Source organism: Pedococcus sp. P5_B7 (genome assembly GCF_054049895.1).
Map to the genome: position 1 here is coordinate 111,085 of NZ_JBFULM010000003.1, position 110,227 is coordinate 221,311.

Consider the following 110,227-nt stretch of genomic DNA (forward strand, 5'->3'; position numbering starts at 1 on the left):
GACAGCATCCTCGGCGTCGACGGCTGGCGCTGGGTGTTCCTCGTGAACGTGCCGATCGGCATCGCGGCCCTATTCGTCGTCTCCCGCACCCTGCACCTGCAGCACACCCGTCTCGACCACCGCATCGACTGGTGGGGCGCGGCCACGCTGACCCTCGGCCTGGTGCCGCTGCTGCTCGTCGCCGAGCAGGGCCGGGACTGGGGCTGGGACTCCGGCCGCTCGATCGCCTGCTACATCGTCGGCCTGGTCGGCGTCGTCGCGTTCCTGCTCGTCGAGCGTGCCATGAAGGACGAGGCGCTGCTGCCGCTCACGCTCTTCCAGGAGCGGACCGTCGCGGTCGCCTCCGGCGCCTCGGTGCTGATCGGCATGGCCATGTTCGGTGGCCTCGCCTCGCTGCCGCTGTACCTCCAGATCGTCAAGGGCGCGTCGCCGACCAAGGCCGGCCTGCTCCTGCTCCCCCTGACGCTGGGCATCATGGCCGGCTCGATCGTCTCCGGCCAGATCATCAGCCGGACCGGGCGCTACCGCCGGTTCCCGATCATCGGGTCGGCCCTGCTCGCGATCGCGCTGTTCGTCTTCCACTTCATCAAGGCGGACACCCCGCTGTGGCAGACCAGCATCGTCATGGTCGCGTTCGGGCTCGGGTTGGGCTTCAACTTCCAGCCCCTCACCCTCGCCGTCCAGAACGCCGTGTCCCCGCGCCTGATCGGCGTCGCCACGTCGTCGGCGACGTTCACCCGGCAGATCGGTGGCACGCTCGGCACCGCGGTCTTCCTGTCGATCCTGTTCTCCACCGTGCCCGACAAGATCCAGTCGGCGCTCAAGGCCTCGGCCGGCACCAAGGACTTCCAGGCCGCGCTGGCCGACCCGGCCAACGCCGAGTTCGCCCAGGGCCTGTCCTCCGCGGCGGGTCAGGCCGGCGGCACCGCTGGTGGGGTCCTCAAGGACAGCTCGTTCCTCAACGACCTCGACCCGAGGCTGGCCAAGCCGTTCCTCCAGGGCTTCTCGGACTCGATGGACCTGGTCTTCCTCGTCGGCTCCGGCGTGATGGTGATCGGCTTCCTCGTGATGCTGCTGCTCCCGCACGTCGAGCTGCGTGGCGGCTCGGCGTACAACGAGCGCGGCGCCGCCGACAAGGCCGACGCCGACAAGGCTGACGCGGACAAGTCCGACACGGACGCGGCTGCCGCGGCACCGCCCGCGATCGGCCACTAGGGGTCGCACGACCCAGGCGAGGTATGCCGCGGGCTCACGTCCGCGGCATACCTCGCTGTCGTCCTCGGGCGGCCGCAGGGCCAGCAGGGGTCGGGGTCTTCCCTGAACCTCCCCTGAATCTCCACCGAACCTCCACGGACTCGCCCCGGTCGACCGCTCCTGCGCGGCTACTGTGGCTCGCGTGGAAGCCGTTCAACTGGGGGCCGGGCAAGCCGGGGCCGGGCACGTCGGGGCCGTGGTGCGCACCCAGCGCCTCACCAAGGACTACGGTCCGGTGCTGGCGCTGGACTCCCTCGACCTCGAGATCGGTCCGGGGATCACCGGACTGGTGGGCGCCAACGGGGCCGGCAAGTCGACCCTGCTCAAGATCCTGCTCGGCCTGGTCCCCGCGACCGCTGGGCAGGCGCAGGTGCTCGGGCACGACATCGCGACGCAGGGGTCGGCCATCCGCGCGGCCGTGGGATACCTCCCGGAGCACGACTGCCTGCCGCCCGACGTGAGCGCGAGCGACTTCGTCGTGCACCTGGCGATGATGTCGGGGCTGCCCAAGGTCGCCGCCCGGGAGCGGGCCGCCGAGGTGCTCCGGCACGTCGGGCTCGCCGAGGAGCGCTACCGGCCGATGGGCGGCTACTCGACCGGCATGAAGCAGAAGGCCAAGCTCGCCCAGGCCCTGGCCCACGACCCGCGGCTGGTGCTGCTCGACGAACCGACCAACGGCCTCGACCCCGCCGCCCGCGACGAGATGCTCGGCCTGGTCCAGCGGATCGGGCACGACTTCGGGATCGCGGTCATCGTCACCTCGCACCTGCTCGGCGAGCTCGAGCGGGTGAGCGACCACGTCGTCGTCCTCGACGGTGGCCACCTGCTGCGGGCCTCGCGCACCGACGAGTTCCTCGACGCCACCGGGGTCCTGCTGGTCGAGGTGCTCGGCGACGACGCGACCGCCCGGATGGCCCAGGCACTAGCCGCGGCCGGGGTGGCGACGGTCCCCCGCGGAGCCCTCCTGACCGTCGACGCCACGGCCGGCCAGACCGACGGGCACGAGGCGCGGGAGGTGCACGACCTGATCCGTGACACCGCCAGCGACCTCGGGGTGGGACTGGTCCGCCTGCAGGTCGACCACCGTCGCATCGAGGACGTGTTCGCCGATGACTGAGCTCTCGCCTGGTCGCTCCTCGGATCCTTCCTCCGATCCGTCCACTGATCCGTCCTCTGCCACCCCCGAGGGCCGCAGCGTCATCCACGACCTCGGCTACCGCCCGTACACCGGTCCTCGGCTCGGCTCCGCGGCGATCGCGCGGGCCCTGCTGGTCACCGGGTTCCGCAACGCGTTCGGGCTCGGTCGCTCGGGCCGGTCGAAGGTGCTGCCGTTCATCCTGCTCGCCCTCAACATCCTGCCGGCCGTCATCATCGGCGGCGTGATGGTGCTGGTGGGCCTCAAGGAGCTGCCGATCGGCTACGCGCAGTACGCCTCGACGACCCAGGTGCTGCTGGGCATCTTCGTCGCCTCGCAGGCACCGGTGCTCTTCTCACGCGACCTTCGGCACGGCACCATCTCGCTCTACCTCGCCCGCCCCCTGCCGTCCGCCACCTACGCGATCGCCCGCTGGGGAGCCCTCTTGGGCGCGACCCTGGTCTTCCTGTTGTCCCCCCTCGTGATCCTGTATGCCGTGGCCCTGCTGGGTGAGCTCGACGTCTCCGACCAGAGCCATGATGCGGCCGTGGGCGCCGGGTTGGCCGTGCTGCTGGCGCTGTCGCTGGCCGGGGTGTCCGGGCTGATCGCCTCGTGGTCGACCCGGCGCGGGTTCGCCGTCGTGGCCACGATCGCGCTCCTGTTGTTGGGCAACGGGATCGTGACGGCGATCCAGGGCATCTCCGGCGAGGAGCACCACCCTCGGGTGGGCGAGGTCGCGGGGCTGTTCTCGCCCTACTCGCTCTACCGCGGGCTGATGGCGATGTGGGCCGACGGCGACATCGCCACGCCACCGACGGGTGTGCCGATGCAGGCTGCCTACGTCGTCGTCTTCGTCGGCCTGTCCGCCGCCTGCCTCGGCGGCCTGGTCTGGCGCTACCGGCGGGTGGCCACGGCATGAGTGAGATCAGGATCGACCAGGCCTCCCGGTGGTACGGCAACGTCGTCGCCGTCAACGGCATCTCGATGACGGTGCGCCCGGGCGTGACCGGACTGCTCGGACCGAACGGCGCAGGCAAGACCACGCTGATCGCCCTGATGTCTGGTTTCCTCGCCCCGTCGGCCGGCTCGGTGACCCTCGACGGCACGCCGATCTGGCGGCACACCGACGCCTACCGCACCATCGGCCTGGTGCCCGAGCGCGAGCTGAGCTTCGGCTACCTCACCGGCCGCGAGTTCGTGCAGGCCAACGCCGAGCTGCACGGGCTCGCCGACCCCGGCGCCGCGACCGAACGGGCCCTCGGCGTGGTCGAGATGACCGAGCCCGCGGCCCGCCGGGTCGGCACCTACTCCAAGGGCATGCGGCAGCGCGTGAAGCTCGCCTCCGCGCTGGTGCACGACCCGGCCGTGCTCCTGCTCGACGAGCCGTTCAACGGCGTCGACCCCCGCCAGCGGCTGCACCTGATGACCCTGCTCCGACGGATGGGGTCGGAGGGTCGCACGGTGCTCTTCAGCTCGCACATCCTCGAAGAGGTCGAGCAGGTGGCCCGGCAGATCGAGGTCGTCGTGTCCGGGCGGCACGCGGCATCGGGTGACTTCGGCCAGATCCGCCGGCTGATGACGGACCGCCCGGTGCAGTACGTCGTGGTCGGTGACGACGACCGTGGCCTGGCCAGCGCCCTGATCGCCGAGGCCTCGGTGGTCGCGGTCTCGCTGCGCCCGAAGGGCGGGGTGGACGTGTCCGTCTCCGACTTCGGCGCGTTCACGGTGCGGCTGCCGCAGGTGGCCCGGCAGCACGGCATCCGGATCCTCGAGCTGACGCCGACGGACGAGTCGCTCGAGAGCGTCTTCGCCTACCTGGTGGGGGGCTGACCGGTGAACCCCACGATCCTGCGGCTCTCCCGCCAGGCCCTCCTCGGCCGCCGTCGCGGTCTGGTGCTGGTCATCATCCCCGCGGTGCTGCTGGCCCTGGCCGTCATCGTCGCGGCGCTGACCGACGACGCCGTCGGCTACGACGCCGTGCTCACCCTGGGCTACACCCTCGCGCTGCCCCTCGTCGCACTCCTCGCCGCCACCGCGGTGCTCGGCCCCGAGGTCGACGACGGGTCGATCGTCTACCTGATCTCCAAACCGGTGAGCCGGCACGTCATCGCGCTCAGCAAGTTCGCGGTCGCGTGGGCTGCCACGGTCGCGCTCGGAGGGCTGCCGCTCCTGGTCGCCGGGCTGGTCCTCGACAGCGGGGACGCTCGCCAGGCGGTGGCGTGGGGAGTCGCCGGCGTGGTGGCCGGCACGGCCTACACCGCGTTGTTCATCGCGCTGGCCGCCTTCACGCGGCACGCCGTCGTCATCGGGCTGCTCTTCGCACTGCTGTGGGAGGGGCTGCTCGGCTCGGTGCTCGGCGGGATCAAGTGGGTCTCGATCGGGGCGTGGGGTCGCGGGGTCGCCCAGGAGATCAGCCCGCAGCTGACCGGGCCCGGCACCGGGCTGACCTACGCCCTGGTGGCCGCGGCCGTCCTCACCGTCGCCGCACTCTGGTTCACCGGCGACCGGCTGCGCTCGTTCACCCTGCGCGGCGACGAGTAGGCCAGGAAGGCCCGCACCGGTTCCGGTGCGGGCCTTCCTGGCTGCGAAACTCTCTGCTCAGCCCCAGACCAGGCCGCGCGCCGGGTCGGCCAGGATCGCGCCCACGTCGGCGATGAACTTGCTGCCGAGCTCGCCGTCGACCAACCGGTGGTCGAACGACAGCGCGAGCTGGGTGACCCACCGCGGCTCGATCGCCTCGGTGCCGTCGGCGGCGGTGACCACCCACGGCTGACGACGGATCGCGCCAAACGCGAGGATCGCCGCCTCACCCGGGTTGATGATCGGGGTGCCGGTGTCGACGCCGAACACGCCCACGTTGGTGATCGTGATCGTGCCGCCGGACATCTCCGCCGGCTGGGTGCGACCCTCGCGGGCCGTGGCGGTCAGCGCGCCGATGGCCTCGGCCAGCTGCCGCATCGACATCTGGTCGGCGTCCTTGATGTTCGGGACGATCAGGCCACGCGGGGTGGCGGCGGCGATGCCGAGGTTCAGGTAGTGCTTGACCACGATCTCCTGGGCGGCCTCGTCCCACGTCGCGTTGATCTCCGGGTGGCGACGGATCGCGACGGCCATCGCCTTGGCCAGCACCAGCAGCGGCGTGACCTTGACGTCCTTGAACTCGCGGTCCTTCTTGAGCCGCTCGACGAGCTCCATCGTCGCCGTGGCGTCGATGGTGACCCACTCGGTGACGTGCGGCGCCGTGAACGCGCTGCCGACCATCGCCTGTGCGGTCATCTTGCGGACACCCTTGATCGGGATGCGAGTCTCGCGCTCGCCACCCCGGGTGAACACCGGTGCCACGTTTGCCGCCTGGCTGGGAGCCGCGCCACCGTCCGGGGCGACCGGGGAGACGCCGGTGGCGGCGTTGCTCCCAGCGGTGGCACCGCTTGCGTGGGCGTCGACGTCGGCGCGGCTGATGATGCCGCCTTCGCCCGACCCGGCGACGGTGGCCAGGTCGATGCCGAGGTCCTTGGCGTACTTGCGGACCGGCGGCTTGGCCAGCGCGCGGGCACCACCCTCGCGGGCGACGGTCACGCTCGCTCCACCCGACAAGGGTGCGCTTGACCCCGAAACGGTTGTCGGGTGAGGCGCCCCTTTATCGGGTGACCCGATAAAGGGGGTATCAACTGGCTGCGACTTGCGCGGACGCCGCTTGGCCTCGGTCTGCTTGACGCCGTAGCCGACCAGGACGGCGGTGCGACCGGTCGACGTGGTGCCGCCGATCTTGCCCTCCTCGATCTCCTCCTCGTCCGACGCCGCAGCGGCCGCAGCCGCCATCTTCGGGGCGGGCGAGCCCTCGATGCCGGGCTCGACGGCGCCGGCTGCGGGAGCGTCCTGCACGGGGGCAGCGCCACCCGCGGTGTCGACGGAGATGATCGGCGTGCCGACCTCGACCGTGTCGCCCTCGGAGACGTGCAGCGCCGTGACGGTGCCGGCGAACGGCACCGGCAGCTCGACGAGCGACTTCGCGGTCTCGATCTCGACGATGATGTCATTGACCTTGACCGTGTCGCCGACCTTGACGTTCCAGGTGACGATCTCGGCCTCGGTCAGGCCCTCACCGGGGTCCGGAAGCTTGAACTCTTTGACTGCCATGGGTTTTCGCGCCCCTCTCAGAAGGCCAGCGAGCGGTCGACGGCGTCGAGCACCCTGTCGAGGTCGGGGAGGAACTCCTCCTCCAGCTTGCTCGGCGGGTAGGGCAGGTTGTACCCGCCGACCCGGAGCACGGGCGCCTCGAGGTGGTAGAAGCAGCGCTGCTGGAGGGCGGCCGCGATCTCCGCGCCCATGCCGAGGAACGTGGAGGCCTCGTGGACGATGACGGCCCGACCGGTCTTCTCGACCGACGCGGCGACCGTGTCGAGGTCGAGCGGGCTGAGCGAGCGCAGGTCGATGACCTCGAGGTCCTTGCCCTCGGCGGCAGCGGCCTCGGCGGCCTGCAGGCAGGTCTTGACCATGGGGCCGTAGGCGACCAGCGTCGCGGCGGTGCCCTCGCGGCATACCTGCGCCTTGAGCAGCTCGCGCGGGGCGGCGGACTCGTCGACCTCGCCCTTGTCCCAGTAGCGACGCTTGGGTTCGTAGAAGAGCACCGGGTCGTCGGACTCGATGGCCTGCTGGATCATCCAGTAGGCGTCCTCGGCGTTGGAGCAGCAGACGACCTTGAGGCCCGCGGTGTGCGCGAAGTAGGCCTCGTTGGACTCGGAGTGGTGCTCGACCGCGCCGATGCCACCGCCCACGGGGATGCGGATGACCATCGGCAGCTTGATCTTGCCGAGCGAGCGGGCCCGCATCTTGGCGACCTGGCTGACGATGTGGTCGAACGCGGGGTAGATGAACCCGTCGAACTGGATCTCGACGACGGGACGGTAACCGCGCAGCGCCATGCCGATCGCGGTGCCCACGATGCCGGCCTCCGCGAGCGGGGTGTCGATGACGCGGTCCTCGCCGAAGTCCTTCTGGAGGCCGTCGGTGACGCGGAAGACGCCACCGAGCTTGCCGATGTCCTCACCCATCAGGACGACCTTCGGGTCGCGCTCCATGGCGGCGCGCAAGCCGTTGTTGATGCCCTTGGCAATCGTCATGGTGCCCATCAGTGGCTCCCCTCGCCCTCGAAGCCGGCGTGGTAGGCGGCGAACTCCCTGCGCTCCGCCTCGACGACCGGGTGCTCCTCGACGTAGATGTGGTCGAACATCGAGTCGGGCGTCGGGTCGGGCATCGACAGGCAGCCCTCGCGGACCTCGGTGGCCAGCGCGTCGGCCTCGGCCTCGATCGCGTCGAAGAAGGCCTGGTCGGTCTTCTGGGTGTGGACCAGGTAGGACTTCAGCCGCTCGATCGGGTCGCGGTGCTTCCACACCTCGACCTCGGCCGAGACGCGGTACTTGGTGGGGTCGTCCGAGGTGGTGTGGGCGCCCATCCGGTAGGTGTAGGCCTCGATGAAGGTCGGGCCGTTGCCGGAGCGGGCCGCGTTGAGCGCCTGCTGGGTCACGGCGTAGACAGCCAGGACGTCGTTGCCGTCGACCCGCACGCCGGGGAAGCCGAAGCCGCGGGCGCGCTGGTAGAGCGGGATGCGGGTCTGCCGCTCGTTGGGCTCGGAGATGGCCCATTGGTTGTTCTGGCAGAAGAACACCACCGGGGCGTTGTTGACCGCCGCGTAGACGAACGACTCGTTGACGTCGCCCTGGGCGGTGGCGCCGTCACCGAAGTAGGCGATCACGGCGGCGTCGCGCGCGTCGTCGCCAGTGCCCACGTCGCCGTCGCGCTGGATGCCCATCGCGTAGCCCGTCGCGTGCAGCGTCTGGGCGCCGATGACGATCGTGTAGAGGTGGAAGTTCTTCTCGTTCGGGTCCCAGCCACCGTGGTTGACGCCACGGAACAGGCCGAGCAAGTTGAGCGGGTTGACCCCGCGGCACCAGGCGACGCCGTGCTCGCGGTAGGTCGGGAAGGCGTAGTCCTGCGGGCGCATCGCGCGACCGGAGCCGACCTGCGCCGCCTCCTGGCCGAGCAGGCTGGCCCAGATGCCGAGCTCACCCTGGCGCTGGAGCGCGGTGGCCTCGGCGTCGACGCGGCGGATCAGCACGAGGTCGCGGTAGAAGCCGCGCAGGTCCTCGTCGGTGAGGTCCTTGACGTACTCGTCGTACTCGGTGTTCTCGACGCGCTGCCCCTCCGGGGTCAGCAGCTGGACCATCTCGGGTCCGCCGTCACCGACCTCCGGGACCGGGGCGGTCAGCTCGGCGAGCACCTCGTCCTCATGCTCGACGCTCGTGGCGCCGGCGACTGCGTTGTCGCTCACTGGAACTCCTTCTTCACCCGGGCGGGGTCTCCGCCGTCGTGGGCGGCTGGTGTGGGGCGCGCTTGTGGCTGCGCTCACAGGGGGCCTTACACGGCCAAGATATCGGGACGGCGGAAAATCTCAGAATCCGGACTCCGGTGCTGGTGGAACAGCCCGGGTCAGGTGAGGCGGGACTGGGTGCGCCAGAGGTCGATGCCCGCCTCGACGGCGTCGCGGTCGATCTGCTCGAGCTCGGCGTCGCTGAACCTGAGGTTGCCGACGGCCGCGGCGGAGTCCTCGAGCTGGCCGACCGACGAGGCGCCGATCAGCACCGAGGTGACCCGGTCGTCGCGCAGCGCCCAGGCCAGCGCCAGCTGGGCCAGGGACTGGCCCCGCTCGGAGGCGAGGTCGTTGAGCTTGCGGACGTGGGCCAGGGTCTCGTCGGTGAGCAGGTCGGGCGACAGGGACTTGCCCTGGCTGGCCCGCGAGCCCTCCGGGATCCCGCCGAGGTACTTGTCGGTGAGCATCCCCTGCGCGAGCGGGCTGAACGCGATGCAGCCGATGCCGCGCTCGCCGAGGGTGTCGAGCAGGCCGCCCTCGACCCAGCGGTTCACCATCGAGTAGGACGGCTGGTGGATGAGCAGCGGCACGCCCATCTCGTCGAGGAGGTCAGCGGCTCGCGCGGTGAGCTCGGGACCGTAGCTGGAGATGCCGGCATACAAGGCCTTGCCCTGCTTGACGATGCTCGCCAGCGCGCCCATCGTCTCCTCGAGCGGGGTGTCGGGGTCGGGCCGGTGGGAGTAGAAGATGTCGACGTAGTCGAGCCCGGTGCGCTGGAGGGTCTGGTCGAGGCTGGCGATGAGGTACTTGCGCGAGCCGCCGTCGCCGTAGGGGCCCGGCCACATGTCCCAGCCGGCCTTGGAGCTGATGATCAGCTCGTCGCGGTAGGGGCGGAAGTCGGCGGCGAAGTGGCGCCCGAAGTTCTGCTCGGCGCTGCCGTAGGGCGGGCCGTAGTTGTTGGCGAGGTCGAAGTGGGTGATGCCGATGTCGAACGCCCGCCGCAGGATCGCGCGCTGGACGTCGAACGGCTTGTCGTCGCCGAAGTTGTGCCACATGCCGAGGCTGACCGCGGGCAGCCGCAGGCCGCTCTGCCCCACCTTGCGGTAGGGCATCGGACCGTAGCGGTCGGGGCGGGCGAGATAGGGCGGGAGCCAGGTGTCGACCATGGCCCCAGTCTGTCGCGCCGGGGCGTCGCCGACTACCGGGGGGCGGGCCGCTGGGCTCAGCCGGCGGGGGCGATGTTCTGGTTGTGCCGGAACACGTTGTCCGGGTCCCACGCCGCCTTGATCTCCCGCAGCCGCGCGAGCTTGGCCTCCCCGAAGGCGCTCTCCACGCGCTCCTGGCCCTCGTCGCCGATGAAGTTGAGGTAGACGCGTCCCGAGGTCCACGGCTTCAGCGCCGCCGCCAGCGTGCGGGTGTGGGCGATGTTGGCCTCCGCATCGGCCGGGTCCGGCCACATCGACAGGTAGTGGATGTTGAACGGCGCCTGGCGCTCCCCGAAGGCCGTCGCGTCCTCGGGCACCCGCGCGATCGCACCCCCACCGGGGACGATGATGACCTGGCTCAGCGGCGAGACCGGTGTCGCAGCCAGCGACGCCAGGGTCTCCACCGCCTCGTCCGGCAGCTCGTCGAGGAAGTCGGCCGTCCAGTAGTTCTGCATGCCGTGCGGGTTGGCGTCGTCGAGTAGCCGCTGGAGGGCGACGTAGGGCATCGGCCCCACGTGGGCGAAGGCGGGCGGCCCGAACCCCAACAGCGGGGCCAACACCGACTCGGCGTCCTTGAGCGGTCCGGTGTAGGCGACGATCACGCCCACGGCCGGCTTGCCGCGGGCCGGCTCCGGCACCATCTCGATCGGCGGGGCGGTGACGAAGGCGACGCCACCGCCCACCTCGTCGGGGGCATCGGCGATGAAGTCGCGGAAGTTGCGCAGCACGGCGGCTCCCATCGGCGCCGGGTACATGAGCATTCCGCCGAAGACGATCGGTCCGATCGGGTGCAACCGCAGGGTGAACCGGGTGACGACGCCGAAGTTGCCGCCGCCGCCGCGCAGGGCCCAGAACAGGTCGGGGTTCTCGGCCTCCGAGGCCGTCACGATCCGACCGTCCGCCGTCACCACCTGCGCCTCGAGGAGGTTGTCGCAGGTGAAGCCCAGCCGGCGTTCCAGCCAGCCGCTCCCGCTGCCGAGCGCGAGCCCGCCGACGCCCGTCGTCGAGACCCGCCCGCCGGTGACCGCCAGACCGTGCTCCTGGGTGGCTGCGTCGAGCTCGCCCCACGTGCACCCGCCCCCCACCTGTGCCGTCGCCTGCTCCGGGTCGACCACCACGTCGCGCAGGCCGCGCAGGTCGACGCACAGCCCGCCGTCGACGACTGCCGAGCCGTTGACCGAGTGACCGCCCCCGTAGACGGAGAACGGCATCCCGAAGGTCCCCGCCCAGGCGATCGCCGCCGCCACGTCCTCGGCGCTGCGGCAGGTCGCGATCAGGCTCGGCGACCGGTCGATCATCGCGTTGAACACGCTGCGGGCCCCGTCGTATCCGTCGTCGCCCGGCGCCAGCTGCGGGCCCGAGAACTCCGGGATGGTGGGACGAACGTCAGTCACATCGGTCATGGCAGGCCTCCGGGGAGTGTGCAGCCGACTCTCCTCCGGAGCCCGGCCGCCCCACCTCCCCCAAAGGGACGACGAGGCTGTCAGGGGCCCGCCCGGGCGGGGGGTGGACCCTCAGGCGGGGTCGACCGGGTGCTCGGCGAGGAAGGTGCTGGCGACCTCGATCAGCACGTCGTTCGCCGCGGTCTCGCCGATCGTCGCGCGCACCCCGTCGGTGCCGTACTGGCGCAGGGTCAGTCCGGCCTCCTGCGCGGCCGCGGCGAAGTCGCCGGAGCGCTCGCCGAGCCCGAACCAGACGAAGTTCGCCTGCGTCTCGGGGATGAACCAGCCTTGGCCCCGCAGCGCCGCGACCACGCGGGTGCGTTCCGCGACCAGCGCGTCCACCCGTTCCTTGAGCTCGTCGTAGGCCTTGAGCGACGCGACGGCGGCCGCCTGGGCGATCGAGTTCACGCCGAAGGGCGTGGCCGTCTTGCGCAGGGCAGCCGCGACCGGGGGGTGCGCCACGGCATACCCGATCCGCAGGCCGGCCAGGCCGTAGGCCTTGGAGAAGGTGCGCAGCACCATCACGTTGGGGCGGTCGCGGTAGAGCTCGAGGCTGCGCGGCGCCTCGGGGTCGGTGACGAACTCGAGGTACGCCTCGTCGATCACGACGAGCACCCGGCTCGGCACGGACTCGAGGAAGCGCTCCAGCTCGGTGTGCGTGACCATCGGGCCGGTGGGGTTGTTGGGGGTGCAGACGATGACGACCTTGGTGCGGTCGGTGATCGCGGCACGCATCGCGTCGAGGCGGTGGCGGGCGTGGTCGTCGAGGCCGACCTGGACGCTCGTGGCGCCGGCGAGCGCGGTGACGATCGGGTAGGCCTCGAACGAGCGCCAGGCGTAGACCACCTCGTCGCCGGGGTCGCAGGTCGCCGCGATGACCTGACCGAGGACGCCGACCGAGCCGGTGCCGGTCGCGACGTGCTCGGCGGGCACCCCGAGGGTGTCGGCGAGCGCCTGGGTCAGCTCAGTGACCGCCATGTCGGGGTATCGGTTGATCGAGCCTGCGGCCTCGCGGACGACCTCGAGCACCGACGGGAGCGGCGGGTACGGGTTCTCGTTCGAGGAGACCTTGTAGGCCGTCACGCCCTCGGGCGCGGCTGCGGGCTTGCCGGGGACGTACGCGGGCACCTGGTCGAGGGCCGCGCGCAGGCCGACCTCACTGTCCGTCGAGGCACTGTCCGCCATGTCAGTCGTCGTCGCCGTCGGGGAGGACCCAGCCGAGGACCATCGAGACGATCGTGATGACGATGGCACCGAGCACGGCGTCCCAGAAGAAGTGGGTGATCGTGAAGCTCAGGCCGAGGGGGTCGGCGATCCACTCGGTCAGCTGCAGCATGAACGCGTTCACGATGAAGGTGAACAGCCCCAGCGTCAGGATGATGAACGGGAAGCTGAGGAACTTCGCGATCGGCTTGACGATCGCGTTGACGAGCCCGAAGACGAGCGCGACGAGCAGGACGGTCGCGAACTTGGAGCCGAACTTGCCGTCCCCGAAGCCGATCCCGGGCACCAACCACGCTGCGACCCACAGTGCGACCGCGTTGACCGCGACCTTGATCAGGAAGTTCATGGTCCCGATCGTGCCAGATGCGCGGGCTGTGACGAACTAGACGTGGCGGCGGGAGGTGACGACCCGGAACCGGTTGGCCACGAAGGCCGCGTCGACGTAGGCCGAGTTCGCGGCCGGGTTGGCGCCGGTGCCGTGCAAGTCGGAGAACGCCGCGGTCTGGTTGACGAACACCGGGCCGGTGAGGTTCTCGGACAGCGCGACCCCCGCGTCGGCGGCTGCGTCCCGGGCCGCGTCGAGGACGTCCTCAGAGGTCGAGTAGACCGCCGCCGTCATCGCACCGTGCTCGCGCACCGTGTCGCGGAACTGCGCCAGCGACTGGTCGGTGCCGCTCGTCGCGATGAGGAACGTGACCGGGCCGAAGCACTCCTGGGTGTAGACGTCCTCGCGGCTCGCGTCCATGCTCACCAGGCCAGGGGCGCGGACGATGGCATCGGGGTATGCCGGGTGGCTGACCGCGCGCGAGTCCAGCACCACCGTGCCGCCCGCCTCCTCCGCCAGCGCGGCGAGACCGGCCGCGTTGGCGCGGACCCCGTCGTTGACGGTCGCGCCGAGCAGCTCGACGGCACGGGCGTCGTCGCCGGTGAGCTTGCCGACGGCGGCGGCGAGCTTCGCGCCGAAGTCCTCGAACGACAGGTGGCCCTCGTCGGTCTCGATGCCGTCGCGGGGGACGTAGAGGTTCTGCGGGGTCGTGCACATCTGGCCGGAGTAGAGGCTGAGGGAGAACGCCAGGTTGCCCAGCACGCCGCGCAGGTTGTCGGTCGAGTCGACGACGATCGTGTTGACGCCGGCCTTCTCGGTGTAGACCAGCTGGCCGCGGGCCGCGCCGGTCTGCTCGAGCCACGCGCCGAAGGTGGGCCCGCCGGTGTAGTCGATGATCCGGACCTCGTCTCGCTCGGCGAGCACCTTGGCCAGCCCCTCGCCCTCGGCCTCAGGGGCGAGCTGCACCAGGTCGGCACTGAACCCTGCGGCGGAGAGGACCTCCCGACACACGGCCACGGAGATGGCGAGCGGGAGCACGGCCCGCGGGTGCGGCTTGACGATCACGGGGTTGCCGGTGACGAGCGAGGCGAACAGCCCGGGGTAGCCGTTCCACGTGGGGAAGGTGTTGCAGCCGATGACGAGGGCGACGCCGCGCGGCACGACGCGGTAGTCCTTCTGCATCCGCAGCGGAGCCGGGTTGCCCTCCTTGTCGCGGCCGGGCTTCTCCCACAGGACCGAGCTCGGCACCCGCTCCTGCTCGACGAGACCGGCGACGATGGACTCGAGCGCGCGGTCCTGGGCGTGCGGCCCGGCGGCCTGGAAGGCCATGACGAACGGCTGGCCCGTCGTGTGCATGACGGAGTGGGCGATCTCGAACGACCGCGCGTTGACCTGCTCGACGATCTCGACGCAGACGGCGGCGCGGGTGCGGGCGCCGGCGTCACGCCAGGCCGGCATCGCGTCGGTCGCCGCGGCCAGCGCCGCGTCGATGTCGAGGTGCGGGTAGGTGATCCCCAGCGCGGGGCCGTAGGGCGAGACCTCCTCGCCGACCCAGTCACCGTCGGTGCGCACGTCGCCCAGACCACCGAACGCGTTGTCGCGCAGCGCCTCGTATGCCGTCTGGCCGGCCTCCGCGGACCCCTCGCCGTAGACGCGGGGAGACGGCGACTCGGGAAAGCGGCTGAAGTACGACCGCTCCGCGAGGGCCGTGATCGCCTGCGCGAGCAGCTCCCCGTGCTTGTCGACGAGCGGGTGGGTGTTGGGCGCCGTTGCCGTGGTCATGCGGTCATCGTAAACGGCTCCAGAGGGCGTTCCGACCGGCGGTGGAGGGCGTTCCGACCGGCGGTGGAGGGCGTTCCGACCGGCGGTGGAAGCGCTGGTGACTCGGTCGTTTGCCACGATGGGGCCATGACCGACGACGACCTGAGCCATGTCCGGGCGATGTGGGCCGACGACGAGGCGTCCCGTGGGCTGGGGATGGAGGCGACCGTCGTCGAGGTCGACCACGCGGTGGTGCGGATGACCGTGACCGCGGCGATGGTGAATGGGCACGACATCGCCCACGGCGGCTTCATCTTCACCCTGGCCGACTCGACCTTCGCGCTGGCGTGCAACTCCCGCGGACAGCTGACGGTCGCGGCCGGGGCCGACATCACCTTCGTCACCTCGGCTCATCGCGGTGACGTACTGGTGGCCGACGGACGGGTGCGCGCGGCCTACGGCCGCAGCGGGATCACCGACGTCACCGTGACGCGCGAGTCGGACGGGGCGTTGGTCGCGGAGTTCCGCGGCCGGTCGCGCAGCCTGACGGGCCGAGGAGCCGCTCCCGGGAAGTAGGTTTCGCTCGCTATGCCGTGCCCCACCCTCAGGGGCAGGCGCAGGGGCAGGCACAGGGGCAGGGGCAGGAGCAAGAGCAAGAGCAGGGGCCGCGTCGGTGAGACGACGGCCTGGGTGCCCTCACGTCGTCGCCGGGCTGCATCTCCACGACTGGCCCACCCTGAGGGGCATGGCATAGCCAACGAACACCTACTCCGCCCACGCTCCGCCCAGTCTCCGCCTCGCGAGTGCCCGGCACCCAGTACCGCCAGGGCGGCCTTCGTCCGTCCACAGGTCCGGCGCGGGTTCGAGGTCGCCCACAGGCGGGGCGCAGGCGACTGTGCCGGTCGTCCGGCGACCGGGACGCTCGGCAGATGCAGCCAAACAACAGGCCCCCCCAGCGCTTGAACCCCAGCGCATGAACCCCAGCGCATGAACCGCAATCCCAGGGCGACCACCGTCCGGCTCCTCACCCAGTGGAAGGACGTCCAGGACTCGCTCACGTTGATGGACTCCATCGGTCTCGCCCTCCGGCGACAACGCAACGTCGCGCGGACCAGCCAGCGTGAGTACGCCCTGCAGTCGGGATGGAGCAAGAGTCACCAAGCCAGGTTGGAGACCGACCCGGGACGGCTCAAGCTCGCGGACGTGCTCGCGGCACTCGAGGGCACCAGCTACCACCTCGAGCTGAGGAGCGACGACGACGGCCGGCTCGTCGAGCCCTTCGAGTGGTACCCGACGGAGCTGGTCGCACGGTTCCGCGACGGCCGCCGGTTCCCGGCGGCGGTGAACCCCGTGCGGTGGACCGGACGTACCTGGTTCTACACCCGGCACCCCTACGGCACGCCGGCACCCGACTGGACGTGGTCGAGACGGTGACGCGTCCGCCGTCCGCCGTCCGCGGCCCCCTGTCCGCCGTCCGCTCGACGCGCGGAATGCCGTGTTTGTCCCTATGGTCCGAGGTGGTCGAGACCCGGCCGCCCCACACCTTGGAGGACCCATGCGAACCCCTCGGACCCTGATCGCCGTCGCCGCTGTCGCAGCCCTGGCAGCCCTGGCAGCCCTGACCCCGAGCGTCGCCGCAGCGGGCGAGACCCCAGCGGACAGACCCACCCAGGGGGCCTGCGGCTACGCCCCCCTGGCGGACCAGACCTACTCCACCTGGACCGGGCTGCCGCAGGACCCGGCGCGCACCCCCGCCCGCGGCGCCGTCGACTTCACGCTCCAGACCAACCACGGCGACATCCCGATCGTGCTCGACCGCGCCCTGGCGCCGTGCACCGTCCAGAGCTTTGCGTTCCTCACCCACCAGAAGTACTTCGACGGCACCAGCTGCCACCGCCTCACCGCCTACCAGACGCCGCCCTTCGCGCTCTCGGTGCTGCAGTGCGGCGACCCGCTGGGCACCGGCTGGGGTGACCCCGGCTACTCGTTCAAGGACGAGCTCGACTCGGCCAGGGCGCTCGAGAACTGGCCGGGATTCCCCGACGGCAGCCGGAAGAACTACCCCCGCGGCACCCTCGCGATGGCCAACGGCGGCCCCGACACCAACGGCAGCCAGTTCTTCCTCGTCTACCAGGACTCGCGGCTGCGGCCCGACTACACCGTCTTCGGCCACGTCACCGAGGCCGGCATGCAGGTGCTCGATGAGATCGCCGCAGGCGGCATCGACCCCAGCACGGAGGGCACGCCCGAGGACGGCGCCCCCGCGAGCCCCGTGACCATCGAGCGCGCCAAGAGCGGCCGCTGACCGCGAGACCGCCCACGGGGTGGTGGCGCGTGGCTGGGAGCCGGACTCGCGGCATACGGTGTGCGCATGCGCGTCTTGGTCACCGGCGGTGCCGGGTACATCGGGTCCCACACCGTCGTCCAGCTGAGGGCCGCCGGCCACGAGGTCGTCGTCGTCGACAACTTCTCCAACGCGAAGCCCACCGTGGTGCCGCGACTGGAGGCGCTGACCGGCGGGCCGCTGGAGGTGCACGCGTTCGACCTCACCGACCGCGACAAGGTCGAGTCGCTCTTCGCCGAGCGCAAGTTCGACGCGGTCGTCCACTTCGCGGGGCTCAAGGCCGTCGGCGAAAGCGTGGACGTGCCGCTGGAGTACTACCAGACCAACCTCGACTCGACCTTCGCGCTGGTGCGGGCGATGCAGCGGCACGGCTGCTTCCGATTGGTCTTCTCGTCGTCCGCGACGGTCTACGGCGAGAGCGCCACCCCGCCGTTCACCGAGGACCTGCCGACCTCGGCGACCAACCCGTACGGCTGGACCAAGGTGATGATCGAGCAGGTGCTGCGCGACGTCGCCCGCACCGACGACCGGTGGCGGATCGCGTTGCTGCGCTACTTCAACCCGGTCGGCGCGCACGAGTCGGGGAACATCGGTGAGGACCCCTCGGGGATCCCCAACAACCTCATGCCGTTCATCGCCCAGGTGGCGGTCGGCAAGCTCGAGAAGCTCGAGGTCTACGGCGACGACTACGACACCCCCGACGGCACCGCCCTGCGCGACTACATCCACGTCGAGGACCTCGCCGCCGGCCACCTCGCCGCGCTGACCAAGCTGGGCGCGACCGACGAGCGGGTGTCGACCTGGAACCTCGGCACCGGGCACGGCACCTCGGTGCTCGAGGTGCTGCGCGCCTTCGAGAAGGCCTGCGGGCACGACCTCCCGCACGAGGTCGTGGGTCGCCGTGCCGGCGACATCGCTGCCTCGTATGCCGACCCGTCACGTGCCGAGCGCGAGCTCGGCTGGAAGGCGACGCGCACCATCGATGACATGTGCGCCGACCAGTGGCGCTGGCAGCGCGCAAACCCCCTGGGCTACCCGGACTGAGCGGATCAGGCATGGCAACCGAGCGTCCCTACCGCGTGACCGTCGTGTGCACCGGCAACATCTGCCGCTCGCCGATGGGTGAGTTCGTCCTACGCGAGCGCTTCGCGGAGGCCGGGCTCGGCGAGCAGGTGGTCGTCGACTCGGCCGGCACGCACGCCTGGGAGGTTGGCAACCCCGCCGACCCGCGGACCCTGGCGGTGCTGGCCCGCAACGGGCACGACGACTTCGGCGGCCACGACCACGTGGCCCGCCGGTTCGAGCGGTCGTGGCTCGACGAGGTGGACCTCGTCCTCGCCGCCGACGCCGGCCACCTGCGCGAGCTGACCACGCTCGCGCGCACCGACGCGCAGCGTGCCAAGGTGCGGCTCTTCCGGTCCTTCGACCCCGAGGCCGAGCGCTCGGGAGACCTCGACATGGACGACCCCTGGTACGGCGACGACACCGCGTTCGACCAGACCTACACCGAGGTGGTGGCGGCGGCCGACGGCGTCGTCGCGCACGTGCGGCATGCGCTAACCCACCGGAATAGTTGAATATCGAACTATTGTTGAGGGGTCATGACGACGAACAGCACGCCCTTCGCCCTCCGGCTCGACTGGGCGCGGAGCCTTTTCGACCACGGCGACTTCAGCGCTGCCGCCACCGCGCTGCGCGAGCTCGTCGACGAAGCCAGCACCGCCGAGCACCTGCACGGCACGGCCGACCTGCGGCTGCTGCTGGCCCGCGCCTACTTCGGGTCTGCCCAGCTGGGACGCGCCGAGACCGAGCTGCGGGCGCTGGTCGAGGACGCCCCCGACGACGCCTACCTGCACCTCCTGCTCGGTCGCACCCTCCAGCGCCAGCGTCGGCACGCCGATGCCCAGCGGCACCTGGCCCTGGCCGAGGTCCTCGGTGACTACGAGCGGCCGGCCGCCTACGGCGCTCCCCTCTCATGACCGACTACGGACAGGACCTGCAGTTCGGGATCTTCCCCAGCCCTGACGCCGCGTCCGCCGACCTCGTCCTCGAGCTCAGCGCGGCGGCGGACGTCGCCGGGCTCGACCTCGTGACGATCCAGGACCACCCCTACCAGGCCAAGCACCTCGACACCTGGACCCTGCTGTCGGTCATCGCGGCTCGCACCACGTCGGTGCGGGTGGCCCCCAACGTGGCGAACCTGCCCCTGCGTCTGCCGGTCGTCCTGGCGCGCAGCGTCGCCACGCTCGACCTGCTCAGCGGGGGGCGGGTCGAGCTGGGGCTGGGCACCGGCGCGTTCTTCGACGCCATCGTCGCCGCCGGCGGGACGCGCCTGACCCCGGGCGAGTCGATCGAGTCCCTCACCGAGGCGATGGAGGTCATCCGCGCGGTGTGGGCCGGCGAGGGCGGACCGACCGTGCGGGTGGAGGGGAAGCACCACCGCGTCGTCGGATTGCACCCTGGCCCAGCACCTGCGCACCCCGTCGAGATCTGGCTGGGCGCCTACAAACCGCGCATGCTGCGCCTCACCGGCCGGTCCGCGGACGGCTGGCTCCCGAGCATGGGGTATGCCGCGCCGGACGCCTTGCGTGGGCTCAACCAGACCATCGACGACGCGGCCGTCACGGCCGGGCGCGACCCCGCCTCGATCCGTCGGCTCTACAACATCCACGGGCGGTTCGGCACGGGCGGCGGGACGCGCCAGGGTGCTCTGCTGCAGGGCTCGCCGAGCGAGTGGGCCGAGCAGCTCGCCGAGCTCACCCTCACCGAGGGGATGAGCACCTACATCCTCGCCGTCAAGACCGTTGACCAGGTCGAGCGCTTCGCCCACGAGGTCCCCCCGGCCGTCCGCGAGCTGGTCGATGACGAGCGAGCTCGCCGAGCCCACTCCCCTGTGCCGGCGACGAGCCCCGCCGTCGTCAGCACGCGGCATACCGATGCACTTGATGCCACCTCGACCGACGCGGAACCCGTTGCCACGCAACGACACTCGGGTGCGGGCGCCCATCTCGTCGAGGTGCACGACGGACTGCGGGCCGAGCTGACCCGGCTGCGCGACATCGTCGAGCAGGTGGTGGTCGGTGAGGAGCAGGCGCATCGCGCGCGCAACGCCATCAACGAGCTGACCATGCGCCAGAACAACTGGACGCTCGGCGCCTACTGCGCGCAGTACTGCCGGTTCGTCACGGGTCACCACGGCCTGGAGGACCGGTCGGTGTTCCCGCACCTGCGCCGCAGCGACCCGGCGCTCACACCAGTGCTGGATCGCCTCGACTCGGAGCACCTGGTGATCCACGACGTGCTTGAACAGCTCGACGAAGCCCTGGTCGGGCTGGTGTCCGGCACTGCATACCCGGACAGCACCGGCACGGCCGAGCTCAAGCGCGTCGTCGACCTGCTGTCGTCGACCCTGCTCGACCACCTCGCCTACGAGGAGTCCGAGCTCGTGTCGGCGCTGGACCGCCACGGCTTCTACTGACGCAGACCCGCCTCCCGAGCTGACCTGACGCGCGGTCAGTCGGTCGTCGAAGGGGGCAGGTCGCGACTCCGCTGGCCGACGCCGGCGGCGCCGTACGGGTAGTCGTCGGCGTGCGGTGCGCTCACCTCGCTCAACCGGTCGAGCTGCTCGGCCGAGAGGTCGAGGTCGGCCGCGGCGAGGTTGTCGGTGAGCTGCTCGACGGTGCGGGCTCCGAGGATGACCGACGTGACGGCGGGCTGGGCACCGACCCAGGCGAGCGCGACCTGCGCCGACGACACCCCCGCCTCCGCGGCGACCGCACCGACCGCGTCGATGACGTCCCAGGTGCGCGCCTGCCGGTTGCGTGGACCCCAGGCCTCCATGCCGCGCTCGGGGTCCTCCCCCAGCCGCGACTCACCAGTGGGCGTGGTGTCGCGCTGGTACTTGCCGGTGAGCCAGCCGCCAGCGAGCGGCGACCACGGGAGCAGCCCGAGTCCGCCGTCGAGGCAGGCCGGCACGACCTCGTGCTCGATGTCGCGGACCAGCAGGTTGTACTGCGGCTGCAGGGTCACCGGCGCGGTCCAACCGTTCGCGCGCGCCACGTGGACCGCCTTGGTCACCTGCCAGCCGAGGTAGTTGGAGAAGCCGTAGTAGGAGATCTTGCCGGCGGCGACGGCGTCGTCGAGGAAGCGCAGCGTCTCCTCCAACGGGGTCACCGCGTCCCACGCATGCATCTGGTAGAGGTCGATGTGCTCGACCCCGAGACGCCGCAACGAGTCGTCGAGGGCGCGGCGCAGGTGGCGGCGCGAGAGGCCGAGGTCGTTCGGGCCGTCGCCCATCGCGAAGCGGCCCTTGGTGGCGAGCACGAGGTCCTTGGCGTCGTCCGGGTGGGCCGCCAGCCATCGGCCGATGATCTCCTCGGAGCCGCCCTTCGAGTAGACGTCGGCGGTGTCGAGGAAGGTGCCCCCGGCCTCGACGTAGGCCTCGAGGATCGCGCCGGAGGTCGCCTCGTCAGCCTCTGCGCCGAAGGTCATCGTGCCGAGGCACTGGGTGGAGACGACGGTGCCGCTGGAGCCGAGCGTGGTGTATCGCATGGCTCTCACGGTATGCCGCGCGCTGACCCCGCGCGCGGCCGCGTCACGGCCGCCCGTGCCACCGCGTCCGGCGCCCGGCGTCGGGGCGGTCGCCACCCGGCATACCGGTGTCCTGAGGTGGCCCCGCACTCTGGGAGACTGTGGGTCATGGCTTCGCTTGCTGACGCGACCCCTCCCATTGCGCTGGGCGCCCTCGACGGTCGCTACCGCGGTGCGGTGGCGCCGCTGGTCGACCACCTGTCCGAGCCGGCGCTCAACCGCGAGCGCATCCGGGTCGAGGTGGAGTGGCTGATCTTCCTCACCACCCACCAGGTCGTGCCGGGGGTGCGCGCGCTCACTTCCGACGAGCAGCAGCGGTTGCGCCAGGTGGTCGAGGACTTCGGCGCCGACGAGATCGAGGAGCTCGCGACGATCGAGCGCGAGACGCAGCACGACGTCAAGGCGGTCGAGTACTTCCTCAAGCGTCGGCTCACCGCGATCGCCCCCGGCGACGAGGACCGCGGGCTGGCCGAGCTGATCCACTTCTGCTGCACCAGCGAGGACATCAACAACCTGTCCTACGCCCTCATGGTCAAGGGCGCGGTCACCGACGTCTGGCTCCCGCGGGCGACCGCGCTGGTCGAGACGGTCGCGACGATGGCCTCCGACCTGCGCGAGGTGCCGCTGCTGGCGCACACCCACGGGCAGCCCGCGACGCCGACCACCATGGGCAAAGAGCTCGCGGTGCTCGCCCACCGGCTGGGTCGCCAGCTGCGGCGGGTCGGCGTGGCCGAGTTCCTCGGCAAGCTCAACGGCGCCACCGGCACCTACGGCGCGCACCTCGCCGCGGTGCCCGAGGCCGACTGGCCGAAGCTGAGCCGCGAGTTCGTGGAATCCCTTGGGCTGCAGTGGAATCCGCTCACCACCCAGATCGAGTCGCACGACTGGCAGGCCGAGCTCTACGCCGACCTCGCCCGGTTCAACCGGATCCTGCACAACCTGTGCACCGACGTCTGGACCTACATCTCGCTCGGCTACTTCGCGCAGGTGCGCGGCCAGGGCACCGTGGGTTCGTCGACGATGCCGCACAAGGTGAACCCGATCCGCTTCGAGAACGCCGAGGCCAACCTCGAGGTCAGCAACGCACTCTTCGACGTGCTCTCCTCGACGCTGGTCAACAGCCGGCTCCAGCGCGACCTCACGGACTCCTCGATGCAGCGCAACATCGGCGTCGCGTTCGGGCACTCGCTGCTCGCCATCGACAACGCCGCCCGTGGCCTGGCCGGGCTCGACGCCGTGCCCGCCGCGATGGCCGCCGACCTCGACGCCAACTGGGAGGTCCTCGGCGAGCCGGTGCAGTCGGCCATGCGCGCGTTGGGTGCCCAGGGTGTTGCCGGCATGGAGAACCCGTACGAGCGGCTCAAGGAGCTGACCCGCGGTCGCCGGATCACCGGTGACGACCTGCGCGAGTTCGTCGCCGGGCTCGGGCTGCCGGACGACGTGGCCAAGCGCCTCTCCGAGCTGACGCCCCAGACCTACATCGGCGTCGCGCCCGAGCTGGTCGACTTCCTGGACTGAGCGGTATGCCGCGTGGTGACCACGCGGCATACCTCGCCCTCGTGCGACGCTGGGCGCATGGTGGCGATGGGCTGGGTCGTGTTGGCCTTGGTGTTCGTCGACGAGGTGCTCGCGGCTGCGGCCGCCGCGGTCTGGGGCAACCACGAGAGTGGACTGCTGCTCGCGGTCGGGATGGTGGTCGTGGTGATCGGGGTCTGGTGGGCGTTCGCGTCGCCGAAGGCCCCGCTCGGGGGTCCGGTGGTGCGGCCGGTGACCAAGGTGCTGGTCTTCGGGCTGGCCGGCCTCGGCCTGTGGGCGGCCGGGCACCACGGGTGGGCGGTGGCGTTCCTCGTGTTCTCGGTGGTGGTCAACGCGCTCGCCCTGCTGCCCTCGATCCAGGCGCTGGTCTCCGACGCGGAGGCCGGCGGGCGGCGGGGTCACGGCGGGCGGGATGCCCCGGGAGGGCACTCGGCGTAGCGTCGCCGGCATGGCCGCACGCAAGGCGAAGCTGTCGGACCTCGCGGAGATCGCCCTGTCCCTCCCCGAGGCGGAGGAGGGCAGGTCCTGGGGCAACCCGGCCTACGTGGTGCGGAAGAAGTCGTTCCTGCACTTCCGCGAGCCGCGCCCCGACGCCCTCGACCCCGAGACCGGTGAGCGGATGCAGGACGTCATCATGTTCGTCGTCGCCGACCAGAGCGACAAGGAAGCCCTCGTCGAGGGCGACGGGCCGTGGTTCACGACGCCGCACTTCGACGGCTACAACGCGGTGCTGCTTCGCCAGCGCGACCTCGGCCGGCTGACCCGCGCCGAGCTCGCCGAGGTCATCACCGATGCATGGGCAGCGAAGGCGCCGAAGAAGCTGGTCCAGGAGTACTTCGGCGAACGGTGAGCTGTTCGCCGCGAGCGAAATTCGTTGCGTGCCAATGGTTTTCCCTTGTGGATGACTGGCACCAGGCATTCGAACAGGTGTACGATTGGGCTATGTCGATCAGCCCGGCGGCCGTGCAGCGAGACGAGGCGCAGCGTGACCTCTGGACGCGCACGGCCGAGGTCGCGGGACGGCTCAACCGGGTGCAGGGCGAGCTGGTCGACGTGGCCGCGGAGCTCATCGAGGGCGAGCACTGGGGCGACGGCGGGTTCCGTTCTCCGGAGCACTACTTGGTCGTGCGGGCCGGTCTGTCCCCGGCGCACGCACGGGACGTGGTCGCCGTGGCGAGGCGTCGTCATGAGCTGCCTGCGGTGTCCGAGGCCCTGCGTGACGGGCTCCTGTCGCTCGACCAGACCGCCGTCGTGGCCCATCACGCGCCGGCGAGTCACCAGCAGTCCGCGGCCGACTTCGCCCAGCACGCCACCGTGCCCCAGCTGCGTCGCGCGCTGAGTCGGCACGCGTTCGCCGCTACCCCGCCCGAGGTTGCGGGCGCCCCGCTCCCGGGGGAGGCGCCCGCGCTCGGGGCGCCCGCTGCCGGCCTGCCCGGGCAGGAGGACTCGGAGCGCCGCGCCTGCGCGCGCCCCGACCTGTCGATGCACTACGACCACGACGGCCGGTTCCAGCTGCGCTACAGCGCCCCCGCGCCGGTCGGGGCACTGGTCGAGCAGGCGCTCAAGGAGGCCAAGGACGCGCTGTTCCTCGCGGCGTCCGGTGTTCCCGCGGCGGGAGACCAGGGACCGGCCGGCTCTGGCGGCGCCGGCGAGGGTGCCACGGCTGGCGCTCCCGGGGCCGCGCACGGCATTGCGGCCACGGACCGCCCGACCTACGCGGATGCGCTCGAGGAGCTCGCTCGGCGTTCGTTCTCGTCCGTCGCCTCGACCGGCCGGGCCAGCCACTACCGGGTCTACCTGCACCTGTCGACCGACGGCGGCTGGGTCAACGGCGGCGCAGCCATCCCCCGGCGGCTGCTCGACCGGTTCCTCTCCGACGGCGTGGTCCAGCCGGTCTGGGAGACCCAGGGACGGCCGGTCAGCGTCGGCCGGGCCATGCGGATCCTGCCGCAGCGGTCCCGCCGGCTGATCGAGGACCGCGACCGCGGCTGCCGGTTCCCCGGCTGCACCGCCACCCGGTTCGTCGAGATCCACCACCTGCACGACTGGGCCCAGGGCGGCGCCACCGACGACGACAACCAGGTCAGCCTCTGCCCGTTCCACCACGACGCGGTCGGCCGAGGCGACTACACCATCGCCGGCGACCCGACCCGCCCCGACGGCCTGGTCGTCACCACCCGCCACGGACTGCCGGTGCGACCCCCGACGGCCGTCGAGCTCGCCGCGCCACCGGGCGGCGACCCGCCCGCACCACCCGGGGCGGCGGCATACCAACCACCGACCGGCGAACGCGCCCGCTGGCACGACATCGAGATCCTCCCCCACCACCTCGCGCAGTGGGACCGGCAGCTCCACCTCGTCAAGGCGCCTGGCCAGGACACGGGTGCACCGGAGGACCGTGATAACCACCCGTGGCCAATGCGGGACGCCGACGACGAAGAGGTCCTCAGCTACTGCCGCACCTGGGACGACTAGCTGGGCGGTGCAGCCGCGTGGCGTCCAGCTCGCCGCGTACCGCTCTTGGCCGTCTGGCAAGGTGCACCCTGACGTTCCCGTTCGACCGAAGGACTGATCGGTGCCCGACCGACCTGAGATCATCTGCATCTGCGGCTCGACCCGGTTCGTGGACGAGATGCGTGCGGCAAACCGTGAGCTGACCCTCGCAGGCGTCATCGTCGTCGCTCCGGGCGAAGCAGGCGAGGTGCTCACCCACGAGCAGAAGACCGCGTTGGACGCCCTCCACCTGCGCAAGATCGACCTGGCTGACCGGGTCCTGGTTGTCAACCCCGGTGGGTACATCGGCGAGTCGACGAGCAGGGAGATCGCCTACGCGCACGCCACCGGCACGCCGATCTCGTTCACCGACCCGGTCTGACCAGTCGGGGCGTCGGGACGAGCAGGTCAGACGGTGACCTTGCCCTCAGGCGTGTCGAAGGTGACCGCGAGGAGGCCGGGGGTGCCGCGGGGGGCGACGAAGGTGAAGTCGATGACCGAGGACGTCTCGTCGGGCGGCAGGCCCAGCCAGTCGCGCACCCGGGCGGGGTCGCCGGCGATCTGCAGGCTGTCGATCGTGACGGTGGTCATGGCCGCCGTCGACGGGTGCAGCGAGACGTCTTCCCACTGCACGAAGTAGGGCAGCTGCGGGTCGGACATCAGGCCCTTGATCCCCAGCTGGCGCCAGCGCAGCTCGACGCCGTCGGGGCGGTACCGGTTGCCAGGGACGGCTTCGCGGCCGATGCGGATCTCGAGCGGCGCGAGGTCGTCGACCGCGATGCACCAGCCGAGCCAGCCTCCGCCGGCCTCGGACCGAGCACGGACGGCCTGCCCGAACGGCGCCTTGTCGGACGCTGGGTGGTCGAGCACCTCGACGACCTCGACGTAGCGCTCGTGCGCCAACGGCAGGATCACGTTGCGCGTGCCGAACCGCGGGTGGATGCCCCCATCGACCGGGTCGACCCCGATCAGCTTGGCGAGGCGCTCCGCGGTCGCCTGCAGTCCGTCGTGCTCTGCCGCATACGAAACGTGGTCAACTCGCATACCCGACATCGTGACATACGTCAGGGAGTGCTCCTGACACGGGTGTGGTCAGTGAGGCTTCAGGGAGCCGAGGCGGGCGCGGCGGCTCCCCGCTGGCGCACCGCCTCGTAGATCACGATGGCGGCCGAGGTCGCGACGTTGAGCGAGTTCGCCTTGCCCACCATCGGGATCCGGACCTTGTATGCCGCGTGCGCCAGCACCTCGTCAGTCAGGCCGTACTTCTCGGCCCCCACCGCGATAGCGACCGGCCCGGTGTAGTCGACGTCGGTGTGCAGCAGGTCGGTGTCCGGGGTGGTGGCCACGAGGGCGATGCCGTTCGCGTCCAGCCAGGCCAGGGTCTCGGCCGTCGAGTCGCTCGCGACGGGCACGCTGAACACGGTCCCCTTGGAGGCGCGGACCAGGTTCGGGTTCCCCCAGTCGGTGACCGGATCGGCGGCGACCACCGCCTCCGCGCCGGCGGCATCGGCGGTGCGCAGCATCGCCCCGAGGTTGCCCGGCTTCTCCACGCCCTGGCAGAGGACGGTCAGGGCGCTCGGACCCACGGTCAGCTCGCGGCACGACCGCACCACCGAGGGCACCACGGCGATGAAGCCGTCCGGGCCCTCGCGGTAGGCGGCCCGCTCGAACGCAGTCCGCGACACCTGCACGGTCTCCACCCCGTCGCGCCGCGCCTCGTCGACGACCCGCTCCTGGCTGGTCGGGTCGAGCATCAGCTCGGGGCAGTAGTACAGCGCCTCGGGGAGCACCCCGGCCCCGAGCGCGAGGGTCAGCTCCTCGAAACCCTCGATCAGCGTCCGCCCCGTCTCCTCACGGGTGCGCCGACGGCGCAGCGCGGCGAGCGCCTTGAGGCGCGGGTTCGACGGCGAGGTGATGATCAGGTCAGCCATGGCGGGCCCAGTCTGTCAGCGATGCGGCACACTGTCCGCCATGAGCCAACCCGCTGTCACGGAGCGCTACTCCCTGCGCCAGAAGATCACGATGATGGTCAACCGCTACGAGATCCGGTCGGTGGACGGGTCCGGCGTCGAGGGTCCGGTCATCGCCGTCGCACAGCAGAAGCGGATGGCGTTCAAGGAGCAGGTCACGTTCTACTCGGACGAGGCGCGCACCCAGCCGGTCTTCTCGTTCAAGGCCCGCACGCGGATGGACCTCGGTGCCACCTACGACGTCTTCGACGCGACCGGTGCGCCGATCGGCTGGTTCCGCAAGGACTTCGGCAAGTCGCTGCTGCGCTCGTCGTGGCACCTCGGCACCCCCGACGGGCTCGAGGCGTTCGGCACCGAGCGCAACCAGAACATCGCGATCCTGCGCCGGGTCTGGGACTTCCTCCCGGTCGTGGGCGACATCCCGCTGCCGTTCCTCTTCCACTTCGACTTCACCACCGGTGACGGCAGTGTCGTGCTGTCGTCGGAGCGCAAGCGCAGCCTGCGCGACCGCTACGACATCCACATGCCGCAGGCCAGCAACGGGTGGCAGCTCGACTGGCGGGTCGGGCTGGGCATGGCGGTCGCACTGGACGCGCTCCAGTCCCGCTGAGCCGCCAGGTCAGGTGGAGCGGCCCGCGTCAGGCTGAGCCGCGCTCGACCCTGCCGCGGTGCCGCTCGGTCAGCTCGGTGACGCCGTCGAGCAGGTCGCGCATCCGCTCCAACTCCGCGATGGTGAAGGACGCGAACGCCTGCTGACCCTCGGAGACCATCGGGCCGTAGGCCTCCCACGTGCGTCGGGCACCGTCCTCCGTCATGGCCACGAGCACCTGGCGCCGGTCGGTCTCGCTCGGCTGTCGCGCCACGAATCCCTTGGCGACGAGCCGGTCGATCAGCGCCGTGGTGGCTGCGGGCCGCAGCCCCGTCGCTGCGCTCAGCTCGCCGGCCGTGCGCGGACCCTCGCTGAGGATGTCGAGGCACCGCATGTCCGCGGGACCGAGCCCAAGCGCCCGGCCCACCGCGTCGTCGAAGGACTGGACGCTGCGCTGGTAGCGCTGCATCGCCCTCCCGGCCTGCTCGATGGCTGCTTGACGGGTTCGTGCCACGCGTGCAATCCTTTCGATTATCGAACTATCCGATTGTCGTAAGAAAGGCTAGCACCATGAAGGCTGTCGTCGTCGGAGGTGGAGTGGCCGGACCCGCCACCGCCATGGCTCTCCAGCAGGTGGGCATCGAGGCCGTCGTCCTCGAGGCGCGCGACCGAGCCGCCACGCAGCAGGGCTCCTACCTCACCATCGCGCCGAACGGTCTCGACGCCCTGGCCGCGATCGGCTGCCTCGATCTCGTGCGCCACCTCGGCTTCCCCTCGCGGCGCAGCACGATGCTGGGGGCCACCGGAAGGCTGCTCGGCTCGATCACCCTCGGCACGCCCCTGGCCGACGGCACACCCGCCCGCACGATGAAGCGGCCCCACCTCACCCGCGCGCTGATGGACGAGGCCGCGCGCCGCGGCATCGAGGTCAGGTATGCCGCCAAGGTCACCTCCGTGCGCAGCGAAGGGGAGCGTGCGGTCGCCGTCCTCCAGGACGGGAGCACCGTCGAGGGCGACCTGCTCGTGGGTGCCTCCGGTGTCCACTCGGCGGTCCGGATGGCGGTCGACCCCGAGGCCCCTGCGGCGCGGTACGTCGGGCTGACCAACTTCGGTGGCATCACTCGCAAGACTCCGCTCGCGCGGGACCTGCCGGGCGACGGCTGGCAGTTCACCTTCGGCCGCCACGCGTTCGTCGGGCTCCACCGCACCCCGGCCGACGACGTCGTGTGGTTCGTCAACGTGCCCGAGGCGGAGATCAGCCGAGCCGAGCGCGCCGACACCTCCCTGGACGAGTGGCGGGGGCGGCTTGCCGACCTCGTGGCCGACGACGCGGGACCGGCCCGCGCGCTGATCGAGTCGGGTGAGCTGGAGCTCGCCGGAGACAACACCTACGACCTCGGCCACGTGGCGACCTGGCACCGCGGCCGCCTCGTGCTGGTCGGGGACGCGGCACATGCGCCGTCACCGAGCTCGGGCCAAGGGGTGTCCCTCGCCCTCGAGGACGCCGTGGTGCTCGCGGGGTGCCTCGCGGCCGAGTCCGACGTGCCGGCGGCATACGACTCGTTCGTCGCTGCGCGACGGCACCGGGTGGAGAAGGTCGTCGCGGTCGGGGCGCGCTCGAGCAGCTCCAAGCTCCCGGGGCGGATCGGTCGGGTGCCACAGGAGGCGATGATGCGGGTCGTCTTCCGCTACCTGGTGACCGACAAGGCGCAGGACTGGATCACCGGCTACCGGGTCAGCCAGTCACCGGAGGGTGGTGCAGTCGAGGCGGGCAGTGCGCTCAATGCAGGTGGAAGACGCAATGCAGGGGGAAGACTCAATGCAGGTAGAAGACTCAGAGCAGCGAGCGCAGCACCGGCACCAGGCCGTCCTCGTCGACCGTGAGGGTCACCTCGTCGGCGATCTCCTTCACCGAGTCGGGGGCGTTGCCCATCGCCACACCGCGGGCCGCCCAGTGCAACATCTCGACGTCGTTGCGCTGGTCGCCGACGGCCAGGGTGTACTGCGGCTCGACCTCCAGCCGGCGGCGCAGGAGCTCGAGGGCGGAGCCCTTGGAGACGCCCTCGGGATTGAGGTCGAGCCAGGCCGAGAAGCCGACCGCGTAGTTCACGCCGTGCAGGCCGATCCGCTCGGTGAGCGCGAGGAAGTCCTCCGCCGTGCCGTTCGGTGCACGGAACGTCACACGGGTCACCGGGTCGGCGACCAGCTCGTCCCACGGCACGACGCGCAGCTCACCCTGGAGCTCGCCGTCGGGGAAGGGCGCGCTGAGCTTGAACCCGACGCCCAGCTCCTCCACCGCGACGACCGCGTCGGGCCACTCGGCGCGGAGCAGGTTGAGGGCGGGGGCAGGGTCGAACGTGACGGCATCGATGATCCGGAAGCCGGTGTCCTCCCGGGCATCCAGCTCGATGGTCACCGCCCCGTTGGAGCACACGGCATACCCGGTCACGATGCCCAGCTCGGCCATGATCGTGGTCGTCGCGACGATCGAGCGGCCGGTCGCGATGATGACGTGGTGACCGGCGGCGAGCACGTCGTGGACGGCGTCACGGACCGCAGGTGACAGCTCGCCGGCGTGGTTGATCGTCGTGCCGTCGAGGTCGAGCCCGACGAGGTGCGGCGGGCCCGCCTGCTGGGGAACGGTCATGCCGCGAGCCTGGAGTTCATGTGACGAGCCTACGGAAGGCGGACGTGTTGTGGCCCCAGGTCCGCGATGCGGCGCGCGCCGAGCAGGGCCATGGTGCGGCGTACCTCGGTGCTGAGGATCTGGGCCGCGCGCTCGACCCCGGCCTCACCGCCGGCCATCAGGCCGTAGAGGTAGGCGCGACCGACCAGCACCGAGCTGGCGCCCAGCGCCATCGCGGCGACGACGTCCGCCCCCGACATCACCCCGGTGTCGACCATCACCTCCGGGCCGTCACCGAGGGCGTCGCGCACGTCGGGGACGAGGCGGACGGGGACCGGCGCCTTGTCGAGCTGCCGACCGCCGTGGTTCGACAGCACGATCGCATCGGCGCCGGCACCGAACATCCGCCGCGCGTCGTCGACGGTCTGGATCCCCTTGACGATGAGCGGGCCGTCCCAGGTGGAGCGCACCCAGTCGAGGTCCTTGAGCGTCATGGTCGGGTCGAACAGGGCGTTCATCATCTCGGCGACGGTGCCGTCCCAGCGGTCCAGGCTGGCGAACCGCAGCGGCTCGGTGGTGAGGAAGTTGACCCACCAGTTCGGGTGCATCGCCCCGTCGAGCACGGTCTTGGCCGAGAGCGCCGGCGGGATGTTGAAGCCGTTGCGCACGTCGCGCAGCCGCACCCCCGCGACGGGCACGTCGACGGTGAGGATGAGCGCCTCGAAGCCGGCCGCCTTGGCCCGGGCCATCAGGTCCTCGGCCGGTGCGTGGTCCCGCCAGACGTAGAGCTGGAACCACTTGCGGGCGCCGGGTGACGCCTCGGCCACGCCCTCGACGTCGGTGGTGCCCAGGGTCGAGAGGCCGTAGGGGATGCCGACCCGCTCGGCCACGCGGACCACGGCACGCTCGCCCTCGTGGTGCATCATCCGGGTGAAGCCGGTCGGGCCGAACCCGAAGGGCTGCGCCGACGGCTTCCCGAGCACCGTCGTCGTGGTGTCGATGTCGCCCACGTCCTGCAGCACCGACGGCTGGAAGGTCAGGTCGCGGAAGGTCGCCCGGGCGCGTTGGAGGCTCTGCTCGGACTCGGCCGCGCCGTCGGTGTAGTCGAACACCGAGCGCGGGGTCCGGCGCTTGGCCACCGCCCGCAGGTCGGCGATCGTGAGCGCCGCCGCCAGCCGTCGCTTCTTCGCGTTGAGCTCGACCGGCTTGGGTCGCAGCAGCGGCTTGAGCTCGGACCACTTGGGCAGCTGGCGATCGCTCACCCGGCCGACGCTACCCCCGCTGTGCCACTAGTTCGGAAGATGAGCCGTGCCATGACCCGGCGGATCTTCCGAACAACGGAGCTAGACCGGCTTGAGGACCTCGAGGCCGAGGAACGGCTGCAGCGCCTTGGGCACGACGACCGAGCCGTCGGCCTTCTGGTGGTTCTCCAGGATCGCGACCATCCACCGGGTCGTGGCGAGCGTGCCGTTGAGCGTCGCGACGGCGCGGGTGCCCGGACCGTTGGGGTCGCGCTCCCGGGTGTTGAGCCGGCGAGCCTGGTAGGTCGTGCAGTTCGAGGTGGAGGTGAGCTCGCGGTAGCGGCCCTGGGTCGGGACCCACGCCTCGCAGTCGAACTTGCGCGCCGCCGGGCCACCGAGGTCGCCCGCAGCCGTGTCGATGACGCGGTAGGGCACCTCGATCTTGGCGAGCATCTCCTTCTCCCAGCCCAGCAGCCGCTGGTGCTCGGCAGCCGCGTCCTCGACCCGGCAGTAGGTGAACATCTCGACCTTGTGGAACTGGTGGACGCGGATGATGCCGCGGGTGTCCTTGCCGTGCGACCCGGCCTCGCGGCGGTAGCAGGCCGACCACCCGGCATACCGCTTCGGTCCGGCGGAGAGGTCGAGGATCTCGTCGGCGTGGTAGCCGGCGAGCGCCACCTCGGAGGTGCCGGTGAGGAACAGGTCGTCGGCCTCGAGGCGGTAGACCTCGTCGGCGTGCTTGTCGATGAAGCCGGCGCCGGCCATGACGTCGGTCTTGACCAGGGTGGGCGTGATCATCGGGGTGAACCCGTGCTCGACGGCCTGGGCGATACCCATGTTCAGCAGCGCGAGCTCGAGCCGGGCACCGACACCGGTGAGGAAGTAGAAGCGGGACCCCCCGACCTTGGCGCCCCGCTCCATGTCGATCGCCGCGAGCGACTCCCCGAGCGCGAGGTGGTCGCGCGGCTCGAAGTCGAACTCCGGCACCGACCCGACGGTCTCGAGCACGGTGTAGTCGTCCTCGCCACCGACGGGCACGCCCTCCTCGACGATGTTGCCGATCTGGCGGATCAGCCCGCCCAGCTGGGCCTGCGCGGCATCGGCGTCGGCCTGCAGCTGCTTGACCCGCGCGGACAGGTCCTTGGTCTGGACGAGCAGCGCCTGCTTCTCGTCACCCTGGGCCTGGGCGACCTGCTTGCCCATCGACTTCTGCTGCGCCCGCAGCTGCTCGAACTCGGTGAGGGAGGAGCGGTGCGTCTGCTCGGCGGCGAGGATCGCGTCGACGATCCCCTCGTCCTCACCGCGGGCCCGCTGGCTGGCGCGGACGCGGTCGGGGTCCTCACGCAGGAGCTTGATGTCGATCACCGGGCAAGCCTATCGAGCGGTGAACGGGCCACTGGGCGCGGTCACGGGTCACAATGCCTGCATGCTCACGCGGCGGTACCTGCTGACCGTGGCGCCCCTCGGCGCCGCCGCGGCCTGCGCCGGGGAGCCCGCCGCCGGCCCGCAGCCGTCGCCGACTGTGCCGGTCACCCCCAGCACCACGGCGCCGACCACCAGCGCCGCCACCACGGCCACGACCAGCCCCACGACGAAGGCGACGACGAGGGCCACCACCAAGGCCACCCGCGCCGCGCCCAGCCTCGACGACCTGCGCGAGGAGCTGTCGGCGTTGTCCCGCAGGTACGGCGTGGACCTCGGCGTCGCCGCCGCCGAGCGGCGGTCCGGCCGCAGCTTCGCGTGGGGCGCCGACACCGCGATCGAGACGGCGAGCATCGCGAAGGCCGACATCCTGGCCACCCTGCTGCTCCAGCTGCAGGACCGGGGCGCGCGCCCGTCGTCCAGCCAGCTCGCCGTCGCCGACGCCATGATCCGGCGCAGCGACCACGAGTCGGCGTGGACCCTCTTCCGCCAGGTCGGGCTCGCCTCGGGGATGGCGGCCGCCAACCAGCGCTTCGGCCTGCGCACCACGCAGTGCTTCGACTACAGCTGGGGGCTGACCCGCACCTCGGCCCGCGACCAGCTGCGGATCGTGGGCGCGATCAGCGGCGCGGGGACGACTGCCTCGCCCCTCGACGCCGACTCAGGGAGCGTGCTGCACGACCTCATGGAGGGCGTGATCGCCGAGCAGAAGTGGGGAGTCAGCGCGGCGGCCCACGGCACCGAGCGGGTCTACCTCAAGAACGGCTGGCTCCCGCGGTCGACCCTCGGCAAGCGCTGGATCGTCAACAGCATCGGCCGGATCACCAGCAGCTCCCTCGACCTGAGGCTGGCGATCCTCAGCCAGAAGGCGACCTCCCATGCCCAGGGCATCGAGATCGTGGAGCAGGCGGCCGCCCTCACCCGCCGTCATCTCGCGGTCTGACCACACCCTGAAACGTGTTGCCCGAGAACGTTTCGGGGCGCGATCCTTGCGGTATGCCCTCCATGCCCACCCTCGCGTCGTTCGCCCTTGCGGCGACCGCCCTCATCCTGCTGCCCGGTCCGGCGATGCTGTTCCTCATCTCCCGAGGCATCGGCCAGGGCAGTCGCCGACTGGCCGTCGCCTCGATGGCCGGCATCGAGACCGCGACCGCGGTGATGGTGGTCGCGACCGCGTTCGGCCTGTCCGCGGTGATCAGCTCCTCGGTCCTGGCCTTCGCGATCGTGAAGTACGCCGGCGCGGCGTACCTCGTCTGGTTGGCGATCAAGGAGTTCCGCAGCAAGGGGCATTTCGCCCTCGACCGCGCGCCCGTCACGCACTCCCGCCGCGCGTTCGGCGACGCCTTCCTCGTGGGCATCTCCAACCCCAAGACGGCGGTCTTCTTCGTCGCCTTCTTCCCGCAGTTCCTGCACCGCGAGTCGGGCCCGATCTGGTCCCAGGTGCTCGTGCTGGGCGCGATCTTCGTCGCGATCGGCGCGGTCTTCGACAGCGTCTACGCGCTCAGTGCGGGGTCGATCGGCCAGTGGCTGGCCAGGCACCCACGCGCGGTCCGGCGCCAGAAGTACGTGTCGGGGAGCATCTTCCTCGTCATGGGCGGCGCCGCCGCGCTGACGGGACACCCGCAGAAAGCCTGATGGGTATGCCGCCTGCGCGGCTCAGGCGCGCACGTCCACCAGGTGGTGGGCGAGGTCGTGCAGGAAGTACTGCCCGAGCGTCAGCACGGTGAACTCGGAGCCGTCGCTGCGCAGTCCGGTCCGGCCCCACTGGCCGTCGCGGACCCCGGCGAACCGGGCGGCCACGGTGGCCGCGGCCTCCTGCAGCTCGGGGCCGACGACCGCCGGGTCCTGCTCCCCGTAGCGGTCCGCCACCGCCGTCTCGTCCTGGTCCCAGTTGGCGAACCGCGGTCCGTCCTCGTCGAGCATCAACGTGACCCGACCGTCGAAGACACGGCAGACGTCGCGGACGTGGCAGGCGTACTCTAGGGGTGACCACACGTTCGGCGACGGACGCTGCGCGGCGTCCGTCCGGGCGAGGACCGCGGTCCACGGCGAGGTCGACGCGAGGGTGGTCGGGGCGATGTCCTCTGCCGCCACGGTGCGGGCGTCGAACCCACAGTCGGGGCAGGGGCGCTGGAGGGTCCAGGTCCAGTCCTTGGTGTCGGGGACGATCGCGTCGGCATCGGCGTGCTGGTCGGCCATGGCGACCACGGTAGGGCGGGCCGTCCCACCCGCCGAGGGGCACGGGCGCCAAGCACCGCGCCGATCCTGCCGATCACCCGGACGTCCCATGGTCTGGAGGCGCTCTGACCTGTGCGGATGCGACCCGACCGTGGGGTAGCGTCGGCCCGTGCTTCGCGAACATTCCGGCTGGGTCGCCCTCGGGGCGATCGTGCTCGTCGTCATCCTCGCCCTCGGCATCGCCGGGTGGGCCGGAATGCGGGTGCGCACTGTCGGAGGTGCCCACCGTGGCCGCCGGTGGGGGCGCCGCCCGCACCGCAACGACTTCCGCCCGGAGGGCACCGTGTCCGAATCCCCCACCCGTCGCGCCGCGATCATCGTCAACCCCACCAAGTTCGACGACGTGGCGGCGGTGCGTCGTCGGATCACCGAGCAGTCGACCAGCCATGGCTGGGCCGAGCCGCTCTTCATCCTCACCACCGAGCGCGACCCTGGCACGGGACAGGCCAAGCAGGCCCTCGACGAGGGCGTGGACCTGGTCTGCCCGCTCGGCGGTGACGGCACGGTGCGCGCGGTCGCCGAGGCGATGGTCGGCAGCGAGGTGCCGATGGGCCTGCTGCCGGGCGGCACCGGCAACCTGCTCGCCCGCAACCTCGACCTGCCGGTCGACGACCTCGACGACGCCCTGCGGGTGGCCCTGACCGGCCAGAACAAGCGCGTCGACGTCGGCCGCCTGACCATGGACACCTCCGGTGAGGACCAGACCCCCGCCACCCACGTCTTCCTCGTGATGGCCGGGCTCGGCTTCGACGCCGCGATCATGGCCGACGCCCCGGAGAAGCTGAAGGCGAAGGTGGGCCCCGCGGCATACGTCGTCTCGGGCACCCGCAACCTGCGCGGCCCGCAGTTCAAGGTGCGGGTCAAGGTCGAGGACCAGGAGGAGTTCAGCCGCCGCGCGCGCACAGTGGTCATCGGCAACTGCGGCAAGCTGCTCGGCGGCCTCGTCCTCATGCCCGAGGCTGAGGTCGACGACGGCCAGCTCGACATGGTCATCCTCTCGCCCAAGGGTGTCGCCGGCTGGGCCGCCGTCGCGGCCCGACTGGCCACCCGCAAGCGCAAGGGGCACCAGATCGTCGACCACTACACGAGCCCTTCGATGAAGATCCGGGCCGACCGCCCGCAGGAGGTCCAGATCGACGGCGACACCCTCGGCAAGGCCCGGGCCATCTCCGCCGAGGTGGTCCCCGGAGCCCTCGTCGTGCGGGTCGGGTCGGTCGACTGATGGCCGCCGGCACGGTCGCCCCGCCCCGAGGGTCACGCACCAAGCGGCTGGTCCGTGGTGCGCTGGCGATGGTGCTGTTCGTGGTGCCGGTGCTGCTGCTCGGGTTCGCGGTGCGGCAGAAGTTCGACCCGCTGATCCGGCTCGACAACGACCTGATCCGGAGCGCGACCGGCTTCACCCGCCGGCACGGACTCGGCGACACCCTCATCGCGCTCCAGGGGATCAGCCAGCCGTTCCTGCTGTACATCCTGGCCACCGGCCTGTGCCTGTGGGCGTGGTTCGCCAAGGACCTGCGCGGCCGGGCCGTCTGGGCGTTCGTCACGATGATGGTGGCCTGGAACGTCGGCCTGCTGGCCAAGGCGCTCGCCGGCCGGGCCCGTCCGGTCGTCGACGACCCGATCTCGCACTCGCCGGGCTTCTCGTTCCCGTCCGGCCACGCGTTCAACGTCGCGGTCGTGTCGACCGTGGTCATCTTCCTGCTCTGGCCGCTGCTCGGCACTGTTGGCCACCGCGTCTCGATCGCGCTCGCGGCAGTGTTTGCGCTGGCCGTGGGCCTGGACCGGATCTTTCTCGGGGTGCACTTCCCGTCCGACGTGTTGGCGGGCTACGTCCTCGGTGTAGGCATTACGTTCTCCTCATGGCTCGGATTCATCGGCAAGACGTCAGCGACCTCCTCGTCAGGGCCGTCGCACCCGGCGTAGTCCTCTTCGCCCTGCTCGCCGGCGTGGGGCTGCTCCTCAACGGGCCGCTCGACGCCGTGGACGACGCGGAGGACAAGATCACCGACGCGTTCAACCGCAACCGCACCGACTTCTGGGACCCGATCAGCTGGGTCTGCTCACGGTTCGGCAACACGGAGGTCGTGATCGGGGTCTGCCTGATCGCCGTCGCCATCATCTGGTGGCGCACCCGGGAGTGGCGTTGGTCGGTGGTGCCGCTCATCGCGATCTCGTTGCAGGCGACGATCTTCCTGTTCCTGACCCTGGCGGTCGGGCGCCAGCGACCGCCGGCGATCCCCATGGACGCGTCCCCGCCGACGTCGAGCTACCCCAGCGGCCACACGGGCGCGGCCACCGCGCTCTACTTCTCGCTGCTGATGATGGCCTCGGCCCGCATCGAGCGACCGTGGCTGCGGCGCCTGCTCATGACCGGGTGTGCCGTCATCCCGTTCCTCGTGGGCACCGCGCGACTCTACCGCGGGGCCCACCACATCTCCGACGTCCTGGTCGGCATGGTCAACGGCTTGGTCTGCGCGATCCTCGCCTACCAGTGGTACCGCCACCGCGCCCGCGCTGAACGGTCATCACTCACCTCGTCATGACACGTGGCGCTCAGCCGTGGTGTCGAGTCAGCCGGCCGTCCGGCGTTGCGTCGTAGTCGCGCTGCCGCTTGGTGAGGCGCTGCTCGATCCTCGCTCGGACGAAACGGCCATAGAGCCAGGTGAGGACTGCGCAAGCGGGTATGCCGGCCAGCCAACTGCCCGTCCACCAGATGCACAACGCGCCGGCTGTCCACGCAAAGAGGACGGCCAGGGAGTCGACGACCTTCATGGCGTCCACCTCCTCCGGTGCAGTTCCCCAACGTCACCCTGTACCTGCCGGTTGACGCTCCGACAATTCGCTTCTGGTAGCGCAGCCACTGTGTTCGGAATCATGGTGCGGTGCAATCATTTTCGCGTGACTGGGCGTGACAGTTTGACAGGTCACGGTCAGTCACGCGTAGTCACGCTGCGTCACGCCGACCCGGACGACGAGACTCAGCTGAAGAGGGTCTGACCCCAGTGGTCGTCGGGGCCGAGTCCCGGCGGGCAGGCGAAGATCGCCGAGCCGGTGTGCTCGATGTACTCGTTGAGGCCGTCCTTGGCCGCCAGCGACCGCTGCATCGGCACGAACTGCTGGTGGGCGTCACGCATGAACCCGATGAAGAACAGCCCGGCGTCGAGGTGCCCGACACCGTCCGAGCCGTCGGTGAAGTTGTAGCCACGGCGCAGGATGCGTATGCCGTTCAGCCGGCTCTCATGGGCGAGCGCCACGTGGGCGTCGACCGGGATCGCGGGCTTGCCGTCAGCACCCTTCGTCGTGAAGTCGAGGGTGTCGAACTCGGCCTGCTGGCCCAGCGGGGCACCCTCGCCCTTGTCGCGGCCGATGATGTCCTGCTGCTCCTGCAGCGGGGTGCGGTCCCAGATCTCGATGTGCATCCGGATCCGGCGCGCGACGAGGTAGGAGCCACCGGACATCCAGGCGCTGGCCCCGGGCACGTCCTCGGGCTGGACCCACACGTGCTCGGACAGCGCGTCGGCGTCCTCGGCCTTGAGGTTGTTGGTGCCGTCCTTGAAGCCGAACATGTTGCGCGGGGTGACCTGGTTGCGGGTGGTGGACGACGTGCGCCCGAAGCCGAGCTGGCTCCACCGCACCGACACCACGCCGAAGCCCATCCGCACGAGGTTGCGCACCGCGTGCACGGCGACCTGCGGGTCGTTGGCGCAGGCCTGGATGCAGAGGTCGCCGTCGCTGCGAGCCGGGTCGAGGTCGTCGCCGACGAACCCGGGCAGGTCCCTGAGCGCGGCCGGCTTGCGGTCGGCGAGGCCGAACCGGTCGTCGAAGAGGGAGGGGCCGTAGCCGATGGTGATGGTGAGGTCCGAGGCGTCGAGGTCGTAGGCCTCACCGGTGTCCTCCGGGGCGCGGTAGGGACCGCCACCCACCACGCCACCCGGGGCCGCTTCGGCGCCTGCGGTCATCCGCTCGGCCGCGCGGGTCCAGGCCTTGAGCATGGCCGCGAGCGCGGCGCGGTCCGAGGTGACCACGTCGAGTGCGACGAAGTGCATGCGGTCCTGGGCCGGCGTGATGATGCCGGCCTGCCGCTCGCCACGGAACGCCACCATGTCGTTGGTGGACTCAGGGTCCGTGCCGGTGGTGTCACCCGCGGACTGGGCGTCGGCGCTGCCGTGCGACGCGGCATACGCCCCGCCGACCCCGGCCACGGCGCCGGCCACGGCTGCCCCGGCGCCGACGCCGAGGAGTCGTCGGCGCGATACCTGGGAGGTCGTCTCGTCGCTCACGTGGACGCGACCACGCCGGCGACCTGGGAGATCGGCTCGCTCAGGGCGTCGAGGGCCACCGTCAGTGTCCGGATCTCGTCCTTGGACAGGGCGGTGTAGAGGACGAAGCCACTGTCGGTGCGGTGCGTGTCGAGCTCGGCGTCGAGCGCCGCGAACCGGGCGTCGATGTCGGTGAGGAGCGCGGCGTCCCGGGCCTTGAGGACCGGGCGGAGCGCGTCGATGGCGGCCTTCGAACCCTTGACGTTCTCGTCGAAGTCGTAGAGGTCGGTGTGGCTGTAGCGGTCCTCCTCCCCGGTGATCTTGCCGGTGGCGACCTCGTCGAGCAGCGCCTTGGAGCCGTTGGCGAGCTGCAGCGGGTTGAGCCGCACGGCCTTCGCCTTGGCGACGATCTCCGTGACGTCGACGAGGAGCTGGTCGGCGATGGCCGAGGAGTCGGACTGGAGGCCGTCGACCCACAGGTCCTTCTCGAGGCGGTGGAAGCCGGTGAACTTCATGCCCTCCTCGACGACGTCCTCGCGACCGTCGATCATCGGGTCGAGGTCGCCGAACGACTCGGCCACGGGCTCGATCCGCTCCCACGGGCCACGCGCCAACGGGAAGGCCTGCTTCGCCTCGGCGACCTTGCCGGCCTTCACGAGGTTCACGAACTCGGTGGTGCGGGTGAGCAGCTCGTCCGACTGGGCCGACACGAACGCCTGGTACTCGGTCACGGCTGCGGCCATCGCGGCGTCGGGTGCCTGGCTGGCCGCGGTGCCGGTGACGGTGAAGGCGGCGCGGATGCCCTTGCCCTTCATGCCCGGCTTGCAGGCGGTCTGGTAGGTGCCTGGGGTCGACACGTCGACGTGGAAGGTGCGGGTCAGACCGGGGGTGATGTTCTCGACCTCACCCAGGATCTGGTCGCCCTCGCCGTAGACATAGAACTCGTTGACCTTGGAGCCGGTGTTGCGGACGGTGAACTGGATCGTGCCCGCGGCAGCCTCGGTGCGCTCGACCTTGCACGCCGTGTCGGTGGCCTCGACCGCGATCGGGCCCTTCGAGCTCGTGGCGGCGGTCTGGTCGGCACCGCTGCAGGCCGCGGTGGCGAGGAGGACGGCCAGGCCGACGCCGGCGTGGACGGGGGTGATGCGCATGCTGCTCCTTGGAGTGGGCGGCGCTAACTCGCCTTGTGCAGGAGATAGCGCCGGGACGCGGGCTGGGACGCCTAGCTGGAGGTGCCGACCGTGGCGGCGTTGGGGGCGGGGGTCGCCGGGGCGGGTGCGGTCCGCGCCGGCCGGAGGAAGAAGGTCATGACGACGACGAGGTAGAGCGTCCAGGCGATGGCCTGGAGCCAGGTCGTGTTGGGGGTGAAGTTCACCGTGCCCTTGAGGAGCGTGCCGTACCAGGAGTCGGGCGGGATCGCGCCGCTCACGTCGAACGCGAGGGTGTTCAGCCCGGGCAGGAAGGCCGCCTCCTGGAGGTCGTGGATGCCGTAGGACAGGATCCCGGCCGCCACGACGATCAGCGCGACCCCGGTGTAGCGGAAGAACCTCGAGAGGTTGATCCGCACCGCACCGCGGTAGATCAGCAGGCCGAGGACCACCGCCACGGCGATCCCGACGACGAAGCCGACCAGCGGCTGGGAGGTGCCGGCCCCTGCGGTCTGCACGCTCGCGTAGAAGAACAGCGCGGTCTCCAGGCCCTCACGGCCGACGCCGAGGAACCCGACGAGGGCGACGGCCCATCCGCCGACGGACAGCGCCTGGTCGAGCCGGCCCTTGAGCTCGCCGGAGATGGTGCGAGCGGCCGTGCGCATCCAGAACACCATCGCGGTGACGAAGCCGACGGCGAGGATCGAGGCCGACCCGCCGATCAGCTCCTGCGTCTCGAACGAGAGCTGGCGGGTGCCGAAGGTGAGCACGGCGCCGATCGCCACGGAAAGCAGGACGGCCGCGGCCACCCCGGCCCAGACGTGCTTGAGCGCCCACCGTCGGTCCGTCTTGACGAGGAACGCGACGAGGATGACGACGACGAGGGCAGCTTCGAGACCCTCACGGAGTCCGATGAGCGCATTGCTGACGAGCACGATGACCTGATTTCCGGCATACGGATGGTGCGTATTAGCACCAAGGTAAGCCTTACCTAAGGTCCCGCGTCAAATCATGGCCCGAGAGTAGGCCCGAGAGAGGGCCCGAGAGAGGGCCCGACGAGGAGCCGGCGCGACGCCCGGGCTCGCTGCGCGGCATACAGGCTGGACACACAGGTGCGGGCGCGCACGCCCGGTGCCATGATCGGGATCGTGCCCGAAGCCACGCCCCCGCGCGCCGCCCAGACGATCTCGTATCCCGCGGCTGACGCGCGCACCTCGCGGGCCGCCCTGGAGAAGGCCGACCCGCACGTCATCGTGCTCTTCGGTGCCACCGGTGACCTCGCGCGACGCAAGCTGCTGCCGGGAATGGCCCACCTCGTCTCGTCGGAGCTGGCCCCCGCGATCCGCGTCGTCGGCACCTCGCTGGAGGAGATGAGCGACGAGGAGTTCCGCGAGTTCGCGCGCCGGGCGGTCGACGAGTTCGGCCTCCACCCGCTGAGCCCCGAGCAGTGGGACAAATTCGACGACAACCTCGTCTACGTGCCCCAGTCGGCCGGCCCGGAGGCGCTCGCCGCCGCGGTGAAGAGCGCCGAGGAGTCGCTCGGGCCGGACACCCAACGGCTGCACTACCTCTCGGTGCCGCCGAAGGCCGCGGTCGCCGTGATCCAGATGCTCCGCGACGCCGACCTCGTCGCGCGCTCGCGGGTGGTCATGGAGAAGCCGTTCGGCACCGACCTCGCCAGCGCGATCGCGCTCAACAACACGGTGCACGAGACGTTCGACGAGAGCCAGATCTTCCGGATCGACCACTTCCTCGGGAAGGAGGCGGCCCAGAACATCCTGGCGTTCCGGTTCGCCAACGGGCTGTTCGAGCCGATCTGGAACCGCAACTTCATCGACCACATCCAGATCGACATCCCGGAGACCCTGGGCCTGGACGAGCGGGCCAACTTCTACGAGGCCACCGGCGCCTACAAGGACATGGTCGTCACCCACCTGTTCCAGGTGCTGGCGTTCGTCGCGATGGAGCCCCCGACCGCCCTCGAGCCGCGCGCCATCTCCGAGGAGAAGAACAAGGTCTTCCGATCGCTGCTGCCGATCGACCCGTCCGACGTCGTGCGCGGCCAGTTCGCCGGCTACACCGACCTCAACGGCGTCCCGGGCGACTCCGACACCGAGACCTTCATCGCGCTCAAGGTCGGCCTGGACAACTGGCGCTGGGCGGGCGTCCCGTTCTACCTGCGCACGGGCAAGAAGATGGCCGAGGGCGCGCGGATCATCTCGATCGCCTTCAAGGAGGCGCCGCGGTCGATGTTTCCGACCCACTCGGGTGTCGGCAACGCCGGTCCCGACCACCTCACCTTCGACCTGGCCGACGAGTCGAAGGTGTCGCTGTCGTTCTACGGCAAGCGTCCCGGCCCGGGCATGCGGCTGGAGAAGCTCTCGATGCAGTTCTCCACGCGCGAGACCGAACGCGTCGGCGACGTGCTCGAGGCCTACGAGCGGCTGATCCTCGACGCCATGCGCGGCGACCACACGCTGTTCACCACGGCCGAGGGCATCGAGTCGCTGTGGGAGCGGTCGCAGCCGCTGCTCGACGACCCGCCGGAGGCCAAGCCCTACCCGGCCGGGTCGTGGGGACCCAACGCGATCCACCAGCTGATCGCGCCGCACGCGTGGCGGCTGCCCTTCGAACGCGTCTGGCGCGAGAAGAAGTAGCTCGCTCCCCGTCGCTACCTCATGCAAAAGGCGAGTTAGCGCCGGACCCGTGCGGCGCTAACTCGCCTTTTGCATGAGTAGGCGACGGGCTAGGCTCCGCGGAGGCTGTGCAGCCAGGCGCGGGCGTCGCCGAACGCCGCGTCGCTGGTGTGCGGTGTCACGCGGACCGCGGTGCCGTGCGCGGCGGGATAGCTCCCGAGGAACCGGACGTCGGCGCACACCCGCTTGAGGCCGAGCAGCGCCTCGCCCACCCGCTCGTCGAGCACGTGTCCCTCGATGTCGATCGAGAAGCAGTAGTCGCCCATCGACGACTTCGTGGGCCGCGACTCCAGTCGCGACATGTTGATGCCACGGACCGCGAACTGCTCCAGCAGCTCGAGCAACCCACCCGCGTGGTCGTCGCGCTGGAAGAGCACCAGCGTGGTCTTGTCGGCGCCGGTGCGCTCGGGCAGCTGACCGGGGCGGGCCACCGAGACGAACCGCGTGACCGCCGCGGCGTTGTCACCGATGCCCTCGGCAAGCACCTCGAGCCCGTGGTTCAGCGCCGCGACCGGGGCACACACTGCTGCCTGGTATGCCGCGTGAGCGCCGTCCGGCCCGGCCAGCCCGGCCGCTGCGGCGGCCGTCGACAGCGTGGGGACGTAGGCAGCGTGCGGCAGGTGCGCGCCCATCCAGCCGCGGACCTGGGCCCACGCGTGGCTGTGGGTGCCGACGGCACGGACCTGGCCCAGCGGCATACCGGCCGGCGCAGCCAGCACGAAGGTGATGGGGACCAGGACCTCGCCCACGACGACGAGCGGCTCACCGCTCGCGAGGGCGTCGAGGGTCGCACTCACGCCGCCCTCGACGGAGTTCTCGATGGGCACCATCGCAGCGTCGACCTCGCCGGCGCGCAAGGCGTTGAGGGCGGCCTCGACCGACGGGAGCGGCACGTGCTCCTGCCCCTCGGCAGGGGCCCACGCCTGCAACGCCATCTGGGTGAAGGTGCCTGCGGGGCCGAAGTAGCCGTGTCTGGTCACTGAGGTCATGCTCCTGAGGATCCGGTGCGGGCAGCGGCGAGTGCCTGCTGCTCCTCGGGGGTCAGGGTCGCGTCGGAGCCGCCACCCACGATCCCCTTGGCGTAGGTGCGGGACTCACCACGGGCGTGGATCGAGGAGAACACCAGCCCGTCGCCGCCGTCGTCGATGACGGCCGCGCTGAACGAGAGTCGCCCACCCATGTCGCCGAAGGCGTCGTAGCGCACGACCGCGACGTGCCGCAGCGCCTGCGCGATGTCGGCGCGCAGGGCGGCGAGGTCACCCGTGCCGACGGGGCGCTGCCCCTCGAGCTCGCGCAGCTGCCCGCGCACCCGGTGGAGGACGACGAGGGCGAGCAGGGCCACCAGCAGCGCGAGGCCGGCCACGACGAGCGCGGCCACGGCGAGGGTCTGGGGGTCGGACACCAGGTCAGCGTATTGGGGCGCCGCGGATAGAGTCGACGCGATATGGATTTCGACCTCGCCACCATGGCCATCGTCTTCGGCGCGATCTTCCTCGTCGAGCTGCCGGACAAGACGTTCATCGCGACCCTGGTGCTGGCCACCCGGTTCCGACCGCTCTACGTGTGGATCGGTGTGTCCCTGGCGTTCGCCGTCCAGACGCTGGTGGCCGTGACCGTCGGTGGCCTGCTGGCCCAGCTCCCGAAGCGGCCGGTGGAGGTCTTCGCCGCCGTGATGTTCCTCGTGGGCGGGGTCATCCTCCTCCGCGGGGCGGGCCGGGCCGACGAGGAGGAGGCCGAGACCGAGGAGGAGTTCTCCCACAAGGGGGCGGCGACCGCGGTCGGGCTCCGGGCGGTCGGCGTCTCGTTCGGCGTGCTCTTCCTGGCCGAGTGGGGTGACCTCTCCCAGCTGCTGACCGCGTCGATGGTGCTCCAGTTCAAGGAGCCCGTGTCGGTCTTCATCGGCGCCTTCTTCGCCCTCGCGACCGTGTCGGCCCTCGCGGCCGTGCTCGGGCGCGCGTTGCTGGCCCGGGTCAGGCTCGCCACGATCCGTCGGATCGGCGGTGGCGTCTGCCTGCTCCTGGCGGCGCTGACCGTCCTGCAGGTCTTCGAGGTCATCTCGATCTGAGGCGCTCAGCCCTCCGCGGCCCGCAACGGCACGCGCACCCTGACCAGGGCCCCACCACCGTCCCTCGCCTCGAGGGAGATCTCCCCGCCATGGCGTTCGACGATGATCCGGCGGGAGATGTCGAGCCCGAGCCCGGTGCCCTTGCCGACCTCCTTGGTGGTGAAGAACGGCTCGAAGGCGTGTGCCGCGACGTCCTCGGGCACCCCCGGTCCGTCGTCGGCCACCTGGACGTCGACGCCGGCCCCCGACTCCGCGACGAGGACGGTGAGCCACAGGGTGCCGGAGCCGTCCATGGCATCCACGGCGTTGTCGATGAGGTTGGTCCAGACCTGGTTGAGCTCGCCGGGGATGGCCTCGACCCGAGGCAGGTCCGGTGCGTAGTCGCGGACCACGGTGACGCCGCCGCGGAGCTTGTGGCCGAGCATGACCAGGGTGCTCTCCAGGCCTTCGGTGACCTCGGTCTGCTGCACGAGCGCACGGTCCAGCTGGGAGTAGGACCGCACGGCGCCGACGAGCTCGGAGACCCGGTGTGTCGCCTCGCGGATCTCCCCCAGCAGGCCGTCGACGGCCAGTGAGCTGGCCATCCACTCGAGGGCCGGCGCGAGCTGGGCGGGCCCCAGACCCGCCGAGACCCGGTCGAGGAGGGCCACGTCGGCCCCGGCCGCCGCCAACGGTGGGGCGATGACCCAGTCGCGGTCCACGTCATGGCGCACCAACCAGTCGGACAGCTCCTCCTCACGGTCTGCCGCGGCCACCGGATCGAGCTCCGCCCCTGCCTCGGCGATCGACCCGCGCAGGGTGTCGAGGGCGACGAACTGCTCGGGGGTCGCGCCGCTCTCGGCCAGCCGGCGCAACGACGACCCGAGCGCCTCGGTGGCGCGGTCCAGGGCGTCGACGGCGCGAGTGGCTGCCGACGCGGGGTTGTTGATCTCGTGGGCGAGCCCGGCGGCCAACGTGCCGAGCGCGACCAGCGACTCGCGCTGGCGGGCCTTGGCCTCGATGCTGCGCACCGTGTTGACCAACCCGGCGATCAGGTGGACGCCGAAGGGGAACCACGCGCGGGCCGCCTCGCCGAGCGCCTCTGCGGGCACCTTCAACATCCGGCCGGGGGTCACCCCGCGCGCGGTCGCCATGTAGACGCCGTGCGCGTCCCACGCCTGGAACCCCCCGGCCCACTGACCCGGGTTGCTCATCACCCCCAGCTCGGTCTCCTGGTGGCCCACCCGTCGCCCGAGGCTGAGCGACCCCTCGAGCAGCACCCACCAGAAGTCCGCGGGCTTCCCCTCGCGGAAGGCCACGTCGCCGGTGTCGAACGACCACTCGGTCCCGGCCGTCCAGAGCCGCTCCCGCTGCTCGGCGGTGAGCCCGTCGAACAGCGCGATGTGCGCCAGCTCCTCGGCGCTCATGGCTGGGCGCTCACGTCGTCGCCAGGAACCGGTGCACGAGGTGGACGGCCATGCCACCCTCACCCACCGCCGAGGCGACTCGCTTCATCGAGTCGAGCCGCACGTCGCCGGCCGCGAAGACGCCCGGGACGCTCGTCTCCAGCGCAAAGGGGGCCCGGTCCTCCGGCCAGGACGACCGACCGGGTCGCTGCAACAGCTCCGGTCCGGTGACGACGAAGCCGTGGTCGTCGCGCAGCACGTCCTCACCCAGCCAGTCGGTCCGGGGCATCGCGCCGATGAAGATGAACAGCGACGAGGTGTCGACGTCCTCGGTCTCGCCGGTGGCGCGGTCGCGCAGGGTCAGTGACTCGAGGTGCTCCTCGCCCCGGGCGGCAGCGACCTCGCACCCGACCCGGACCTCGATGTTCGTGGCGGCCTCGATGCGCGCGACCAGGTACTGCGACATGGTGAGCTCGAGACCGGCTCCGCGGACCAGCATCACCACCCGCTTGGCGAAGCGCGCCAGGTTGAGTGCCGCTTGGCCAGCGGAGTTGGCCGCCCCGACCAGGTAGACCTCCTCCCCCTCGCACTGGGCCGCCTCGGTGGCGGAGGCGCCGTAGTGCACTCCCCTGGCGCCCAGCTCGTCGAGCCCGGCCGCCTCGAGCCGCCGGTAGGACACGCCCGTCGCGATGACCACCGACCGGGCCTCCAGCTCGTCGGCCCCGTCGATGACGACCGAGCGCACCGGACCCTTCACCCGCAGCCCCACGGCCTCCCGTGCGACCACCATCTCCGCACCGAACCGCGCCACCTGCGCGACCGCACGGTGGGTCAGGTCGGCCCCGGACAGCCCCTTGGGGAAGCCGAGGTAGTTCTCGATCGAGGCGCTCTGCCCGGCCTGGCCACCGGGGGCATCGCGTTCGACCACGACGGTCCGCAGCCCTTCCGAGGACGCGTAGACGGCGGCCGCGAGCCCGGCCGGTCCACCGCCCACGATGCAGAGGTCGTAGAGGGGGGCGTCGGCGAGCGTGTGCAGACCCAGCGCGGCGGCCACCTCGCGGTTGGTGGGGCTGCGCAGCGGCTCCCCCTCGGGCACCAGCACGAGCGGCAGGTCGTCCGGTCGCGCCCCGGCCAGCTCCACGAGCTCGGCCGCTCCGTCGTCCCGCTCCACGTCGAGCCACGCGTAGGGCACGTGGTTGCGGGTGAGGAAGGTCTTGACCTCCTGGCTGCGGTCGGACCAGCGGTGGCCGACCACGCGCACCTGGTCGGCGGTGTCGCGGTGACCGTCCTGCCAGTCGCCGAGCAGGTCCTCGACGACGGGGTAGAGCTTGTCCTGCGGGGGGTCCCAGGGCTTGAGCATGTAGTAGTCGAGGCCGATGTCGTTGATGGCCTTGATGGCGACGTCGGTGTCGGCGTAGGCCGTGAGCAGGAGCAGCTTGGTGTCGGGGCTGATGTTGCGCACCCGCTCCAGCAGCTCGATCCCCGTCATCCCGGGCATCCGCTGGTCCGACACCACGAGGGCGACGGCCCGGCCGCGCAAGGTGAACTCGGTCAGCAGCTCCAGCGCCCCCGGGCCGGAGGTGGCGCCCGCGACCCGGAAGTCCGCACCGAACCGGTCGCGCAGGTCGCGGGTGATCGCCTTGGACACCACGGGGTCGTCGTCGACGGCCAGGATCGTCGGCTTCGCCACGCTCGGAGGCTACCCGCAGCCCCGGACCTGCGCCATGGTCCGACCGCACCAGGGCCGAGCGCGGGGCCGAGCGCGGGGCCGAGCGCGGGGCCGAGCGCGGGTCAGGTCGCGACGACGTCGACCGGTGCGCCGTCCGCGAAGGCCAGGACCTGGTCGACCGCCGCGTCGTAGAGGGCGCCGATGACATCGCGCTCGACGTAGCCGAGGTGGGGGGTCGCCGTCACGGTGGGCAGCGCCAGGAGCGGGTCGGCGGCGTCCAGCACCGGTTCGTGCTCGAAGACGTCCACCGCCGCCCGGCCCGGACGGCCCGCCTCGAGGGCGGCCACCAGCGCACCGGGCGCGACGACCCCGGCGCGGGAGGTGTTCACGAACAACGCGTCGGGCTTCATCAGGGCGAGGTCCTCGGCCGTGACGATGCCCGTGGTGTCGGGGTTGAGCGGCAGGTGCACGGCCAGCACGTCGCACTCGCGGAAGAAGGCCTCGCGACTGGGCGCCGCGGCATACCCGGCCTCGGTGGCTCGCGTGTGGGAGCCCGCGCGCCCCCACACCACGACCTGCATGCCGAACGCCCGCCCGACCTCCGCGACGAGCCCACCGATCCGGCCCAGGCCATAGACACCAAGGGTTTTCGCGTGGAGGCCGATGCCGACCGTCGACTGCCAACGACCCTCGAGCAGCGCGGTGACCTCCTGCGGGAGCTGCCGCTGGGCGGCGAGGATGAGCGCCCAGGTGAGCTCGGCCGTCGCGTGCGGGCCACCCGCTCCCCCGGCGCTCACGACGATGCCTCGCGCGGCCAGCGCGGTGAGGTCGAGGTGGCTGGTGTTGCGGCCGGTCTGGCTCACCAACCGCACGGTCGACAGTCGCTCGACCACCTCGCGCGGGAGCGCGGTGCGTTGCTGGAGCAGCACCACGGCATCGAACCCGTCGAGCCGCGCCACGAGCGCGGCGCCGGTCACCGAGTCGGTGAAGGCGACCACGTCGTGGCCGGCCAGCCGCTGCGCGCACGGCAGCGAGCCGAAGGCGTCGGCGTAGTCGTCGAGCACCGCGACCCTCACGACGCGACCTCGGTATGCCGCGCGGGCGCCGTGCGGTGCAGGGCCCACCAGAGCAGGGCGAGGGCGAGCAGTGACCCGAAGGTGTCGGCGTTCTGGAGCACGCGGCCGATCCAGCGCGGCCAGTCGGGGTGGCTCAGCCAGGTGATGCCCCACCACGGCATCCGGCACAGGAAGAACGCCGTCACGACGCCCGCGGCGAGCAGCCGTCGGCGGTCACGGAGCGGGTCGGCGCCGAGCACGGCGAAGATCACCACCACCATCCAGTGCAGGTGGTGGATCCACGCGACCGGCGACAGCAGCACCGCCATCAGCCCGACCGCGGCGACCTCGCTGATCGAGTCACCGGCCAGGTAGGCGCGCCGCGCGAGCTGGAACCCGACGAAGCCGACCACAGCGACCAGCACCAGCCAGAGCGCATCGCCGACCAACCCGTCGGGCCCGACCCGCAGGAGGAAGCCGCGGATGCTCTGGTTGGACGTGCCGGCGTTCGGACCCAGGCGGGCCGGGTCCTGGAGCGCGCCGCCCCAGAAGGCGAACGACGCCTCGGGGAGCAGCAGCCAGGCGCCCACGGTGACGGCGACAGCGGTGCCGACCGCGGTCGCGGCCTCCTTCCACCGCCGGTTCAGGAGGTAGTGGATGACGAAGACGCCGGGCGTGAGCTTGATCGACATCGCCAGCCCGACCAGGACGCCGGGTGGGATCCGCCTCAGCAGGCCGGGGCGCGGGCTGCGCAGGTCCATGAGGCAGGCCAGCACCATGAAGGCGTTCACCTGCCCGAACCTGATGCCGTCCGAGACGGGGTGCAGCCACAGCATCGGCACGGTGAGCAGGGCGAGGGTGATCGGCACGAGGGCGCCGGTGCGGTGGATGAGGCGCCACCCGGCATACCAGACGATCGCGGTCGTGGCCGCGATCTGGGCGAGTGTCCACAGCCAGCCGACCGCGCCGAAGGGCAACAACGCCAGGGGAATCGCGATGACGGCCGCGAACGGCGGATAGGTGAACGGCAACAGCTGGGGTGCCTCGGTCATCGCCGAGTAGATCGGTCGGCCGGTGAGGATCGACACGCCCGCCTCGCGGTAGACCTCGACGTCGACCTGCCACTGGTCGAGCGGCCAGTAGACCAGGTAGCGCAACACCGGGATGGCAGCTCCGGCGAGCACCACGACGACCGCGAGCGCCCACCTGACCCGGAGTGAGGGGGTGTTGCGGGTCGCGGTGGTCACGCCTCCATTCTGTCGTGCTGGCCGACCCGTAGCCTGTACGGGTGACCCGCCGCGCCAAGAGCTCCCTCGTCGGCCCGTTCGCAATCCTCCTCAGCGTGTTCTCGGGCCTCGTCCTGCTGGCGGCCCTGCTGCCGGGTGCCAGCGCAGCCGCGGCCCCCGCCACGACCCCCGACGCAGTCGCCGCGGACGGTCCGAACCCGATCATCATCATCGGCACCGGCGGGCTCACGTGGAGCGACGTCAGCGCCAAGGGCACACCGTCGTTGTGGACCTTCCTGCGCGACGGGTCGACCGCCGCGGTCTCGGTGCGCTCGGTCTTCACCAACACCTGCCCCGTCGACGGCTGGCTCAGCCTGTCGGCCGGCAACCGCGCCGCTGCCCCGGGTCCGGGCAAGAACGGCTCCCGCACGACCACCGACCCGTGTCCGCCCATCCCCGTCGTGGACAGCGGCGTCGTGCCCGGGTGGGACGGCTACGTGAAGGCAGCCGACGCCCTCAAGTTCGACTCCATGCTCGGCACGCTGGGCGAGCAGCTCGCCAGCAACAAGCAGTGCGTCCAGGCGGTGGGACCGGGGGCCGGGCTCGGCGCCGCCCACCCGTCCGGTGCGGTCGGACGGTATGCCGCGTACGACGCCTCCGCGCTCACCGGCCTCCTCACCGGGTGCCGCGTGACGCTGGTGGATGTCGGCTCGCTGCGCGACCCCGCCGACCTCCCCGCCAGCGAGGCGAGGACCACCCCGGGCAACCGAGCGGAGCAGGCCACCGCGATCGACGGGCGCATCGGGGAGGTGCTGGCTGGCGCCCCGAGCGGGTCGGACATCGTCGTGGCGAGCCTGTCCGACGCGGGGAGCAGCGAGCGGCTGCGGCTGGTCGCCGCCAAGGGCCCGCACTACGGGTCCGGCACCCTCTACTCCCCCTCGACCCGGCAGGACGGGCTGGTCCAGTCGGCCGACCTGACCGTGACCGCCCTGACCGCCGCCGGCGTCCCGATCCCCGACTCGCTCGGCGGGACGGCGCTGCGCAGGAGCGACACGGGCGGTGGTGAGGCGGGCAGCAACTCCGATGCCGCGGCGCAGGACCGGCTGCGACAGCTGCTCGACTTCGACGAGGCCAGTCACGAGGTGCACCCGCTGGTGCCGCCGTTCTTCAACGGGGTCGTCTACACGCAGATCGCGATCTACCTGCTGGCCGCGGTGGTCTGGCGGCGCGACTTCGGGTCGACCGACCTGCGGCTGCGGATGCTCCGGATCACCCGCAGGGTCGCGGTCGTGGCCTCAACGGTGCCGGCCTCCACCTTCCTGGCGAACCTCATCCCGTGGTGGCGCTTCCCCATCCCGATGATCGCCGTCGTGCTCAGCGTCGGGCTGTTCGTGGCGATCATCTCCGCGATCGCCCTGCTGGGTCCCTGGAGCCGGCGGCTGACCGGCCCGCTGGTCGTCGTGGCACTCACGACCCTGCTCGTGCTCGGTGGCGACGTCATGCTCGGGTCGCACCTGCAGATCTCGTCGCTGATGGGGCTCCAGCCCGTCGTCGGTGGCCGGTTCTACGGCATGGGCAACGTGACCTTCGCCCTCTTCGCGACCGCGGCCCTCCTGCTCTGCATCGCCGTCTCCAGCTTCTACGTGAAGCGGGGTCAGCCGAAGCTCGCGGCCATCGCGGCGCTGGCGATCGGACTGGCTGCGGTGGTCGTCGACGGCTACCCGGGCTGGGGTGCCGACGGCGGCGGCCCGCCCGCCCTGCTGCCAGGTCTGGCCTACCTCGTCCTGGCCATCCTCGGGATCCAGATGACGTGGAAGCGCGGGGCGATCCTCGCCGGTGCGACGGTCGGGCTGTTCCTGCTGGTCGGCTTCCTCGACTCGCTGCGTGGGGTCGAGAACCAGTCGCACCTCGGTCGGTTCTTCCGCTCGATCTTCAGCGGCGGGGCCCTCGACATCATCACCCGCAAGCTGCAGCAGAACATCGACATCCTGTTCGGCAACTACCGGCTGTCGCTGCTCGTGCCGATCGCCCTGGTCTTCGTCATCTACATCCTGGCCCGGCCGACGTCGTGGGGGTCGCGGTCGCTGCAGCGGTCCTACGAGGCGTGCCCGACCCTGCGCCCGGGGCTCATCGCGCTGCTGGTCACGCTCACGATCGGCTTCGCCATCAACGACTCCGGGGTCGCGATCCCCGCCAACGGCGCCATCATCGCGGTGCCGCTGATCATCGCCGTCAGCGTCAGGGTGCTGGAGGACGAGGCACGCTCGTCGGCGACGACCCGCGCGTCGCGGCGCGGGTGAGCCACCCCCAGACCAGCAGCCCGGCATACGGGACAGGGGTGCGGCGCACCCACAGCGAGACCCGCTCGACCGTCGGGGTCATGCCCACCACCCGACCCGGCACGTAGCCGACCGCCATCGCCGCGAGGCGCACGACGAGGATCGTGTCGAGCACGCTCGCCGCCAGCACGGGTAGGACGGCCCAGGTGATGAGGTCGTACCACGGCAGCGAGTAGGGGGCCGCGAGCGAGTAGGCGGCGCTGAGCACCAGCGTCCACCGCACCGCGGCGCCGGTCGCGGTCTCCGGGGCGAGGCCACGGGTCACCCGGGCGAGCAGCACGGCGAGCACCACGGCGACGACGACGGCCAGCCACGTGACGACGGTCCGCGCCTGGCCGGACGGGAGCGGGCCGGTCAGCAGCTCGAAGAGCAGGCGCCACGGGGTCGCGAGCGAGATCGACCGGCGAGCGCGGTCGAGCTGGTCGAAGACGTGCGGCCCCGCCCAGAGGTGCAGCGGGACGACCACGACCACCGCCGCCGCCACGAACCCGACGGCGCGACGCACGAACCCCCGGCGCTCGTGGACCCACCACCCGACGAGGACCGCCAGGACGACCACGCCGTAGGTGATCTTGCAGGAGACCGCCAGACCGGCGAACAGGCCGGCGGCGAGCGGGTTGCGGGCTGCCAGCACGAGGGCGGCCACGCCGAGCGCAGCGGCGACGAGGTCGACGTGGGCGCCCAGCACCCCGATCCCGAAGACGAGGGGGTTGAGGGTCCAGAGGGTGTCGACCCGTCGCGCGGTCGCGCCCGTGCGCAGGAGGAGGAACCGCACGCCCAGCCAGGCCAGGACGACCAGCACCTGCCAGCACCACACCGTCTCGCGGACGTTCGCGCCGCCGAGGAGGGAGGTGAGCGTCTGCAACAGCGTGGCGAACGGGCCGTAGACGCTCACCGTGTCGGTCCACGGCGGCTCGACTCCGGAGATGACGGGATCCGCGGGCGACCAGGCGCTCGGTGGGGTGAGGTAGGGGTCGCCACCGAGGGCCGAGATCCGGCCGTACGCGGCGTAGTTGGTGTGGTCGGCGGACCCGAACGGCCCGGTGAGCAGGGCCAGCACGCCCAGCGCGACCGGGACGGCCCACCCGCCCTGGAGGGCCCACCCTCCGGGAGCCAGCCGTCTCCTCGCCCGGGCCGCGACCGCACTGAGCATGCCGGCTCCGGAGACGACGGAGGGCTCGCCCCTGAGGCGCAGCCAGACCGCGACCGCGCCGAGGAGGTAGGCGGCCCACAGGAGACCGGTGACCAGCGCCGGCGACGGCGACCACGCGAGGTCGCCGGGCGCCCAGCCGCGCGGCCCGAGCGAGGGCTTGGCGGCGCTCTCCCCCGCCACCCCGACGAGGAGCAGCAGCCCGAACGAGACGACCAGTGCGGGCATCGCGACGCGGTCGCGGACGGCGACCAGTCCCGAGGGGGTCATGACGGGGGTCAGCGCAGCCCGCGGCGGACCCGGCGGCGGGCCAGGGCGAGGGCGACGTCGCGGTACTGCTTGGCGCGGTGCACCTGTCCGCGCCAGTCGGCACCGCTGACCCGGTGGTGCAGCTCGCAGGGCACCTCCTCGACGCGCAGGCCGGCCATCAGGACGTCGACGGTGAGGCCGACCTCGACGCCCCATCCCCGCGCGAGTGGGCTGGCGGCGTCGAACGCGGGGCGGGAGATGCAGCGCATGCCCGACAGCGGCTGCTGGGCGACGAACCCGGTGAGGTCCTCGATCCCCTTGCGCGCCAGCCGCACCACGAACCCGTGTCCGCCGCCGGCGGTCTTCTGGGGTGGCAGGGTGGCGATCGTCATGTCGGCCCGGCCCTCGAGCACCGGCGGCACGAGCACCCCGAGGTTCGCGGCGGTGCCCTCGAGGTCACCGTCGACGAAGAGCAGCGGGCGACGGCCGTCCGAACCCCCGACCCGGCCCTCGACCCCCTCGTGGCGCGCGACGTAGCCGGCGCCGGTGGTCATCGCGGCGGCCTTGCCTCGGTTGCGGGCGTGCCGCACCACCTCGGCGCCCGCTTCCCGGGCGAGCTCGGCGGTGCCGTCGGAGCTCCCGTCGTCGACGACGACGACCAGGTCCACGCCCGGTATGCCGCGCACGGCACGGATCGTCGCGGCGATCCGGTCGGCCTCGTCCTTGGCCGGGATCACCGCGGCGACGGTCGGGGCCGGGTGCGCTGTCATGTCGGGGCGGCCGGTCAGCGCAGCGTGACCTGGCGGCTGAGCAGCCCGGACCGGGACCGGCGCTCCTCCGCGGTGAGGGGCGCCTCGGAAGCCGAGGCGGCGGCATACCGGGTCATGAACTCGCCCAGCGCTGCCTCGTAGTCGTCGGCGACCTTGGCGGCGTCCAGGTCCCACACCGGCACCAGCAGGCCGCAGGCGCGGAAGGCGCCGAGCAGGCGGGTCTGGTCACCGAGGCCGCTCTCACCACCGGCGTGCAGGCGGGCGAGCGCGTCGGTGGCGACGTCCTCGTCCTCCGGCAGGACCAGGCGGATGTGGGTGCGCTCGCCGATGCGGCACCAGTAGGCCGAGTCGGTGGCGGTCATCTTCACCGTGGGGATGACGGACTCGTTCGCGCGGTCGAGGGAGGCCTTGGCATCGTCGTCGAGCTCGCTGTCGCCGACCCAGAAGTCGAAGCCCTCGTGCACGGTCACCTCGAACGGCGCGGAGGTGTCGAGCAGGTCCTGCAGGCGCGGGGTGTCGGCCGTGGCCGCCGGGGTGCCGGTGATCGGCGTGCCCTGCTCGGCGGAGGCCGCGGCCAGCAGCGAGGTGGCCAGGTCGCGGGACGCGTCACCGGAGATCGAGCCCGACTGGGAGCCGACGAAGACGGTGCCGTCGGCGCGGTGGAGGCCGGGCCAGGCCAGCGGCAGCACGGTCGCGATGGTCACCGCGCTCGGCGCCCCCTCGGGGGCCCGGCCCTGGGCGAAGGACACCCTGGCGGTGGCCGACGGCAGGATCTCGCGCATCGCGACCCAGTCGGTCTCGCCCGGCAGGCCCTCGAACGGACGAGCCACGAACGGTGCGGGCTCGACGCGTGCGGTGGCGGAGCCGTGGTCTGCGCCCTTGCGGCGACGTGTTGCCTTACCCATTTCGCAAACCCTAGTGGGAGGGAGCTCAGTGGCTGCGGCGGCGGGAGGGGCCGCCGAGGGAGGCCCACACCGTCGAGCCGGTGCGGTCCTCGGTGACGCCCCACTCGTGGGCGAGGCTGCGGACGATCCGCAGGCCGCGTCCCGAGGGAGCCCAGATCGTGCGCGGCGCCGGCCGGGGGGTGCTCTCGCTGCCCCCGTCGGTCACCTCGACCTCGACGACGCCGGTCTTGACCTTCCAGTGCACGCGCAGGTTGCCGTCGGCCAGCGGCCGGGCGTGGCGGATCGAGTTGGAGACCAGCTCCGAGACGACGATCTCGGCCTCGTCGATGACGGCGGCAGACACGTCGCGGGCCTCGAGGTCGTCGACGAGGGCCTTGCGCACCTGGGCCACGGAGGTGGCCCGCCACGGGACGCGGACGGTGCGGGAGGAGTCCCGGAGCCGACCGCCCGAGGGCGGGTCGGAGCGCGGGGAGCGTTCTCCCAGCGGTGCAGCTGCCATGCGCGGGCCCGTGTCCGATCTATGTGAGTTCGGTCGGAGACTACCGACTGGCTTCGACAGCGTCGAGGACCGCGCGGGGGTGGTTGCTGATGATGGCGTCCACCCCGAGCTCCAGGCACAGGGCGACGTCGGCCGGCTCGTCGACGGTCCAGACGTAGACCTCGTGCCCGTGGCGGTGCTGCCGCGCCACCGTCTGGGGGTAGCGGCGGACGATCTTGATGTCGAGCCCGACCGTGTGGATCCCCTTGGGCAGCGACCCGTCGCGGAACCGCAGGGGCACCGAGTCCTCGATGAGGTAGACCGCGGGGACGTCGGGGCAGAGCTGGCGCATCCGCTGGACCGCCAGCTGCGAGAACGACATGACCCGCACCCAGTGCCGGCTGTCGCGGCGCGGACCGGTGAGGTCGAACTCCTGCAGCACCCGGGCCAGCTGCCGCTCGACCAGTCCCGCATAGCGCGTGGGGTGCTTGGTCTCGATGACCAGGCCCACGGGACGTTCGGACTCCAGCACGTTGGTGAGCAGGGTGCGCAACGTGAGCAACCGGTTGCGGTCGCGGTCGGGCAGCTCGAGGTCACGCGGGTGGTCCTCCTTCCACGAGCCCCAGTCGAGACCCTCGAGCTCGGCCAGCTCCAGGGTCGAGACGATGCCGTGGCCGTTGGAGGTGCGGTTGACCCGGCGGTCGTGGACGCAGACCAGGTGGGAGTCGGCAGTGAGCCGGACGTCGCACTCCAGGGCGTCCGCTCCCTCCTCGATCGCGCGGACGTACGCGCGCAGGGTGTGCTCGGGTTCGACGAGGCTCGACCCCCGGTGCGCGATGACGAGCGGACCATGCCGGGCGGGGTCAGGGCGGGCATGGCCGGCCGCAGGCGTGGGGACGCCGTCGTCGAGCACGCAACCATGGTTCCACAAGGGTCGCCGAAGCACCCGCGACCCCGGCCGAACGGCGACCGCGAGTTTCGCACCGCTGACCCGGGGACCACGATGCGGCACGATGGCCACCGCCCGGTGGCGTGCCGCCCCGGGGCTCACACGACGGGGAGGTGCGGCGTTCCATGGGTGTGAAACTGCCCGCCTTCCAGACCCTCGTCGACGCCCACTGGCGCGACGTCGCCCGCCTCGCCCACGCCCTCGCCGGCCCGGTCGACGGGGACGACGTGGCCCAGCAGGCGTGGACGCAGGCGCTCGCGGCCTACCCGTCGCTGCGCTCGGCCACGAACCTGAGGGGCTGGCTGCTCACGATCACACACCGGTGCGCCATGGACGTGCACCGGGGACGGGCCCGCCGCGCGGTGCCCCACGACGACCCGGCCGCGTTGGCCACGGGACCGGCCGCACCCGCGGCCGACGCCGACCTCCCCGACGGCCCGCTCTGGGCCTCGGTGGCCGCCCTGCCGCCACGACAACGCGAGGCCGTCGTCCTCAAGTACGTCGCCGACCTCGACCACCCCACCATCGCCGCCGCGCTGGGCACCTCGCCCGCGATGAGCCGGCGCCTCGTGAGCGATGCGCTCGCGACCCTGCGTAAGGACGTGTCATGACCGACCCCACCACCCGCCTCGCGGCCTTCGGGCGCGACACCTCGTCCCTGCACCCTCCGGTGCTCGCCCCGAGTGACGTCTCCTACGTCGTGGAGGACACCCCGATCGGGCGAATGCTGTTGGCCCGCAACGACTCCGGCGCGCTGGTCGCGTCCGCGTTCGTGGCCACACCCGAGGACGAGGAGCACGTGCTGACCCGCCTCAGCGAACGCATCTCGCCGCGCGTGCTGCGACAGCCGGGTGAGCTCGACGAGGCCCGCACCGAGCTCGAGGCGTTCCTCGCGGGGCGCACGCGGGCGTTCACCCTGCGCACCGACCTCGCCCTCGCCTCGGACTTCCAGCGGTCGGTGCTCCCCCGCCTCGCGGCGACCGTGGGCTACGGCGACCGGGCCACCTACGGCGAGCTCGCGGCCCGGGTCGACCGACCGAAGGCCGCGCGCGCGGTCGGGGCCGCGCTGGGCGCGAACCCGTTGTGCGTCGTGCTCCCGTGCCACCGCATCGTGGCGTCGAGCGGCGCACTCACCGGGTATGCCGGTGGGCTGGACGCCAAGCGCTACCTCCTCGACCTCGAGGCCAGCCACCGCTGAGGTCCTGGGCATTCGTGCGAGCATCGGGGGATGGCTCTCTCCGACGTCGACCTGACCCACCTGCGCCAGTGCGTGGACCTGGCCCGCGAAGGCCTCGAGGCCGGCGACGAACCGTTCGGCTCGGTGCTGGTCGACGGCGTCGGGCAGGTGCGGTTCGCCGACCGCAACCGTGTGCAGGACGGCGACCAGACCCGACACCCGGAGTTCGAGGCCGCGAAGTGGGCGGCCGTCCACCTGCCGGCGGACGAGCGGGGCGCGTGCACCGTCTACACCTCCGGCGAGCACTGTGCGATGTGCTCGGCGGCGCACGCGTGGGTCGGCCTCGGCCGCATCGTGTATGCCGTGTCGACCGAGCAGCTCGTCGGCTGGCTCCGCGCGTGGGGCGTGCCACCGGGACCGGTCAACCCGCTGCCGGTCCAGGCGGTCGCCCCGGGACTGGCCGTGGCCGGGCCGGCACCCGAGCTCGAGCAGGAGGTGCGGGAGCTGCACCGGCGACTGCACGGCATACCCGAGGGCAGCTAGCCCACCGGGCCACCGCCCTGCGCCTCGAGGCGCGCCGTGAGGGCGTCGACCGCGCGACGGAGGTCGCCGATGGTGGCGGTGCGCGCCTCGGGCTGGAGCTCGACCGTCACCGAGCCACCGGGTTCGACGGCGACCCGGCGCACCTGGCTCAGCGAGTCGGCGCCCTGGGCCTGGATGGCGTTGTCGAGCTCTTCGGGGGTCATGCCGAGGTGCATCAGCGCGCGGTGGTCGAGGAGCCCGTCCGTGACCACCACGGTCGGACGACCGTCGAGCAGCCACGCGAGCCACGGGATGCGCAGGGTCAGGCGGTCGAGGCCGGCGTTGACGACGACGAGCACCGCGGCGCCGAGCAGCCCGCCGATCAGCGAGTTGTCCTCACCGATGATGGCGTTCTGGACCACGTTGGACAGCAGCAGCACCACGACGAGGTCCTGCGAGTTCATCTGTCCCATCAGGCGTTTGCCTGCGATCCGGATGACGATGAGGATCCCGAGGTAGACCGCGACCGTGCGGATGACCTTCTCGGCCACGGGCATCTGCAGGTGGAGCAGGTCGTCGACGACTCCCTGCGACGCTGCGGCGACGACGTGCTCGAACATGGCTGGCTCCCTGGCTGGTGGCTACTCGCGCCCGGAGGAGATCCAGGCGGGGTCCTTGCTGAGGTTGCGGTCGCCCTCGGCGAGCGCCGCGGCCTGGTCGAGCCGGGCCAGCTGGTCGACGCCCAGCTGGACGTCGAGGGCACCGAGGTTCTCGTCGACGCGCTCCGCGCGGCGGGTGCCGGGGATCGGGACGACCGGCAGCCCGAGCCGCTCGCCCTGCGCGTAGAGCCAGGCGAGCGCCACCTGCGCCGGGGTGGCCCCGACCTCGGTGGCCACCTCGGTCACGACCTGCACGACCCGCTGGTTGGCGTCGAAGCCGGCGTCGAACCTGGGGTGGCCCTTGAGCATCGACCCCGCGACGGCCGCCTTGGTCATCGCGCCGGTGAGGAAGCCCCGACCCAGCGGCGAGTAGGGCACGAACCCGGCGCCCACCTCGACGGCGGCCGGGACGACGTGCGCCTCGACGTCGCGCGACCAGATGCTCCACTCGCTCTGCACCGCGGTGATCGGGTGCACCGCTGCCGCGGCGCGCAGCTCGGTCGCGGTGACCTCTGAGAGGCCGAGGTGCCGCACCGTGCCGGCCGCCACGAGCTCGGCCATCGCCCCGACGGTCTCCTCGATCGGCACGCGGACATCGCGTCGGTGCAGGTAGTAGAGGTCGATGACGTCGGTGCCGAGTCGCCGCAGCGACGCCTCGGCCGCACTGCGCACGTATGCCGCGTCGCCCCGGACCGCGGTCGCGCCCGGCCCCTGGTTGGGGACGCCGGTGATGCCGAACTTCGTGGCGAGCTGCACCTCGTCACGCCGGTCGCGCAGCAGCTGGGCCACGAGCTCCTCGTTGGTGCCGGCCGGACCCTCGACCCCCTCGCGGGGCTCGCCGTACACGTCCGCGGTGTCGATGAACGTCACGCCGGCGTCGACCGCGTGGTGCAGGGTGCGCAGCCCCTCGGCGGGGTCGGTCTGGCCGTAGACGTGGGTGATCGCCATGCCGCCGAACCCGAGCCGGCTGACCTCGAGTCCGTGGCCTAGGTCGACCCGACGCGATCCGCCGGTGGTGCTCATGCCCCAGCCTCCGACGACGCAGCGGGCACGGGGCCGTAGGACAGGTGGACCACACCGTTGGAGTAGACGTCGCTGCCCAGGAGGGCCAGCCTCGTCGGGCCGCTGCCCTCGGTGAACAGCCGCTCCCCCGCGCCGAGCGCGATCGGGTAGACGAAGAGGTGCAGCTCGTCGACCAGTCCGTCGGCGAGCAGCCCGCGGACGAGCTGGCCGCTGCCCGAGACGTAGATGCTGCCGTCGGTGTCGTCCTTCAGCCGTCGGATGACGTCGGCGTCGTAGGCCCCGAGGCGCTCACTCGGGCCCCACTCCTCGGTCGGCTCCTCCTTCCCCACGACGTACTTGGTCGTCTCGTTGAAGAACGGCGCGCCCGGGTCCTGCTCCACCGTGCGGTCGCGCCAGGCGGGGGCGAACATGTCGAACGTCGTGCGGCCGAGCAGGATCGCGGTGGCTCCACCGGTGACGCCGGCGAGGGTCTCCCCCATCGCCGGGTCGAAACCGAACTCGAAGGTCCAGCTCGGCGACTCGAAGACGCCGTCGAGGGAGATGAACTCGTGGACTGCGATCTGACCCATGGAGCCGACCCTGCCACGCCGTCAGGAGGTAGTCACCTCCAGGGTGTGCGTCCCCGCCTTGGTCGGGACGGTCACCTCGAGGCCACGGTTCGTCGTCCGGCTGGTCCAGGTGGACAGCACCGAGCCGTCGAGCACGACCCGCGTCACGGTGCTGCCGCGCGGGACGGTGTGCCCGATCCAGACCTTGTCGGCGCCGACTGCCGAGCCGACCTTGACCGTCGTGGTGTAGCGCGACCCGGCGACCGAGGCCGACACGTCGGCGAAGCCACCGCCGAGCCGGATGTGCGCACCCGAGGCCGACGGCTGACCGGCCGGCACCTGCGGGACCACGACCAGCTGGCCATTGCCGAGGTCGGGCTGGAGACCGAGCCACTGGTGCACGACGGCCCAGGCGGTGCCGTAGTTGCCCCACGCCTGCATGAACATCGAGCGGCAGGTCCAGCAGCGATCGATGTTCGCGCCCTGGTCCGGCGAGGGGAAGATCTCCGGCATCGCGCCCGGCTGCTCGTCGGGCGTCCCGCCGGTGGCGGGCTCGGCGAACATGGGGTCGGCCAGCGCGTGGGTGTAGCGCTGCTGCTGTCCGGCCCCGAGCCGGCCGTAGTTGCCCTCACCGATCGACTGGATCGAGGTGGTCAGGCCGAAGACGACCTTCTCGCCGGCGCCGGTCTGGCCGCCGCCGCAGCCCGTGTGGAACAGGCCCGTCGACAGGGGCGCGGTCCCGCTGTAGCAGGGGTCCTCACGGCCGGCGAGCGCCGTGCTCCCGTGGGCGTAGGGCGCGAGCCCGGGCACGGTGCGGCCGTTGACCTGGAGCTCGGCCTCCATCGGCGTCTGTCCGATCCAGTGCTTCTGGAAGGACTGGACGTTGCCGGGGTCGGCGAGCGAGTCGGCGTACTGGGACGCCGCGGCATACCACCACGCCTGGTCGAACCGGTCGCTGATCTGGCCGGCGAGGGTGTTGGCCCAGGCGAAGGTGGTGCCGTCGTGCTTGGCCTTGGCCATGGTGGCCAGGTCGTAGAGCCCACGGATGTAGTAGACGGTGTTGTCGAGCTTCTCGGTGCCCATCCCGCCGCGCTCGACGTTGCCGAGGCCCTCCGGGAAGCCGTCGTGGTCGGCGTCGAGGGTGGCCGTGACGTACCTGAGGTTGCGGACCGAGAAGTCGTACATCTCGTCGCGGAACCGGTCGTCGCCGGTCCAGCGCCACAACAGCGCCACGGTGCTCGGGAACTTCACCGTCTCGTCGGTGTTGAAGTTGTACGTCGTGGTGCCGTCCGGGTTGGTGCTGCGCGAGTCCTGGCCGTACCAGATCGAGCCGTCCGAGATGACCTCGTGCGTCACGACGCCGGAGCGGTTGTTGAGGATGTCGGACACGTCACGCAGGGCCCGCAGGTGGTCCTTGATCGCCTCGAACTGCCCGACCGACACCGACGCGAACGCGGTGTACTCGGCGTCCGTGCCGAAGAGCCACGGGTAGTCGGGGTAGCCCGCCCCGATCCAGGTCGCCTTGGCGACGGTCCCCGACGGCGCGGGGAACTGCTTGCCCTGGTTGGTCCAGCGGATCTGCAGGTCCGTCGCCGTCTGGGTGAGGTCGGCGATGTTCTGCTTGCCCCACTGCACTGCGTCCTGCACCAGCGGGTCGCCGGGCAGCGACAGCTGGGTCATCTGCGCGAGCGCCTGTCGCGAGGCCTTCTTCGCGGCCAGCGCCGCGGCCGGGTCGGCCAGCGCCTTCGCGAGCTCGCCACGGGCGGAAGCCAGCCCCTGGTCGGAGCCGGCGACGGCGAGCCAGATGGTCTTCGAGCCACCGGCCGGCAGGTCGAGGCTGTAGGTCAGCCGGCCGCCGGTGCCCTTGCCGAATGGTCCGTCGTCACAGGCCGAGGGCTTGGGGTCCGCCGGGGCGCCGGTCTCGGTGCCGGTGCAGCGGTTGCCGGCCTGGGCGCCGTAGAACTGGGGGCCGATCTGTCCGGTGGTCGGCGTCGCCGCGGTGCCGACCACGGCGGCGTAGTGGTGGACCGGCGCACCGGGCAGCGCACCGTCATCGGTGAAGACGAGGTTCGTGCCGTCGAAGGCACCCGTGTCCGGGAGGTTGTCGCTCGCGTTCGGCGTCACGCCGCCGAACCCCCACGGGTACTGGCCCATCAGCTCGGAGTGGGCGTCGACCGACAGCTTCGCCGTGCGGGCCGCGCCCGGGTTGGTCACGGTGAGGCCGAAGAGCGCGCCCCGCACGCCGTCGGGCACGAAGTCGGTGCGCGCGACCTCGAGGCCCGCGGTGTCGGGCAGGGCGTAGCGGCTGTAGCCCCACCCGCTGGTGAACGACGAGGCCGGCCCCACCCACTGGTCGTCGAGGCCGAACCACACGCCGTCGACCATCTTCATCGGCGGGGTCCAGACCCCACCCATCTCACCGGTGATGTGCCAGCCGTTCGCGTAGAAGCGACCGTCCTCGAACCCGATCGAGTAGGCCCGCGTCCCGGCCGAGACCTCCCGCCGGTCGGCGAGCCGGGTGCTCACCGACAGCTCGTCGCCGGCCGCGGCGACCGCTGCGGTGACGGGTAGTTGTGTCGCCATCACGGCCGCTCCGAGCACGAGCGCTGTGGCACCGGCGAGGTGAGATCGAGACATCGTCGTCCTCCGACCCAGAAGGGGCAGCGACGTCGGGCGGCGTCGCCTGGGTGGTCAGGACCCTTTGTCCCTGCGAATGCGGACGAATGGTCCGGACCTTCGGACGTTACACCCGCCGTCGCGGTGTGCCGCGTGGAAATTTCCCGAGAAATTTCAGGGAGGCTGTCGAAACGGTGGCGCGCCGTTCGGCGAAGGGGGTGAAGGCACCGAGAGGCGGTGCCGCCGGGACCGGTCGAGAGGCCACCCACTCACCGAGGAGCACTCCATGGGATCCATCAAGGCAAGCCTGTTCATCTCCCTCGACGGCGTCATCGAGTCGCCGGAGAGCTGGCACTCCCCCTACTTCAACGACGAGATGGGCGCCGTGGTGGGCGCCCAGATGGCCGCAGCGGACGCGACCCTGCTGGGCCGCACCACCTACGACGCGTTCGCCGGCTACTGGCCGGGCGCCGACCCCGCCGACCCGTTCACCGCGGCGATGAACGGGGCCCGCAAGTACGTCGTGTCCGCCACCCTCACCGAGGCCACCTGGGAGAACTCCTCGGTGGTCAGCGGTGACGTGGCCGCCGAGCTCACCGCACTGAAGCAGGACACGAACCTCGGCACGACCGGCAGCGCGACCCTCGTGCGCTGGCTGCTCGAGCAGGGGCTGGTCGACGAGCTGCACCTGCTGGTGCACCCGATCGTGGTCGGTCACGGGAAGAAGCTCTTCGAGGACGGCGCGACCGTGCCCCTGCAGCTGGTCTCGTCGCAGACCTTCGAGACGGGGGTCGTCTACCTCGTCTACGGGCCCACTGCCGCAGCCGACGCGTGAGGAAGAATGCGACGGGAACCGACCGAGGAGACGACCGTGCGCTACATGGTGATGCACTACCAGACCCAGGCGATGGAGGACGGCATCCCGCCGTCCGCCGAGGACCAGGCCGCCATCGGCGAGTACATGAGGGAGGCGGCGATGTCGGGCGTCCTCCTCTCCGGCGAGGGAGTCGCCTCCAGCGCCAAGGGCGCCCGCATCGAGGTGCAGGACGGCGCGACCCGGGTGATCGACGGACCGTTCGCCGAGGCCAAGGAGCTGATCGCCGGCTTCGCGATCCTCGACGTGGGGTCGCTGGACGAGGCGATCGAGCACGCCCGCCGGTTCGCGCTGCTCGTGGGCAGCGACCGGGTGGACGTCCGCAAGGTCATCGAGGTGGAGGACCTCGTCCTCCCCGAGCAGCGCTGACCACGCGCTGACACCGGGGACGAGGCGGTGAGCACCGAGGTCGACCGGCGGGTGGCGGCCCTGTGGCGGGTCGAGTCGCCACGGGTGACCGCCCGGCTGGCTCGGCTCGTGGGCGACCTCGACACCGCCGAGGAGCTCGCCCAGGACACCTTCGTGGCGTCCCTCGAACGGTGGCGTCGCGACGGCATACCGGACAACCCGGCGGCCTGGCTCACGAAGACCGCACGCGACCTCGCCGTCGACCGGCTCCGCCGGCGCGACACGGGGAGGGCGAAGTACCAGGTCGTGGCGGCGAGCACGCCCCTGACGGTGGAGCACGACCTCGACGAGGTGGTCGACGGCGACCTCGCGGACGACCTGCTCGGGCTGGTCTTCATGTCGTGCCACCCGATCCTGTCGGCCGACGCGCGCTCGGCGCTGACCCTCAAGCTGGTGTGCGGACTGCGCACCGAGGACGTCGCCCGCGCGTTCCTCGCGCCCGAGGCGACCGTCGCGCAGCGGATCGTGCGGGCCAAGCGGACCCTGGCCGCGGCCAACGTGCGGTTCGAGCTGCCGGGGCCGAAGGAACGGCCGGCCCGGCTCGACGCCGTGCGCGAGGTCATCTACCTCGTCTTCAACGAGGGCCACACGGCCACGACCGGCGACAGCTGGACCACCCCCGAGCTGTGCGCGGAGGCGCTGCGGCTGGGTCGGATGCTGGCCTCCCTCACGCCGGGTGACACCGAGACGCTCGGGCTGTTGGCGCTGATGGAGATCCAGGCGTCACGGCTGCCGGCGCGGGTGGCCGCGGACGGGTCCCCGGTGCTGCTGATGGACCAGGACCGCAGCCGGTGGGACCAGCTGCTGGTGCGCAGCGGGCTGGCGCACGTCGGCCAGGTCGACGCGCTCGGCGGCACGGTGGGCCCCTACGCGCTCCAGGCCGCCATCGCGGCCTGCCACGCGCGGGCCCGCGTCGCCGAGGACACCGACTGGGAGCGGATCACGGCCCTGTACGACGGGCTCGCCCAGATCAGCCCCTCACCGGTCGTCGAGCTCAACCGGGGTGTGGCGACGGCTCAGGCGTTCGGTCCGCAGGCCGGCTTGGAGATCGTGCTCCCGCTGCTCGAGCGGGCGGACCTGCGCGGCTACCACCTCTTGCCGGCCGTCGTCGGAGACCTGCTGTGCCGCAACGGATCCCACGTGGAAGCCCGCGAACACTTCCTCCGGTCGGCAGCCCTGACGAAGAACACCCGCGAACGCACCACCATGCAGGACCGCGCCGCGCAATGCGCCTCCGGGCACCCGGCCTGAGGCCGGCCACGGGTCAGGTGACGGCGGGCGACCCGGTCAGCTCTTCTTCAGCTCCTGAGCCAACATCACGATGATGCCGCTGGGGCCCCGGACGTAGGTGAGCCGGTAGATGTCCTCGTAGGTGCCGACGCCGCGCAGGGGGTGGCAGTCATGCCGCGCGGCGATCGCCAGCGCCTCGTCGAGGTCGTCGACCGAGAAGGCCACCCGGTGCATGCCGATCTCGTTGGGCAGGGTGGGCTCGGTCTCGATCGCGTCGGGGTGGAGGTACTCGAAGAGCTCGAGGCGGCCGTGGCCGTCGGGCGTCTGGAGCATGGCGATCTTGGCGTGGTTGCCGTCCAGGCCGACCGCGGTGTCGGTCCACTCACCGCTGACCGTGTCGCGGCCCAGGACGGTCAGGCCGAGGTCGGTGAAGAAGGCGATGGTCGCTTCGAGGTCGCGGACGGCGATGGCAACGTTCTCGAGCTTGATGGGCATGCGCAGCACGCTACCCAGTCGCAGCCGTCCGTGGTGGCTGTCGGGTGGTGGGTGTCGGGGTGGTCAGCCCTGGGTGCGGAGGTAGCGGCCGAAGTGGGGCACGGTGAACGCGATCCGACCGCGCTCGCCCGAGTAGATGAGCCCCTTCTTCAGGAGCGCATCCCTTGCGGGAGAGAGGGATTGGGGCTTGCGGTCGAGCACCGTGGCAACCGCCGAGGTCGGCACCGACTCGGTCTCGTCGACCTCCTCGCCGCTCTCGACGAGGCCCTGGGCGGCGTCGGCCATCGCCCGCAGGTACTCGCGCTCGGCCGGCGTCGCTCGCTCGAAGCGCGAGCCGAAGAACCCCACCGCCAGCTCCGCCTCGGCCTCCGGTGCGGCGACCGCGATGTCCTCGGCGGTGATCGGCGACCGAGGCGCGACGTCCCACGCGACCTTGCCGTAGGCCTGGACGAAGTAGGGGTAGCCGGCGGTCGCGGCATACATCGCATCCAAAGCCTCTGGCGTGAACACCGCATCCTCGTCAGCGGCTGGCGCCACGAGGGCGAGGTCGGCCGCGGCGCGGTCGAGCCGGTCGATCCGTTGGTAGCGGAACAGCCTCTCGGAGTAGGACTTCGAGGCGGACAGCACCGCCGGGAGGTGCGGAAGCCCGGCACCGACGACGATGACGGGCAGACCCGACTGCGAGATCTCGTGGCACGCCGCGCAGACGGCCGACACGTCGTCGGCCGAGAGGTCCTGCATCTCGTCGACGAAGACCGCGACTCCTCGGCCGACGTCTGCGGCGAGCCCGCCCACGTCGGTGAGCAGCTCGACGAGGTCGATCTCGATGTCTCCGGAGTCGGCTCGCCCGGTGGCGGCCGGTGCGTCGATGCCCGGGTTCCACTTCTCCCTCAGCTTCGCGCCGGGGGCGGAGTCGCGCTGGGCGAAGGCCTTGATGACGCCGAGGACGTGGTCGACCTGGTCGCCGGCCGGGTGGCCGAGCTCGCGGACGGCGACGTGGAGCGCCGCGGACAGCGGGCGGCGCAGGCCCTGGTCGGGTCGTGCCTCGAGCTTGCCGGTGCCCCAGTGGGCGCGGACGGCGGCCGAGCGCAGGGCGTTCAGCAGGACGGTCTTGCCGACCCCGCGCAGCCCGGTGAGCACGATCGAGCGCTCCGGCCGGCCGCGGGCGATGCGTTCGAGCACGACGTCGAAGGCGTACAGCTGCTCGTCACGTCCGGCCAGCTCGGGCGGGCGCTGGCCGGCTCCGGGGGCGTACGGGTTGCGTATCGGGTCCACGATTGCAGCGTATGGGTGTTTCTAGCGTTTCCCTGAGATTTGGCGATACGCCGCGATCGTGTCGTGGCGCGGCCGTCTAGCGGAAGTCCGAGACACCGCGAGACAGCCCGAGAAGGCCGAGCAGCAGCCTCAGCGGCGACTGCGGCGCTTGACGATGTGGCCGACGACTGCGGGGATCCAGCCGGTCTCGCCCCGCATCCAGCGTCCGGCCACCAGGTTGTGCGGCACCACGACGAACGACCCCTTGTAGCCCTCGGTCAGCGACAGGTCGGTCCCGAAGACGTCGGTGACCACCTGCCAGTCGAGGTCGGTGTTGCGGTCGAGGTACTCGCCGATCCCGATGGCATAGCGCTCGACGATCGCGGCGTGGTCGGGACGGTCGTCCTCGGGCGACGCCGACCACGCGGCATACGCCCGGTCGAGGCCGGCACCGATCGAGGCGAGGTCGTCGACGTCGACGCCGTCGGCGGCCAGCGCTTCGAGGGCTGCACTGATCCGGCCGCGTTCGGCGTCACCGAGGGGGTCGACGAGCGGGCGCAGCGAGGCGTTGGGGTCGAGGGTGTCGCCGGCGCTGGGGAGGGTGCGCTCCTCGACCTGCGGTTCCGAGGTCGCGTCGTCGTCACCACGCCGACCGAACCACGCCATGTCGGCGGCCCTACTTGACCGTGGCGGGACCGGAGGCGGCGACGAGCGGCTTGCCCGCGCCCTCCCAGGCCTTCATGCCGCCGTGCAGGTTGGCGACGTCGAAGCCCTGCTGCGAGAGCCACGCGACGGCTCGCGAGGAGCGGCCGCCACCGCGGCAGACCACCGCGAGGACACCGTCGTCGGTGTCGGGCAGCTCGTCGAGGCGCGACGGGAGCTCGCTGAGCGGGATGTGCACGGCGCCCGGGGCGTGCCCGGCGTCCCACTCGTCCTGCTCGCGCACGTCGAGCACGAGGGCGTGGTCCTGGACGTCGGTCACCGGCACCTGGGGAATGCTCATGTGTCCATGTAACCACTGGCCGGCTGCCACCCCTAAACCAAAACCAGTGGGCAGGAGTCCCACCACACGGCACAGTGGCGCCATGACGGGCCAGGACGAGCAGATCGCACGGGTGGTGGCCACCTGCCGCGACGCGGCGGGTGACCACCCCGCGCTCGCACCCGTGCTCGACGGATTGGGCGAGCTGCTCGCCGACCTCGTGCAGCGCTGGTCGCTGACGCTCGGCGAGGTCTACGGCGAGGGTCTCGGGGTGCCCGTGGTGGCCGTCCACGCCGACGGCCACCCGGCTGTCCTCAAGATCGACCGGGCGGGCCCGGCCTTCGCGGCGCAGGTCGCCACCCTCGAGGCAGCGCAGGGCCGGGGGTATGCCGCGGTGCTGGCTTCCGACGTCACGCGCGGGGCCGTCCTCATGGAACGGCTCGGGGCCAGCCTCGCGTCGTCGCGGCTCTCGCCGGCGGCCCAGGTCGACCACCTGGCGGCGGCCCTGCGACTCGCGTGGGAGCTGCCGCTGGACCTGGCTCCGGCGATCGCACCCGCGGACGACAAGGCAGCGCAGCTCGCGGGCATCGTCCGACGGTTCCGGCAGGGCGACGACGAGGACCGCTGGGGGGCGGCGCTCGACCGGGCCCACGAGCTCGCCCGCCACCTGTCGGCCACCCGCGACCCACGCCGCGACGTGCTCTGCCACGGCGACCCACATCCCGGCAATGCGTTGCAGGCCAACGGGATCCCGCGCTTCAAGCTCGTCGACCCCGATGGCTTCCGGTGCGAGCCGGAGTACGACGTCGGGGTCACCGTGCGCGACTTCAGCAGGGAGGTCCTGGCCAGCCGCGACCACCGGGCCGCCCGCGCGCGGCACGACGCCCTGTGCGACCGGGCCGCCGACCTCACCGACACGGATGCCGAGAGGGTGCGCCAGTGGGCGTTCGTCGAGCGCGTCACGACCGGGCTCTACCTGCGGTGGTTCCACGACGAAGAAACCGCCGAGTCCTTCCTCGACGCGGCGACGGTCCTGCTCCCCGACTGACCGCGCGGTCAGGGTTGCCGAGGGCACGACGGGACACCGCGTCGGGGTGGATGATCAGTGGATGGACCCCCCGCGTCGGCTGGTGGGCCGCTCCGCCGAGCAGGCGCAGCTGCTCCGCATGCTCGACGGGGCCGCGGCCGGCGAGCCGCAGGCGACCCTGCTCCACGGTGAGCCCGGGATCGGCAAGACCGCCTTGGTCCGCGACCTGGTCGACGCGGCGCGAGCGCTGGGCTTCCATGTCCTCTTCGGCCAGTGCCTGCGGTTCGGGTCCGAGGTCACCACGAACGGGCCGATCACCAGGGCGATCGAGCGGTGGGCACGAGGCGTGGACTCCGCAGCCCTCGACCGAGTCCTTCCGGGCGCAGTCTCCAGCCACGACGCTCTGCACGCTCCCGGACAGGATTCTGAGAGCGGATCGCAGGGGAACCTGTTCCGTCTGGCTGGCGCCGTCGATCGTCTTGCGGATGACGCACCCACGCTGGTGGTGATGGACGACCTCCAGTGGGCTGACCCGACCTCCCTCGACGTCCTGTCCTTCGTGGTCGCAGGGCTGCACACGGGGCAGCACCTCGCCCTCGCGCTCACGTACCGGGACACCGAGCTGGGCGAAGGCCACCGATTGCACGGGTGGTTGGCCGACGTGCGCCGCGTCAGGGGGGTCAGCCGGCTCCCCCTCTCCCGCCTCACTGCGGGCGAGACGGAGCAACTCGTGCTCGGGCTGCCGGGCAGGCAGTCCGACGTCGCACTGGCTGAGCGAGTTTTCGCGCGCTCCGAGGGAAACCCCTACCTGGCCGAGCTTGTCGCCCAGGAGGTCGGCGACACCGTCGGCGGCGCGAGCCCGCTCGGCGAAGCGCTCCTCGCCTCGTGGCACAGGCTCGGGCCTGAGACCAGGGCGGTCACCCAGCTGGTGGCGGTCGCGGGTCGCCCAGTCGCGTTCCGGGTGCTGCAGGACCTCGTCATCCGCCGCGGCCTGGAGGTCGACGTGACGGCCGCGATCAGAGAGGCGGTCGACGAGGGCATCGTGATCATTCAAGACACCAGCGACGTGTGGCTCCGCCATCCCCTCCTCGGGGAGGTGATCCTCACGACGCTGCCCCCCTGGCAGCTCCCGGAGGTGCACCGCGCCTTCGCAGCATCCTGGGAGGTGGCCGAAGACGTCACCGACGCGGAGCGGGCCACCCATCTTGCCCTGCACCATGCCGCTGCACAGGACGCGGAACCGGCGTACCGGTGGGCCCTGCGCGCCGCGGACGAAGCGCTCCGTCTCCATGCGATCTCCGAGGAGGCGACGCACCTGACCAGTGCGGTCGACCTGCTCGCACCGGGGTCCACGGGCTCGGGCCCTCCCGCGTGCGAGCTGCTCACCAGAGCAGCGCGGTGCCTGCTCGCGGCTGGCCGCCCCGGCCGCGCACTGGAGTTCTTCGAACGTGCCCTGTCAGGCCTCGACCCGCACGACGAGCCCTTGGCAGCCTGCCGGGTGCTGATGGCTCTCAACTTCGCCAATGGTGTGAACGTGACCGGCAGCGCATCGGCGTCGGTCGCCGACTTCGAGCGGGCCGTTGCCCTGACCGACCCGTTCCCGGACTCCAGGGAACGAGTTCTGGCGCTGGCCCATCTGGCCTACTTCCAGGTCTTCGAGGGGGTCTCGGCCGCAGCCGAGCACGCTGCGGAGGCCGTTCGCCTCGCCGAGGAGCTGGGTGCCGATGACGCCCTCGCCTGGGCTCTGGTCGTCCGGGCGCAGACGAGGTGGGGCACTCGCGCCGGCGTCGTCGATGCCGAACGAGCGTGGACCCTTGCCAAGACGGTCGACGAGACCGAGCTGCTCATCCGGGTGTCGATCAACGTCTGCAACAGCTACGAGTCCATGGGACAGCTGACTGCGTCGGCTGCGCTATCGCGCGAGGTACATGCCCTGATGCGGGAGCGGGGCAGCGCCCAGGGCATCTCGTGCACGGGTGCCCGGGGAGCGCTGACCCTCGTCCAGCTCGGCGAGTGGGACGTTGCCCGGTCCGTCATTCGCGAGACGCTGGCGTTGCGGCTGAACACACGCTGGGGCGGCGCCGCCCGCTGCGGCGCTGCGGTGCTCAGCGCGCTGGAGGGCGACCTCGAGGCGGCCGAGACGCATCTGTCCCGGGCCAAGGAGCTGATGCCGGTCAGCGACCTGGGTGACGACCTGGTCCTGTCCGAGATGATCGTCGCCATCGAGGCGGGGCAGCCTCGACGCGCCCTCGAGCTGGTCGAGCTCTGGATGACCCGGGCCGTGGCCCTGGACCACTCCGCCGCCGACCAGCTTCTCCAGCTGGCGGCCCGGGCTGCGGCCGACCTCGCTGAGGGCGCCCCGGCCGCTTCAGACGAACCGAGGCGCTCGGCGATCATCTGGCTGGAGCGGATCGAGTCTCTGCGTGGCGACTCCCCCCGCTACCTGCCGTTGGGGCTCGACGACGCGGTGCACCCGGCTTGGGGGGCTCTCTACGTCGCCGACCGCGCCCGGTGCAGCAGGGAAGAGCCCACCATGGTGCCCCTCTGGCAGGCGGCCACCGAGGCCACTGAGCGCGCTGGCCTGCTGTTCGAGCACGCCAGGTCGCTGTACCACTTGGGCCGATCGCTCGTGGGGGAGCCGAAGGGCCGCGAGCGGGCGGCCGACGCACTGGGCCGGTCGGCACTCATCGCGCAGGCGCTGGGGGCGGCCCCGCTGGCGGCGCTCGTCGAACAGGTGGCCCTGCAGGCGCACCTCCCCCTGACTGCCTCCGGAGACGACCACTCCACGGCTGACCTCGTCAGCCGGTTGGCGGGCGTGGCCCTGACACCGCGCGAGGCCGAGGTCCTGGACCATCTCGTCGCCGGCGAGACGTACTCCCAGGTGGCGCGCCGCCTGTTCATCAGCGAGAAGACGGTGAGCACCCACGTCTCCAACCTGCTGCGGAAGACGGGCACGACCAGCCGTATCGAGCTGGCCGCCATCGCTGTCCGGGGCAAGACGACTCCCGATTCGGGATTCACCGGGGCATCATGAGCCCATGAGTCCGCGGATCGCGGTACGTCGTGGCCTCCGCCCTGGAACGCGAGATGCGCCGACTGATCGCTGAGCGCTACTTGAGGAGCCGGGACATTCGTCGGTCGGCCAGCGGCTTGCCGCCGGTCTGGCAGGTCGCGCAGTACTGCAACGACGAGTCGGCGAAGGACACCTCACGCACGGTGTCGCCGCAGACCGGGCAGGTCTCACCCGTGCGGCCGTGCACCCGCATGCCGGCCCGCTTGGCGTCCTTGAGCTCCTTGGCGGGCTTGCCGGACGCGGTCGCGACCGCGGAGGCGAGCGTGTCACGCAACGCGGCATACAGGCGGTCGGTGGCCTCGTCGTCGAGGCTGGACGCCATCGCGAACGGCGACATCTTCGCGACGTGCAGGATCTCGTCGGAGTAGGCGTTGCCGACGCCGGCGATGAACCCCTGGTCGCGCAGGAGTCCCTTGATCTGGGAGCGGCGCCCGGCGAGCAGCGCTCCGAACGCCTCCCGGGTGAACTCCTCGGCCAGCGGGTCGGGGCCGAGGAAGGCGATGCCGGGCACGTCCTGCGGGTCGCGCACGAGGTAGGCGGCCAGCCGCTTCTTGGTGCCGGCCTCGGTGAGGTCGAAGCCCGAGCTGTCGGAGAACCGGGTGCGCAGCGCGATCGGCGACTTGCCGGGCCGCAGCACCGTGTTGGGCACCGCATCGGACCAGCGCAGCCACCCGGCGCGGGCCAGGTGGAAGATCAGGTGGACGCCGTCACAGTCGAGGTCGACGAACTTGCCATGGCGCGAGACCCCGTCGACCGGGGCGCCGGTGAGGGCCTGCGGCGGGGGGTCGAAGGTCTTGAGCACCGAGAACGACCCGAGCTCGACGCCGGTCACGGCCAGCCCGACGGTGCGCTCGGCGAGGAAGTCGACGAGCGCCTGGACCTCGGGCAGCTCCGGCACCCGCCCAAGTCTGGCAGACCGCCCCGTCACGGAGCCGGAGTTCCGCCGCGGTGCGACGATGAGCCCATGACGAGAGCGGCAGCATGACGACGGAAGTGGCCCCGCGCGAGCTCCTCCGGCTCAAGTCGCCCGGTGGACGCCTCGCCCTGGCCACGACCGTGCTGGGCAGCGGCATCGCCCTGCTCGACGGCACCATCGTCAACGTCGCGCTCCCCACCATCGGACGCGACCTCGACGCCGACCTCGCCGGGCTCCAGTGGGTGGTCAACGCCTACGCCCTGACGCTGGCCGCGTTCATCCTGCTCGGCGGCTCGCTGGGTGACCGGTTCGGGCGACGGGCCATGTATGCCGTGGGCGTGGGCGGCTTCGGTATCGCCTCCGCGTTGTGCGCGCTGTCACCCACCGTGGAGGTGCTCGTCGCCGCCCGCGCCGTCCAGGGGCTGTGCGCTGCCCTGCTGGTGCCGGGCAGCCTGGCCATCCTCCAGGCGTCGTTCCACCGGGACGACCGGATGGCTGCCATCGGTGCGTGGACCGGTCTGCTGGGCGTGGCGTCGGCCTCCGGCCCGGTCGTCGGTGGATGGCTCGTCGAACACGACTGGAGGTGGGCCTTCTGGCTCAACGTGCCGCTCGCCGTGGTGGTGGTCGTGCTGGCCGTGAAGTTCGTGCCCGAGTCGCGGAACCCGTTGGCCAGCAAGCACATTGACCTGACCGGTATCGCCCTCGCGGTGGTCGGGCTGGCTGCGCTCACGTACGGTCTGACCGCCCTGTCGGACGGGGTCACAGCGCGGGCGGTGGTGGTCGGCGTGATCGGGGTGCTCGCCCTCGCCGGCTTCGCGTGGGCCGAGGTCCATGCCCGGGCGCCGATGGTCCCGCCCTCGCTCTTCGCCAACCGGGTCTTCACGACGATCAACCTGGTCACGCTGCTCGTCTACGCGGGGCTGTCGGCCGCGCTGCTATTCCTCGTGCTCTTCCTGCAGACGGTGGCGGGCTGGTCGGCACTCGAGGCCGGGGCGGCGACGCTGCCCCTGAGCATCATCATGCTGGTCCTCGCCCGCCGGTTCGGCACGATGGCTGCCCGGTCGGCCCCCCGGCCCTTCATGATCGGCGGAACCCTCGTCGCCGCAGCGGGATTCGCCCTCCTCGCGATGGCTCCTCGCGACCCTTCGTTCGTCCTCCACGTCCTGCCCGGCATCTCGCTCGTCGGGCTGGGGCTGTCGATGACGGTCGCACCGCTGACCGGCACGGTGCTGGCCGCAGCGCCCGACGAGCTCGCGGGCACGGCCAGCGGGGTCAACAACGCGGTGGCGCGGACGGCCGGCCTCCTGGCCGTCGCGGCCCTGCCGCCGCTGGTCGGGCTGGGTGGGGCCGACTACGCGTCGGCCGACGCGCTCGCGCCGTCCTACCGCCTCGCGATGATCGTGTGCGCCGGCCTGCTCGTCGGCGGCGCGGCGCTGACCGCCGTGGGCCTGCCCTCACGCGAGGACACGCCCTGCGCCGACTCCCCCCACCTGGACATCGCCGCCCGCTAGGCTCAGGCGTCGGGTGCGGTCGTCGCACCCAGGGCCACGCGCAGGAGGCGCACCAGCCCGTAGCCGTCGCCCGCGCGGCATACCGGCACTTCCTTCTCGTGTCGCCCGCGAGCCGGCGTGAACTCCTCCAACGACACCGGTATGCCGTGTGACAGCACCTGCTCGCTCGGCGTCAGCTCGCGGATCGCAATGGCCGCAACGGTGTCGGGGCGCTGCTCGACGAAGTCGCCATAGATCTTGGGGTCGTGCTGGCCGTCGTCGCCGACGAGGACCCAGCGGATGTGGGGGAACTCGTTGGCCAGCCGGTGCAGGCAGGCGCGCTTGTGGTCCTGACCGGACCGGAACCACCCGGTGTTCGTCGGGCCCCAGTCGGTGAGCAGCAGCGGGCCGGGCGGGTAGCCGTGGCGACGGAGGAAGCGGGTCAGGGTCGGCGCGGTGTTCCAGGCGCCGGTGGACACGTAGACCATCGGGGCGTTGGGGTGCTCGGCCAGCAGCTCGCGGTACATCGTCGCCATGCCGGGCACGACGTGGCGGGCGTTCTCGCTCTTCACGAAGGTGTTCCAGGCCGCGATCATCGGGCGCGGCAGCGAGGTCGAGATGACGGTGTCGTCGATGTCGCTGATCAGCCCGAAGGTCTCGTCGGACCCGACCACGAGCACCGTGGCCGTCGTGTCCTCGGCGTCGACCGCGGTCAGCCTGGCCTCGTGCCAGCCGGGCGGAAGGCCGTGGTCGCGCACCTTGGTGTCGATGTAACCGCTGCGGTCGGTGCGGGTGTGCACGGTCTTGGCGCCCAGGGTGATCGTCACCGGGACGTTCATGGCCGGGGCCGTGATGAAGGCCCGCCACCCACGGCGCTCGTCCTCGGCCGACCTCAGCTCGGCAGTCGAGGCGCCTGCGTCGGCGCGCTCACCTCCCTCGCTCCGATCGGAGCGGCGGGTGAGCAGGACCCGTCCGAGGACGCGCGCGAACTCCTCCGAGCCGTAGCCGGTGTGCGCGACGATGCGGGTCTGCCACCCGCGGCGGCGCAGCACCGAGTCGACCTGGCGGTGCCAGGCGTCCTCGACGATGGAGGCGGCGTGCGGTCGGGCCATGTCCAGACCCTACGGCCTCGTGAGCACCGTCCTGAACTGGTCCACCAACCGGTCCCCACTCGCCCCCGGACCGTCGAACTCGAAGATGTGCTCACCGCGACTCGCCAGCAGGACGGGGCCACCACCGAGGTCGAGGTCGTGGGCCAGCTCGAAGTCCTCCGACGCGAGCTGCCGCGCGCGCGGGCTGTGGGCGAAGATCTCGATCGCCGGTCCGTCCAGCCCCAGGTCGTTCGCGATCGAGCCGAGCACACCCGGCGCATCGAGGGGCTGGCCCCCGACGAAGTACTGGTGCTGCACCGCACCCAGCACGGTCGACACCGGGAGGTCGGCCGCAGCCAGCAACGCGATGAGGCAGGCCGCGGGTGACCCGGTGGCGAACCGACCGGACTGGACGACCTCGACGTCGACGAGCGAGCAGGCTGCGCTCAACACGGCGCTGACCGATGGGAGGTAGGCCCAGGACGCCGGGTCGTAGATGTCCATCACGTAGACCAGCAGCGTCGACGGGTCGGCCGTGGACGGGGGAGCGAACGCGGTCCCGCCGGGGCTCCGCAGGGCAGGGCGACGAGGCGCGTGGGCGCACCGCGCACCGAGACCGGGAGAGGTCCGACTGCCGCAGTCGGTGACGCCCGCGCGACAGCTGTGAGGGGTACTGCGCATCTCGCAACCTCCAGGGCACAAAAAAAGCAACCGAGTGGCCAAGTGGCCGACCCGGTTGCTTCAGGTGCTTCGGAGACTAGCTCAGATTGCCTCTGAACGGGAAGATCGAGCTTCGGCAACCAGCTGGGCAGCCAGCACGCGCAGCTTGAGGTTCTGCTCCTGCGACTGGCGGCGGAGCAGCTCGAAGGCCACCATCTCGTCGATCTGGTGCCGACCCATGAGCAGCCCCTTGGCCTGCTCGATGACGGCCCGGGACGCCATCGCCTGCTCCATCTGACCGGCCACCTCGCGTGCGCCGACCAGGTGGACCGCAGCGGCCAGGGCATCCGCAGCGCGCCGGGCTGCCATCCGCACGAGCTCGAGATCGGTGTGGTCAAAAGCGTTTCGCGCATAGCCGTAGAGGTTGAGCGCGCCGAAGCGACGACCACCCGACTCGAGCGGGAGCGCCAGCAGGGTCTGCACGTCACCCGGGTCGCAGCCCTGGATGAAGGCCGGCCAACGCTCCTCGCCACCGGCGAGGTCCACGAGGTTCTCCCGGCCGTTGCGGAAGGCGTCGAGGCACGGCCCGTCGCCCACGGCGTACTGCACCGCATCGATCTCGAGGGTCCCGGCCGTCGTGTAGGCGGCGGTGCGCGGACGGTCCTCCATGACGACGGTGACGCCCACGCAGTCACATCCGTCGATGTTGGCGTTGACCGCCTGCACGAGCCGCTCGAGGTACGGCGTGAGGTCGTCGAGCCCCTCGAGGTTGCCCGCGAGCGCGTCCATCAGGCGCTTGGCCGCCTCCAGGCCACGCTGGCCCGCGTCCTCGTGGAGGGCCTCCGCGCGACGCGCGTCCTCGTCGGTGGTGTCGATCGTCACCAAACCACCGTACCCGCAGGTCAGCGACCCAGCCGAGGGTTTGGCGCGACGGAGCTAGGGCCAGATCGAGGAGACCCACTCGGGGTGGTCGACGAACGGGTTGCGGTTGTGCTGCCAGGTGTCGTAGATGACCTGGTTTCGGCGCTTTTCGAAGGCGTCCGGTGGGTCACCCGCGCTCCACGCCTTGAGCACCGTGAGCTTCCCGATGTAGGGGGCGGTGCCGTTGGCGACCGAGTTGTTCGGCTCGAGGTTGGGCCAGCCGTCGTCGCCCTCGTAGCGGATCGCCATGTAGAGCACCATCCGCGCCACGTCGCCCTTGACGGCATCGCGCGGCTCGAACGAGTCGGCGTCGCGCCAGCAGTCGGAGCACTGGTTGACGGCCGAGCCGCCGTTGTCGAAGTCGAGGTTGCCGCGGTCGCTGTTGACCGTGACGTCCTCGGGGCGCAGGTGGTGGACGTCGGTGCCCGGGCCGTTCGCCGTGCCGAAGTCACCGTGGCTCTTGGCCCAGACGTGCTCGCGGTTCCACTGGTCGACCCCGCCACCGTTGTCGGACTTGGCGATCGAGCGACCCGAGTAGATCTCGATCACGTTGTTGCTGTTGGCCGGGTCCTGGTCGGTGTCCTTCAGCGCGTCCCAGACCTGGTCGTAGGTCAGCACCGTCTGGTTCTTGATGATCGAGTGCAGCGAGCTGCGCAGCGCCGAACCCGACTTGCCGAGGGCGCTGGCGTAGTAGGTGTCCGTCGGCGAGCTGGTCGTGGTCGTCGGCGGCGGGGTCGTCGTGGTCGGATCGGGGTCGGGGGTGCCACCGGTGATGGCGGTCGGCGACTTCTGGCCGGCGTGGGCGAAGTAGGCCGTCAGCTGGCCGGTGACCGTGACCTTCGTGCCGAGCTTCGACGGGTTCGTCTTCAGCCCCCACGCCGAGCGCCACTGGGTCGTCAGCTGCACGTAGAGCATCCGCGAGGTGCCCGTCTCGGAGGCGCTGTCCGCCAGCGCGATCGCCAGGTCACCGGTGAAGCCCGACCGGTTCACCGTGCTGGTGGCGACCGGCTCACCGACGATGTAGCCGGTGACCGCCTGGCTCGAGCCGTCCTGCGTGGCGATGGCCTGGGCCACCGTCAGGGGGGTGGCGGCGAGGGCGCTGCGCGCCGTGGTGGCCAGGAAGGCGACGAGCAGGAGCGCGGCAATGGCCGCCAGACGGGGACGCACCCGGATCGTGAGCTGCATGCAGGCACCGTGCCAGCCGCGCAGCATACAACGGGCGAACGGGCGGTATGCCCTCCGGCCGGGCTTGGCAAAGATCCGGTATGCCGCGCAGGCGGCTCGGCGGGCCCACGCGGTTAGATGGCGGGATGGTCGGCGTGCGCCTCCGAGAGGGGGACCCTTCGTGAGCGAGCAGCAGCCGGCGGCTGTCTTCCGCAAGGGCAGCCGCTCGGCCCCGGCCGGCTACTTCCAGTGGGAGGCCGCGGGTCTCGCGTGGCTGGCCGACGCGCCGGGTGGGGCAGCGGTCGTCAAGGTGCTCGACGTGGGCGACCAGCACCTCGACCTGGAGAAGCTGTCGTTCGCCAACCCCGACCCCGCGATGGCCGAGGCGTTCGGGGCGGCCCTCGCGAAGACGCACGACGCCGGCGCGCCCGCGTTCGGGAGCCCTCCACAGGGGTGGGAGGGCGACGGGTTCCTCGGCCCGGCAACGCAGCTGCTGCCGCTGGGGCTGACCCCCGACGAGTCGTGGGGCTCCTTCTACGCCGACCAACGGCTCCTGCCCATGCTGGCAGCGGCGGTGGACCGGGGCCTGTTCCACCGACACGACCGGGCCGTCTTCGAGCGAGTCGCCCGCCGGCTGCACGACGGCGAGTTCGACGACGGGTCCGCGCCGGCGCGGATCCACGGCGACCTCTGGTCGGGCAACATCGCGTGGACCCCGACCGGGGCGGTCCTCATCGACCCGGCCGCCCACGGTGGGCACCGCGAGACCGACCTGGCGATGCTCGCGCTGTTCGGCTGTCCGCACTGGGACTTCGTGGTCGGCGGCTACCTGGGCCAGCACCGCCTCGATGCCCAGTGGCACGAGCGCGTCGCGCTGCACCAGCTGCACCCCCTGCTGGTGCACGCGGTGCTCTTCGGGGCCGACTACCCGCACCGCGCCCTCGAGCTGGCGCGCCGCTACCGCTGAGCCGGCTCCGCGTCAGCGGGTCAGCGACCCCCGGATGAAGGCGGCCTGCCCGACGTGCTGCTGGTCGTCGTTGACGACGCTCACCAGCCGCACCCCGAGGGTCACCGGCGGGTCCCAGCGTTCGTCGACCACGCGGCCGAGGTCGTCGGGGGTCAGCGGTCGGACGAACTCCACGGTGACCGCGTGCACCGCCTCGAGGTAGGCGACGAGGTCGTCGGCCGCCAGGCCCCGCACCTGCGCGACCTGCTCGCTCGTGTGGCCGTAGCCGGTGTCGTCGGCGTCGAACGGCAGCCCGAACCGCTCGTGCCAGCCCTCGCCGGTCCAGACCTGCTCGCGGTCGGCCACCGCGGCGACGTGGTCGTCCTGCACCCGCGCGAGGTGCCAGACCAGCCACCCGATCGAGTTGGCCCGGTCGCTGGGGCGCTCGGCGAGCTGGTCGGGCGTCAGTCCGTCGACGGCGTCGCACGCGCCCTCCCGGATCCGGTCGAAGGCGTCGACGAGCAGCTCACCCAAGGTCATGTCCGGATCCTAGGCAGGTCAGGACCTGGGCGCGCCCCGTGGTGCCCGACCGGGCAGCAGGAGGGCGGAGTCGCCGAACTCGTGCCACAGGTAGCCGCCCCTGGTGGCCTCGTCGTAGGCCCGCTGGGTCAGCTCCCGCCCCGCCACGGCCTCCACGAGCAGGAGGTGCGAGGCCTGCGGGTCGTGCCAGCCGGTGACCAGCCCGGTCACCACGCGGGGCGGGTCGTCGCGGGAGACGACCCGCGTCGTCCAGCCCGCCCTGGGGACGACGACCGGCTCGTCGGGGGCCGACCGCTCCACCGCGGACTCGAGGGCTCGGGTGACGGTGGTGCCCACGGCCACCACCCGACCGCCCTCGGCGCGGGTCGCGTTGACCAACCGGGCCGCCAGACCCGAGACCTCGAACCACTCGGGCTGCGGCGCCTCGCCGGCCTCCTGGGACGACACCCCGGTGTGGAGCGTGACCGCAGCCACCCCGATGCCGTGCGAAACCAGGTCGCTCACCAGCTCGTGGCTGAACGGCCTTCCGGCACTGGGCATCTCGGCACTGCCGGGTCGGCTGGCGAAGACCGTCTGGTAGGCGGAGAGCGGGTAGCTCCGATCGAGGTAGCCGTAGGCGATCGGCCGTCCGTAGCGGACCAGGTGCTGCTCGATGGGTCGAGGGCCGCTGACCGCCGCCCTCCAGAGCCGGTTGCCGCGACCGGTCGGGGAGGAGTGCGGCCGGGGATACGGCGCCAGCAGGGTCAGTCGGCCACCGCCGGGCAGGTCGAGCTCCGCCCCGGCGGCGGCGTCGAGCACGGCGCGGGCGGCATCGGGGGCGGAGCGCAGCTCGACCACCCACGTGCCGTCGTCGAGCCTCGTCGCCGCGTGCACGACCACCGGACCGCGGCCCCGCAGGACGGCGTCGAACTCCGCCGCCAGGGTGGCGGAGTTGTTGATGACCACGAGGTCGCCGGGCGCGAGGTATGCCGCGAGGTCGCGGAAGCGCGCGTGCGCCACCCCTTCGTCGGTCGCCACCAAGAGGCGCACCTCGTCCCGGGCCACCCCGCGTTCCTCGGGCGGCGCCGGGGCCGTGGTGTCGCCCGGGCTGGCGAACTGCGTCAGCGGCGCGACGGACAGGCGGGTCACGCGGACACCGCCTCGGTCGACGGGTGGACCGGCTCGGGGGCGAGCTCGGAGGCCCGGTAACGGCCACTGGCCGGACGGGTGCGCAGCAACGCGCGCAGGGCAGGCACCACCGACTCCGGGAGCGGTCGGTCGCTGATGTCCTCGCCCGGGAAGGCCGCCTGGTGCATGGCCGTGCGCATGTCGCCGGGGTCCACCGCGTAGGCGGCGACCTCCGGGTTCTCCGCGCCCAGCGTGAGGACGACCTGGTCAAGGGCGGCCTTCGACGCGGCATACGCACCCCATCCCTCGTAGTGCTCGACGGCCGCGTCCGAGGAGATTCCGAGCAGCATCCCACCGGTGGCACGCAGGGCCGGCAGCACGAGCTGCGTGAGCGCGAGCGGTGCCACCACATTGGTCAGCCACACGCCGTCGAAGGCGTCGAGGTCGAGGTCCGCGAGCGCCGGCAGCGGGGTGGGGCCGAGCGTGCTGGCGTTGTGGACGAGCAGGTCGAGCCGACCGGTGGCCAGGGCCGCAGCCGCCAGCGCCTCGCGGTGGTCCGGGTCGGTCACGTCGCCCGCGACCGCCGTGACCCTGCCGTGCAGCGACCCGACCACGTGCGTGAGCCGATCGGCGTCGCGGGCGTCGACCACGACGTGCCAACCGTCGGCCGCGAGGTCGCGGGCCAGGGCCAGGCCCAGACCGGCCGAGCCGCCGGTGACGAGTGCGGTGTTCATGACAGGTGCCCTCCGTTGCGATCACGATGCGATCCAGCCATCCTTGAAGTTAAAGTCGACTTGAAGTCAACCCCCCCGACCGAAGGAGGCAGATCGTGGACACCACCGACGTGCTCACGGTGTCGGAGGTCGCGCACCGCAGCGGTTTCGCGGCCTCTGCACTGCGCTACTACGAGCGGGAGGGCCTCGTCGAGGCGTCCCGGACGGCCGGCGGCCAGCGGCGCTACCAGCGCAGCGTGCTGCGTCGGCTCGCCTTCATCCGGGCGGCGAGCAACGTCGGCCTCACCCTGGAGGAGATCCGCGCGGAGCTGGCCGGCCTGCCGTCCAACCGCACGCCCACCAAGGCCGACTGGCACCGGATCTCGGCGCACTGGCGGACCCGGCTGGACGAGCGAGTGGCCGCCCTGGAGGCGCTGCGGGACAAGCTGGACTCCTGCATCGGCTGCGGCTGCCTCTCACTCAAGCAGTGCGGCATCTCCAACCCCGCCGACCGCGCGGCCACCGGACCCGATGCGCCCGGCGCGGCCTACCTGCCACCCATGCTGCGCCGTCAGCAAGGCTGACCCGCATGCCTCTGGGGTTGCTCAGCTACAACATCCACAGCGGTGTCGGGCTCGACGGCCGACTCGACCTCGACCGGCTCGCCGACGTCATCGACGACAGCGGCGCCGACGTGGTGGCGCTCCAGGAGGTCGACCGCTTCCGCCGCGAGCAGAGCGGGTTCGAGGACCAGCCCGGCGTCCTCGCCCAGCGGCTCGGCATGCACCTCGCGTATGCCGCGAACCTCGACGGGGAGCCCGCTCACCCGGGCGCCCCGCGGGCGCAGTACGGCACGGCCCTGCTCAGCCGCCTGCCGCTCGAGTCGTCGACGAACACCCTGTTGCCGTGCTTCGAGGGCAGCGAGCAGCGCGGCCTGCTGGAGGCCACCGTGGTGGTCGAGGGAAGACCGCTCAGGGTGCTGGGCACCCATCTGCAGTGGGACAGCGAGACCGAGCGGACCCGACAGGCCGAGGCGATCGTGGCCACCCTCGACGCGCGCCCGACCGTGCTCCTCGGCGACCTGAACACGACACCCGGCTCACCGGCATACCAGTGCCTCGCGGCTCGGCTCGACGATGCCTGGACCCTCGTCGGGGAGGGCGAGGGGCACACCTTCGACGCCGAGCCGCCGCCGCGTCGCATCGACTACGTGTGGGTGGGCGGGGGAGTGGTGGCGGTCTCCGCACAGGTGCTGCCGTCGGTCGCCTCCGACCACAGCGCGCTGCGGGTGGAGGTCACGCTCCCCGGCTGAGCTCGGGCGCGGGGAGGCACCCCAAGTCAGTCCCAAGTGGCGCACAAGCAGGTGAGCCGACGCTGGTCCCGACCAGTTCACCTCCGCACCACTCGAAGGACCACCATGACCGCCCTGCTGCCCCGGCCCACTGCGCGCCGACACCGCTTCGATCGACTCAGCCTCTACCGCCTCGGCCACGGTGCCGCCGCCCACCCGTGGCGCACCCTCGGTGCCTGGGTGGTCCTCGCCCTCGTCGTCGTCGGCCTCGCGGCCACCATCGGCGGCACCCCGCAGGACGACTACAACGTCCCCGGCGCCCGCTCCCAGGTCGGCATCGACCAGCTGCGCGCCCACCTGCCCGGCGCCGGCAACACCGCCGCCCGCGTCGTCGTGCACGACCGCACCGGCGCACGACCGACCGACGCCTCCCTCGCGGAGCTGGCGACCCGGCTGCAGGCCATGCCCCACGTCGTCCAGGTCTTCCCGGCCGAGCGGTCGGCCGACGGCGACACCGCGGTCGTCAACGTCAGCTACGACGCCCCCGTCACCGACCCCGACCTGATGGGCAACCTCGACCCCATGGAGGCCGCCGTCGCCCCCCTGCGGGCCACCGGGGTCCAGGTCGAGCTGGGTGGCGAGCTGCCCGAGAGCGCGGCCGCCCCGATGGCGGGTCGTGGGGAGCTCATCGGCATCGTCGCCGCCCTCGTCATCCTCGTCTTCGCCTTCGGGTCCGTGGTCAGCGCCGGCCTGCCGATCGGCACCGCGTTGGTCGGGCTCGGCGTCGGCAGCGCGGGCATCACCCTGCTCGCCGCCGCCACCGACGTCAGCACCGCAGCCCCCATGGTCGCCACCATGGTCGGGCTCGGCGTCGGCATCGACTACGCGCTGCTGCTCGTCACCCGGCACGCCGAGTACCTCGCCCAGGGTTTCAGCGTCACCGAGTCGGCCGGTCGCGCCGCAGCCACCGCGGGTCGCTCGGTCGTCTTCGCGGCCAGCACCGTCCTGGTCTCCCTCATGGGGCTGCGCCTCGCGGGTCTGCCGGTCTACAGCTCGTTCGGCTTCTCGACCGGGATCGCGGTGCTGAGCGTGATGGCCGCCTCGCTGACCCTGGTGCCGGTGCTGTGCCGGTTCGCCGGTCGCCGGCTCCTGCCCCGCTCGGTGCGTCGGGCGGCCCGTCGCTCCGACACTGGCGACGTCGTCGCCAAGCCGGTCCGTATGCCGCTCACCGCCCGCTGGGCGGTCAAGGTCGCCAAGCGTCCGCTCCTGTGGGCGATGTCGGCCGCGATCGTGATGCTCACCCTGGCGGTGCCCGCGCTCGACATGCGCACCTGGCCGCAGGACCCGAGCAGCCAGTCCACCGAGCTCACCACCCGTCGTGCCTACGACCTCGTCAGTGCCGAGTTCGGCGCCGGCACCAACGGCCCCCTCACGGTGGTCGTCGACCGCACCAGGCTCGACGAGTCGGCCGTGACCGGCCTGGCTCGCGACCTCGAGGCCCGGGCCGACATCGTGGCCGTCACCCCGGCCGTCACGTCGCCCGACTCGGCCATCACCGTGTTCGACGCCATCCCGGCCTTCGGGCCGACCGACGAGCGCACCGCGGGCCTGGTCCGCGCCGTGCGGGCGCAGCTGCCCGCCGGAGCCGAGCTCACGGGTGGCACCGCGTTCTTCGCCGACATCGCCGAGATGCTGGCCGGGCGGCTGTGGATCGTCATCGCCTTCGTGGTGGCCGTCTCGGTGCTGCTGCTGGCGATGGTGTTCCGGTCGGTCGTGATCCCGGTCAAGGCCGCGGTCATGAACCTGCTGAGCATCGGCGCGGCCTACGGCGTCCTCACGGCTGTCTTCCAGTGGGGTTGGGCCACCGACCTACTCGGCCTCGACCACCCGCTGGCCGTGTCGAGCTGGGTGCCGATCCTGATGTTCGCCATCCTGTTCGGCCTGTCCATGGACTACGAGGTGTTCCTCCTGTCCCGCATCCGTGAGGACTGGGCGCGCACGGGCGACTCGCACGGCAGCGTCGTGCGGGGACTGTCGGCCACCGGCCGGGTGATCTCGAGCGCGGCGGCGATCATGGTCGCGGTCTTCCTGGGGTTCGCCAGCGAGGTCGACGTCGTGGTCGAGCAGCTCGGCGTCGGCATGGCCGTCGCGATCCTGCTCGACGCCACCGTCGTCCGCATGGTCCTGGTCCCGGCCACCATGTCGCTGCTCGGCGACTGGAACTGGTGGGTGCCGCGCTGGCTCGACCGCGTCCTCCCGCACGTCCGTGCCGAGGTCGAGGACGACGACGTCGAGCTCTGGGACGAGGAGCTGCAGGACGAGGAGCTCGAGCCCGTCACCACCCACTGAATCCGCGAACTCCCGACAACTCTCTGAAAACCATTGGCCTGAAAGGCGTTACACCATGACCACCACAGCCACACCGCTCTGGCCGGAGCAGCTCACCTTCCCCGGCCAGACCGCGGCCCACCCGGGCCCGGTCGACATGATGATGATGTACGTGATGCACCACGGCTTCCGCCGCGACCTGGCAGCGTTCGCGGCCGCGGCCATCGCCACCCCGACCGAGGCCCGCAGCACCTGGCGCGCCCTCGCCGCTCGGTGGGAGCTGTTCGCGGAGGTGCTCCACCACCACCACTCGGGCGAGGACGCCGGTCTCTGGCCGACCCTCCTCGAGCGCGCCGACGAGGCGGAGCGCCGGGTCCTCGAGGCGATGGAGGCCGAGCACGCCGAGATCGACCCGATCCTGACGGCGTGTGCCGCCGGGTTCGAACGCCTCGCGCAGCACGCCGACGAAGACGCCCGAGCGGCGCTGGCCGTGCGACTGTGCGCTGCGCGGGAGAGCCTGGGCCGCCATCTGCGGCACGAGGAGACCGAGGCCATCGCCATCATCCAGCGGGTGATGACGAACGAGGAGTGGGAGCAGGTCGAGGAGGAGCACTTCCGCAAGGACGTGGCCTTCGCGCAGGTCCTCGCGCTCGTGCCGTGGGCCGCCCACGACGTCCCGGGACCACTGCGCCGGCAGGTGTTCGCGAAGACCGGTCGGCCCAACCACATCCTGTGGCTGCTCACCCGACGCGGCTTCGAGCGGCGGGAGGCACTGGCCTTCCGCTACCTCGACTGAGCTCGACCGGAACGACTAGAACGAGAACGCCGCCCGCTGGTCGCGCAACCACTGCGCGGCCAGCGGGATCCGCCACTGGTCGCAGAGCTCGAGCGCCCGGTCGGCGTGCCTGCCGGCCAGCTCCCGCTCACCCACGGCTGCGGCCGCGAGCGCGAGGAACGCGTCCACCGGACCGATGGCGTTGCCCGACCCGGCCGAGCACGAGTGACCGGCGAACGGCGCCATGCGGTCGTAGGCCGCGGAGGCGAGCGGGTGGTCGTCCAGGGCGAGCGCGACCTCGGCAGCGGCACCCCAGTTGAGCATCGAGAACCAGTCGTCGTCGTCCACGCCGACGGGATGGGTCGCGGCATACGCCGTGGCCTGGTCCGCCTGCCCGGCCCGCAGCCAGTACACCAGCATCGTGGCGGTCACGGGCAGCACGCTGTGCTCGGCGAACTGCTCCAGGATCGGCGCCATCTCGACCGAGCGGCCCTGCCACAGCCGCAGCGACATCAGCGCCCCGGCGGTCGCGTCCTCGGTCTGGCCCAGCGCCATCTCCTGGTCGAGTCGCACGATGTCGGCCATCCGTTGCTCGCACTCGTCGAACCGCCCGGCCATCGCGAGCCACGGCAGCTCCAGGCTGTCGAGGACGATCAGGCCGTAGGGCAGTCGCAACCGCTTGGCCCAGTCGCGCGCCACGACGGCGTGCTCCCACATCTCCTCGACCAGGCCGAGCTCACCGGCCACGACCGCCCGCAACGTCGTGGTGACCACGTAGGCGCGCTCGTCGCCGAGGCGGTGGGCCAGCTCCATCCCCTCGCTCACCAGGTCACGACGCAGCTCCGCGGTCGAGCGCCGCCACAGCGCGACGTAGGCGAGCTGGCAGGCGTCGAGCAGGAGGGCCTCGTCGCCGATCCGCCGCGCGATCGCGATGCCCTCCTCCACCAGCGCGCTGCGTTCCTCGAAGGTGGAGCCGTAGTAGATCTCGAGCGCGAGCGCGAGCATCACCCGGCACCGCAACGCGCCGTCGGTGGTCGGCAGCCCCTGCAGCACCCGGCGCAGCGCACCGACCACGACCTCGTTGACCGACCCGTGCGGCCCGGACTGCCAGAGCGCCCCCACGGAGGTCGCGGTGGCGGCCCGGCCGAGGAGGACGACGTCACCGATCTCGTCGGCGACGGCGATGGCCTGCTCGGCGGTGCCGACCAGCCCCTCCCAGTCACCGGACCAGCGCTGGGCGTCCGCGAGGTCCATCAGCACGTCGTAGCGCTCGCCGAGGGTGGCGTCGGGGTCACCCGGCAGGGCGTCGAGGGCCGAGCGGAGCAGGTCCGCGGACTCCTCGTAGGCGTGCAACCGGCGGGCCACGGTCGCCGCCCGCACGCACGCCAGCCAGGCTCGGGCGGCGTGGGCGGGACCAGCGGACAGCCAGTGCCTGGCCACCTCGTTCTCGCGGCCGGCGATGCCCGACAGTGCCTCCGCGACGCGGGCGTGTGCCCTGGCCCTGCGGGTCGCAGGGATCGCCGCGTAGATGGTGTCGCGCACCAGGGCGTGACCGAAGAGGAACCGCTCGATGCCGTCGTCACGCACGAGACCCGCCTCGAGCGCGGGGTCGAGGTGGTCGAGCAGGTCGTCCTCGTCGATCCGCGACACCGCAGCGAGCGTGGCGAGGTCGAACTGCCGTCCGACCAGCGCAGCCCAGCGCAGGGTCGAGACCGCCTCTTCGGGGAGCCGTTGCAGGCGCCGCGCGAGGACGTCGTGCACCGCGGCCGGTGGGTGCGCCTCCGCGATCAGCCCCGACAGGTCGCCACCCTCGCGAGCCAGCCGGGCGTACTCGACGAGGAAGAAGGGGTTGCCGTCCGTGCGCTGCCGCAGGGCCCGGGCCTCACCGTCGGACGGCGTCGACTCGCTGACCGCCTCCACCACCCGCGAGGCGTCGTCGGCGCTGAGGCCCTGCAGGTCGAGGCGCACGGCGTGCCTGCGGGCGAAGGTCTCGACCGCGTCGAGCAGGGCGTCGGTGGGTTCGGGGTGGCTGCGCCAGGTGCCGAGCACCAGCAGCCGGCCCTGCTGGACGGTCTCGCCGAGCAGTCGCAGCACCCGCAACGACGCGACGTCGGCCCAGTGCAGGTCGTCGAGCAGCACCACGATGGTGCGCTCCGACGCCGCCTCGGCCACCGCTCCCGCGATCGCCTCCCAGGTCCGGAACCGGCCACCGCCGTCCTCGTCGCCCTCGGTCTCCTCGGGCAGGTCGCGCCCCAGCGCCCGCAGCACCTGCTGCCACGGCCACAGCGGCGGGGCTCCGTCGTCCTGCGAGCACCGGCCCAGCAGCACCGTGGCGCCGCGTTCGCCAGCCAGCTTGGCCAGCTCGCCGGCCAACCGGCTCTTCCCGATGCCCGGCTCCCCGACCAGCGCCGCCAGCGCGACCGACCCCGACTCGGCCTGCTCGAGGGCACCGACGAGGTCGGCCAGCTGGTCGTCCCGCCCGACGAGGGGCCACGGCGGCAGGGTCGGGACGAACGACTGGATGCGGGCCGTGGTCGTCGCGCGCACCGGCTCGGGGGCTGGAGCGGAGATCCCGGGCTGCCAGTCCAGCGTGGGGTCCTGGCGAAGCACGGCCGACTGGAGGTCGCGCAGCTCCTGACCCGGCTCCAGCCCGAGCTCGTCGGCCAGGACGTCGCGCACCTCGCGCAGCGCGTCGAGGGCCTCGGCCTGCCGGCCGGCCCGCGTCAGCGCCAGGGCCCGTAGCCCCCACAACCGCTCGCGCAACGGGTAGGCCGTGGTGAGCGACTCGAGCTCGCCGGCCACCGTGGCGTGCTGGCCCAGCTCGAGCGACGCGACCGCGCGGTCCTCCAGCGCGACGACGCGCAGCTCCTCCAGCCGAGCCCGCTCGGCGACCGCGGAGGGCGCGTCCTCCAGCTCGAGGTAGGGCGTGCCGCGCCAGAGCGACAGGGCCTCGTCCAGCTCGGCGATGACCGCCGTGAGCTCCTCGGTCGACAGGCCGCTGGGCTGGTGGAGCCCGGCCAGCTGGCCGATGCGTCGGTGCGCCCGGCTGACGGCTCGGTCGAAGCGCGCCGCGTCGAGTGCGTCGTCGGCGACGCGCAGGGCGTATCCCGGCGCGACCGTGACCAGCACGGTCGACGGCGCGCGGGCGGCCCGGTCCGGCTCGAGGGAGCGCCGCAACCCCGCGACGTAGGCCTGCAGGGTGCCGCTCACCCCGGGGGGCGCACCATCGGGCCAGAGCAGGTCGACGAGGGCGTCGACCGAGACCGGACGCCCGTGGTTCATGGCGAGGGCAGCCACCAGGGCACGTTGCTTGCGCGTGCCCAGGTCGACGGGGCCGTCGCCCAGGGACGCCTGCACGGCACCGAGGACACCCACTCTCACCCGCCCGAGGATACGGGCGCACCCGTGTCGCCATCTCATACAAAAGGCGAGTATGCGCCGCCGTCGCCTGTCGCCATCTCATGCAAAAGGCGAGTTAGCGCCAGTGGGAGGCGGCGCTAACTCGCCTTTTGCATGGATGAGCGTCGGTAGGTCAGTCGGTGACCCGACCGTTCTCGACGAGCCGCGGGATGCGGTGGTTGCCCACGAACCGGCCGTGCGGGTCGACCGCGGAGCGGATTCCCTTGAGCTGCAACCACGCCCGCTCGTCATAGGCGGTCCGCGGGTCGACGGCGTTCTCGGCGAAGTTGAGGTAGCTGCGACCGTTGGCCCACGGCGACAGCACCTTCGTGAGGCGGTGCGCGTCGTGCTCGCCCTGCGCAGCCATCTCGGGCGTGAGGGCCATCGCACCGGCGAAGGAGACGAACGCGGCGTCGAGCTGCTTCAGCGCACCGCCCCCCTCGTGCTCGCGTCCCAGGGCGCCACCGAGCTGCCGCAGCTCGGCCATGAGCAACGACGAGGTCGAGCCCGGCCCGACCTCGGACAGGAACGCGTCGACCGCCGCGTCGGGCATCCCGTCGAGCATCGCGGAGTCGGACACCACGGGCGTGGGCCCCTCCGGGTCCATGTGCAGCCGCACCAGCGTCCGTGCCGGCACCCGTCCGAACGTGTCGATCTCCGGCGACAGCGCGCGCAGGTCGGCGATGGCCGCCGCCCCCGCGTCGTCCGATCCGAGGACCGCTCCGTCGATGACGACCACCGACCGGCCCCGCAGCATCTCGGGGATGTCCGGGATCGGGGGGAGGTTGAGGATCCGGAACGACGTGGTGACGTCGTCGGGGGCGCCGGGAGCCCACTGGGCCCAGCGGCGCAGCACCGGCTCCGCGACCTCACGGTCCCAGATCAGCATGCCGGCGTACGCCGACTCGATGGCGTAGAGGCGGAACTCGAGCGCCGTGACGACGCCGAAGCTGCCGCCACCGCCGCGCAGCGCCCAGAACAGCTCGGCGTTGCGATGGGCGTCGGCGCGCAGGTGCTCGCCGTCGGCGGTGACGAGCTCGACCGCGGTGAGGCTGTTGGTGGCCAGGCCGAGGCGGCGGGCGTACCAGCCGATGCCTCCTCCGAGGGAGTAGCCGGCGATCCCGACGTCGGGAGAGCTGCCGTGCAGTGCGGCCAGGCCGTGGTCACCCGCGGGCTCGGTCGCGTGCATCCACAGGGCGCCGCCCTCCAACCGGGCGATCCGGCGCACCGGGTCGATCGTGACGCCGGTCATCGCCGAGGTGCGCAGCACGACGACGTCGTCGAGACCCTGCGCGACGAGGGGGCCGGCGTTGTGGCCGGTGCTCTGTGGCGCGATCCGCAGGTCCGCGGCGGCGGCCGCACGGACCACCTGCTGCACCTGGGCGACGGTCCGCGGCTGGGCCACGGCGGCCGGGCGCTGGTCGAGGGCGGCGTTCCACGGGAGGCGCGCTGCGTCGTACCCGGGGTCCCCGGGCAGGTGGACCCCACCGTCGCAGAGCCCGCGCAGGGACTCGGCGCGGAGGCTGGTGGGGGTGGTCTGGCTGGTCATGGGTGACTCCTTGTTCCGCTGTCAGTTGGTGTGCGGAACACGGTGCAGCCACCCGCTTGGGCACCACTTGGTGCCGACTTGGGGTCAGTCGGAGAGCAGCTGGTGCGCCAGGTGGGGCAACGGCTCGGTGCGTTCGGGGCGCTCGATGCGACCCGCGACGTCGGCCACGACCTGCTCCAGGAGGTGCACGAGCCGGTCCGCGACGTCGGGGACGCAGGCCACGGCGATGCCCTCCACGGCATACGCGACGGTGTGGGGAGCGGTCTGGCGGCGGTAGGTGCGCTCGCTGACGACTGCGCCACGGGCATAGCGCTCGGCCCAGGCGTGTGCCTCCGGGACGGCGGCGAATGCCGCACCGCACAGCTCGTCGACGAGGTCGCGGACGCCCGGACGCGTCGACGCGAGCCGCTGGGCGGTCAGCAGTCCGACCGCCAGGACGTTCTGGCGGGTGGCCGGGGCCACGGGCAGGGCCGCCGCTGCTGCCCGGGTGGCGATCGCGAGGTCGAGGTCGAGGTCCGACCCGGTCAGCCCCACGACGTCGGGGATCAGCGTGACCAGCCGGCCACGGTCGGCGTCGCCCAGCGAGTCGTTGACGAGCCGGGCCAGCGACGCGAGCAGCGGATGGGTGCAGGCCGGGTGGTCGCTCCAGCGCTCGCCGGCGAGGAACGAGGCCATCTCCATGAAGCAGGCACCCTTGCGCGGGTTGCGGTGCCGGCCCGCGGACAGCACGGGCACCAGCTCTGGCAGGGTCGTCACGCGGCTCATGGCACCTCCAGGCGGGCAGTCAGGGCCATGCGCTTCTCGCATCATCGGCCCGACTTCCACTATGCGCCGGGCGCACGGCAGGCGCCACCCCTACCCCGTCGGCCGTTACCACCTCACCGCTTTGGCCTAGTCCGACCGTCCAGAGATCGGGCCACGCTGACGCGCGTCGTGCGGGACAGCCGCGACCAAACCACGGCATCCGCAGGGTTCGTCTCGTGCACGTGGTGGAGGGCGTCTGCCCCCCACTGTCGGATGTGACGGAGCACCCTCGGCCCCACGATGGTGACTACCGGGAGGACGTCGCAGCAGACGCCTCCCGGACCACCATCTGGCTCGTGCAAGGGGAACCGCCATGACGGTCATCGAACGGCTCTACGACAACGCGTGGTACGTCGCGAACGCCTCGCCGGGCGCTCGCGACCTGCTCGCGGCCGACGTCACCCGCGCCTGGATGGAGCGGGAAGCGGCTCGGGAGGACGCAGAGCGGGCCCGCAGCGTGGCCAGCGTGTACCCGGCCCGCTCCGCGCTCGCGCTGTCGCTGGGCAACTCGCGGCAGGCCGGCTACGACCGGGCCCGGTCCCGCGCCGCCGAGGCCGCCCGCTGCACCGACATCGTGCTCGGCCACGCGTTCACGGTGAAGCGCGACCTGCACCCCTCCGGGGCCATGGCCGTGGAGATCTCGTCCTGCACCCTCCTGCGTCGGGCGACGCTGAGCGCCTCCGCCCGGGGCGACGTCTGGTCCGGCACGTTCCACGACCCGCAGAACCGGCACGCCGGCTCGTTCACGACGACGCTCGGCACCGACCCGTGGGACGCCTTCCACCAGGCCTGCGAGTGGATCGTCACCGGTCAGCTCTGAGCCCCTCGCCGAGCCCTGCGAAGTAGGGCGCGGACACCGACTTGGGCACGACCATCGCCCACGCGTCGAGCACCAGCTCGGGCAGCCGGTCGAGGTCGATCGCATCGGTCCACGCCTCGACCCACTGGTAGCGCAGGTCGACCTGGCCGGGCATGAAGAACACGTCGGGCTCCGACTCGACCAGGGCCGCCCGCTCCTCACGCGGAAAGGCGAAACCCATCTCCGTCTCGTCGCGCGAGAAGGCGAGCCACACGATGCTGCCGACCCGCCACTTCACGCGGTCGCGGACCACCACTTCGTAGGCGCGCGGCAGCGGCGCCGCGATGCGGCGCACGTCCTCGACGGTGACTGCCACGCCACCACTGTCGCATCGGGCGGCGACAGCGCAGTAGTGCAGGAGTGCTAGGCCGCTCAGCTCTCCGGGACGGAGGAGCGCAGCTCCTCGAGCCACGCGCGTCCGGTGACGTCGGACGGCATACGCCAGTCACCGCGGGGCGAGAGCGAGCCTCCCGCAACGACTTTCGGACCGTTGGGCAGCGCGGAGCGCTTGAACTGGTTGCTGAAGAAGCGCTGCACGAAGACCTCCATCCATCGCCGGATCGTGGCGAGGTCGTATGCCGTGCGCCGGCTCTCGGGGTAGCCCGCCGGCCAGTCGCCCGCCGCAGCGTCGGACCACGCGTGGAGGGCGAGGAAGGCGATCTTGCTGGGCCGGTAGCCACGGCGCAGCACGTGGTAGAGCGTGAAGTCCTGCAAGGCGTAGGGGCCGACGGAGTCCTCGGTGGACTGGATCTTCTCGCCCGCCTTGGTCGGCACCAGCTCGGGGCTGATCTCCTGGTCGAGGATCGCCGTGAGGGTGCCGTTGACCTCGCCCTCGAACTGGCCGCTGCTGACGACCCATCGGATCAGGTGCTGCATCAACGTCTTCGGCACGCCACTGTTCACCCCGTAGTGCGACATCTGGTCACCGACGCCGTAGGTGCACCAGCCGAGCGCGAGCTCGGAGAGGTCACCGGTGCCGAGGACGATGCCGCCGCGCTGGTTGGCGGCCCGGAAGAGGTAGTCGGTGCGCAGCCCGGCCTGGACGTTCTCGAAGGTGACGTCGTAGACCTCCTCGCCACGGCCGAACGGGTGCCCCAGGTCCTCCAGCATCTGGGTGGCCGCGGGGCGGATGTCGAGCTCCTCCCACGTGATCCCGAGCGACTCCATGAGGTGGACGGCGTTGCCCTTGGTGCCCTCGCTCGTCGCGAACCCCGGCATCGTGAAGCCGACGATGTCGGTGCGCGGGCGGCCGAGCCGGTCCATCGCCTTCGCCGCGACGATCAGCGCGTGCGTCGAGTCGAGCCCACCACTCACCCCGATGACGATCTTGGGCTGCCAGCTGTCCGTGGCAATGGCCCGCAGTCGCTGCTCGAGGCCGGAGACCTGGATGTTGTAGGCCTCGTAGCAGTCGAGCGCGAGCCGGGCCTCGTCGTCCGGCACGAACGGGAACCGGTCGACCTTGCGGCGCAGCCCGATGTCGCCGGTCGGCGGCTTCAGCGTGAACCCGAGGGTGCGGAAGTCCACCCCGTCACTGGCGTCGACCCGCTCGGTCCGACGGTTGTCGTCGAAGGACCCCTGCCGGATCCGCTCCTGCCGCAGCCGGTCGAGGTCGACGTCGACGACGGTCGACCGTGGCCCGTCGGGGAACCGTTCGCTCTCGCCGAGCAGGTCGCCCAGCTCGTAGACCATCGTCATGCCGTCCCACGACAGGTCAGTGGTCGACTCCCCGGCCGATGCGGCGGCATATAGGTAGGCGGCGTTGCAGCGCGCACTCGCGGAACGCGCGAGCAGGTGGCGGTCCTCGGCGCGGCCCACGGTGATGGGTGACGCCGACAGGTTGAGCAGCACCGTGGCGCCTGCGAGCGCGGCCTTCGCGCTCGGCGGCACGGGCACCCACATGTCCTCGCAGATCTCGACGTGGACGGCCAGCCCAGGGACGTCCTCTGCGTCGAACACGAGGTCGGGGCCGAAGGGGAGGTCGCCGTCCTCGTCGGCCCCCGGCCAGTGCGGCGCGTGGAACCAGTCGTTGCGGGTGTCGTCGCCGGGCGCGAAGTGGCGCTTCTCGTAGAACTCGCGGTAGTTGGGCAGGTTCGACTTCGGCACGACGCCGAGCACCTCGCCCCGGTGGATCACGACGGCGCAGTTGAACAGCCGGTTGCCGTGCCGCAGCGGGGCGCCCACGACCACGACGGGCAGGAGCGACTTCGTGGCCGCCGCCACGGTGGTCACGGCCCGGTCGACCTCGTCGAGCAGCACGTCCTGGAGCAACAGGTCGTCGATGGCGTAGCCCGACAGGCTCAGCTCCGGGAACAGCGCGACCGCCACGGCGTCCTCGTGCAGCCCCCGCACCTGCTCGATGACGGCCTCGGCGTTGCGCGCCGGGTCGCCGGCGGCCACCGGGATCGTGCACGCGGCGACGCGGGCGAAGCCGTGCCGGTAGGCCGACGCGAAGTTCGAGGGTGAAGCCCCGTGGTCCATGGTTCCGAGTCTGTCAGAGACCGTGCGACCGCCGACCACCGATCGCCACGGTCCGTCCGGTGGTGGTTGACGGGATCCCGCACGGGGGTCATCGTGAGGCGAGGGGTCACCGGGTCCAGGGAGGCGTCATGGATGCTCAGGAACTCGCCTCGATACCGCTTCTGGCCGATCTGACCACGGAGCAGCGGGCGATGGTCGCGGAGAAGCTGAGCGAGCGGCAGGTCGACGTCGGGACCGTCCTCGCGCGCGAGGGCGACTACGCGTACAGCCTGTTCTTCGTCGTCGACGGCCTGGCCGCCGCGGCCCACGACACCAGGCTGTTGACCACGCTGCGCCCGGGCGACTGGTTCGGCGAGATCGGGGTCCTGACCCACAGCACGCGGTCGGCGAACGTCGTCGCCCTCAGCACGATGCGCCTGCTGACCCTGATGGCCTGGGACTTCTCCGACCTGATGCAGGAGCTCCCGGTGCTCGGGAACCGGATCCGCGAGCGAGCGCTCGAACGGCTCGAGCGCGACTGACCACTGTCACCCGCCGGCCGCGTGGAGTCGCGCTGCCTGTCGGGTGAGGTGGTCGCGCTCCGCCGCGCTGGTCGCCGCCCTGGCCGCCACGGCATACAGGTCCCTCGCCCGGGCGAGGTCACCAGCCCGTTCGTGGAGGTATGCCGCGACGGCGGCGTGGCGGGGTACGCCCGGGTCGACGGCGGCGAGCGCTCGCAGGCCGGCCAACGGTCCGTCGGCCTCGCCCACGGCGACCGCCCGGTTGAGGGCGACGACCGGGCTGTCGGTGAGCCGGGTGAGCTCGTCGTACCACTCGAGGACCTGGGTCCAGTCGGTCTCCTCGGCCGACCGGGCGTCGGCGTGCAGCGCCGCGATGGCCGCCTGCCCCTGGTACTCCCCGAGCCGGTCGCGGGCGAGCGCGAACTGGAGGACGTCGACGCCCTCGGCGATGAGGGCGGTGTCCCACAGCGACCGGTCCTGCTCGGCGAGCGGCACCAGCTCACCGGTCGGGGTGCAGCGCGACGCGCGGCGCGCGTGGTGCAGGAGCATCAGCGCCAGCAGCCCCTGCACCTCGGGCTCGTCGCTGCCGGCGGCCAGCTGGCGGGTCAGCCGGATCGCCTCGGCGGCCAGGTCGACCTCGCCGCCGTAGCCCTCGTTGAAGATCAGGTAGAGGACGTGCAGGACGGTGCGCAGGTCGCCCGGCTGGGTGAGGCGCTCGCCGGAGAGGGTGCGCTTGGCCCGGCTGATCCGCTGGGCCATCGTCGCCTCGGGCACCAGGTAGGCCTCGGCGACCTGCCTCGTGGTGAGTCCGCCCACCGCCCGCAGGGTCAGCGCCACCGCGGATGCGGGGGAGAGCGCGGGGTGGCAGGACAGGAAGAGCAGGAGCAGCGTGTCGTCGTCCTGCTCGGTGGCGCCGGGCTCCGGTTCGTCGTGGAACCGCTCCTCGCGCCGGCGGCGGGCCACCTCGGACCGGACGATGTCGAGGTACTTGCGCGAGGCGACCGTCACCAGCCAGGCCCGCGGCTCGTCGGGGAGCCCGTCCGGCCAGCGCCGGAAGGCCTCGACGAGTGCCTCCTGCACGGCGTCCTCGGCCGCGGCGAAGTCGTCTCCGCGGCGGACGAGGACACCGAGCACCTGGGGGCCGAGGTGGCGGAGCAGGTCCTCGAGCTCGGCCGGTCGGGGGGTCACCGGGGGCTGGTCACTCGGTGACGGTGGGCGGCTCGGACATGAACGCGCGCACCTCGATCCACTCCCGCAGCGGCACCCCACCGGCTCCGGGGGCCGACGACAAGAAGGCGGCGGCCTCGTGCGCCCGCTCCTGCGAGTCGACGTCGATGATCATCCAGCCGGCGATCAGGTCCTTGGTCTCGGCGAACGGCCCGTCCGTCACCGGGGGCTTGCCCTCCCCGTCGAACCGCACGAACGTCCCCCCGGGCGACAGCCCGTCGGCGCTGACGAACTCGCCGCGCTCGCGCAGCGTGTCCGCGACGTGGTGCATGAAGTTGATGTGGTCGCTGATCTCCTGGGGCGTCCACTGGTCCATCGGGATGCAGCCCTCGGGCGTGCGCTCGGGTCCACCCTGGTAGTGCTTGAGCAGCAGGTACTTCGCCATGGTTCCTCCTCGGTCCGTGTCGGCCATTCTGGCCGCCATCACCCCGAGGACGGAGTCATCGGCCCGTTCTCGACATCCTCACCGACGGTGTTTCGGGTATGCCGGGTGGTTCAGCCCTGCGCGGGAAGGTGCGCGTCGAGCCACTCCACCACCGAGTCCATGACCTCGTCACGGTTGGTCTCGTTCAGCATCTCGTGGCGGCCCTGCGGCCAGAGCCTGAGCGTGACGTCACCGACCCCGAGGCGGCGGAGCTGGTCGGCCACGGCCGTCGGGCCCTTGCCCTTCTCGCCCACCGGGTCCTGCGCGCCCGAGAAGACGAAGATCGGCAGGGTCTTGGGCACCCGGCTCACCGAGGCGTCGGAGTTGATGGTGCCGAGGCCACCCAGCAGGTCGGCGAAGAACCCGCTCGTGAAGACGTTGCCGCAGCGCTCGTCCGCGATGTACTTGTCGACCTCGGCCTCGTCCCGGGAGAGCCAGTCGAACTTCGTGCGGTTCGGCTTGAACGCCGCGCCGTACTGGCCGAAGGTCAGCTGGTCCATCAGGCCACTGGGGTGCCGCCGCCCGCGCAGCCGCGCCTGGGCGGTGGCGAGCGCCAGCCCCACCTTGCCGAGCGCGCCGGGGTCGCCGGCCGTGCCGGACAGGACGAGCCCGTCGAGGTCGCCGCCGAACCGGGTCGCGTAGGACCGGCTCAGGAACGAGCCCATGCTGTGGCCGAAGAGGAAGAACGGCAGCCCCGGGTTCTCCTCGCGGGCGTGGTCGCTCAGCAGGTGCAGGTCGTCGACGACCGTGTCGAAGCCGTGGTCGTCGGCGAAGTAGCCCGCGTCGGTGGCGGTGCGCGCGGTGGAGCCGTGGCCGCGATGGTCACCGGCGTACACGGCATACCCGTCGGCGGTGAGCCGCTCGGCGAACCGGGCGTACCGGTCGGAGTGCTCGGCCATGCCGTGGGCGATCTGGACCACGGCCTTCGCCGGGCCGTCGGGGAGCCACCGGTTCACGTGCAGCTGGGTGCCGTCAGGAGTGGCCAGGGTGAAGCTGCTGGACTGCATGCGCTGACCCTAGTGCGGCGGGTTCTCCGGCGTCGCCAGGTCGCCCACCTCAACCCGTCCGGGCGCCACGACGCGGGCGTCCACGCCGAAGGTGAGCAGGCCGTCATGGCGTTCCAGGTGCGCGAGGACGGGGACCTGGCGGCGCCCGGTGGCGGGGTCGATGTCGACGACGGCGCAGCGGTCGATCCGTCGCTGGACCTCGATCGTGGCCGACCCCACCCGCAGGTGGGTGCCCGGGGCTGCGTCCTGCGCGGCGTCGAGCGTGATCGTGGCGCGGAACCTGGCATCCAGTCCAGGAGGCGGGGTGACTCCCGCCGCCAGCATCCGCCCGGACAGCCGCTCGAGCTCGCCGGTGGTGACGACCGAGACCGCACCGGCCCAGACCACTTCGCCGGGCTCCGTGGCGGCGAGCCGCACCGCACGCCCGAGGTATGCCGTGAGCGCCGCGGCGTGCGGGCCGGCCAGGAGCCGCACGCTGGCGGGTCGTCCCCAGTAGTCAACAGTGAGCACAGGGTCGACGGTGAGCGGCGCCTCGTCCGTGGCCTCGACGCGGCCGACGACCTCCTGTCCGTCAGGCATGCGCAAGCAGAGGTCCCCGCCGTCGCTCGTTGCCTCGACCTGGATGAGCGAGGGGTGCTCGACCGTGCGCAGCACCCGCCCGGAAGCCGGGTCGACCAGGCAGAAGGCCCGGTCCCCGACGGGTCCGTCGGCCGCCAGGGTCACCGCGTCGCGCGCCACGTGCCTGGTGCCCTTCAGGGTCGCGAACCCGAGCCTGCGGACTCGGGCGCTCGTCATGGCGACCACGGTAGGACCGTCCGCGCGCGATGACTTCCCGGGACTGGCAAGGTCTCAATCGACACCACCGTCCGGAACGCTGCACCGGATCGCCCACCCAGGAAGGCCGCACCATGGCACGCAAGGTCACCGCTCACCAGTTCAACTCGGTCAACGGCGTCGTCGAAGCGCCGAACGAGTGGCAGTTCGACGCGTTCGGCCCCGAGGAGGGGCAGCTGATGGGGGAGGCGATCGGTGACGTCACCGACGTCGTCATCGGCCGCAAGCTGTGGCAGGAGTGGTCGGAGTTCTGGCCCGCCGCCGGGGAGGGCGACTTCTTCGCCGGGTTCATCAACCCGGTCCGCAAGCACGTCGTCACCTCGACGCTGTCCGGCGACCTCGGCTGGAACAGCACCGTCATCGACGGCGACCCGGTCGCCTACGTGTCGGCGCTGAAGGACGACGGCAGCGATGGCGGCATCAGCGTGGTCGGCGGCATCGACACGATCCGCTCGCTGTTCCTGGCAGGCGTCATCGACGAGCTGACCCTCACCACGCACCCGGTGGTCGGGGTCGGCCGGCGGCTGTTCGACGAGTCGGTGCCGGTCACCCGGCTCGAGCTGGTCCGGAGCCAGTCCACCCCCGCGGGCAACGCCGTCCTGACCTACGCCCTTCACAAGGACTGAACCCCCCCACTCCTGGCCACTCAGGTCGCAGCCGGTCCGGCTTTCCGGCAGCTGGTGCGGCACCGGTGGCCAGAAGTGGGGGTGAGCCGGGGAGGGTTTCAGTCGGCCGGCCGGAAACCGGCGCGCTGGGCGGCGTCGGCGTCGGTGAACCACACGTCCGGCTCCGCTTCGTCGTAGTGGTCGTGGTCCTCGGTGACGAAGGTCTTGGTGTCCTCCCAGGCCTTGACCGGGTGGCCCATGGGCATGGCGCCGTCGTGGAGGGTGGCCGCCGAACCGACGCTGTACCCACCGTCCCTGACCTCGTCGAGGTCGGAGACCCGGCGTCCTCCCCCGGAGGACGATCCGGCGCCGTCCCCGCTGTCCGATTCGGCACCCGCGCCGGTCTCCTCGCCTCCCTCGGAGACGAGGTTGCCCTCGTCGTCGAAGACCTGCGGCCCACCGGCCTCGTCCGCAGTCCAGTCCCCCGGTTGCCGGAACCCCTCGCCGGCAGCGACGTCGTGGTTGGCGGGGTCGTGCTCTGCCGCGAACTCCTCGGCCGACTTCTGCGGCTCGTCGTCCGACGTGTCGTCGGGTCCGCCGTCCGAGGTGCTGTCGTCGGACGAGGAGGAGGGGGTCGAGGACGTCGAGCTGGACGGCGTCGGTGCGGTGGGCGGTGACGCCTGGCCCTCGTCCGCGTTGGACGTGGTTTCGGGTTCCGCGGTGTCGGCGGCGGTGGAGGCGGTGTTCTCGGTGGTCTCCGGTTCCACCGCCTCAGCCGTCTTCGTGGCCTCGACGGCTTCGGCCTCGTCGGGTCCGGTTGCGGCAGGAGAGCTGGCGGGGTCAGGCGTCGTGCTCATGGCGTCCTCCTTGACGGGTGCGGCGGAAGGCTCCGCTGTCGTCAGGCTATGCCGGATATGCTTGACCCGCAGTCCGGCGCACGTCCCTGACCTGCAGGTTTGCCGCTCTTCTGGCCACCCATGCGGCACGTGGGGACGCATTTCGGTTCCGGCTGCGGCATACCTGGCCAGAAGTGCGGGGAAACGACGATGGCCCCGACGAACAGCATGTCGGGACCATCTTCGTTGGGTGCGCGAGGGGGGATTTGAACCCCCACGCCCTTTCGGACACTGCGACCTGAACGCAGCGCGTCTGCCGTTCCGCCACTCGCGCGTGGGACCGGCCAATTGTGGCGGACACCCCCCGAATTCACCAAACCGGGCGGGCCGAGGCACCCAACCGACCCGGACTGCCCCCACCTGCGGCCTTCTCCCCGGCGCGCGTGAGCGACCAGCCCAGAGCAGCCGGTTACGATCGTGGACCAGACCGGACCGGCCGAGGTCCGACCGGCGTCCCGGGCAACACGTGAGGAGGTGGCACCCATGGGTCTGTTCGACCGCGTCGAGCAGCGCCTCGAGCGTGCCGTCAACGGTGCCTTCGCGCGCGCGTTCAAGTCCGAGGTGCAGCCGGTGGAGATCGCCTCCGCGATCCGCCGTGCCATGGACGACCGCGCCGCCGTCCTGGGCCAGGGCCGCACGATCGTGCCCAACCTGTTCACGGTGGAGCTCTCCGACACCGACTACGACCGCCTCGGCGGCTACGACGAGGAGCTCGAGGTCGAGCTGATCGCCGCTGCCCAGGAGCACGCCGAGTCGCAGCGCTACCAGCCCGGCGGACCACTCCAGGTCACCTTCGCCAGCGCCAACGACCTCGAGACCGGGGTCTTCCGCCTCCGCACCTCCACCGCTCGTCGCCCGGGCACCGCGCCCAAGCGGGGCGACGAGGGGTATGCCGCGGAGCCGGCACCCAGCCCCGGCGCACCGCCGGCGGCCGCGCCGGTCCCGAGCCCGCGGCATACCGACGACGACCTGGAGGCGACGCAGCGCCAGGCGCCGGTCGCACCTCCGGCCCAGCCGCGGCGGGTCAACCCGGCCGACCGGCCGTGGCTCGACGTCGACGGCGAGCGCTACCCGCTGATGGGCGCCATGACGGTGCTCGGTCGCGATGACAGCGCCGACATCATCCTCGACGACCCCGGCATCTCCAGGCGGCACAGCGAGATCCGGGTGACCAACGACGGCCCGCACCTGGTCGCGAGCATCCGCGACATGGGGTCGACCAACGGCACGTTCGTCAACAGCGAACGGATCACCAGTCAGCGCCTGTCCGACGGGGACCGGATCACGGTGGGGCGCACCTCCGTCATCTACCGCGCCGGACGGCGGTGATCCCCACGCATGAGTGAACTCACCCTCACGATCATCCGCCTCGGACTCCTCGTGCTCCTGTGGATCTTCGTCTTCAGCGTCGTCGGCGTGCTCCGCGGCGACCTCTACGGCACCCGTGTCGTGAGCCGGACCCCTCGCAAGCCGGCCCCGGCCGGCCGCCGGGGCGAGGCTCGCGGCGCCGCACCCGCCGCCTCCGCCAAGCGCCCCAAGCGGCAACCCCACTCGAGCGCTCCCCGGACCCTCGTCGTCACGGGCGGTGTGCTGACCGGCACCAGCCTGCCCCTGCGCGAGTCCGGCACCGTCATCGGCCGCAACCCGGAGTGCGCCCTCGTCCTGGACGACGACTTCGCCAGCGGTCGGCACGCGCGCATCTTCCACCGGGACAACGCGTGGTTCGTCGAGGACCTCGGCTCCACCAACGGCACCTTCGTCGGCAGCGAGCGCCTCACCGGGCCGGTGCGCGTCGAGGCCGGCAGCACCCTGCGGATCGGCAAGACCGTCATCGAGCTCAGGCGATAGGCAGCGACGACGATGCCCTTCGCCTTCCACTACGCCGCACGCTCCGATGTCGGCATGGTCCGTTCGGAGAACCAGGACTCCGGTTATGCCGGGCCGCGCCTCCTCGCGATGGCCGACGGCATGGGCGGGCACGCCGGCGGTGACATCGCGTCATCCACCGTGATCGGTGCACTGGTCGACCTCGACGGCGAGGCGCTCGGGAGCAGCGAGGCGAGCACCGCTCTCCTGCAACGGATCTCGGCTGCCAACGACGAGCTCGCCGAGATGGCCAAGGTCGAGCCGCGCCTGCAGGGGATGGGCACGACGCTCATCGCCATCCTGCGCTCGCACAACAAGCTGGTCCTCGCCCACATCGGCGACTCCCGCGCCTTCCTCGCCCGCGACGGCAAGCTGACCCAGATCACCAAGGACCACTCGTTCGTCCAGAGCCTCGTCGACGAGGGACGGATCACCGAGGACGAGGCGATCGGCCACCCGCAGCGCTCCCTCGTGACGCGCGTCCTCACCGGCCAGCAGGACGACGAGCCCGACGTCATGGTGCGCGAGGCCCGCATCGGCGACCGCTACCTCATCGCCTCCGACGGCCTCACCGACTACGTCGCGGGCGACACCATCGCGGAGCTGGTCCTGGCCGGCCAGCCGCCGGGCTCCACCGCCGACCGCCTCGTCGACCTGGCGCTGAAGGCCGGCGCTCCCGACAACGTCACCGTCGTCATCGGTGACGTCGTCGACCTGACCAAGGTCGCCGCCCCGCCGACCCAGCCCCAGATCGTCGGCGCCGCGGCCACCCGCACCAAGGGCACCCGGGCCATCCCGGTCACGCCTGCCGCCAAGGCCGCCGCCCTGTCGCGCGAAGCCTCCGGTGCGGACGACGTCGAAGACGTCACCCTCGCCGAGGAGGGCCCGGCCTCCGGGCCAGGACGCTGGTTGCGGCTGCTCGCCGTGCTGTTGGTCGTGCTCATCGTCCTCGGTGGTGGCGCGTATGCCGCGTACACCTGGTCCCAGCGCCAGTACTTCGTCGGCGCCCACGACGGCAACGTCGCCATCTACCAGGGCGTGACGCAGGACGTCGGCCCGATCAGCCTCTCCCAGGTGAAGTCCGACTCGGACGTCCGCGTGGACGACCTCCCGGACTTCTACCGGACCAAGGTCGAGGACCGGGTGTCGACCGACACCCTCAAGGACGCCGAGGCACTGGTGAGCCAGCTGCGCACCGAGGCCCTGCGGTGTGCGGCCAGTCCCACGACCTGTGACGACTCCGGCACCGGCAGCACGCCGACCACGCCGTCGACCACCACCAGCCCGACCACGACGACGTCGTCCCCGTCGTCCACGACCACACGATGACGACGGTCTCCAGCGTCGCCCCCCGCACCCGCCGCAACGTCGAGCTGGTCCTGTTGCTGCTCGCCGTCGCGATCGTGGTGCTCGCCTACGTCAACGTCGGCCTCTCGGTCTCGGGCGCCTTCCCGCCCGGACTGGTCACGCACGGCACCGGGCTCCTGGTCATCTCGCTCGCGTTCCACCTGCTGCTGCGCTGGAAGGCCGCCTACGCCGACCCGCTGCTGCTGCCGATCGTCACGTTGCTCAACGGCCTCGGCCTGGTGATGATCCACCGGCTCGACATCGCCGAGGGCCGCGACATCACCGAGGGACTGGCCCTGCGCCAGCTGACCTGGAGCGCCCTGGCCGTGGCGATCGCCGCCGTGGTCCTGTGGTTCCTGCGCGACCACCGGATGCTGCGGCGCTACACCTTCACCGCGGCCGTCGTCGGTTTCGGCCTGCTCATCCTCCCGCTGCTCCCCGGGATCGGGCGCACGGTCAACGGCTCCCGCATCTGGATCGGCTTGGGGCCGTTCACCTTCCAGCCGGGTGAGGTCGCCAAGATCGTGCTCGCGGTGTTCTTCGCCGGCTACCTCGTGCAGACCCGTGACGCGCTGTCGCTGGCTGGTCGCAAGGTGCTCGGGTTCACGTTCCCGCGCGGTCGCGACCTCGGCCCGATCATCGTCGCCTGGGTGCTCAGCCTCCTCGTGCTCGTCTTCGAGAAGGACCTCGGCTCCTCGCTCCTGCTCTTCGGCCTGTTCGTCTCGATGCTCTACGTCGCCACCGAGCGCACGTCGTGGATCGCCATCGGCATGACGTTGTTCTGCGGCGGCGCGTACGTCGCCTTCCTCGCCTTCAACCATGTCCAGGCGCGCGTGCACCTGTGGCTCGACCCGTTCGCGCCCGACCAGTCCGACCAGGTCGCGAAGGGCCTGATGGGTATGGCGGCCGGTGGCCTCCTCGGTACCGGCCTGGGTCGCGGACGTCCCGACCTGACCTACTTCGCCGAGTCCGACTTCATCTTCCCGAGCTTCGGGGAGGAGCTGGGGCTGGTCGGCCTGTTCGCGCTGCTGGTCCTCTACGTCCTCCTCGTCGAGCGCGGCCTGCGCACGGCGCTCGGGGTGCGCGACGGGTTCGGCAAGCTGCTCGCCAGTGGCCTGGCCTTCTCGGTGGCCCTGCAGTGCTTCGTCGTCGTCGGCGGCGTCACCCGGGTCATCCCGCTGACCGGGCTGACCATGCCGTTCCTCTCCTACGGAGGCTCCTCCCTGCTTGCCAACTGGTCCCTCGTCGCCCTGCTGCTGCGGATCAGCGACGTCGCCCGCCGCCCCGTCGAGGAGGTCCAGGCCGGACCCAGCCCGTCGGGTGAGGCCAGGACCGAAGTGGTGGCGATCCGGTGAACTCCCCGATCCGTCGCCTGTCCACCGTCGTGGCCATGCTGTTCACGGCACTGCTCATCTCCACGACCTACATCCAGTTCGTGCAGGCCAAGTCGCTCCAGGACCGCCCCGAGAACCGTCGCACCCTGCTGGCCAACTACGCCCGCGAGCGCGGCCAGATCCTCGTGGGCGGCAAGCCCGTCGCGAAGTCGACGGCCACCGACGACGAGCTGAAGTGGTTGCGCACCTACCCCCAGGGCGAGCTCTACTCGCACCTCACCGGCTACTACTCGTTCACCTACGGCGCCGGTGGCGGCATCGAGGGCGCCGAGAACGACCTGCTGTCCGGGTCGTCCGACAAGCTCTTCTACCGCCGGGTCTCCGACATCCTCACCGGCAAGGAACAGACCGGCGCGAGCATCGAGCTCACCATCAACGCGAAGGCGCAGGCCGCGGCCGACAAGGCCTTGGGCAACCAGCGTGGCGCGGTCGTCGCCCTCGACCCCACCACCGGTGAGATCCTCGCGCTGGTCAGCCACCCGGCATACGACCCGGCCTCGCTGAGCAGCCACGACACCGACAAGGTCGTCGCGGCCTGGAAGAAGCTCAACGCCGACTCGACCCAGCCGATGGTCGACCGTGCGATCGCCGGCAACCTCTACCCCCCGGGCTCGACCTTCAAGGTCGTCACGGCCGCGGCCGCCCTGGAGTCCGGGAAGTTCACCGAGGAGAGCGTGATCCCCGGCCCCGCCGTGCTCGACCTGCCCCAGACCAGCGACGACCTGCCGAATGACTTCTCCGGCTCGTGCGGCGCCAACAACAAGACGACCCTGACCCACGCGCTCGAGATCTCCTGCAACACCGCCTTCGGGTGGCTGGGCATGCAGGTCGGGGCCGACGACTTCCGGGCCCAGGCGGCCAAGTTCGGGATGGGCGACCGGCTGCAGGTCCCGATGTCGGTCACGCCCAGCTCGGTGCCCGCCGAGCTCAACCAGCCACAGCTCGCCCAGTCGGCGATCGGCCAGTACGACGTGCGGGTCACGCCCCTGCAGGTCGCGATGATCTCGGCCGCGATCGCCAACAACGGCGTCGTCATGCGCCCCCACCTGGTCAAGAAGGTCACGTCCTCCGACCTCGAGGTCATCGACGAGCCCCAGCCCGAGCAGCTCTCGCAGGCCGTCTCCGCCGACACCGCCGCCGCCCTGACCCGGATGATGGAGGCCGTCGTCAAGGGCGGCACCGGCCGGGCCGCCCAGATCAGCGGGATCGACGTCGCCGGCAAGACCGGCACCGCGCAGCACCAGCAAGGCAAGCCCCCGCACGCCTGGTTCACCGGCTTCGCCCCGTCGAACGACCCCAAGGTCGCGGTGGCGGTCGTCGTCGAGGACGGCGGCAACGCGGGCAACGAGGCCGCCGGTGGCCGGGTCGCAGCCCCGATCGCCAAGGCCGTGATGGAAGCGGTGCTGGGCCGATGACCTACGCACCCGACGACCTCATCGCCGACCGCTACCGACTGGTCGAGCGGATTGCGGCCGGCGGCATGGGCGAGGTGTGGCGGGCCCACGACGAGACCCTGGACCGCGACGTCGCCGTCAAGGTCCTGCTGCCCGACAGCGCGCAGGACGAGGGGTTCGTCGAGCGGTTCCGCGCCGAGGCGCGGCTCAGCAGCCAGCTCTCGCACCCCAACGTCGGCACCGTGCACGACTTCGGTGAGCACGACGGGCAGGCCTTCCTCGTCATGGAGCTGATGACCGGGGAGCCGCTGTCGACGCTGATCAACGAGCGCGCGCCCATGCCCCACGCCGAGGTCACCGAGATCCTCTACCAGACCGCCCTGGCCCTGCAGGCCGCCCACGATGCGGGCGTGGTCCACCGCGACGTCAAGCCCGCCAACATCGTCGTCGACCCCCAGGGCTACGCCAAGCTCACCGACTTCGGCATCGCCCGCGCGCTGGGCGAGGCCTCCCTGACGCAGACCGGTGAGGTCCTGGGCACTCCCCACTACCTCGCGCCGGAGCAGGCCAAGGGCGCCCAGGCCGGCCCGTTGAGCGACGTCTACGCCCTGGCGGTGGTCGGCTACGAGATGATCACCGGCGAGCGGCCGTTCTCCGGCGAGTCGCTGGTGGCCACCGCCCTGGCCCACGTCAGCCAGCCGGCCCCGCAGCTCTCCGACGACGTCCAGGAGCCGTTGCGCACGACCGTGATGGCAGCGCTGGCCAAGGACCCCGCGCAGCGCCCGCAGAGTGCGGCCGAGTTCGCCGAGGCGCTTCGGCTCCCCACGGGCGAGGTGCCGGAGCACCTCAGGGCTGGTGCGGCGGCCGCGGTCACCCCGACGATCGTGGGCGTCCCGCTCGACCTCGCCCCCGGCGAGCCGCTCCCCACCTCGGTGCTGCCCACCTCGGCGCCCCTCGGGGTCGCTGTCGCGGGCGCCTCGTCCACCGAGCACACCACCGAGCACGACACCCGGGCGCACGACACCCGGCGTCCGGCCTGGCTGATCCCCGTCGCCGCCGCTGCGGTGGTCCTCGTGGTCGTCGTGGCAACGATCGCCTTCGGGGGGCGCGGGTCCGCCCGCACGCCGGCCGGGACGCAGTCCAGCACGCCACCGATCACGACCACCACCACGCCACCCACGCCGTCTGCCACCACGAAGGCCACGCCGTCGAGCACCACCACCGCAGTCAAGGTTTCGCCCAAGCCCGCGCCCGGTAAGGGCGCCGGCAAGGGCAAAGGGGGAAGGAAGAAGTGAGCGCACCACGTCTGCTCGGGGGACGCTACGAGGTCGGGGAGCTGCTCGGCCGGGGCGGGATGGCCGAGGTCCACCTCGGCCACGACACCCGGCTCTCGCGGCCGGTGGCGATCAAGATGCTGCGGTCCGACCTGGCCCGCGACACCCAGTTCCTCCACCGGTTCCGCCGCGAGGCCCAGTCGGCCGCCGGCCTCAACCACGCCTCGATCGTCGCGGTCTACGACTCGGGGGAGGACCACGCCATCGAGACCGGGGGCGCGTCGGTCCCCGTGCCGTACATCGTCATGGAGTTCGTCGAGGGGCGCACCCTGCGCGAGCTGCTCAACGCCAGCTCGCCCCTCGACCCGGCGGAGGCCGCACGCATCACCGAGGGAGTGCTCGACGCGCTGGCCTACAGCCACCGCATGGGGATCG

Annotated in this window: 108 protein-coding genes and 1 tRNA gene (2 of these 109 running past the window's edge); 51 read left to right on the forward strand and 58 right to left on the reverse strand. The window is 71.8% G+C overall.

Annotated elements, in window-relative coordinates; all coding sequences use genetic code 11:
* From ACXJKD_RS09595 to ACXJKD_RS09615, 5 genes are all read left to right on the forward strand, one after another.
* A protein-coding gene (locus ACXJKD_RS09595) for an MDR family MFS transporter (protein WP_457254290.1) crosses the window boundary here: on the forward strand, positions 1-1,215 show its 3' portion. The gene continues 507 nt to the left of window position 1, outside the view; the window shows 1,215 of its 1,722 coding nt (coding positions 508-1,722); the start codon falls outside the window, past its left edge; it ends in the stop codon at positions 1,213-1,215.
* Positions 1,216-1,396: 181 nt separating this feature from the next.
* Entirely contained in the window at positions 1,397-2,371 is a 975-nt protein-coding gene (locus ACXJKD_RS09600) for an ABC transporter ATP-binding protein (protein WP_457254291.1), read from the forward strand.
* The gene (locus ACXJKD_RS09605; protein ID WP_457254292.1) at positions 2,364-3,308 is read left to right on the forward strand and encodes a hypothetical protein; all 945 of its coding nucleotides are present in this window, start codon (positions 2,364-2,366) and stop codon (positions 3,306-3,308) included. The genes ACXJKD_RS09600 and ACXJKD_RS09605 overlap by 8 nt, the downstream gene beginning before the upstream one ends.
* Positions 3,305-4,219: an ABC transporter ATP-binding protein gene (locus tag ACXJKD_RS09610; protein WP_457254293.1), complete on the forward strand. Its 915-nt coding sequence runs from the start codon at positions 3,305-3,307 to the stop codon at positions 4,217-4,219. Before ACXJKD_RS09605 ends, ACXJKD_RS09610 begins: the two co-directional genes overlap by 4 nt.
* Before the next feature lie 3 nt (positions 4,220-4,222).
* Positions 4,223-4,930, forward strand: coding sequence for an ABC transporter permease subunit (locus tag ACXJKD_RS09615; RefSeq protein ID WP_457254294.1), 708 nt, complete (start codon positions 4,223-4,225; stop codon positions 4,928-4,930).
* Positions 4,931-4,987: 57 nt separating this feature from the next.
* Here the strand turns inward: ACXJKD_RS09615 and ACXJKD_RS09620 are convergent, their stop codons facing one another.
* From ACXJKD_RS09620 to paaN, 8 genes are all read right to left on the reverse strand, one after another.
* Positions 4,988-6,526 carry a dihydrolipoamide acetyltransferase family protein gene (locus tag ACXJKD_RS09620; RefSeq protein ID WP_457254295.1) on the reverse strand — a complete coding sequence of 513 codons (1,539 nt, stop codon included), beginning with the start codon at positions 6,524-6,526 and terminating at the stop codon, positions 4,988-4,990.
* A 17-nt stretch (positions 6,527-6,543) separates the two neighbouring features.
* Positions 6,544-7,518 carry an alpha-ketoacid dehydrogenase subunit beta gene (locus ACXJKD_RS09625; protein WP_056921883.1) on the reverse strand — a complete coding sequence of 325 codons (975 nt, stop codon included), beginning with the start codon at positions 7,516-7,518 and terminating at the stop codon, positions 6,544-6,546.
* Positions 7,518-8,717 (reverse strand): pyruvate dehydrogenase (acetyl-transferring) E1 component subunit alpha, encoded by a 1,200-nt coding sequence (gene pdhA, locus ACXJKD_RS09630; RefSeq protein ID WP_457254296.1) that lies wholly within the window; start codon positions 8,715-8,717, stop codon positions 7,518-7,520. Before pdhA ends, ACXJKD_RS09625 begins: the two co-directional genes overlap by 1 nt.
* Before the next feature lie 158 nt (positions 8,718-8,875).
* Positions 8,876-9,922, reverse strand: a complete 1,047-nt coding sequence (gene mgrA, locus ACXJKD_RS09635) for an L-glyceraldehyde 3-phosphate reductase (RefSeq protein ID WP_457254297.1) — start codon at positions 9,920-9,922, stop codon at positions 8,876-8,878.
* 56 nt (positions 9,923-9,978) lie between these two features.
* On the reverse strand, positions 9,979-11,364 hold the full coding sequence (locus ACXJKD_RS09640) for an FAD-binding oxidoreductase (protein ID WP_457254299.1): 1,386 nt from the start codon (positions 11,362-11,364) through the stop codon (positions 9,979-9,981).
* Positions 11,365-11,475: 111 nt separating this feature from the next.
* Positions 11,476-12,588 (reverse strand): histidinol-phosphate transaminase, encoded by a 1,113-nt coding sequence (hisC, locus tag ACXJKD_RS09645; RefSeq protein ID WP_457254300.1) that lies wholly within the window; start codon positions 12,586-12,588, stop codon positions 11,476-11,478.
* A gap of 1 nt (position 12,589) precedes the next feature.
* Positions 12,590-12,973 carry a phage holin family protein gene (locus ACXJKD_RS09650; RefSeq protein WP_457254301.1) on the reverse strand — a complete coding sequence of 128 codons (384 nt, stop codon included), beginning with the start codon at positions 12,971-12,973 and terminating at the stop codon, positions 12,590-12,592.
* 36 nt (positions 12,974-13,009) lie between these two features.
* A complete protein-coding gene (gene paaN, locus ACXJKD_RS09655; RefSeq protein ID WP_457254302.1) occupies positions 13,010-14,734 on the reverse strand; it encodes a phenylacetic acid degradation protein PaaN in 1,725 nt (574 codons plus the stop codon).
* 126 nt (positions 14,735-14,860) lie between these two features.
* Here paaN and paaI point away from each other — a divergent pair, with 126 nt between their 5' ends.
* From paaI to ACXJKD_RS09690, 7 genes are all read left to right on the forward strand, one after another.
* Positions 14,861-15,289: a hydroxyphenylacetyl-CoA thioesterase PaaI gene (gene paaI, locus ACXJKD_RS09660; protein ID WP_457254303.1), complete on the forward strand. Its 429-nt coding sequence runs from the start codon at positions 14,861-14,863 to the stop codon at positions 15,287-15,289.
* 411 nt (positions 15,290-15,700) lie between these two features.
* Positions 15,701-16,147, forward strand: a complete 447-nt coding sequence (locus ACXJKD_RS09665) for a hypothetical protein (RefSeq protein WP_457254304.1) — start codon at positions 15,701-15,703, stop codon at positions 16,145-16,147.
* A gap of 121 nt (positions 16,148-16,268) precedes the next feature.
* A complete protein-coding gene (locus tag ACXJKD_RS09670) occupies positions 16,269-17,018 on the forward strand; it encodes a peptidylprolyl isomerase (protein ID WP_457254305.1) in 750 nt (249 codons plus the stop codon).
* 66 nt (positions 17,019-17,084) lie between these two features.
* Complete coding sequence (gene galE / locus ACXJKD_RS09675) at positions 17,085-18,101, forward strand: UDP-glucose 4-epimerase GalE (RefSeq protein WP_457254306.1); 1,017 nt, start codon at positions 17,085-17,087, stop codon at positions 18,099-18,101.
* Positions 18,102-18,112: 11 nt separating this feature from the next.
* Positions 18,113-18,634: a low molecular weight protein-tyrosine-phosphatase gene (locus tag ACXJKD_RS09680; RefSeq protein WP_457254307.1), complete on the forward strand. Its 522-nt coding sequence runs from the start codon at positions 18,113-18,115 to the stop codon at positions 18,632-18,634.
* A gap of 24 nt (positions 18,635-18,658) precedes the next feature.
* Entirely contained in the window at positions 18,659-19,036 is a 378-nt protein-coding gene (locus ACXJKD_RS09685; protein WP_457254308.1) for a tetratricopeptide repeat protein, read from the forward strand.
* The gene (locus ACXJKD_RS09690) at positions 19,033-20,535 is read left to right on the forward strand and encodes an LLM class flavin-dependent oxidoreductase (protein WP_457254309.1); all 1,503 of its coding nucleotides are present in this window, start codon (positions 19,033-19,035) and stop codon (positions 20,533-20,535) included. The genes ACXJKD_RS09685 and ACXJKD_RS09690 overlap by 4 nt, the downstream gene beginning before the upstream one ends.
* Positions 20,536-20,570: 35 nt before the next feature.
* On the opposite strand, the gene ACXJKD_RS09695 is transcribed toward ACXJKD_RS09690, so the two are convergent.
* A complete protein-coding gene (locus ACXJKD_RS09695) occupies positions 20,571-21,608 on the reverse strand; it encodes an aldo/keto reductase (protein ID WP_457254310.1) in 1,038 nt (345 codons plus the stop codon).
* Between the two features lie 147 nt (positions 21,609-21,755).
* Between ACXJKD_RS09695 and purB the strand changes: the two genes are divergently transcribed.
* From purB to ACXJKD_RS09720, 5 genes are all read left to right on the forward strand, one after another.
* Complete coding sequence (purB, locus tag ACXJKD_RS09700; protein WP_457254311.1) at positions 21,756-23,165, forward strand: adenylosuccinate lyase; 1,410 nt, start codon at positions 21,756-21,758, stop codon at positions 23,163-23,165.
* A gap of 57 nt (positions 23,166-23,222) precedes the next feature.
* A complete protein-coding gene (locus tag ACXJKD_RS09705; RefSeq protein ID WP_457254312.1) occupies positions 23,223-23,621 on the forward strand; it encodes a DUF2568 domain-containing protein in 399 nt (132 codons plus the stop codon).
* Between the two features lie 10 nt (positions 23,622-23,631).
* Complete coding sequence (locus tag ACXJKD_RS09710) at positions 23,632-24,033, forward strand: MmcQ/YjbR family DNA-binding protein (RefSeq protein WP_457254313.1); 402 nt, start codon at positions 23,632-23,634, stop codon at positions 24,031-24,033.
* Positions 24,034-24,125: 92 nt separating this feature from the next.
* Positions 24,126-25,658 carry a DUF222 domain-containing protein gene (locus tag ACXJKD_RS09715; protein WP_457254314.1) on the forward strand — a complete coding sequence of 511 codons (1,533 nt, stop codon included), beginning with the start codon at positions 24,126-24,128 and terminating at the stop codon, positions 25,656-25,658.
* A gap of 100 nt (positions 25,659-25,758) precedes the next feature.
* The gene (locus ACXJKD_RS09720) at positions 25,759-26,058 is read left to right on the forward strand and encodes a hypothetical protein (protein WP_457254315.1); all 300 of its coding nucleotides are present in this window, start codon (positions 25,759-25,761) and stop codon (positions 26,056-26,058) included.
* Positions 26,059-26,084: 26 nt separating this feature from the next.
* Here ACXJKD_RS09720 and ACXJKD_RS09725 read toward each other — a convergent pair whose 3' ends face one another.
* Together ACXJKD_RS09725 and ACXJKD_RS09730 are read right to left on the reverse strand one after the other, a co-directional pair.
* Positions 26,085-26,720 (reverse strand): VOC family protein, encoded by a 636-nt coding sequence (locus ACXJKD_RS09725; RefSeq protein WP_457254316.1) that lies wholly within the window; start codon positions 26,718-26,720, stop codon positions 26,085-26,087.
* A 59-nt stretch (positions 26,721-26,779) separates the two neighbouring features.
* Entirely contained in the window at positions 26,780-27,607 is an 828-nt protein-coding gene (locus tag ACXJKD_RS09730) for a TrmH family RNA methyltransferase (protein WP_457254317.1), read from the reverse strand.
* A 40-nt stretch (positions 27,608-27,647) separates the two neighbouring features.
* On the opposite strand from ACXJKD_RS09730, the gene ACXJKD_RS09735 reads away from it, so the two are divergent.
* Positions 27,648-28,256, forward strand: a complete 609-nt coding sequence (locus ACXJKD_RS09735; protein ID WP_457254318.1) for a hypothetical protein — start codon at positions 27,648-27,650, stop codon at positions 28,254-28,256.
* 28 nt (positions 28,257-28,284) lie between these two features.
* Here ACXJKD_RS09735 and ACXJKD_RS09740 read toward each other — a convergent pair whose 3' ends face one another.
* Positions 28,285-28,749, reverse strand: coding sequence for a MarR family winged helix-turn-helix transcriptional regulator (locus ACXJKD_RS09740; protein ID WP_457254319.1), 465 nt, complete (start codon positions 28,747-28,749; stop codon positions 28,285-28,287).
* Positions 28,750-28,805: 56 nt separating this feature from the next.
* Here ACXJKD_RS09740 and ACXJKD_RS09745 point away from each other — a divergent pair, with 56 nt between their 5' ends.
* Positions 28,806-30,119, forward strand: a complete 1,314-nt coding sequence (locus ACXJKD_RS09745; RefSeq protein WP_457254320.1) for an FAD-dependent monooxygenase — start codon at positions 28,806-28,808, stop codon at positions 30,117-30,119.
* Here ACXJKD_RS09745 and ACXJKD_RS09750 read toward each other — a convergent pair.
* The 3 genes from ACXJKD_RS09750 to serS all read right to left on the reverse strand — a co-directional run bounded on the left by ACXJKD_RS09750 (position 30,070) and on the right by serS (position 33,467).
* On the reverse strand, positions 30,070-30,882 hold the full coding sequence (locus ACXJKD_RS09750; RefSeq protein ID WP_457254321.1) for an HAD family hydrolase: 813 nt from the start codon (positions 30,880-30,882) through the stop codon (positions 30,070-30,072). The genes ACXJKD_RS09745 and ACXJKD_RS09750 overlap by 50 nt on opposite strands.
* 29 nt (positions 30,883-30,911) lie before the next feature.
* Positions 30,912-32,123, reverse strand: coding sequence for an alpha-hydroxy acid oxidase (locus ACXJKD_RS09755; RefSeq protein WP_457254322.1), 1,212 nt, complete (start codon positions 32,121-32,123; stop codon positions 30,912-30,914).
* Positions 32,124-32,204: 81 nt separating this feature from the next.
* On the reverse strand, positions 32,205-33,467 hold the full coding sequence (serS, locus tag ACXJKD_RS09760) for a serine--tRNA ligase (RefSeq protein WP_457254323.1): 1,263 nt from the start codon (positions 33,465-33,467) through the stop codon (positions 32,205-32,207).
* Positions 33,468-33,528: 61 nt separating this feature from the next.
* On the opposite strand from serS, the gene ACXJKD_RS09765 reads away from it, so the two are divergent.
* On the forward strand, positions 33,529-34,467 hold the full coding sequence (locus ACXJKD_RS09765) for a hypothetical protein (protein ID WP_457254324.1): 939 nt from the start codon (positions 33,529-33,531) through the stop codon (positions 34,465-34,467).
* Positions 34,468-34,520: 53 nt separating this feature from the next.
* Positions 34,521-35,159, forward strand: a complete 639-nt coding sequence (locus tag ACXJKD_RS09770; RefSeq protein WP_457254325.1) for a LysE family translocator — start codon at positions 34,521-34,523, stop codon at positions 35,157-35,159.
* 21 nt (positions 35,160-35,180) lie between these two features.
* On the opposite strand, the gene ACXJKD_RS09775 is transcribed toward ACXJKD_RS09770, so the two are convergent.
* Positions 35,181-35,723 (reverse strand): DinB family protein, encoded by a 543-nt coding sequence (locus ACXJKD_RS09775; RefSeq protein ID WP_457254326.1) that lies wholly within the window; start codon positions 35,721-35,723, stop codon positions 35,181-35,183.
* Positions 35,724-35,871: 148 nt separating this feature from the next.
* On the opposite strand from ACXJKD_RS09775, the gene ACXJKD_RS09780 reads away from it, so the two are divergent.
* Genes ACXJKD_RS09780 through ACXJKD_RS09790 form a run of 3 tightly spaced genes read left to right on the forward strand, consistent with a single transcriptional unit; the run spans position 35,872 to position 38,305 of the window.
* Entirely contained in the window at positions 35,872-36,984 is a 1,113-nt protein-coding gene (locus tag ACXJKD_RS09780) for a diacylglycerol/lipid kinase family protein (RefSeq protein ID WP_457254327.1), read from the forward strand.
* Entirely contained in the window at positions 36,984-37,685 is a 702-nt protein-coding gene (locus tag ACXJKD_RS09785; RefSeq protein ID WP_457254329.1) for a phosphatase PAP2 family protein, read from the forward strand. The genes ACXJKD_RS09780 and ACXJKD_RS09785 overlap by 1 nt, the downstream gene beginning before the upstream one ends.
* Complete coding sequence (locus tag ACXJKD_RS09790; protein ID WP_457254330.1) at positions 37,622-38,305, forward strand: phosphatase PAP2 family protein; 684 nt, start codon at positions 37,622-37,624, stop codon at positions 38,303-38,305. Before ACXJKD_RS09785 ends, ACXJKD_RS09790 begins: the two co-directional genes overlap by 64 nt.
* A 10-nt stretch (positions 38,306-38,315) precedes the next feature.
* On the opposite strand, the gene ACXJKD_RS09795 is transcribed toward ACXJKD_RS09790, so the two are convergent.
* The 4 genes from ACXJKD_RS09795 to efeU all read right to left on the reverse strand — a co-directional run bounded on the left by ACXJKD_RS09795 (position 38,316) and on the right by efeU (position 42,104).
* Positions 38,316-38,534 (reverse strand): hypothetical protein, encoded by a 219-nt coding sequence (locus ACXJKD_RS09795; RefSeq protein ID WP_457254331.1) that lies wholly within the window; start codon positions 38,532-38,534, stop codon positions 38,316-38,318.
* Between the two features lie 206 nt (positions 38,535-38,740).
* Positions 38,741-40,042: an iron uptake transporter deferrochelatase/peroxidase subunit gene (efeB, locus tag ACXJKD_RS09800; RefSeq protein WP_457254332.1), complete on the reverse strand. Its 1,302-nt coding sequence runs from the start codon at positions 40,040-40,042 to the stop codon at positions 38,741-38,743.
* Positions 40,039-41,172, reverse strand: coding sequence for an iron uptake system protein EfeO (efeO, locus tag ACXJKD_RS09805; RefSeq protein WP_457254333.1), 1,134 nt, complete (start codon positions 41,170-41,172; stop codon positions 40,039-40,041). Before efeO ends, efeB begins: the two co-directional genes overlap by 4 nt.
* A 71-nt stretch (positions 41,173-41,243) precedes the next feature.
* Positions 41,244-42,104, reverse strand: a complete 861-nt coding sequence (gene efeU / locus ACXJKD_RS09810; RefSeq protein WP_457254334.1) for an iron uptake transporter permease EfeU — start codon at positions 42,102-42,104, stop codon at positions 41,244-41,246.
* Positions 42,105-42,317: 213 nt separating this feature from the next.
* On the opposite strand from efeU, the gene zwf reads away from it, so the two are divergent.
* Positions 42,318-43,826: a glucose-6-phosphate dehydrogenase gene (gene zwf / locus ACXJKD_RS09815; protein ID WP_457254335.1), complete on the forward strand. Its 1,509-nt coding sequence runs from the start codon at positions 42,318-42,320 to the stop codon at positions 43,824-43,826.
* Between the two features lie 89 nt (positions 43,827-43,915).
* On the opposite strand, the gene pheA is transcribed toward zwf, so the two are convergent.
* Together pheA and ACXJKD_RS09825 are read right to left on the reverse strand one after the other, a co-directional pair.
* A complete protein-coding gene (gene pheA, locus ACXJKD_RS09820; RefSeq protein WP_457254336.1) occupies positions 43,916-44,854 on the reverse strand; it encodes a prephenate dehydratase in 939 nt (312 codons plus the stop codon).
* Positions 44,851-45,267 carry a DUF4446 family protein gene (locus ACXJKD_RS09825; RefSeq protein ID WP_457254338.1) on the reverse strand — a complete coding sequence of 139 codons (417 nt, stop codon included), beginning with the start codon at positions 45,265-45,267 and terminating at the stop codon, positions 44,851-44,853. The genes pheA and ACXJKD_RS09825 overlap by 4 nt, the downstream gene beginning before the upstream one ends.
* A gap of 42 nt (positions 45,268-45,309) precedes the next feature.
* Here ACXJKD_RS09825 and ACXJKD_RS09830 point away from each other — a divergent pair, with 42 nt between their 5' ends.
* Positions 45,310-45,930, forward strand: coding sequence for a TMEM165/GDT1 family protein (locus ACXJKD_RS09830; RefSeq protein WP_457254339.1), 621 nt, complete (start codon positions 45,310-45,312; stop codon positions 45,928-45,930).
* Between the two features lie 5 nt (positions 45,931-45,935).
* Here ACXJKD_RS09830 and ACXJKD_RS09835 read toward each other — a convergent pair whose 3' ends face one another.
* The 4 genes from ACXJKD_RS09835 to ACXJKD_RS09850 form a co-directional block, all read right to left on the reverse strand.
* A complete protein-coding gene (locus tag ACXJKD_RS09835; RefSeq protein ID WP_457254340.1) occupies positions 45,936-47,336 on the reverse strand; it encodes an ATP-binding protein in 1,401 nt (466 codons plus the stop codon).
* 10 nt (positions 47,337-47,346) lie between these two features.
* Entirely contained in the window at positions 47,347-49,005 is a 1,659-nt protein-coding gene (locus tag ACXJKD_RS09840) for an FAD-dependent oxidoreductase (RefSeq protein WP_457254341.1), read from the reverse strand.
* Between the two features lie 101 nt (positions 49,006-49,106).
* Positions 49,107-50,108 carry a D-2-hydroxyacid dehydrogenase family protein gene (locus ACXJKD_RS09845; RefSeq protein WP_457254342.1) on the reverse strand — a complete coding sequence of 334 codons (1,002 nt, stop codon included), beginning with the start codon at positions 50,106-50,108 and terminating at the stop codon, positions 49,107-49,109.
* The gene (locus ACXJKD_RS09850; protein ID WP_457254343.1) at positions 50,057-51,286 is read right to left on the reverse strand and encodes a glycosyltransferase 87 family protein; all 1,230 of its coding nucleotides are present in this window, start codon (positions 51,284-51,286) and stop codon (positions 50,057-50,059) included. The genes ACXJKD_RS09845 and ACXJKD_RS09850 overlap by 52 nt, the downstream gene beginning before the upstream one ends.
* Before the next feature lie 41 nt (positions 51,287-51,327).
* Here ACXJKD_RS09850 and ACXJKD_RS09855 point away from each other — a divergent pair, with 41 nt between their 5' ends.
* The gene (locus ACXJKD_RS09855) at positions 51,328-53,565 is read left to right on the forward strand and encodes a hypothetical protein (protein ID WP_457254344.1); all 2,238 of its coding nucleotides are present in this window, start codon (positions 51,328-51,330) and stop codon (positions 53,563-53,565) included.
* On the opposite strand, the gene ACXJKD_RS09860 is transcribed toward ACXJKD_RS09855, so the two are convergent.
* From ACXJKD_RS09860 to ACXJKD_RS09880, 5 genes are read right to left on the reverse strand one after another with little or no spacing between them, the layout of a single operon-like run.
* Positions 53,504-55,024, reverse strand: coding sequence for a hypothetical protein (locus ACXJKD_RS09860; RefSeq protein ID WP_457254345.1), 1,521 nt, complete (start codon positions 55,022-55,024; stop codon positions 53,504-53,506). The two genes, ACXJKD_RS09855 and ACXJKD_RS09860, sit on opposite strands and share 62 nt — an antisense overlap.
* Positions 55,025-55,032: 8 nt before the next feature.
* Positions 55,033-55,773: a glycosyltransferase gene (locus tag ACXJKD_RS09865; protein ID WP_457254346.1), complete on the reverse strand. Its 741-nt coding sequence runs from the start codon at positions 55,771-55,773 to the stop codon at positions 55,033-55,035.
* 14 nt (positions 55,774-55,787) lie between these two features.
* A complete protein-coding gene (locus ACXJKD_RS09870) occupies positions 55,788-56,678 on the reverse strand; it encodes a DUF5926 family protein (protein WP_457254347.1) in 891 nt (296 codons plus the stop codon).
* A gap of 25 nt (positions 56,679-56,703) precedes the next feature.
* Entirely contained in the window at positions 56,704-57,177 is a 474-nt protein-coding gene (locus tag ACXJKD_RS09875; protein ID WP_457254348.1) for an ATP-binding protein, read from the reverse strand.
* 40 nt (positions 57,178-57,217) lie between these two features.
* Positions 57,218-58,069, reverse strand: coding sequence for a glycerophosphodiester phosphodiesterase (locus tag ACXJKD_RS09880; protein WP_457254349.1), 852 nt, complete (start codon positions 58,067-58,069; stop codon positions 57,218-57,220).
* A gap of 161 nt (positions 58,070-58,230) precedes the next feature.
* On the opposite strand from ACXJKD_RS09880, the gene ACXJKD_RS09885 reads away from it, so the two are divergent.
* The 3 genes from ACXJKD_RS09885 to ACXJKD_RS09895 are packed head-to-tail and all read left to right on the forward strand — an operon-like array spanning position 58,231 to position 59,825.
* Positions 58,231-58,716 (forward strand): RNA polymerase sigma factor, encoded by a 486-nt coding sequence (locus tag ACXJKD_RS09885; protein ID WP_457254350.1) that lies wholly within the window; start codon positions 58,231-58,233, stop codon positions 58,714-58,716.
* Complete coding sequence (locus ACXJKD_RS09890; RefSeq protein WP_457254351.1) at positions 58,713-59,303, forward strand: methylated-DNA--[protein]-cysteine S-methyltransferase; 591 nt, start codon at positions 58,713-58,715, stop codon at positions 59,301-59,303. Before ACXJKD_RS09885 ends, ACXJKD_RS09890 begins: the two co-directional genes overlap by 4 nt.
* A gap of 30 nt (positions 59,304-59,333) precedes the next feature.
* Positions 59,334-59,825, forward strand: coding sequence for a nucleoside deaminase (locus ACXJKD_RS09895; RefSeq protein ID WP_457254352.1), 492 nt, complete (start codon positions 59,334-59,336; stop codon positions 59,823-59,825).
* Here ACXJKD_RS09895 and ACXJKD_RS09900 read toward each other — a convergent pair.
* The 4 genes from ACXJKD_RS09900 to ACXJKD_RS09915 are packed head-to-tail and all read right to left on the reverse strand — an operon-like array spanning position 59,822 to position 64,671.
* Positions 59,822-60,424 (reverse strand): DUF421 domain-containing protein, encoded by a 603-nt coding sequence (locus ACXJKD_RS09900; protein ID WP_457254353.1) that lies wholly within the window; start codon positions 60,422-60,424, stop codon positions 59,822-59,824. The two genes, ACXJKD_RS09895 and ACXJKD_RS09900, sit on opposite strands and share 4 nt — an antisense overlap.
* A gap of 21 nt (positions 60,425-60,445) precedes the next feature.
* Positions 60,446-61,486 carry an aldo/keto reductase gene (locus ACXJKD_RS09905; RefSeq protein WP_457254354.1) on the reverse strand — a complete coding sequence of 347 codons (1,041 nt, stop codon included), beginning with the start codon at positions 61,484-61,486 and terminating at the stop codon, positions 60,446-60,448.
* Entirely contained in the window at positions 61,483-62,055 is a 573-nt protein-coding gene (locus ACXJKD_RS09910; RefSeq protein WP_457254355.1) for a dihydrofolate reductase family protein, read from the reverse strand. The genes ACXJKD_RS09905 and ACXJKD_RS09910 overlap by 4 nt, the downstream gene beginning before the upstream one ends.
* A gap of 21 nt (positions 62,056-62,076) precedes the next feature.
* A complete protein-coding gene (locus ACXJKD_RS09915; protein WP_457254356.1) occupies positions 62,077-64,671 on the reverse strand; it encodes a hypothetical protein in 2,595 nt (864 codons plus the stop codon).
* Between the two features lie 265 nt (positions 64,672-64,936).
* Between ACXJKD_RS09915 and ACXJKD_RS09920 the strand changes: the two genes are divergently transcribed.
* The 3 genes from ACXJKD_RS09920 to ACXJKD_RS09930 are packed head-to-tail and all read left to right on the forward strand — an operon-like array spanning position 64,937 to position 67,183.
* Complete coding sequence (locus tag ACXJKD_RS09920; RefSeq protein WP_457254357.1) at positions 64,937-65,485, forward strand: dihydrofolate reductase family protein; 549 nt, start codon at positions 64,937-64,939, stop codon at positions 65,483-65,485.
* Positions 65,486-65,491: 6 nt separating this feature from the next.
* Positions 65,492-65,893 (forward strand): YciI family protein, encoded by a 402-nt coding sequence (locus ACXJKD_RS09925; RefSeq protein WP_457254358.1) that lies wholly within the window; start codon positions 65,492-65,494, stop codon positions 65,891-65,893.
* A 27-nt stretch (positions 65,894-65,920) separates the two neighbouring features.
* Positions 65,921-67,183: an RNA polymerase sigma factor gene (locus ACXJKD_RS09930; protein WP_457254359.1), complete on the forward strand. Its 1,263-nt coding sequence runs from the start codon at positions 65,921-65,923 to the stop codon at positions 67,181-67,183.
* A 36-nt stretch (positions 67,184-67,219) separates the two neighbouring features.
* Here ACXJKD_RS09930 and ACXJKD_RS09935 read toward each other — a convergent pair whose 3' ends face one another.
* The 4 genes from ACXJKD_RS09935 to ACXJKD_RS09950 all read right to left on the reverse strand — a co-directional run bounded on the left by ACXJKD_RS09935 (position 67,220) and on the right by ACXJKD_RS09950 (position 69,914).
* Complete coding sequence (locus ACXJKD_RS09935) at positions 67,220-67,657, reverse strand: VOC family protein (RefSeq protein WP_457254360.1); 438 nt, start codon at positions 67,655-67,657, stop codon at positions 67,220-67,222.
* A gap of 63 nt (positions 67,658-67,720) precedes the next feature.
* A complete protein-coding gene (locus ACXJKD_RS09940; RefSeq protein ID WP_457254361.1) occupies positions 67,721-68,932 on the reverse strand; it encodes an ATP-binding protein in 1,212 nt (403 codons plus the stop codon).
* 129 nt (positions 68,933-69,061) lie between these two features.
* Positions 69,062-69,577, reverse strand: coding sequence for a DUF3806 domain-containing protein (locus ACXJKD_RS09945; protein ID WP_457254362.1), 516 nt, complete (start codon positions 69,575-69,577; stop codon positions 69,062-69,064).
* 10 nt (positions 69,578-69,587) lie between these two features.
* Complete coding sequence (locus ACXJKD_RS09950; protein ID WP_457254363.1) at positions 69,588-69,914, reverse strand: rhodanese-like domain-containing protein; 327 nt, start codon at positions 69,912-69,914, stop codon at positions 69,588-69,590.
* Between the two features lie 82 nt (positions 69,915-69,996).
* Here ACXJKD_RS09950 and ACXJKD_RS09955 point away from each other — a divergent pair, with 82 nt between their 5' ends.
* Both ACXJKD_RS09955 and ACXJKD_RS09960 read left to right on the forward strand, forming a co-directional pair.
* Positions 69,997-70,941, forward strand: a complete 945-nt coding sequence (locus tag ACXJKD_RS09955; protein ID WP_457254364.1) for an aminoglycoside phosphotransferase family protein — start codon at positions 69,997-69,999, stop codon at positions 70,939-70,941.
* Positions 70,942-71,002: 61 nt separating this feature from the next.
* Positions 71,003-73,954: a helix-turn-helix transcriptional regulator gene (locus tag ACXJKD_RS09960; RefSeq protein WP_457254365.1), complete on the forward strand. Its 2,952-nt coding sequence runs from the start codon at positions 71,003-71,005 to the stop codon at positions 73,952-73,954.
* A gap of 76 nt (positions 73,955-74,030) precedes the next feature.
* Here ACXJKD_RS09960 and ACXJKD_RS09965 read toward each other — a convergent pair whose 3' ends face one another.
* Positions 74,031-74,891 (reverse strand): Fpg/Nei family DNA glycosylase, encoded by an 861-nt coding sequence (locus tag ACXJKD_RS09965; RefSeq protein ID WP_457254366.1) that lies wholly within the window; start codon positions 74,889-74,891, stop codon positions 74,031-74,033.
* Between the two features lie 83 nt (positions 74,892-74,974).
* Between ACXJKD_RS09965 and ACXJKD_RS09970 the strand changes: the two genes are divergently transcribed.
* Positions 74,975-76,420, forward strand: a complete 1,446-nt coding sequence (locus ACXJKD_RS09970) for an MFS transporter (RefSeq protein ID WP_457254367.1) — start codon at positions 74,975-74,977, stop codon at positions 76,418-76,420.
* Positions 76,421-76,422: 2 nt separating this feature from the next.
* Here ACXJKD_RS09970 and ACXJKD_RS09975 read toward each other — a convergent pair whose 3' ends face one another.
* The 4 genes from ACXJKD_RS09975 to ACXJKD_RS09990 all read right to left on the reverse strand — a co-directional run bounded on the left by ACXJKD_RS09975 (position 76,423) and on the right by ACXJKD_RS09990 (position 80,256).
* A complete protein-coding gene (locus ACXJKD_RS09975) occupies positions 76,423-77,511 on the reverse strand; it encodes an App1 family protein (RefSeq protein WP_457254368.1) in 1,089 nt (362 codons plus the stop codon).
* A gap of 9 nt (positions 77,512-77,520) precedes the next feature.
* Positions 77,521-78,171 (reverse strand): DsbA family protein, encoded by a 651-nt coding sequence (locus ACXJKD_RS09980; RefSeq protein WP_457254369.1) that lies wholly within the window; start codon positions 78,169-78,171, stop codon positions 77,521-77,523.
* Positions 78,172-78,252: 81 nt separating this feature from the next.
* The gene (locus ACXJKD_RS09985) at positions 78,253-79,032 is read right to left on the reverse strand and encodes a GAF and ANTAR domain-containing protein (RefSeq protein WP_457254370.1); all 780 of its coding nucleotides are present in this window, start codon (positions 79,030-79,032) and stop codon (positions 78,253-78,255) included.
* Between the two features lie 54 nt (positions 79,033-79,086).
* The gene (locus ACXJKD_RS09990; RefSeq protein WP_457254371.1) at positions 79,087-80,256 is read right to left on the reverse strand and encodes an endonuclease; all 1,170 of its coding nucleotides are present in this window, start codon (positions 80,254-80,256) and stop codon (positions 79,087-79,089) included.
* A 160-nt stretch (positions 80,257-80,416) separates the two neighbouring features.
* Between ACXJKD_RS09990 and ACXJKD_RS09995 the strand changes: the two genes are divergently transcribed.
* Entirely contained in the window at positions 80,417-81,202 is a 786-nt protein-coding gene (locus ACXJKD_RS09995) for a fructosamine kinase family protein (RefSeq protein ID WP_457254372.1), read from the forward strand.
* Positions 81,203-81,214: 12 nt separating this feature from the next.
* Here ACXJKD_RS09995 and ACXJKD_RS10000 read toward each other — a convergent pair whose 3' ends face one another.
* Genes ACXJKD_RS10000 through ACXJKD_RS10010 form a run of 3 tightly spaced genes read right to left on the reverse strand, consistent with a single transcriptional unit; the run spans position 81,215 to position 83,562 of the window.
* On the reverse strand, positions 81,215-81,721 hold the full coding sequence (locus ACXJKD_RS10000; RefSeq protein ID WP_457254373.1) for a mycothiol transferase: 507 nt from the start codon (positions 81,719-81,721) through the stop codon (positions 81,215-81,217).
* Positions 81,722-81,739: 18 nt separating this feature from the next.
* Positions 81,740-82,849: an S-adenosylmethionine:tRNA ribosyltransferase-isomerase gene (locus ACXJKD_RS10005; protein WP_457254374.1), complete on the reverse strand. Its 1,110-nt coding sequence runs from the start codon at positions 82,847-82,849 to the stop codon at positions 81,740-81,742.
* A complete protein-coding gene (locus ACXJKD_RS10010; RefSeq protein WP_457254375.1) occupies positions 82,846-83,562 on the reverse strand; it encodes an SDR family NAD(P)-dependent oxidoreductase in 717 nt (238 codons plus the stop codon). Before ACXJKD_RS10010 ends, ACXJKD_RS10005 begins: the two co-directional genes overlap by 4 nt.
* Before the next feature lie 95 nt (positions 83,563-83,657).
* Here ACXJKD_RS10010 and soxR point away from each other — a divergent pair, with 95 nt between their 5' ends.
* The 4 genes from soxR (at position 83,658) to ACXJKD_RS10030 (ending at position 87,956) form a co-directional block, all read left to right on the forward strand.
* Positions 83,658-84,125, forward strand: a complete 468-nt coding sequence (soxR, locus tag ACXJKD_RS10015; protein ID WP_457254376.1) for a redox-sensitive transcriptional activator SoxR — start codon at positions 83,658-83,660, stop codon at positions 84,123-84,125.
* Between the two features lie 5 nt (positions 84,126-84,130).
* A complete protein-coding gene (locus tag ACXJKD_RS10020; RefSeq protein WP_457254377.1) occupies positions 84,131-84,853 on the forward strand; it encodes an endonuclease/exonuclease/phosphatase family protein in 723 nt (240 codons plus the stop codon).
* A gap of 105 nt (positions 84,854-84,958) precedes the next feature.
* Positions 84,959-87,181 carry an MMPL family transporter gene (locus tag ACXJKD_RS10025; RefSeq protein WP_457254378.1) on the forward strand — a complete coding sequence of 741 codons (2,223 nt, stop codon included), beginning with the start codon at positions 84,959-84,961 and terminating at the stop codon, positions 87,179-87,181.
* 55 nt (positions 87,182-87,236) lie between these two features.
* Positions 87,237-87,956 carry a hemerythrin domain-containing protein gene (locus ACXJKD_RS10030; protein WP_457254379.1) on the forward strand — a complete coding sequence of 240 codons (720 nt, stop codon included), beginning with the start codon at positions 87,237-87,239 and terminating at the stop codon, positions 87,954-87,956.
* Between the two features lie 15 nt (positions 87,957-87,971).
* On the opposite strand, the gene ACXJKD_RS10035 is transcribed toward ACXJKD_RS10030, so the two are convergent.
* The 3 genes from ACXJKD_RS10035 to ACXJKD_RS10045 all read right to left on the reverse strand — a co-directional run bounded on the left by ACXJKD_RS10035 (position 87,972) and on the right by ACXJKD_RS10045 (position 93,648).
* Positions 87,972-91,316: a BTAD domain-containing putative transcriptional regulator gene (locus ACXJKD_RS10035; RefSeq protein WP_457254380.1), complete on the reverse strand. Its 3,345-nt coding sequence runs from the start codon at positions 91,314-91,316 to the stop codon at positions 87,972-87,974.
* Between the two features lie 151 nt (positions 91,317-91,467).
* Complete coding sequence (locus tag ACXJKD_RS10040) at positions 91,468-92,883, reverse strand: FAD-binding oxidoreductase (protein WP_457254381.1); 1,416 nt, start codon at positions 92,881-92,883, stop codon at positions 91,468-91,470.
* Positions 92,884-92,967: 84 nt separating this feature from the next.
* Positions 92,968-93,648 (reverse strand): hypothetical protein, encoded by a 681-nt coding sequence (locus ACXJKD_RS10045; protein ID WP_457254382.1) that lies wholly within the window; start codon positions 93,646-93,648, stop codon positions 92,968-92,970.
* Between the two features lie 352 nt (positions 93,649-94,000).
* Here ACXJKD_RS10045 and ACXJKD_RS10050 point away from each other — a divergent pair, with 352 nt between their 5' ends.
* Entirely contained in the window at positions 94,001-94,507 is a 507-nt protein-coding gene (locus ACXJKD_RS10050; RefSeq protein WP_457254383.1) for a hypothetical protein, read from the forward strand.
* Here the strand turns inward: ACXJKD_RS10050 and ACXJKD_RS10055 are convergent.
* Together ACXJKD_RS10055 and ACXJKD_RS10060 are read right to left on the reverse strand one after the other, a co-directional pair.
* Positions 94,491-94,862 (reverse strand): MmcQ/YjbR family DNA-binding protein, encoded by a 372-nt coding sequence (locus ACXJKD_RS10055; protein WP_457254384.1) that lies wholly within the window; start codon positions 94,860-94,862, stop codon positions 94,491-94,493. The genes ACXJKD_RS10050 and ACXJKD_RS10055 overlap by 17 nt on opposite strands.
* 56 nt (positions 94,863-94,918) lie before the next feature.
* On the reverse strand, positions 94,919-97,024 hold the full coding sequence (locus ACXJKD_RS10060) for an NAD(+) synthase (RefSeq protein ID WP_457254385.1): 2,106 nt from the start codon (positions 97,022-97,024) through the stop codon (positions 94,919-94,921).
* Between the two features lie 128 nt (positions 97,025-97,152).
* On the opposite strand from ACXJKD_RS10060, the gene ACXJKD_RS10065 reads away from it, so the two are divergent.
* On the forward strand, positions 97,153-97,545 hold the full coding sequence (locus ACXJKD_RS10065; protein WP_457254387.1) for a cyclic nucleotide-binding domain-containing protein: 393 nt from the start codon (positions 97,153-97,155) through the stop codon (positions 97,543-97,545).
* A 6-nt stretch (positions 97,546-97,551) separates the two neighbouring features.
* Here the strand turns inward: ACXJKD_RS10065 and ACXJKD_RS10070 are convergent, their stop codons facing one another.
* The 4 genes from ACXJKD_RS10070 to ACXJKD_RS10085 all read right to left on the reverse strand — a co-directional run bounded on the left by ACXJKD_RS10070 (position 97,552) and on the right by ACXJKD_RS10085 (position 100,977).
* On the reverse strand, positions 97,552-98,712 hold the full coding sequence (locus ACXJKD_RS10070; protein ID WP_457254389.1) for an RNA polymerase sigma factor: 1,161 nt from the start codon (positions 98,710-98,712) through the stop codon (positions 97,552-97,554).
* A 10-nt stretch (positions 98,713-98,722) separates the two neighbouring features.
* Positions 98,723-99,136: a YciI family protein gene (locus ACXJKD_RS10075; protein ID WP_457254391.1), complete on the reverse strand. Its 414-nt coding sequence runs from the start codon at positions 99,134-99,136 to the stop codon at positions 98,723-98,725.
* Between the two features lie 110 nt (positions 99,137-99,246).
* Positions 99,247-100,182, reverse strand: coding sequence for an alpha/beta hydrolase (locus ACXJKD_RS10080; protein ID WP_457254392.1), 936 nt, complete (start codon positions 100,180-100,182; stop codon positions 99,247-99,249).
* 9 nt (positions 100,183-100,191) lie between these two features.
* Complete coding sequence (locus tag ACXJKD_RS10085) at positions 100,192-100,977, reverse strand: MOSC domain-containing protein (protein ID WP_457254393.1); 786 nt, start codon at positions 100,975-100,977, stop codon at positions 100,192-100,194.
* Positions 100,978-101,090: 113 nt separating this feature from the next.
* On the opposite strand from ACXJKD_RS10085, the gene ACXJKD_RS10090 reads away from it, so the two are divergent.
* Positions 101,091-101,642, forward strand: a complete 552-nt coding sequence (locus tag ACXJKD_RS10090) for a dihydrofolate reductase family protein (protein WP_457254394.1) — start codon at positions 101,091-101,093, stop codon at positions 101,640-101,642.
* 98 nt (positions 101,643-101,740) lie between these two features.
* On the opposite strand, the gene ACXJKD_RS10095 is transcribed toward ACXJKD_RS10090, so the two are convergent.
* Both ACXJKD_RS10095 and ACXJKD_RS10100 read right to left on the reverse strand, forming a co-directional pair.
* Positions 101,741-102,478, reverse strand: a complete 738-nt coding sequence (locus ACXJKD_RS10095; RefSeq protein WP_457254395.1) for a sunset domain-containing protein — start codon at positions 102,476-102,478, stop codon at positions 101,741-101,743.
* Between the two features lie 230 nt (positions 102,479-102,708).
* Positions 102,709-102,791 (reverse strand) — tRNA-Leu (locus tag ACXJKD_RS10100).
* A gap of 209 nt (positions 102,792-103,000) precedes the next feature.
* Between ACXJKD_RS10100 and ACXJKD_RS10105 the strand changes: the two genes are divergently transcribed.
* The 7 genes in view from ACXJKD_RS10105 to pknB are tightly spaced (at most 12 nt apart) and all read left to right on the forward strand, a layout consistent with a single transcriptional unit that may run on beyond the window.
* Positions 103,001-103,846, forward strand: coding sequence for an FhaA domain-containing protein (locus tag ACXJKD_RS10105; RefSeq protein WP_457254396.1), 846 nt, complete (start codon positions 103,001-103,003; stop codon positions 103,844-103,846).
* A gap of 9 nt (positions 103,847-103,855) precedes the next feature.
* On the forward strand, positions 103,856-104,365 hold the full coding sequence (locus tag ACXJKD_RS10110; RefSeq protein ID WP_457254397.1) for an FHA domain-containing protein FhaB/FipA: 510 nt from the start codon (positions 103,856-103,858) through the stop codon (positions 104,363-104,365).
* Between the two features lie 12 nt (positions 104,366-104,377).
* Positions 104,378-105,712, forward strand: coding sequence for a protein phosphatase 2C domain-containing protein (locus tag ACXJKD_RS10115; protein WP_457254398.1), 1,335 nt, complete (start codon positions 104,378-104,380; stop codon positions 105,710-105,712).
* On the forward strand, positions 105,709-107,085 hold the full coding sequence (locus tag ACXJKD_RS10120) for an FtsW/RodA/SpoVE family cell cycle protein (protein WP_457254399.1): 1,377 nt from the start codon (positions 105,709-105,711) through the stop codon (positions 107,083-107,085). Before ACXJKD_RS10115 ends, ACXJKD_RS10120 begins: the two co-directional genes overlap by 4 nt.
* Entirely contained in the window at positions 107,082-108,539 is a 1,458-nt protein-coding gene (locus ACXJKD_RS10125; protein WP_457254400.1) for a peptidoglycan D,D-transpeptidase FtsI family protein, read from the forward strand. The genes ACXJKD_RS10120 and ACXJKD_RS10125 overlap by 4 nt, the downstream gene beginning before the upstream one ends.
* Positions 108,536-109,813: a serine/threonine-protein kinase gene (locus ACXJKD_RS10130; protein WP_457254401.1), complete on the forward strand. Its 1,278-nt coding sequence runs from the start codon at positions 108,536-108,538 to the stop codon at positions 109,811-109,813. The genes ACXJKD_RS10125 and ACXJKD_RS10130 overlap by 4 nt, the downstream gene beginning before the upstream one ends.
* A protein-coding gene (gene pknB / locus ACXJKD_RS10135; protein ID WP_457254402.1) for a Stk1 family PASTA domain-containing Ser/Thr kinase crosses the window boundary here: on the forward strand, positions 109,810-110,227 show its 5' end (the start). It continues 1,430 nt past the right edge of the window; only the first 418 of its 1,848 coding nucleotides appear in the window; the start codon lies at positions 109,810-109,812; its stop codon lies beyond the right edge, outside the window. Before ACXJKD_RS10130 ends, pknB begins: the two co-directional genes overlap by 4 nt.

What these genes read in the sequence shown, in the direction of transcription:
- ACXJKD_RS10050 (WP_457254383.1), top strand. Translation starts at nt 94,001, where the DNA reads ATGACGGTCATCGAACGGCTCTACGACAACGCGTGGTACGTCGCGAAC.
- ACXJKD_RS09895 (WP_457254352.1), top strand. Translation starts at nt 59,334, where the DNA reads ATGGCTCTCTCCGACGTCGACCTGACCCACCTGCGCCAGTGCGTGGAC.
- ACXJKD_RS09620 (WP_457254295.1), bottom strand. Translation starts at nt 6,526, where the DNA reads ATGGCAGTCAAAGAGTTCAAGCTTCCGGACCCCGGTGAGGGCCTGACC.
- mgrA (WP_457254297.1), bottom strand. Translation starts at nt 9,922, where the DNA reads ATGGTCGACACCTGGCTCCCGCCCTATCTCGCCCGCCCCGACCGCTAC.
- ACXJKD_RS10085 (WP_457254393.1), bottom strand. Translation starts at nt 100,977, where the DNA reads ATGACGAGCGCCCGAGTCCGCAGGCTCGGGTTCGCGACCCTGAAGGGC.
- ACXJKD_RS09625 (WP_056921883.1), bottom strand. Translation starts at nt 7,518, where the DNA reads ATGGGCACCATGACGATTGCCAAGGGCATCAACAACGGCTTGCGCGCC.
- ACXJKD_RS10040 (WP_457254381.1), bottom strand. Translation starts at nt 92,883, where the DNA reads ATGACCAGCCAGACCACCCCCACCAGCCTCCGCGCCGAGTCCCTGCGC.
- ACXJKD_RS09875 (WP_457254348.1), bottom strand. Translation starts at nt 57,177, where the DNA reads ATGGCAGCTGCACCGCTGGGAGAACGCTCCCCGCGCTCCGACCCGCCC.
- ACXJKD_RS09980 (WP_457254369.1), bottom strand. Translation starts at nt 78,171, where the DNA reads ATGCGCAGTACCCCTCACAGCTGTCGCGCGGGCGTCACCGACTGCGGC.
- ACXJKD_RS10130 (WP_457254401.1), top strand. Translation starts at nt 108,536, where the DNA reads ATGACCTACGCACCCGACGACCTCATCGCCGACCGCTACCGACTGGTC.
- ACXJKD_RS09915 (WP_457254356.1), bottom strand. Translation starts at nt 64,671, where the DNA reads ATGTCTCGATCTCACCTCGCCGGTGCCACAGCGCTCGTGCTCGGAGCG.
- ACXJKD_RS09990 (WP_457254371.1), bottom strand. Translation starts at nt 80,256, where the DNA reads ATGCAGCTCACGATCCGGGTGCGTCCCCGTCTGGCGGCCATTGCCGCG.
- ACXJKD_RS09885 (WP_457254350.1), top strand. Translation starts at nt 58,231, where the DNA reads ATGGGTGTGAAACTGCCCGCCTTCCAGACCCTCGTCGACGCCCACTGG.
- ACXJKD_RS09975 (WP_457254368.1), bottom strand. Translation starts at nt 77,511, where the DNA reads ATGGCCCGACCGCACGCCGCCTCCATCGTCGAGGACGCCTGGCACCGC.
- ACXJKD_RS10105 (WP_457254396.1), top strand. Translation starts at nt 103,001, where the DNA reads ATGGGTCTGTTCGACCGCGTCGAGCAGCGCCTCGAGCGTGCCGTCAAC.
- ACXJKD_RS09705 (WP_457254312.1), top strand. Translation starts at nt 23,223, where the DNA reads ATGGTGGCGATGGGCTGGGTCGTGTTGGCCTTGGTGTTCGTCGACGAG.
- ACXJKD_RS09775 (WP_457254326.1), bottom strand. Translation starts at nt 35,723, where the DNA reads ATGGCCGACCAGCACGCCGATGCCGACGCGATCGTCCCCGACACCAAG.
- ACXJKD_RS09715 (WP_457254314.1), top strand. Translation starts at nt 24,126, where the DNA reads ATGTCGATCAGCCCGGCGGCCGTGCAGCGAGACGAGGCGCAGCGTGAC.
- ACXJKD_RS09945 (WP_457254362.1), bottom strand. Translation starts at nt 69,577, where the DNA reads ATGGCGTGGTTCGGTCGGCGTGGTGACGACGACGCGACCTCGGAACCG.
- ACXJKD_RS09765 (WP_457254324.1), top strand. Translation starts at nt 33,529, where the DNA reads ATGCTCACGCGGCGGTACCTGCTGACCGTGGCGCCCCTCGGCGCCGCC.
- ACXJKD_RS09900 (WP_457254353.1), bottom strand. Translation starts at nt 60,424, where the DNA reads ATGTTCGAGCACGTCGTCGCCGCAGCGTCGCAGGGAGTCGTCGACGAC.
- ACXJKD_RS10045 (WP_457254382.1), bottom strand. Translation starts at nt 93,648, where the DNA reads ATGAGCCGCGTGACGACCCTGCCAGAGCTGGTGCCCGTGCTGTCCGCG.
- ACXJKD_RS10120 (WP_457254399.1), top strand. Translation starts at nt 105,709, where the DNA reads ATGACGACGGTCTCCAGCGTCGCCCCCCGCACCCGCCGCAACGTCGAG.
- ACXJKD_RS10080 (WP_457254392.1), bottom strand. Translation starts at nt 100,182, where the DNA reads ATGCAGTCCAGCAGCTTCACCCTGGCCACTCCTGACGGCACCCAGCTG.
- ACXJKD_RS09710 (WP_457254313.1), top strand. Translation starts at nt 23,632, where the DNA reads ATGGCCGCACGCAAGGCGAAGCTGTCGGACCTCGCGGAGATCGCCCTG.
- purB (WP_457254311.1), top strand. Translation starts at nt 21,756, where the DNA reads ATGGCTTCGCTTGCTGACGCGACCCCTCCCATTGCGCTGGGCGCCCTC.
- ACXJKD_RS09935 (WP_457254360.1), bottom strand. Translation starts at nt 67,657, where the DNA reads ATGCCCATCAAGCTCGAGAACGTTGCCATCGCCGTCCGCGACCTCGAA.
- ACXJKD_RS10095 (WP_457254395.1), bottom strand. Translation starts at nt 102,478, where the DNA reads ATGAGCACGACGCCTGACCCCGCCAGCTCTCCTGCCGCAACCGGACCC.
- ACXJKD_RS10115 (WP_457254398.1), top strand. Translation starts at nt 104,378, where the DNA reads ATGCCCTTCGCCTTCCACTACGCCGCACGCTCCGATGTCGGCATGGTC.
- ACXJKD_RS09650 (WP_457254301.1), bottom strand. Translation starts at nt 12,973, where the DNA reads ATGAACTTCCTGATCAAGGTCGCGGTCAACGCGGTCGCACTGTGGGTC.
- ACXJKD_RS09695 (WP_457254310.1), bottom strand. Translation starts at nt 21,608, where the DNA reads ATGCGATACACCACGCTCGGCTCCAGCGGCACCGTCGTCTCCACCCAG.
- ACXJKD_RS09830 (WP_457254339.1), top strand. Translation starts at nt 45,310, where the DNA reads ATGGATTTCGACCTCGCCACCATGGCCATCGTCTTCGGCGCGATCTTC.
- ACXJKD_RS09920 (WP_457254357.1), top strand. Translation starts at nt 64,937, where the DNA reads ATGGGATCCATCAAGGCAAGCCTGTTCATCTCCCTCGACGGCGTCATC.
- efeO (WP_457254333.1), bottom strand. Translation starts at nt 41,172, where the DNA reads ATGCGCATCACCCCCGTCCACGCCGGCGTCGGCCTGGCCGTCCTCCTC.
- ACXJKD_RS10010 (WP_457254375.1), bottom strand. Translation starts at nt 83,562, where the DNA reads ATGAACACCGCACTCGTCACCGGCGGCTCGGCCGGTCTGGGCCTGGCC.
- pheA (WP_457254336.1), bottom strand. Translation starts at nt 44,854, where the DNA reads ATGACCTCAGTGACCAGACACGGCTACTTCGGCCCCGCAGGCACCTTC.
- ACXJKD_RS09725 (WP_457254316.1), bottom strand. Translation starts at nt 26,720, where the DNA reads ATGCGAGTTGACCACGTTTCGTATGCGGCAGAGCACGACGGACTGCAG.
- ACXJKD_RS09835 (WP_457254340.1), bottom strand. Translation starts at nt 47,336, where the DNA reads ATGAGCGCCGAGGAGCTGGCGCACATCGCGCTGTTCGACGGGCTCACC.
- ACXJKD_RS10060 (WP_457254385.1), bottom strand. Translation starts at nt 97,024, where the DNA reads ATGGACCACGGGGCTTCACCCTCGAACTTCGCGTCGGCCTACCGGCAC.
- ACXJKD_RS09905 (WP_457254354.1), bottom strand. Translation starts at nt 61,486, where the DNA reads ATGAGCACCACCGGCGGATCGCGTCGGGTCGACCTAGGCCACGGACTC.
- ACXJKD_RS09750 (WP_457254321.1), bottom strand. Translation starts at nt 30,882, where the DNA reads ATGACCGTTCCCCAGCAGGCGGGCCCGCCGCACCTCGTCGGGCTCGAC.
- ACXJKD_RS09925 (WP_457254358.1), top strand. Translation starts at nt 65,492, where the DNA reads ATGCGACGGGAACCGACCGAGGAGACGACCGTGCGCTACATGGTGATG.
- ACXJKD_RS09610 (WP_457254293.1), top strand. Translation starts at nt 3,305, where the DNA reads ATGAGTGAGATCAGGATCGACCAGGCCTCCCGGTGGTACGGCAACGTC.
- ACXJKD_RS09950 (WP_457254363.1), bottom strand. Translation starts at nt 69,914, where the DNA reads ATGAGCATTCCCCAGGTGCCGGTGACCGACGTCCAGGACCACGCCCTC.
- ACXJKD_RS09955 (WP_457254364.1), top strand. Translation starts at nt 69,997, where the DNA reads ATGACGGGCCAGGACGAGCAGATCGCACGGGTGGTGGCCACCTGCCGC.
- ACXJKD_RS09685 (WP_457254308.1), top strand. Translation starts at nt 18,659, where the DNA reads ATGACGACGAACAGCACGCCCTTCGCCCTCCGGCTCGACTGGGCGCGG.
- ACXJKD_RS09735 (WP_457254318.1), top strand. Translation starts at nt 27,648, where the DNA reads ATGAGCCAACCCGCTGTCACGGAGCGCTACTCCCTGCGCCAGAAGATC.
- ACXJKD_RS09785 (WP_457254329.1), top strand. Translation starts at nt 36,984, where the DNA reads ATGGCCGCCGGCACGGTCGCCCCGCCCCGAGGGTCACGCACCAAGCGG.
- ACXJKD_RS10020 (WP_457254377.1), top strand. Translation starts at nt 84,131, where the DNA reads ATGCCTCTGGGGTTGCTCAGCTACAACATCCACAGCGGTGTCGGGCTC.
- paaI (WP_457254303.1), top strand. Translation starts at nt 14,861, where the DNA reads ATGACCGACGACGACCTGAGCCATGTCCGGGCGATGTGGGCCGACGAC.
- ACXJKD_RS10110 (WP_457254397.1), top strand. Translation starts at nt 103,856, where the DNA reads ATGAGTGAACTCACCCTCACGATCATCCGCCTCGGACTCCTCGTGCTC.
- ACXJKD_RS09970 (WP_457254367.1), top strand. Translation starts at nt 74,975, where the DNA reads ATGACGACGGAAGTGGCCCCGCGCGAGCTCCTCCGGCTCAAGTCGCCC.
- ACXJKD_RS09690 (WP_457254309.1), top strand. Translation starts at nt 19,033, where the DNA reads ATGACCGACTACGGACAGGACCTGCAGTTCGGGATCTTCCCCAGCCCT.
- ACXJKD_RS09790 (WP_457254330.1), top strand. Translation starts at nt 37,622, where the DNA reads ATGGCTCGGATTCATCGGCAAGACGTCAGCGACCTCCTCGTCAGGGCC.
- ACXJKD_RS10025 (WP_457254378.1), top strand. Translation starts at nt 84,959, where the DNA reads ATGACCGCCCTGCTGCCCCGGCCCACTGCGCGCCGACACCGCTTCGAT.
- ACXJKD_RS09795 (WP_457254331.1), bottom strand. Translation starts at nt 38,534, where the DNA reads ATGAAGGTCGTCGACTCCCTGGCCGTCCTCTTTGCGTGGACAGCCGGC.
- ACXJKD_RS09910 (WP_457254355.1), bottom strand. Translation starts at nt 62,055, where the DNA reads ATGGGTCAGATCGCAGTCCACGAGTTCATCTCCCTCGACGGCGTCTTC.
- ACXJKD_RS09640 (WP_457254299.1), bottom strand. Translation starts at nt 11,364, where the DNA reads ATGACCGATGTGACTGACGTTCGTCCCACCATCCCGGAGTTCTCGGGC.
- hisC (WP_457254300.1), bottom strand. Translation starts at nt 12,588, where the DNA reads ATGGCGGACAGTGCCTCGACGGACAGTGAGGTCGGCCTGCGCGCGGCC.
- ACXJKD_RS10075 (WP_457254391.1), bottom strand. Translation starts at nt 99,136, where the DNA reads ATGGCGAAGTACCTGCTGCTCAAGCACTACCAGGGTGGACCCGAGCGC.
- ACXJKD_RS09890 (WP_457254351.1), top strand. Translation starts at nt 58,713, where the DNA reads ATGACCGACCCCACCACCCGCCTCGCGGCCTTCGGGCGCGACACCTCG.
- ACXJKD_RS09860 (WP_457254345.1), bottom strand. Translation starts at nt 55,024, where the DNA reads ATGACCCCCTCGGGACTGGTCGCCGTCCGCGACCGCGTCGCGATGCCC.
- ACXJKD_RS10000 (WP_457254373.1), bottom strand. Translation starts at nt 81,721, where the DNA reads ATGACCTTGGGTGAGCTGCTCGTCGACGCCTTCGACCGGATCCGGGAG.
- ACXJKD_RS09865 (WP_457254346.1), bottom strand. Translation starts at nt 55,773, where the DNA reads ATGACAGCGCACCCGGCCCCGACCGTCGCCGCGGTGATCCCGGCCAAG.
- ACXJKD_RS09870 (WP_457254347.1), bottom strand. Translation starts at nt 56,678, where the DNA reads ATGGGTAAGGCAACACGTCGCCGCAAGGGCGCAGACCACGGCTCCGCC.
- ACXJKD_RS09730 (WP_457254317.1), bottom strand. Translation starts at nt 27,607, where the DNA reads ATGGCTGACCTGATCATCACCTCGCCGTCGAACCCGCGCCTCAAGGCG.
- galE (WP_457254306.1), top strand. Translation starts at nt 17,085, where the DNA reads ATGCGCGTCTTGGTCACCGGCGGTGCCGGGTACATCGGGTCCCACACC.
- ACXJKD_RS09665 (WP_457254304.1), top strand. Translation starts at nt 15,701, where the DNA reads ATGAACCGCAATCCCAGGGCGACCACCGTCCGGCTCCTCACCCAGTGG.
- paaN (WP_457254302.1), bottom strand. Translation starts at nt 14,734, where the DNA reads ATGACCACGGCAACGGCGCCCAACACCCACCCGCTCGTCGACAAGCAC.
- ACXJKD_RS09670 (WP_457254305.1), top strand. Translation starts at nt 16,269, where the DNA reads ATGCGAACCCCTCGGACCCTGATCGCCGTCGCCGCTGTCGCAGCCCTG.
- ACXJKD_RS10065 (WP_457254387.1), top strand. Translation starts at nt 97,153, where the DNA reads ATGGATGCTCAGGAACTCGCCTCGATACCGCTTCTGGCCGATCTGACC.
- ACXJKD_RS09960 (WP_457254365.1), top strand. Translation starts at nt 71,003, where the DNA reads ATGGACCCCCCGCGTCGGCTGGTGGGCCGCTCCGCCGAGCAGGCGCAG.
- ACXJKD_RS10030 (WP_457254379.1), top strand. Translation starts at nt 87,237, where the DNA reads ATGACCACCACAGCCACACCGCTCTGGCCGGAGCAGCTCACCTTCCCC.
- ACXJKD_RS09680 (WP_457254307.1), top strand. Translation starts at nt 18,113, where the DNA reads ATGGCAACCGAGCGTCCCTACCGCGTGACCGTCGTGTGCACCGGCAAC.
- ACXJKD_RS10090 (WP_457254394.1), top strand. Translation starts at nt 101,091, where the DNA reads ATGGCACGCAAGGTCACCGCTCACCAGTTCAACTCGGTCAACGGCGTC.
- ACXJKD_RS09770 (WP_457254325.1), top strand. Translation starts at nt 34,521, where the DNA reads ATGCCCTCCATGCCCACCCTCGCGTCGTTCGCCCTTGCGGCGACCGCC.
- ACXJKD_RS09605 (WP_457254292.1), top strand. Translation starts at nt 2,364, where the DNA reads ATGACTGAGCTCTCGCCTGGTCGCTCCTCGGATCCTTCCTCCGATCCG.
- ACXJKD_RS09745 (WP_457254320.1), top strand. Translation starts at nt 28,806, where the DNA reads ATGAAGGCTGTCGTCGTCGGAGGTGGAGTGGCCGGACCCGCCACCGCC.